This is a genomic window from Bradyrhizobium sp. WD16 (assembly GCF_024181725.1).
Lineage (GTDB): Bacteria > Pseudomonadota > Alphaproteobacteria > Rhizobiales > Xanthobacteraceae > Bradyrhizobium_A.
In genome coordinates, this window is sequence record NZ_CP028908.1 from 4186342 (window position 1) to 4301123 (window position 114782).

General features: G+C 65.5%; 100 protein-coding genes, 3 tRNA genes and 1 pseudogene (2 of these 104 only partly in view). 61 read left to right on the plus strand and 43 right to left on the minus strand.

Features of this window, described 5'->3' with window-relative positions; genetic code table 11:
• The 5 genes from pncA to DB459_RS19470 all read right to left on the minus strand — a co-directional run.
• A protein-coding gene (pncA, locus tag DB459_RS19450) for a bifunctional nicotinamidase/pyrazinamidase (protein ID WP_253713635.1) crosses the window boundary here: on the minus strand, nt 1-19 show its 5' end (the start). The gene continues 638 nt to the left of window position 1, outside the view; 19 of the gene's 657 nt are visible here — the first part of the coding sequence; the start codon lies at nt 17-19; its stop codon lies beyond the left edge, outside the window.
• On the minus strand, nt 13-1371 hold the full coding sequence (locus DB459_RS19455; RefSeq protein WP_253706885.1) for a nicotinate phosphoribosyltransferase: 1359 nt from the start codon (nt 1369-1371) through the stop codon (nt 13-15). The genes pncA and DB459_RS19455 overlap by 7 nt, the downstream gene beginning before the upstream one ends.
• 115 nt (nt 1372-1486) lie before the next feature.
• Nucleotides 1487-1858 (minus strand): hypothetical protein, encoded by a 372-nt coding sequence (locus DB459_RS19460; RefSeq protein WP_253706886.1) that lies wholly within the window; start codon nt 1856-1858, stop codon nt 1487-1489.
• Nucleotides 1859-1860: 2 nt separating this feature from the next.
• Complete coding sequence (locus DB459_RS19465; protein ID WP_253706887.1) at nt 1861-3003, minus strand: CapA family protein; 1143 nt, start codon at nt 3001-3003, stop codon at nt 1861-1863.
• Nucleotides 3004-3009: 6 nt separating this feature from the next.
• Nucleotides 3010-5877: an AMP-binding protein gene (locus DB459_RS19470; RefSeq protein WP_253706888.1), complete on the minus strand. Its 2868-nt coding sequence runs from the start codon at nt 5875-5877 to the stop codon at nt 3010-3012.
• Nucleotides 5878-6049: 172 nt separating this feature from the next.
• On the opposite strand from DB459_RS19470, the gene DB459_RS19475 reads away from it, so the two are divergent.
• The 11 genes from DB459_RS19475 (at nt 6050) to DB459_RS19525 (ending at nt 19909) form a co-directional block, all read left to right on the plus strand.
• Entirely contained in the window at nt 6050-7057 is a 1008-nt protein-coding gene (locus DB459_RS19475; protein WP_253706889.1) for an MBL fold metallo-hydrolase, read from the plus strand.
• 202 nt (nt 7058-7259) lie between these two features.
• Nucleotides 7260-7490, plus strand: coding sequence for a hypothetical protein (locus DB459_RS19480; protein ID WP_253706890.1), 231 nt, complete (start codon nt 7260-7262; stop codon nt 7488-7490).
• Between the two features lie 11 nt (nt 7491-7501).
• Nucleotides 7502-8071 carry an HPF/RaiA family ribosome-associated protein gene (locus tag DB459_RS19485; protein ID WP_253706891.1) on the plus strand — a complete coding sequence of 190 codons (570 nt, stop codon included), beginning with the start codon at nt 7502-7504 and terminating at the stop codon, nt 8069-8071.
• Between the two features lie 322 nt (nt 8072-8393).
• On the plus strand, nt 8394-9452 hold the full coding sequence (locus tag DB459_RS19490) for an HlyD family secretion protein (RefSeq protein WP_253706892.1): 1059 nt from the start codon (nt 8394-8396) through the stop codon (nt 9450-9452).
• Complete coding sequence (gene rbbA / locus DB459_RS19495) at nt 9449-12184, plus strand: ribosome-associated ATPase/putative transporter RbbA (RefSeq protein WP_253706893.1); 2736 nt, start codon at nt 9449-9451, stop codon at nt 12182-12184. The genes DB459_RS19490 and rbbA overlap by 4 nt, the downstream gene beginning before the upstream one ends.
• Before the next feature lies 1 nt (nt 12185).
• Nucleotides 12186-13370 (plus strand): ABC transporter permease, encoded by a 1185-nt coding sequence (locus DB459_RS19500; protein ID WP_253706894.1) that lies wholly within the window; start codon nt 12186-12188, stop codon nt 13368-13370.
• A gap of 38 nt (nt 13371-13408) precedes the next feature.
• Nucleotides 13409-14239 carry a polyphosphate kinase 2 gene (gene ppk2 / locus DB459_RS19505; protein WP_253706895.1) on the plus strand — a complete coding sequence of 277 codons (831 nt, stop codon included), beginning with the start codon at nt 13409-13411 and terminating at the stop codon, nt 14237-14239.
• An 850-nt stretch (nt 14240-15089) separates the two neighbouring features.
• On the plus strand, nt 15090-16025 hold the full coding sequence (locus tag DB459_RS19510) for a class I mannose-6-phosphate isomerase (protein WP_253706896.1): 936 nt from the start codon (nt 15090-15092) through the stop codon (nt 16023-16025).
• On the plus strand, nt 16022-18307 hold the full coding sequence (locus DB459_RS19515; RefSeq protein ID WP_253706897.1) for a glycosyltransferase family 4 protein: 2286 nt from the start codon (nt 16022-16024) through the stop codon (nt 18305-18307). Before DB459_RS19510 ends, DB459_RS19515 begins: the two co-directional genes overlap by 4 nt.
• Nucleotides 18308-18340: 33 nt before the next feature.
• A complete protein-coding gene (locus tag DB459_RS19520) occupies nt 18341-19633 on the plus strand; it encodes a glycoside hydrolase family 130 protein (RefSeq protein ID WP_253706898.1) in 1293 nt (430 codons plus the stop codon).
• Between the two features lie 33 nt (nt 19634-19666).
• Complete coding sequence (locus tag DB459_RS19525) at nt 19667-19909, plus strand: hypothetical protein (RefSeq protein WP_253706899.1); 243 nt, start codon at nt 19667-19669, stop codon at nt 19907-19909.
• Nucleotides 19910-20151: 242 nt separating this feature from the next.
• Here DB459_RS19525 and DB459_RS19530 read toward each other — a convergent pair.
• Nucleotides 20152-20228: transfer RNA gene (locus DB459_RS19530), tRNA-Arg, on the minus strand.
• Nucleotides 20229-20654: 426 nt separating this feature from the next.
• Between DB459_RS19530 and DB459_RS19535 the strand changes: the two genes are divergently transcribed.
• Both DB459_RS19535 and DB459_RS19540 read left to right on the plus strand, forming a co-directional pair.
• Complete coding sequence (locus tag DB459_RS19535; RefSeq protein WP_253706900.1) at nt 20655-22895, plus strand: PQQ-dependent dehydrogenase, methanol/ethanol family; 2241 nt, start codon at nt 20655-20657, stop codon at nt 22893-22895.
• A gap of 285 nt (nt 22896-23180) precedes the next feature.
• Nucleotides 23181-23627, plus strand: coding sequence for a hypothetical protein (locus tag DB459_RS19540; protein WP_253706901.1), 447 nt, complete (start codon nt 23181-23183; stop codon nt 23625-23627).
• 120 nt (nt 23628-23747) lie between these two features.
• On the opposite strand, the gene DB459_RS19545 is transcribed toward DB459_RS19540, so the two are convergent.
• Both DB459_RS19545 and DB459_RS19550 read right to left on the minus strand, forming a co-directional pair.
• The gene (locus DB459_RS19545) at nt 23748-25193 is read right to left on the minus strand and encodes a deoxyribodipyrimidine photo-lyase (protein ID WP_253706902.1); all 1446 of its coding nucleotides are present in this window, start codon (nt 25191-25193) and stop codon (nt 23748-23750) included.
• 173 nt (nt 25194-25366) lie between these two features.
• On the minus strand, nt 25367-26029 hold the full coding sequence (locus DB459_RS19550; protein WP_253706903.1) for a peroxiredoxin: 663 nt from the start codon (nt 26027-26029) through the stop codon (nt 25367-25369).
• Between the two features lie 376 nt (nt 26030-26405).
• Between DB459_RS19550 and DB459_RS19555 the strand changes: the two genes are divergently transcribed.
• On the plus strand, nt 26406-26993 hold the full coding sequence (locus DB459_RS19555; protein WP_253706904.1) for a hypothetical protein: 588 nt from the start codon (nt 26406-26408) through the stop codon (nt 26991-26993).
• Between the two features lie 75 nt (nt 26994-27068).
• Here DB459_RS19555 and DB459_RS19560 read toward each other — a convergent pair whose 3' ends face one another.
• Entirely contained in the window at nt 27069-28901 is a 1833-nt protein-coding gene (locus DB459_RS19560) for an alkaline phosphatase family protein (protein WP_253706905.1), read from the minus strand.
• Nucleotides 28902-29039: 138 nt separating this feature from the next.
• Here DB459_RS19560 and DB459_RS19565 point away from each other — a divergent pair, with 138 nt between their 5' ends.
• From DB459_RS19565 to DB459_RS19605, 9 genes and pseudogenes are all read left to right on the plus strand, one after another.
• Nucleotides 29040-31055 (plus strand): acetyl/propionyl/methylcrotonyl-CoA carboxylase subunit alpha, encoded by a 2016-nt coding sequence (locus DB459_RS19565; RefSeq protein WP_253706906.1) that lies wholly within the window; start codon nt 29040-29042, stop codon nt 31053-31055.
• A 7-nt stretch (nt 31056-31062) separates the two neighbouring features.
• Nucleotides 31063-31929, plus strand: a complete 867-nt coding sequence (locus DB459_RS19570) for an oxaloacetate decarboxylase (protein WP_253706907.1) — start codon at nt 31063-31065, stop codon at nt 31927-31929.
• Nucleotides 31926-32243, plus strand: coding sequence for an acylphosphatase (locus DB459_RS19575; protein WP_253706908.1), 318 nt, complete (start codon nt 31926-31928; stop codon nt 32241-32243). The genes DB459_RS19570 and DB459_RS19575 overlap by 4 nt, the downstream gene beginning before the upstream one ends.
• 86 nt (nt 32244-32329) lie before the next feature.
• A complete protein-coding gene (locus DB459_RS19580) occupies nt 32330-32800 on the plus strand; it encodes a hypothetical protein (RefSeq protein ID WP_253706909.1) in 471 nt (156 codons plus the stop codon).
• 84 nt (nt 32801-32884) lie between these two features.
• The gene (locus DB459_RS19585) at nt 32885-34549 is read left to right on the plus strand and encodes an efflux RND transporter periplasmic adaptor subunit (protein WP_253706910.1); all 1665 of its coding nucleotides are present in this window, start codon (nt 32885-32887) and stop codon (nt 34547-34549) included.
• Between the two features lie 7 nt (nt 34550-34556).
• The gene (locus tag DB459_RS19590) at nt 34557-37682 is read left to right on the plus strand and encodes an efflux RND transporter permease subunit (RefSeq protein ID WP_253706911.1); all 3126 of its coding nucleotides are present in this window, start codon (nt 34557-34559) and stop codon (nt 37680-37682) included.
• Between the two features lie 40 nt (nt 37683-37722).
• Complete coding sequence (locus DB459_RS19595) at nt 37723-38094, plus strand: hypothetical protein (protein ID WP_253706912.1); 372 nt, start codon at nt 37723-37725, stop codon at nt 38092-38094.
• A 121-nt stretch (nt 38095-38215) separates the two neighbouring features.
• Nucleotides 38216-38839, plus strand: coding sequence for a DUF305 domain-containing protein (locus tag DB459_RS19600; protein ID WP_253706913.1), 624 nt, complete (start codon nt 38216-38218; stop codon nt 38837-38839).
• Nucleotides 38840-38911: 72 nt separating this feature from the next.
• Nucleotides 38912-39202, plus strand: a pseudogene (locus DB459_RS19605) (4-oxalocrotonate tautomerase family protein); the annotation flags it as partial.
• Here the strand turns inward: DB459_RS19605 and lipB are convergent.
• Nucleotides 39203-39928, minus strand: a complete 726-nt coding sequence (gene lipB / locus DB459_RS19610; RefSeq protein WP_253706914.1) for a lipoyl(octanoyl) transferase LipB — start codon at nt 39926-39928, stop codon at nt 39203-39205.
• Between the two features lie 59 nt (nt 39929-39987).
• Here lipB and DB459_RS19615 point away from each other — a divergent pair, with 59 nt between their 5' ends.
• The 3 genes from DB459_RS19615 (at nt 39988) to DB459_RS19625 (ending at nt 41340) form a co-directional block, all read left to right on the plus strand.
• Nucleotides 39988-40230, plus strand: a complete 243-nt coding sequence (locus DB459_RS19615) for a FliM/FliN family flagellar motor switch protein (protein ID WP_253706915.1) — start codon at nt 39988-39990, stop codon at nt 40228-40230.
• A gap of 96 nt (nt 40231-40326) precedes the next feature.
• Nucleotides 40327-40411: transfer RNA gene (locus DB459_RS19620), tRNA-Leu, on the plus strand.
• A 563-nt stretch (nt 40412-40974) separates the two neighbouring features.
• Entirely contained in the window at nt 40975-41340 is a 366-nt protein-coding gene (locus tag DB459_RS19625) for a hypothetical protein (protein WP_253713636.1), read from the plus strand.
• 118 nt (nt 41341-41458) lie between these two features.
• On the opposite strand, the gene DB459_RS19630 is transcribed toward DB459_RS19625, so the two are convergent.
• Both DB459_RS19630 and DB459_RS19635 read right to left on the minus strand, forming a co-directional pair.
• Nucleotides 41459-42787, minus strand: coding sequence for a polysaccharide deacetylase family protein (locus DB459_RS19630; RefSeq protein ID WP_253706916.1), 1329 nt, complete (start codon nt 42785-42787; stop codon nt 41459-41461).
• A 130-nt stretch (nt 42788-42917) separates the two neighbouring features.
• Nucleotides 42918-43685: a polysaccharide deacetylase family protein gene (locus tag DB459_RS19635; protein WP_253706917.1), complete on the minus strand. Its 768-nt coding sequence runs from the start codon at nt 43683-43685 to the stop codon at nt 42918-42920.
• Nucleotides 43686-43903: 218 nt separating this feature from the next.
• Between DB459_RS19635 and DB459_RS19640 the strand changes: the two genes are divergently transcribed.
• From DB459_RS19640 to DB459_RS19650, 3 genes are all read left to right on the plus strand, one after another.
• Complete coding sequence (locus DB459_RS19640) at nt 43904-44218, plus strand: DNA-binding transcriptional regulator (RefSeq protein WP_253706918.1); 315 nt, start codon at nt 43904-43906, stop codon at nt 44216-44218.
• A 29-nt stretch (nt 44219-44247) separates the two neighbouring features.
• Entirely contained in the window at nt 44248-45066 is an 819-nt protein-coding gene (locus DB459_RS19645; protein WP_253706919.1) for an aldo/keto reductase, read from the plus strand.
• A gap of 72 nt (nt 45067-45138) precedes the next feature.
• Nucleotides 45139-45945: a YdcF family protein gene (locus tag DB459_RS19650; protein WP_253706920.1), complete on the plus strand. Its 807-nt coding sequence runs from the start codon at nt 45139-45141 to the stop codon at nt 45943-45945.
• A 22-nt stretch (nt 45946-45967) separates the two neighbouring features.
• On the opposite strand, the gene DB459_RS19655 is transcribed toward DB459_RS19650, so the two are convergent.
• The gene (locus DB459_RS19655) at nt 45968-46249 is read right to left on the minus strand and encodes a DUF3253 domain-containing protein (RefSeq protein ID WP_371926782.1); all 282 of its coding nucleotides are present in this window, start codon (nt 46247-46249) and stop codon (nt 45968-45970) included.
• A 283-nt stretch (nt 46250-46532) separates the two neighbouring features.
• Between DB459_RS19655 and DB459_RS19660 the strand changes: the two genes are divergently transcribed.
• The 4 genes from DB459_RS19660 to DB459_RS19675 all read left to right on the plus strand — a co-directional run bounded on the left by DB459_RS19660 (nt 46533) and on the right by DB459_RS19675 (nt 49281).
• Entirely contained in the window at nt 46533-47183 is a 651-nt protein-coding gene (locus DB459_RS19660) for a glutathione S-transferase family protein (RefSeq protein WP_253713637.1), read from the plus strand.
• A 239-nt stretch (nt 47184-47422) separates the two neighbouring features.
• Nucleotides 47423-47626, plus strand: coding sequence for a hypothetical protein (locus tag DB459_RS19665; RefSeq protein WP_253713638.1), 204 nt, complete (start codon nt 47423-47425; stop codon nt 47624-47626).
• Between the two features lie 195 nt (nt 47627-47821).
• Nucleotides 47822-48796: a hypothetical protein gene (locus DB459_RS19670; RefSeq protein WP_253706922.1), complete on the plus strand. Its 975-nt coding sequence runs from the start codon at nt 47822-47824 to the stop codon at nt 48794-48796.
• 47 nt (nt 48797-48843) lie between these two features.
• The gene (locus DB459_RS19675) at nt 48844-49281 is read left to right on the plus strand and encodes a DUF1489 family protein (RefSeq protein WP_253706923.1); all 438 of its coding nucleotides are present in this window, start codon (nt 48844-48846) and stop codon (nt 49279-49281) included.
• A 38-nt stretch (nt 49282-49319) separates the two neighbouring features.
• Here the strand turns inward: DB459_RS19675 and panC are convergent, their stop codons facing one another.
• Complete coding sequence (panC, locus tag DB459_RS19680) at nt 49320-50171, minus strand: pantoate--beta-alanine ligase (RefSeq protein ID WP_253706924.1); 852 nt, start codon at nt 50169-50171, stop codon at nt 49320-49322.
• 827 nt (nt 50172-50998) lie between these two features.
• Here panC and DB459_RS19685 point away from each other — a divergent pair.
• From DB459_RS19685 to DB459_RS19695, 3 genes are all read left to right on the plus strand, one after another.
• On the plus strand, nt 50999-51886 hold the full coding sequence (locus tag DB459_RS19685; RefSeq protein WP_253706925.1) for an alpha/beta hydrolase: 888 nt from the start codon (nt 50999-51001) through the stop codon (nt 51884-51886).
• Nucleotides 51887-52008: 122 nt separating this feature from the next.
• Nucleotides 52009-52767, plus strand: coding sequence for a VWA domain-containing protein (locus tag DB459_RS19690; protein ID WP_253706926.1), 759 nt, complete (start codon nt 52009-52011; stop codon nt 52765-52767).
• Nucleotides 52768-52868: 101 nt separating this feature from the next.
• Nucleotides 52869-53594: a DnaJ domain-containing protein gene (locus tag DB459_RS19695; RefSeq protein ID WP_253706927.1), complete on the plus strand. Its 726-nt coding sequence runs from the start codon at nt 52869-52871 to the stop codon at nt 53592-53594.
• Nucleotides 53595-53936: 342 nt separating this feature from the next.
• On the opposite strand, the gene DB459_RS19700 is transcribed toward DB459_RS19695, so the two are convergent.
• Nucleotides 53937-55766, minus strand: coding sequence for a serine hydrolase (locus tag DB459_RS19700; RefSeq protein ID WP_253706928.1), 1830 nt, complete (start codon nt 55764-55766; stop codon nt 53937-53939).
• A gap of 483 nt (nt 55767-56249) precedes the next feature.
• On the opposite strand from DB459_RS19700, the gene DB459_RS19705 reads away from it, so the two are divergent.
• Nucleotides 56250-56594, plus strand: a complete 345-nt coding sequence (locus tag DB459_RS19705) for a phasin family protein (RefSeq protein ID WP_253706929.1) — start codon at nt 56250-56252, stop codon at nt 56592-56594.
• Between the two features lie 78 nt (nt 56595-56672).
• On the opposite strand, the gene DB459_RS19710 is transcribed toward DB459_RS19705, so the two are convergent.
• Complete coding sequence (locus DB459_RS19710) at nt 56673-57968, minus strand: pilus assembly protein (RefSeq protein ID WP_253706930.1); 1296 nt, start codon at nt 57966-57968, stop codon at nt 56673-56675.
• 618 nt (nt 57969-58586) lie between these two features.
• Here DB459_RS19710 and clpS point away from each other — a divergent pair.
• On the plus strand, nt 58587-58919 hold the full coding sequence (clpS, locus tag DB459_RS19715) for an ATP-dependent Clp protease adapter ClpS (protein WP_253713639.1): 333 nt from the start codon (nt 58587-58589) through the stop codon (nt 58917-58919).
• Nucleotides 58920-59202: 283 nt separating this feature from the next.
• The gene (gene clpA, locus DB459_RS19720) at nt 59203-61602 is read left to right on the plus strand and encodes an ATP-dependent Clp protease ATP-binding subunit ClpA (protein ID WP_253706931.1); all 2400 of its coding nucleotides are present in this window, start codon (nt 59203-59205) and stop codon (nt 61600-61602) included.
• 95 nt (nt 61603-61697) lie between these two features.
• Here clpA and DB459_RS19725 read toward each other — a convergent pair whose 3' ends face one another.
• Nucleotides 61698-62672 (minus strand): helix-turn-helix domain-containing protein, encoded by a 975-nt coding sequence (locus tag DB459_RS19725; protein WP_253706932.1) that lies wholly within the window; start codon nt 62670-62672, stop codon nt 61698-61700.
• Nucleotides 62673-62907: 235 nt separating this feature from the next.
• Here DB459_RS19725 and DB459_RS19730 point away from each other — a divergent pair, with 235 nt between their 5' ends.
• The 3 genes from DB459_RS19730 (at nt 62908) to DB459_RS19740 (ending at nt 66047) form a co-directional block, all read left to right on the plus strand.
• Nucleotides 62908-63930 (plus strand): carbon-nitrogen hydrolase family protein, encoded by a 1023-nt coding sequence (locus tag DB459_RS19730; RefSeq protein WP_253706933.1) that lies wholly within the window; start codon nt 62908-62910, stop codon nt 63928-63930.
• Between the two features lie 12 nt (nt 63931-63942).
• Nucleotides 63943-64980: a phenylacetaldoxime dehydratase family protein gene (locus tag DB459_RS19735; RefSeq protein WP_253706934.1), complete on the plus strand. Its 1038-nt coding sequence runs from the start codon at nt 63943-63945 to the stop codon at nt 64978-64980.
• Between the two features lie 83 nt (nt 64981-65063).
• The gene (locus DB459_RS19740) at nt 65064-66047 is read left to right on the plus strand and encodes a lytic transglycosylase domain-containing protein (protein WP_253706935.1); all 984 of its coding nucleotides are present in this window, start codon (nt 65064-65066) and stop codon (nt 66045-66047) included.
• Nucleotides 66048-66095: 48 nt separating this feature from the next.
• On the opposite strand, the gene DB459_RS19745 is transcribed toward DB459_RS19740, so the two are convergent.
• Nucleotides 66096-66404: a PilZ domain-containing protein gene (locus DB459_RS19745; RefSeq protein ID WP_253706937.1), complete on the minus strand. Its 309-nt coding sequence runs from the start codon at nt 66402-66404 to the stop codon at nt 66096-66098.
• 239 nt (nt 66405-66643) lie between these two features.
• On the opposite strand from DB459_RS19745, the gene DB459_RS19750 reads away from it, so the two are divergent.
• A complete protein-coding gene (locus DB459_RS19750) occupies nt 66644-67378 on the plus strand; it encodes an AzlC family ABC transporter permease (RefSeq protein ID WP_371926996.1) in 735 nt (244 codons plus the stop codon).
• Nucleotides 67375-67722: an AzlD domain-containing protein gene (locus tag DB459_RS19755; protein ID WP_253706939.1), complete on the plus strand. Its 348-nt coding sequence runs from the start codon at nt 67375-67377 to the stop codon at nt 67720-67722. The genes DB459_RS19750 and DB459_RS19755 overlap by 4 nt, the downstream gene beginning before the upstream one ends.
• Nucleotides 67723-67874: 152 nt before the next feature.
• On the opposite strand, the gene DB459_RS19760 is transcribed toward DB459_RS19755, so the two are convergent.
• The 5 genes from DB459_RS19760 to DB459_RS19780 form a co-directional block, all read right to left on the minus strand.
• Nucleotides 67875-68603: an outer membrane protein gene (locus DB459_RS19760; protein WP_253706940.1), complete on the minus strand. Its 729-nt coding sequence runs from the start codon at nt 68601-68603 to the stop codon at nt 67875-67877.
• A gap of 312 nt (nt 68604-68915) precedes the next feature.
• Nucleotides 68916-69341 carry an HIT family protein gene (locus DB459_RS19765; protein WP_253706941.1) on the minus strand — a complete coding sequence of 142 codons (426 nt, stop codon included), beginning with the start codon at nt 69339-69341 and terminating at the stop codon, nt 68916-68918.
• Nucleotides 69342-69415: 74 nt separating this feature from the next.
• Nucleotides 69416-70597, minus strand: a complete 1182-nt coding sequence (locus DB459_RS19770) for a GNAT family N-acetyltransferase (RefSeq protein ID WP_253706942.1) — start codon at nt 70595-70597, stop codon at nt 69416-69418.
• A 134-nt stretch (nt 70598-70731) separates the two neighbouring features.
• Nucleotides 70732-71478 (minus strand): glycerophosphodiester phosphodiesterase family protein, encoded by a 747-nt coding sequence (locus DB459_RS19775; protein WP_253706943.1) that lies wholly within the window; start codon nt 71476-71478, stop codon nt 70732-70734.
• Between the two features lie 8 nt (nt 71479-71486).
• Entirely contained in the window at nt 71487-71954 is a 468-nt protein-coding gene (locus DB459_RS19780; protein ID WP_253706944.1) for a RidA family protein, read from the minus strand.
• 394 nt (nt 71955-72348) lie between these two features.
• Here DB459_RS19780 and DB459_RS19785 point away from each other — a divergent pair, with 394 nt between their 5' ends.
• Nucleotides 72349-73242, plus strand: coding sequence for a cell envelope integrity EipB family protein (locus tag DB459_RS19785; RefSeq protein WP_371926783.1), 894 nt, complete (start codon nt 72349-72351; stop codon nt 73240-73242).
• Nucleotides 73243-73605: 363 nt separating this feature from the next.
• On the opposite strand, the gene DB459_RS19790 is transcribed toward DB459_RS19785, so the two are convergent.
• On the minus strand, nt 73606-74910 hold the full coding sequence (locus DB459_RS19790) for a DNA polymerase IV (protein WP_371926997.1): 1305 nt from the start codon (nt 74908-74910) through the stop codon (nt 73606-73608).
• Complete coding sequence (locus tag DB459_RS19795; protein WP_253706946.1) at nt 74889-75185, minus strand: DUF3572 domain-containing protein; 297 nt, start codon at nt 75183-75185, stop codon at nt 74889-74891. Before DB459_RS19795 ends, DB459_RS19790 begins: the two co-directional genes overlap by 22 nt.
• A gap of 211 nt (nt 75186-75396) precedes the next feature.
• Here DB459_RS19795 and DB459_RS19800 point away from each other — a divergent pair, with 211 nt between their 5' ends.
• Both DB459_RS19800 and DB459_RS19805 read left to right on the plus strand, forming a co-directional pair.
• Nucleotides 75397-75762 (plus strand): response regulator, encoded by a 366-nt coding sequence (locus DB459_RS19800; RefSeq protein WP_253706947.1) that lies wholly within the window; start codon nt 75397-75399, stop codon nt 75760-75762.
• A 12-nt stretch (nt 75763-75774) separates the two neighbouring features.
• The gene (locus DB459_RS19805) at nt 75775-77148 is read left to right on the plus strand and encodes a PleD family two-component system response regulator (protein ID WP_253706948.1); all 1374 of its coding nucleotides are present in this window, start codon (nt 75775-75777) and stop codon (nt 77146-77148) included.
• 108 nt (nt 77149-77256) lie between these two features.
• Here the strand turns inward: DB459_RS19805 and rpmG are convergent, their stop codons facing one another.
• The 10 genes from rpmG to DB459_RS19855 all read right to left on the minus strand — a co-directional run bounded on the left by rpmG (nt 77257) and on the right by DB459_RS19855 (nt 90162).
• A complete protein-coding gene (gene rpmG / locus DB459_RS19810; protein WP_002712167.1) occupies nt 77257-77424 on the minus strand; it encodes a 50S ribosomal protein L33 in 168 nt (55 codons plus the stop codon).
• A 202-nt stretch (nt 77425-77626) separates the two neighbouring features.
• Complete coding sequence (locus DB459_RS19815) at nt 77627-78952, minus strand: LLM class flavin-dependent oxidoreductase (protein ID WP_253706949.1); 1326 nt, start codon at nt 78950-78952, stop codon at nt 77627-77629.
• Nucleotides 78953-78994: 42 nt separating this feature from the next.
• Nucleotides 78995-79759, minus strand: coding sequence for an NUDIX domain-containing protein (locus DB459_RS19820; RefSeq protein WP_253706950.1), 765 nt, complete (start codon nt 79757-79759; stop codon nt 78995-78997).
• A gap of 141 nt (nt 79760-79900) precedes the next feature.
• A complete protein-coding gene (locus DB459_RS19825; RefSeq protein ID WP_371926998.1) occupies nt 79901-80323 on the minus strand; it encodes a DUF983 domain-containing protein in 423 nt (140 codons plus the stop codon).
• A gap of 11 nt (nt 80324-80334) precedes the next feature.
• On the minus strand, nt 80335-82695 hold the full coding sequence (gene rnr / locus DB459_RS19830) for a ribonuclease R (protein WP_253706951.1): 2361 nt from the start codon (nt 82693-82695) through the stop codon (nt 80335-80337).
• Nucleotides 82696-82779: 84 nt separating this feature from the next.
• A complete protein-coding gene (gene topA / locus DB459_RS19835) occupies nt 82780-85566 on the minus strand; it encodes a type I DNA topoisomerase (protein ID WP_253706952.1) in 2787 nt (928 codons plus the stop codon).
• Between the two features lie 209 nt (nt 85567-85775).
• Nucleotides 85776-86897: a DNA-processing protein DprA gene (gene dprA, locus DB459_RS19840; RefSeq protein WP_253706953.1), complete on the minus strand. Its 1122-nt coding sequence runs from the start codon at nt 86895-86897 to the stop codon at nt 85776-85778.
• A 91-nt stretch (nt 86898-86988) separates the two neighbouring features.
• Nucleotides 86989-87585, minus strand: a complete 597-nt coding sequence (gene plsY / locus DB459_RS19845) for a glycerol-3-phosphate 1-O-acyltransferase PlsY (protein WP_253706954.1) — start codon at nt 87583-87585, stop codon at nt 86989-86991.
• 317 nt (nt 87586-87902) lie between these two features.
• The gene (locus DB459_RS19850; RefSeq protein WP_253713642.1) at nt 87903-89204 is read right to left on the minus strand and encodes a dihydroorotase; all 1302 of its coding nucleotides are present in this window, start codon (nt 89202-89204) and stop codon (nt 87903-87905) included.
• A gap of 4 nt (nt 89205-89208) precedes the next feature.
• Nucleotides 89209-90162, minus strand: a complete 954-nt coding sequence (locus DB459_RS19855) for an aspartate carbamoyltransferase catalytic subunit (RefSeq protein WP_253706955.1) — start codon at nt 90160-90162, stop codon at nt 89209-89211.
• 116 nt (nt 90163-90278) lie between these two features.
• On the opposite strand from DB459_RS19855, the gene DB459_RS19860 reads away from it, so the two are divergent.
• Nucleotides 90279-90452 (plus strand): hypothetical protein, encoded by a 174-nt coding sequence (locus DB459_RS19860; RefSeq protein WP_371926784.1) that lies wholly within the window; start codon nt 90279-90281, stop codon nt 90450-90452.
• 104 nt (nt 90453-90556) lie between these two features.
• Nucleotides 90557-92203 (plus strand): acyl-CoA dehydrogenase family protein, encoded by a 1647-nt coding sequence (locus DB459_RS19865; protein WP_253706956.1) that lies wholly within the window; start codon nt 90557-90559, stop codon nt 92201-92203.
• A 9-nt stretch (nt 92204-92212) separates the two neighbouring features.
• Here DB459_RS19865 and ruvX read toward each other — a convergent pair whose 3' ends face one another.
• On the minus strand, nt 92213-92725 hold the full coding sequence (ruvX, locus tag DB459_RS19870; protein WP_253706957.1) for a Holliday junction resolvase RuvX: 513 nt from the start codon (nt 92723-92725) through the stop codon (nt 92213-92215).
• Between the two features lie 899 nt (nt 92726-93624).
• Between ruvX and DB459_RS19875 the strand changes: the two genes are divergently transcribed.
• The 7 genes from DB459_RS19875 (at nt 93625) to DB459_RS19905 (ending at nt 101524) form a co-directional block, all read left to right on the plus strand.
• Complete coding sequence (locus DB459_RS19875; protein WP_253706958.1) at nt 93625-94701, plus strand: nitronate monooxygenase family protein; 1077 nt, start codon at nt 93625-93627, stop codon at nt 94699-94701.
• 161 nt (nt 94702-94862) lie between these two features.
• On the plus strand, nt 94863-95150 hold the full coding sequence (gatC, locus tag DB459_RS19880; RefSeq protein WP_253706959.1) for an Asp-tRNA(Asn)/Glu-tRNA(Gln) amidotransferase subunit GatC: 288 nt from the start codon (nt 94863-94865) through the stop codon (nt 95148-95150).
• A 26-nt stretch (nt 95151-95176) separates the two neighbouring features.
• The gene (locus DB459_RS19885; protein ID WP_253706960.1) at nt 95177-95404 is read left to right on the plus strand and encodes a hypothetical protein; all 228 of its coding nucleotides are present in this window, start codon (nt 95177-95179) and stop codon (nt 95402-95404) included.
• On the plus strand, nt 95401-96876 hold the full coding sequence (gene gatA / locus DB459_RS19890; RefSeq protein ID WP_253706961.1) for an Asp-tRNA(Asn)/Glu-tRNA(Gln) amidotransferase subunit GatA: 1476 nt from the start codon (nt 95401-95403) through the stop codon (nt 96874-96876). The genes DB459_RS19885 and gatA overlap by 4 nt, the downstream gene beginning before the upstream one ends.
• Nucleotides 96877-96953: 77 nt before the next feature.
• On the plus strand, nt 96954-98339 hold the full coding sequence (locus tag DB459_RS19895; RefSeq protein WP_253706962.1) for a patatin-like phospholipase family protein: 1386 nt from the start codon (nt 96954-96956) through the stop codon (nt 98337-98339).
• A 58-nt stretch (nt 98340-98397) separates the two neighbouring features.
• Nucleotides 98398-99882, plus strand: coding sequence for an Asp-tRNA(Asn)/Glu-tRNA(Gln) amidotransferase subunit GatB (gatB, locus tag DB459_RS19900; RefSeq protein ID WP_253706963.1), 1485 nt, complete (start codon nt 98398-98400; stop codon nt 99880-99882).
• 1375 nt (nt 99883-101257) lie between these two features.
• Nucleotides 101258-101524: a hypothetical protein gene (locus tag DB459_RS19905; protein WP_253706964.1), complete on the plus strand. Its 267-nt coding sequence runs from the start codon at nt 101258-101260 to the stop codon at nt 101522-101524.
• A 16-nt stretch (nt 101525-101540) separates the two neighbouring features.
• On the opposite strand, the gene DB459_RS19910 is transcribed toward DB459_RS19905, so the two are convergent.
• Nucleotides 101541-102416, minus strand: a complete 876-nt coding sequence (locus tag DB459_RS19910) for an FkbM family methyltransferase (RefSeq protein WP_253706965.1) — start codon at nt 102414-102416, stop codon at nt 101541-101543.
• A 165-nt stretch (nt 102417-102581) separates the two neighbouring features.
• Between DB459_RS19910 and DB459_RS19915 the strand changes: the two genes are divergently transcribed.
• Nucleotides 102582-103481 (plus strand): HNH endonuclease, encoded by a 900-nt coding sequence (locus DB459_RS19915; RefSeq protein ID WP_253706966.1) that lies wholly within the window; start codon nt 102582-102584, stop codon nt 103479-103481.
• 323 nt (nt 103482-103804) lie between these two features.
• Here DB459_RS19915 and DB459_RS19920 read toward each other — a convergent pair.
• A tRNA-Ser gene (locus tag DB459_RS19920) sits at nt 103805-103898 on the minus strand.
• A 701-nt stretch (nt 103899-104599) separates the two neighbouring features.
• Here DB459_RS19920 and DB459_RS19925 point away from each other — a divergent pair.
• Entirely contained in the window at nt 104600-106144 is a 1545-nt protein-coding gene (locus DB459_RS19925; protein WP_253706967.1) for a porin, read from the plus strand.
• A 149-nt stretch (nt 106145-106293) separates the two neighbouring features.
• Here DB459_RS19925 and DB459_RS19930 read toward each other — a convergent pair whose 3' ends face one another.
• From DB459_RS19930 to DB459_RS19940, 3 genes are all read right to left on the minus strand, one after another.
• Nucleotides 106294-108270 carry a tetratricopeptide repeat protein gene (locus DB459_RS19930; protein ID WP_253706968.1) on the minus strand — a complete coding sequence of 659 codons (1977 nt, stop codon included), beginning with the start codon at nt 108268-108270 and terminating at the stop codon, nt 106294-106296.
• 4 nt (nt 108271-108274) lie between these two features.
• Nucleotides 108275-109168 carry an alpha/beta fold hydrolase gene (locus tag DB459_RS19935; RefSeq protein ID WP_253706969.1) on the minus strand — a complete coding sequence of 298 codons (894 nt, stop codon included), beginning with the start codon at nt 109166-109168 and terminating at the stop codon, nt 108275-108277.
• A 61-nt stretch (nt 109169-109229) separates the two neighbouring features.
• On the minus strand, nt 109230-111515 hold the full coding sequence (locus DB459_RS19940) for a transglycosylase SLT domain-containing protein (protein ID WP_253706970.1): 2286 nt from the start codon (nt 111513-111515) through the stop codon (nt 109230-109232).
• A 276-nt stretch (nt 111516-111791) separates the two neighbouring features.
• Between DB459_RS19940 and dapA the strand changes: the two genes are divergently transcribed.
• The 3 genes from dapA (at nt 111792) to smpB (ending at nt 113848) form a co-directional block, all read left to right on the plus strand.
• Entirely contained in the window at nt 111792-112682 is an 891-nt protein-coding gene (gene dapA, locus DB459_RS19945; protein ID WP_253706971.1) for a 4-hydroxy-tetrahydrodipicolinate synthase, read from the plus strand.
• A gap of 60 nt (nt 112683-112742) precedes the next feature.
• Entirely contained in the window at nt 112743-113162 is a 420-nt protein-coding gene (gene mscL / locus DB459_RS19950; RefSeq protein ID WP_253706972.1) for a large conductance mechanosensitive channel protein MscL, read from the plus strand.
• A 212-nt stretch (nt 113163-113374) separates the two neighbouring features.
• Nucleotides 113375-113848 carry an SsrA-binding protein SmpB gene (gene smpB / locus DB459_RS19955; RefSeq protein ID WP_253706973.1) on the plus strand — a complete coding sequence of 158 codons (474 nt, stop codon included), beginning with the start codon at nt 113375-113377 and terminating at the stop codon, nt 113846-113848.
• A 46-nt stretch (nt 113849-113894) separates the two neighbouring features.
• On the opposite strand, the gene DB459_RS19960 is transcribed toward smpB, so the two are convergent.
• Nucleotides 113895-114617, minus strand: coding sequence for a uracil-DNA glycosylase (locus tag DB459_RS19960; protein ID WP_253706974.1), 723 nt, complete (start codon nt 114615-114617; stop codon nt 113895-113897).
• Between the two features lie 4 nt (nt 114618-114621).
• On the minus strand, nt 114622-114782 hold the 3' portion of the coding sequence (locus DB459_RS19965; RefSeq protein WP_253706975.1) for an NYN domain-containing protein. The gene runs 487 nt beyond the window's last position; only the last 161 of its 648 coding nucleotides appear in the window; its start codon lies beyond the right edge, outside the window — the gene reads right to left on this strand; the stop codon is at nt 114622-114624.

Here is a 114782-nt window from a genome sequence, read left to right on the forward strand (position 1 = left end):
TGGAGAAGGCGGTCACCAGACTGTGCTCGCGTGTTGCGCCAGCCGCTCGTCGACCTCGGCCGCCAGCCGTACCAGTGTATCGGAAATCTCGACCGGATAGCAGGCGTCCGGCCGGAGCGCGCGCAGCGGTGCTGGCAGGCGCTCGATATCCCGCACGGCCCGCGCCCTGATTTCGGCGAGCGGAGGCCTGTCGCCGACGCGCCGTCCATCCCTCATCACCAGTTCGACCAGGGGCTCGCCGTCCTCGCGGTCGCCTTCGAGCGCGACGATGTCGCCGGCCATGCGGCCGTCGGCCATGTAGCGACGAAAGACCTGTTTGCGTCCGGGCCAGGTCGCCTTGCCGCTCGAGCGCTTGCGGCGCGGCAGCCCGGCATATTCCTGAAGCTTGTAGGCGCAATCGAGCGCCGCGACATCCGAGGAGGTCGTCAGGCTGGTGCCGATGCCGAAACCGTCGATCGGCGCGCCGGCCTGGAGCATTGCGCCGATATTGTCCTCGTCGAGGCCGCCGCTGGCGAAGATCGTCACCCCGGCGAGACCGCCGGCATTGAGAATGGCGCGCACGCTTTTCGACAGCGCGAGGAGGTCGCCGCTGTCCAGCCGTACCGCGCGGACATGGATGCCCTCGGCGGCAAGGCGCGGTGCCAGCGCAACGACGGCCCGCGCCGCCGTCTCGGTATCGTAGGTGTCGAGCAGCAGTGTCAGATTCTGCGGTCGCGAATGTGCGAAGCGCTCGAACGCGATGCTCTCGTTGTCGTGAGCCTGGATGAAGGAATGCGCCATGGTGCCGAAGCTCGGGATGCCGAACTGTTGTTCGGCCAGCACCGTCGCGGTTCCGGCAAAACCGGCGATGTAGCTGGCGCGGGCCGCCATCAAGCCGGCATCGGCGCCATGGGCGCGGCGCAGACCGAAGTCGACGAGCAGCTTGCCCGGTGCAGCGAGCACCATGCGCGCGGCTTTGGCGGCGATCAGCGACTGGAAGTGCAGAATGTTCAGCAGCCGGGTCTCGACCAGTTGCGCCTCCGGCAAAGGCGCGGTGACCCGCAGGATCGGCTCGTTGGCGAAGACGACGCGGCCTTCCGGCACAGCGTGGACGTCACCGGCGAATTGAAAGGCGGCGAGGTGATCCAGCAGAGCGCGGCTGAAGCGGCCCGTGCTGGCGAGCCATTCGATCTCGGCGGGCGAAAAGCGCAGCTGTGCCAGGTAATCGAGCGCCTGTTCTAACCCGGCGGCGATCAGGAAGCCGCGGCGTTCAGGCAGCTTGCGGACGAAGAATTCGAAGACGGCGGTGTCGGTCTCGCCATGATCCAGGTAGGCCTGGCACATGTTGAGCTGGTAGAGGTCGGTGAGGAGAGGGCTTGTCAGAGGATCCATCGGGCAGCTGCGCCTCGTCTGATCGCCACCGCCCGGATCCGGATCGCCCGTGCGCAGACTTCCGTTTTCAACGCGTTTTCTTCACGCGGCCGGTGTCCACTCGCAGGAAGACGCTTCAACCGGCGCGCGGGGCGTCTTCGTCTTCGTCCTCCACGAGGATGTCGACGATTTCGGATGCGACGCCGGAGAGGGCTTCGCCCGCGCCGAGCATGTCGGGATCGCCCTCGAGCCAGATCGACGCCCGTTCGACGTCGGCGATGGTTGGGCGCAGCGCCATGATCTCGAGCATCTGCTCGTTATCGACCTCGCCCAACGTGCTCTTGATGTCGTCATGGGTCGCGAGTGCGGTTCCACCGGAATCGGGTTTCACCATGGTTTCCTCCGAACGTGACGCGATCGCGCCTGATGTTGCCACCCGGGCGGCCATGCGGGCAAGAGCGCGCAGGCGTGTCAGGTTCCCTGAGTTGCGTGACAACTCGTTGACCAAGATCAAGTCCGGGATTGTGGCAGCGCTCCTTTCGGGCGCGGCCAGGACAGATCAAGGCGCCTGTCCGGCCGCAGCCCGACATGGGCGCCGAACCTTGCGCATTCCCCGTCCAGCTTTCGGCACACCCAGTCCACATCGGCAGGCGCGGCGTGGATCAGCTGAAACCGCCGGATCTGCAGCGGGACAATAGTCAATCCGGCGAGGTCGGCGCTGTCAGGGTCGATTGTGGCCAGATACATCAGAGCAAGATCGCCACGAAACGCTTCAAAGCCGCTGATGCCCTCGTAATCGTTGAGGAAGTCGCCGCATCCGTACAGGATCAGCCGGTTTCGGTAGACCTCGATGGCCTTGGCGTGATGGGAGGAATGGCCGTGCAGGACGGAGATGTTCCCGCGGTCGATCAGCGCATGGGCGAACTGCCGGTGCTCCGCTTCGATATTGTAGCCCCAGTTCGGTCCCCAATGCAGCGAGACGACGACAATGTCGTCGGGCCGTCGCTCGGCAGTGACATGGTCAGCGATCGCGTCGGCGGTCGCGACGGAGAGATCCGGCAGCAGATTGACGCCGGGCCGATCGTTGGTCGCGCGCCATCGGCGCGGAACGCCGCTCGACGCCGCCGCATAGGCGAACAGGAGCAGCCGGCATTTGCCGCCGAGTTGCAGCATGGCCGGGGCGCGGGCCTGGGCCATGTCCCGGCCGGCTCCTGCCGTCTTGATCTGCAGCCGGTCCAGCGTCGCCAGCGTGTCGCGCAGTCCGGCCGTCCCCCAGTCGAGGACGTGATTGTTGGCCAGCACGCAGCAGTCGATGCCGGCGGCGGCGAGGCAGGCGGCGTTTTCCGGGCTCATGCGGTAGTTGATGCCCTTGGGCTCGTAATCGTCGCTGCGGGTAATGCTGGTCTCGAGGTTGATGATGCGTGCATCCGGTGCGGCGATGGTCAGTTCATCGCGCATGACGCCCCAGACAGAGGCGAAGTCCAGCGGCAGCGATAGCGGACCGTGGGCCTGTTCGGCGAGGCCCAGATAGTCGAGCGCGGAATCCATCGCCGGTTCATGGAGGTCGGGCGCGCAGGGATGAGGCAGCGCCTGATCGACGCCTCTCCCGAGCATCACGTCGCCGCACAGAAAGAGTTTGACGGGTTCCGCCATGACCGTTCACGTTAGCCCGGAAACGGGTGTCGGCTTGACGAGTTCGCCGAGATCCGGCTCGCCGCAATGGGCCAGCATCACCTTGCGCGCCTCATCGCGCGATCGCACCAGGGCATTAAAATCCGTGCCGTGGGGTTCGATGGCGTCTTCGATCCGGACGCTGACGGCTGCCCGACGGGGAAACCACTGGTCTGCGCGCAGCATCGAGCGCGTGCCGCGAATGATGCCGGGGACAACTGGTAGTCCAGCGTCGGCGGCGACCTTGAAGGCGCCAAGATAGAACGCCGACAATCCCGGACGGCGGGTGAAGGTACCTTCCGGAAAGAACACGATGTTGCGGCCGCAGCTCGCAGCGGCGACAACGGCCTCGGTATCGGAGAGGCTGGCACTGGAGTCGTAGCGCTCGACGAACAGTGCCCCCAGTCGGCGCAGGAACGGGCCGGCAATGAGCTGGCCGGCCAGCTCTCGCTTGGCGACATAGGCGGGCTCGCCGGGGAGCACGGCGCCGAGGACGAGCGCGTCGGCATAGCTCGAATGGTTGAAGACCAGCATGGCGCGACCGCGCGGAACGCGATCGAGGCCGGTGACGGTCACCGGCACCGCTGCGGCAGCGAGGGCGGCGCCGGCGATGAGGCGGACGGCGCGCCAGCGCCAGTCGAGACGCGGCAGGATCATGATGATGAGCCAGGCGAGCACGCCGCTCGCCGCCACCACGGTCCACCACCAGGCGGCATAAAGCGCTCCGCCGACGACGGTCATCAGGCGCCGCAATTGCGGGCCGACGCCGGCGAGCGACAGGCGCAGGATCTGCCGCCAGACCGTCGGCGGGGGCGCACCGATGCCTCCGCCGAGATAGAGTTCTCGCGCAGCGCTGCGCCGGATCTTGCCGCTCGAGGTCTTCGGCACCGTGCGCGGCGGCGCCAGCACGATTTCGTCCGGCGGCGTGCCGGCGATGTCGTTGGCGACCTCCTGGGCGCGCGCCTGCAGGGCGGCGCGGGTTTCGGCGTCTGTCGCGCGGGTTTCGGCGAGAACGACCACGCGTTCGGTGCCGGAGGCGGGATCGGGAACGCCGAATACTGCGACGCAGCCCTTGCGGATGCCCGGGATCGCAGCGACCGCTTCTTCGATTTCCGGCGGATAGAGATGGCGGCCGGCGCGGATGATGATGTCCTTGATCCTGCCGGTGACGAAGATGTCTCCGCCGGCCAGATAGGCGCGATCCGCGCTGTCGAGCCAGCCGTCGCGGATGAGCTGGCGGGTCTTGAGCTCATTGCGGAAATATCCGGAGGTCGCCGAAGGCCCGCGAAATTCGAGCCGTCCTTCGCGGCGCTCGCCGACTTCCTGGCCGATCTCGTCGACGATACGCACCTCATGACCGGGAAGCGGCTGGCCGCAGGCGACGATCTCGAGCGCGTGCGGATCATCGGGGCGCGCAGGCGTGGCGACGCCGTGCCGGCTCAGCGCGTCGCGGTCGACGCGATCGATGATCGGCCCCCGGCCGGGAGGAGGAAACGCCAGTCCGACCGCGTTCTCGGCGAGGCCATAGACGGGGGCCATCGCCGAGGGACGGAAGCCGTAGCCGACGAATTTGGCGGTGAAGCGGCGCAGGGTCTGGACGCTGACCGGCTCGGCGCCGTTGGCAACCATGCGCAGTGACGACAGATCGAGCCCTTGCAGGGCGGCGTCATCAATCTTCTCCAGGCAGAGCTCGAAGCCGAAATTGGGCGCCGCGGACAGCGTCGCGCGGAAGCGGTGGATCGACCACAGCCAGCTCTCGGGCCGGACCAGGAAGGTCAGCGGCGACATCACATGGAGCGGCGCCGCGAAATACAGGCAACCCAGCCAGGCGCCGATCAGCCCCATGTCGTGGTAGAGCGGCAGCCAACTGACGAACACATCGGTCGAGTCCGCCTCCATCGCCTCGCCCATGGCGCGGATATTGGCGAGGAGATTGGCGTGGCTGAGCACCACGCCCTTTGGATCGCCCGTGCTGCCCGAGGTGTACTGGATCAGCGCGGTCGACGTCTCGACGATTGCCGGCAGCGGCACCTGGCTCTCGACCCGCGACGAGAGCTCGGCGACGCTCTCGATCGCGGTGAGGCTTTCGACCATCGCCTTGGTGAGGATGGCGAGGCGTCGTCCTTCCGGAACGGTGATCAGCAGGCGGGCGCCGGCATTGCGCAGGATGCCGGCCTGGCGGCGCAGGTGTTCCTCGAGCTGCGACAGGCGCATCGGCGGATAGATCGGCACCGGCACGGCACCGGCAAGGAGGATGCCGATAAATGCCACGAAGAAATCGCGTCCGGTGGGCAGCATCAGGGCGATGCGATCGTCGGGCTGGACGTCCCGCTCGATCAGGGCGCGGCCGATCCTGCGGGCGGCGTCGGCAAGGTCGCGATAGGTCAGGGTGGCGGGAGGAGCAACGTCATCCTCCAGGATGGTCAGATGCGGGCGGTCCGGATGGCGGGCGACGTGCCAGTCGAGCACCTCGATCAGCGTTTGCGCGTCGGTAGCTGCCGGCACGACTGGCAGCGGCGGTGGACGGGGCATCTCCACTGTCGGCTGCCGGCCGGTGCTCGCGTGTTCGAGGGCGTTGAGCAGGTCGCCAACGGTGTCCGCCTCGCCGATGGTGGTCGCGGGCAGCCGCACGTGGAAGGCGCGCTCGATGCGTAGGACGAGCTCGGTACGCCCCAGGCTGTCAATGCCGAGATCGCGTTCGAGACGCCGCGACGGCGCCACTTCGATGAGCCTGGTGCGCTCGGGATGCAGTTCGCGAACCAATTCGGCGACGACCGCGATCAATCGCCGCTCGCGCGCCCCGTCTTCGGGATGCTCAACGGTGGAAACACGCCTGTCGTCAGTCGAGAGCGCCATGGCAAGATCATGGAGCGTCGGGCGAAACTCCGCTTGACGCGTGTCAAGGCTGGCCGGGCGTCCCTGGAGCCGGAACGCCTTACGCGCCGCGAAACCTTTCGTTCCTTTGCGGTATATCAATATTGATTGGGCGTCCCGCACGAGAATGTGGATCCAGCCGGGCGAGGTGTGAATGCGGCCGCTTCTTCATCCCAGCCTCGTCAATGGGCGGTTCGGCGATCCGGCCGTTTACCTCGAAACCCTGTTCGACAGGCGCGCGCTGCTGTTTGACCTCGGCGACATCTCGGTGCTGCCGTCGCGCAAGATCCTGCGCATCGAACAGATCTTCGTCTCGCACGCCCATATCGACCATTTCTACGGCTTCGACCTGCTGCTGCGGCTGTCGGCCGGCCGGTCCAGCACGCTGCAACTTTACGGTCCGTCGGGCTTTATCGACCGCGTGCATCACAAGCTGCAGGCCTATCACTGGAATCTCGTGGACGAGTTCGAAGCGGACCTGGTCTTTGTCGTTACCGAGATCGGCGGTAACGACGGAACGCGCAAGGCGCAGTTTCGCCTCAAGAATGCGTTCGCCCGGGAGGAGGCGCAACGCCACCCGCCCAGCGAGCGCGGGATCATCCATGCCGATCCGCTGTTCGAGGTTTCCTATGCCGTCCTCGATCACCACATGCCCTGTCTTGGCTACGCCATTCAGGAAGTGGCTCACGTCAACATCTGGAAGAACCACCTCGATGCACGCGGTCTGCCGGTCGGGCCGTGGTTGCGTGAGCTGAAAGAGGCCGTGCTCGCCGGCTGGCCGGATCATGCCGTCATCGAGGTGAGGGAGCCGTCGTCGAGCGATCCTGGCTCGAACATGCGGCTCGGCGAGCTGCGCGACGTCCTCACCATCACCCCGGGGCAAAAGATTGCCTATGTCACCGATGTCGCCGACACGCCGTCCAACCGAAAGGCGATCGTCGAACTGGCGCGCGGCGCTGACGTGCTGTTCATCGAGGCGGCGTTCGCGGCCGCGGACACGGCGCTGTCAGCGGAGCGGGCGCATCTGACGACACGCGCCGCCGGCGCCATGGCCCGCGAAGCCGGTGTCAAGCGGGTCGAGCCATTTCACTTCTCGTCACGTTACGAAGGGCAGGGCGAGACCATGATTGCCGAGGTGATGGCGGCCTTCGCCGGAGATTGATGTCGCTGTCCGCACTCATGATACTCCGGTCGTATTCCACACGGTGCGTTCCGAGAGTGCTCTATTTTTCGATCGCAACAATCGCAAACGGTGGCCCGACACCGCCGTGCGCGCGACCCAGCAAGACAAGGCTTTGACGTGCATCAAGCCGAAGTTCCGTTCGTGGGCTTAACAAGGCGACTGTCTTGGTGCGGGGGCGATCATGAAGAGCCGCATGGAGTACGGAGCCAGAGCTGCACTGTGTCGACGACTGGCGATCCGCGAGCCGGTGCATGGCGCGATCTGGCTGGCCGAAGCTGAGCGGTGGTTGCAGCTTGCGCAGGTGCAATCTCCGGATGACATGCAGACGGTTGCATCGTTGTACGGCAACCTTTCGCTGCCGAGGCAATTGTCTTCGATCGCCGCTTCCGAGCAGGACGGACCGAAGCCCTGAAGAGGTGAGCCATGCAGACCCCCGTCGAGATCGAATGCCAGAACGCCGTCGTGCCCGAGGGATATCGGCAGGCCATCGAAAAACATGTGGAGAAGCTCGAAGAGCGCTACGGGCGGGCGACTGCCTGCCGGGTCATCGTCAAGGGACCCGGCGAGCATCATCACACCGGCGGGCTCTATGAGATCAACATCCGCCTCGCGCTGCCCGAGGGACGCGAGGTCAATATCGGGCGGACGCCGAAGCTCGACGAGCGCCACAGCGATCTCGAGTTCGCCACCAACGACGCCTTCAGGCGGGCGCGGCGACGGCTTCAGGATCACGCGCGCCGCCTGCAGGGGGCGGTGAAGGTCCACGAAGGCGAGCCGATCGGCACTGTGGTGCGGATCGATCGGGAGGGCGACTTCGGCTTCCTCAAATCGGTCGACGGCGGCGAAATCTATTTCCATCGCAACAGCGTCGTCGAAGGCAAGTTTCCCGAGCTCTCCGTCGGCTCGCGCGTCGTCTATGTCGAGGAGGCCGGCGCGAAGGGACCGCAGGCAAGTACGGTCAAGCCGCTTGGCAAGCATGCCTTGCGGGTGTGACGTCGGCAGACTCCCGCTTCACCATTGCAAGCGACCGGCGCGTGGGACTTGCGCCCCCGACCTGTTTTCGGCCGGGACCAGCTGTCCGATCTCATGGTGAATGACCTGACGCGCTTGCGTCGTTTGGATCGGCCTCGGTCACAGGCGCGAGGGACTGGTCCGAATGGCTGCCCTGTTTGATTCAGCGCAAGACACCGGACCGCGCCAGCATTCATGGTTTTGAACTGTTGAACGCCGTCCCGCTGACCGTCGCCGGCATGATGTGATCGGGTTTTCGATCTCGCTTCTGCCGGCAGCGTCTTATCGTCCGAGGAGGCCTGCAATGTCTACTCGTCAGTGCGGCACGCTGCTTCTGGCGGCTCTTCTGACAGCCGGCATCCGGCCGGTGCCGCCATCCGGGATCAGTTGCTCGCTCGAAGGCTGGTTTGCTCCCGCGGTTGCCTATGCCCAGCCGGTGCGCAACATGATCGCGCGGCTCCGGGGTAAGAAGATGCCGTCCGGCATCGTCAAGACCAATGGCCGCGTCGAGGCGACCCAGGTCGACGTCTCGGCCAAATACGCCGGCCGCCTCGCCGAGGTCTCGGTCGAGGAAGGGGCCATCGTCAAGCTCGGCCAGATCGTCGGGCGCGTCGTTTCGCCGGAATACGAAGCCGAGCTGAAGTCGGCGCAGTCGGAAGTTGAGCGCGCCAAGCAGTCACTGGCCCAGGCCGAGGCCGATATCGCCTCGCGGCAGAGCTCCCTGGACTTTGCCAAGGCGGATCTCGAGCGCGGCGACGATTTGCTCAGGAAGGGCGTCATCACCCAGAAGGATTTCGATCAGCGCCGCCGCAATTTCGAGTCCTCCGACGCGGCGGTCAAGGCAATGACTGCCCAGCGCGACCAGGCACAGTTCACCATCAAGAAGGCCGAGGCCGACGTCGAGCGTATCGAGTCGGTGCTGCACGATCTCGTGCTGGTCTCGCCGCGCAACGGTCGCGTGCAGTATCTCCTGTTGCGCAGTGGTGAAATGGTCGCCGCCGGTGCGCCGGTCATGACAGTCCTCGACCTCACCGACGTCTATATGACGGTGTTCCTGCCGGCCACCGATGCCGCCAAGCTGGAGATCGGCGGCGAAGCCCGTATCGTCTTCGATGCCCGTCCGGAATACGTCGTGCCCGCCACGGTGAGCTTCGTCGCCGCCGACGCGCAATTCACGCCGAAGAGCGTGGAGACCAAGGACGAGCGCGAAAAGCTGATGTTCCGCGTCAAGCTCAAGCTCGATCCGAAGCTGCTGCAGGCACACTTCGCCATGGTTAAGACCGGCGTGCGCGGCATCGGTATCGTGCGCACCAATCCGGCGACGCCATGGCCGGAAGACCTTCAAGTCTCGCTGCCGAAATGACCGAGGCCATCGCCAGGCTTGGGAGCGTATCGCACCGATACGGCGCCGCGACTGCGCTCGAAGACGTCAGCATCGACATTCCCGCCCGCGTCATGATTGGCGTGATCGGCCCCGACGGCGTCGGCAAGTCGACGCTGCTGGCGCTGATATCGGGTGTGCGGAGGGTTCAGGAGGGCAAGATTGTCGTGTTCGACGGCGACGTCGCCGACCCCGTCCACTTGTCCGGCATGCGGCGCCGCATCGCCTATATGCCGCAGGGGCTCGGGCGCAATCTCTATCCGACCTTGAGCGTCTTCGAGAATATCGATTTTTTCGGGCGGCTGTTCGGACAGTCGGCCGACGAGCGCAGGGCGCGCATTGCGGAGCTCCTGACGGCGACCGCGCTCGATCCGTTCGCGGATCGGCCGGCCGGAAAGCTGTCCGGCGGCATGAAGCAGAAGCTCAGCCTGTGCTGCGCCCTGATCAACGATCCCGACCTGCTCATTCTCGACGAGCCGACCACCGGCGTCGATCCGCTGTCGCGGGGCCAATTCTGGGATCTGATCGACACGATCAGGGCGCGGCGTCCGCAGATGAGCGTGATGGTGGCGACGGCCTATATGGATGAAGCGGAACGCTTCGACTGGCTGATCGCCATGGACGACGGCAAGGTCATCGCCCATGGCGTCTTGCAGGAGGTCCTGCAGAAGGCCGGCGAGCCGACGCTCGAGGAAGCCTTCATCGCGCTTCTGCCGGAGGCCAAGCGTGCCGGCTACCAGAAGGTGGTGGTGCGACCGCGGGTCGTATCCGAGAATGAAACCCCGGCGATCGAGGCCGAAGGACTGACGCGCCAGTTCGGCGATTTCGTCGCCGTCGATCACGTCAATTTCAAGATCGCGCGCGGCGAGATTTTCGGCTTTCTCGGCTCCAATGGTTGCGGCAAGTCGACCACGATGAAGATGCTGACCGGCCTTTTGCCGGTGACGGCGGGCTGGGCCAAGCTGTTCGGCAGCCCGATGGGATCAAACGACATGGAGATGCGCCGGAATGTCGGCTACATGTCGCAGGCATTCTCTCTCTACACCGAACTCACCGTCCGGCAGAATCTCGAGCTGCACGCGCAGCTCTATCATCTCGCCGCGGACAAGATCGACGGTCGCATCCGGGAGTTGCTGGAGCGCTACGATCTGAAGAGCGTCGAGCAGGCCCGGCCGGAGAGCCTGCCGCTCGGCATCAAGCAGCGTCTGCAGCTGGCCGTCGCGGTGCTGCACCAGCCGGCGATCCTCATTCTCGACGAGCCGACTTCGGGCGTCGACCCCATCGCGCGTGACGCGTTCTGGCGCACCTTGATCGACCTGTCACGGGACGACGGCGTCACCATCTTTCTCTCGACCCATTTCATGAACGAGGCGGAACGTTGCGACCGGATCTCGCTGATGCACGCGGGGAAGGTTCTGGCGGTCGGCGCGCCGCAGGATCTGGTGCGGGAGCGCGGCAGTCATTCCATTGAGGAAGCCTTCGTCGGCTATCTGGCCGACGCCGCCGGCATCGACTTGACGCACAAGCCTGAGCGGCCGGAACCGGTTGCGCCAGCGGCCCAAGCCGAGCCGGTACCGGCGCCGAGAAGGTTCGACCTCACCCGCTTGTGGGCCTATGCGAGGCGAGAGACCATAGAGCTGCTGCGCGACCCGATTCGGATGGCGTTTGCGTTCGTCGGTCCGATCATCCTGATGGCTGCCTTCGGCTACGGCATCACCTTCGATATCGACAATCTGCAGCTGGCGGCTCTTGATCAGGATAATACCCCCGAGAGCCGGCAGTTTCTCGAGGCGTTTGAGGGCTCCCGGTACTTTTCGGTGCAGCCGCCGATCCGCTCTGCCACCGAAGCGGATGCGAGGCTGCGGGGCGGCAATACCCAGGTCGTCATTGAGATTCCGAGCGGCTTCGGGCGCGACTTGAGGGACGGACGGCAGCCGGAGGTCGACGCGACGGTGGATGGTGCCATGACGTTTCGGGGCGAAACCGCGCGAAACTACGTCATCGGTGTTGTTCGGCAGGAGGGCCAGCGCATTGCCGAGAAACGGCCGGGCGCTGCAATGGTCTGGAGCGATGACAACATCGAAACCCGGTTCCGCTACAATCAGGCATTCCTCAGCATCAACGCGATCGTGCCCGGCGTCTTCATGCTGATGCTGTGCCTCATTCCGGCGATCATGTCGGCCATTGCGGTGGTCCGCGAGAAGGAGACCGGCTCGATCGCCAATTTCCGGTCGACGCCGATCACGAAGTTGGAGTTCCTCCTCGGCAAGCAGCTGCCTTACATCGGCATCGCCATGGTCAATTTCGCCTTCCTGTTCCTGATGGCGATCTTCCTGTTCGGCGTGCCGCTCAAGGGCCCGTTCGCAACGTTGCTGCTCGGCACTATCGTCTATGTGGTGTCGACCACAGGCTTCGGTCAGTTGATCTCCTCCTTCACCAAAACCCAGGTCGCGGCGGTGTTCGCCACCGCCATCCTCTCCATCGTCCCCGCGGTGAATTTCTCGGGGCTGTTCGCGCCGGTGTCGTCGCTGTCGGGGACGGCGAAGGTGCTCGGCCTCTCGTTCCCCTCAGCCTGGTATCAGCCGATCACAGTCGGCGTCTTCACCAAAGCGCTCGGCTTCGCCCAGATGTGGCCCAATGTGGTGGCGATCGTCGTCATTGCGCTGGCGTACCTGCTTCTCTCGCTCGTGCTGCTTCGGAAACAGGAGGCCTGACATGACGGTGCCCGGTTCAAATGTCGCAGCGCCGCCGACGGAGAGGCGGACGCTCTCCTTGATTGATCACATCCTCAACGTCTTTCGCCTGGTGATCAAGGAACTGCGCAGCATCAAGGCCGATCCGACGATGCTCATCCTGGTCGTCTATGCTTTCAGCATTTCCGTCAACACGGTGGCGACCGGGGCGCTCACCGAGGCGACCAATCTCTCGGTCGGTATCGTCGACGAGGACCGTTCGGATTTGTCGCGGCAGATCGCCGAAGCCCTCGTTCCTCCGACCTTTCAGCCCGCGGTGCAGATCAGGGCGTCGGACATCGATCGGGAGATGGACAAGGGAAGCCTGATCCTGGTGGCGGAAATTCCGCCCAGGTTCGAGGCCGATCTTCGTGCAGGACGCAAGACCTCGGTGCAGATCAATGTCGATGCCACCGCCATCGCCCAGGCCGGCAATGCCTCGAGCTACCTCAAGAACGTGATCTCCAGCGAAGTGCAGAACTTCCTGTCCGGGCGCGAGGGAGCCAAGGCATCGCCGATCAACCTCGTCGTCCGGGCGCGATTCAATCCGAACTTGAAGACGGCCTGGTTCTCCGCAGTGACGCAGGTGATCAACGACGTGACGATGCTGACGGTAATCCTGACCGGCGCAGCGCTGATCCGTGAGCGCGAGCAGGGGACGGTGGAGCATCTCCTGGTGATGCCGGTCGTGCCGGCGGAGATCATGATCGCGAAGATGCTGGCCAACGGCCTGGTGATCCTGGTGGCAGCGTTGCTGTCGCTCAGGTTCGTGGTGCAATGGTGGCTGGGCGTACCCATCGCTGGATCGCCCGTCCTTTTCATCGGCGGCGCCTGCCTTTACGCCCTGGTGGTAGCGGCGCTCGGGATCATGCTCGGCACCCTGGCGACGACTATGGGGCAGTTCGGGTTGCTGGCGATGCCGGTGCTGATGGTGACGCAGCTGTTGTCGGGCAGCAGCACCCCGATGGAGAGCATGCCGGTCTGGCTTCAATACGTCATGCTGACGATCAGCCCGACGCCGCATTTCGTTGCCTTTGCGCAGGCGGTGCTGTTTCGTGGCGCCAATCTTTCGCTCGTCTGGCGGCCGCTGCTGGCAATGTTCGTGATCGGCAGCATCTATTTCGCGTTCGCCTTGAGCCGCTTCCGGCGGGTGATTTTTGGCGTTTGACAGGCCAAACGGCGCGGAGATCGCGCGAGGAGGGGGTAATGGCAAAGACGCGGACCGGCGATGAAGAGCCGGTGAAGATGAAGCGGAAGGCTTACGAGAAGGCGCTGCGCAAGCTTCAGGTCGAGCTCTGCTACCTCCAGGATTGGGTCAAGCTCAAGGGTCTGCGCGTCATGATCGTGTTCGAAGGGCGCGATGCCGCCGGCAAGGGCGGCACCATCAAGGCGATCGCCGAGCGCGTCAGTCCGCGGGTGTTCCGGGTCGTTGCCCTTCCGGCGCCGTCGGACCGGGAAAAGACCCAGCTGTTCATGCAGCGCTACATTCAGCATTTTCCCGCGGCAGGCGAAATCGTGATCTTCGACCGAAGCTGGTACAATCGCGCCGGGGTGGAATATGTGATGGGCTTCTGCACGCCTGCGGAGCACGAGCGCTTTCTATCGCTATGTCCGACGGCGGAGAAATACATTATCGACGGCGGTATCATCCTCATCAAGCTGTGGCTCGAGGTCGGCATGAAGGAGCAGGAGCGCAGGTTTGCGGCCCGCATCGACGACCCGCTGCGGCAATGGAAGCTGAGTCCGATGGACATCGAATCCTATCGCCGCTGGTACGATTACTCGCGGGCGCGCGACATGATGCTCAAGGCGACGCATTCGAAGCACGCACCCTGGCACGTCGTCCTGTCTGACGACAAGAAAAGCGCGCGGCTCGCTTGCATCTCGCATATCCTGGACTCGATTCCGTACAGGCGCGTAAAGCGCGACAAGGTCAAGCTGCCCCAGCGCTCGGCGAAGGGGCGTTACGACGACCAGTCATCACTGAGCAAATTGGGGTTCGCGTCCGAGTCGCATCAGGACCGGCGCCCCGGCTGACACGTTCAATACGTCGCCGCGCGTTTCGATGGCTGTAGTGAAAGTGGCTCGAGCGCCAGTCTCTGTGCGGCCGACTGCAACGTGCATGGCCTCGAGGAGTGCGCGGAAGTGACTCGCCAAGACGGGCTGCATCGGCGACAGCCTGCTCACTCTTCACGTCACCGGCGGCGCGTTGGCGCGGCAGCGTATCGGCGATCCCGCGGTCAACGTCATCCTGCTCGGGCGGAATTTCGTTGCCGCGACGCCAAGAACAATGTCGTCGGCCTGTTTGCCGGTGCCGGGTTCGACTGGCAGTTCGGCCGCGTCGCGCTATTCGCTTCCGGTGAAGCGACCAGCATGAGTGACGACACCACGTCGTTCGCTGGGAAGGGAAGGGCGGTCTCCGCGCAGTCTGGTAGGCGGGCGGCCCCCAGCTCCACGCTGACAACGGTCGTGATGCCTGGACCCGGCTTTGACGTCGCCACGGTAAGGCGGGCGCCAACTCGGGCGCTCAGGCTGCGCGAGCGCTAGATCCAGTCGGACCGGGCTATTCTGGATCGGATTTTGGCGAGAGTCCAAAGCTCTCGGTTGCCGATAACAGCCAAGGGCGAACGGCACTTTTTCAGCAGACGCTCATTCTTGCGGGATGTCGAGAGAAATCGCCAAGGCGATGGCTATAGATGCGGTTCCGCTCTATGCAACGCGCAAAGTTTGCTATCGGGCGGCTGAGTACCCATGTGATTGATAAGGTCAGAAGTCGCCAGCAATACGGCGTGTCCGCTGACGCGACGCCTTAGCCACACCGATCCCAAGCACGATATCAACCAACGGCACGTCACTTCGACGTGCGCGTCACGGGTCAGGACAACCTATGCCCATTGAACATGCTGCCGTGCGGGCCATGCCAAAGCCCTGGGGAGTAAGCGATCTCCAGCCATGGAGCAGCATCGACGGTACGCTCGACGCGGTGGGTGAGCTCTGGTTCGAGCGGTCCGACAAGAACGCCGCTGTCCCCGCGCTGCTGCTCAAGCTGTTGTTCACAAGCGGGCCGTTGTCCATCCAGGTTCATCCGGACGACACTTTTGCGCGCGCAATGGGGATGGCGAACGGCAAGAGCGAGGCGTGGTACATCATCTCGGCAGAACCGGGTGCGCAGATTGGCATTGGATTGACGCGCCGGGTGACGCCGCAGGAGCTGCGGGCGTCGATCGGGAACGGTTCGATCGTTGAACTGGTTCAATGGCGTCCGGTTGCGAAGGGCGATGCCTTCTTCATTCCGGCAGGCACGATCCACGCCGTGGGCGCCGGCATCGTGCTGGCCGAAATTCAGCAGCGTAGCGACATCACGTTTCGTCTGTTCGACTATGGCAGAGGACGTGAACTGCACATCGACGACGGCGTCGCCGTTGCCGCCCCCTGGCCGCTTCGACCTCCAGCCAAGCCGATCCACCTGACGGACGAACGGACGGCTCTTGTTGCCAGTCGACATTTCGTCGTCGAGCGGGTTGAACTGCAGGCGGGTTCGAGCTGGGCGTTGATCGCGGAGCCGGAAACCTGGATTCTTGTTCTCGATGGCCATGCGGAGATCGGATTGGCGATGATTTCGACCGGAGAGGCGATCTTCGCCGGTGGCGGCCGCTCCAGCATCGAGGTTGGCGTCAACGGATTGACCGCCTTGATCGCGTATCCAGCGAATCGGCCGGCCGAGGCGCTTTTGCAGAGGCTCTGCGAGCCATCGACCCAGCTCTTTCAACCGGCCGCGGCCGATGATCCGCAACGGACAGCGATGGCCGAGGCGCAGACGTGACGCCGCCCCGCAGGATCGCGCTGATCGGCAATTCGTTACCTCGCCGCTGCGGAATCGCAACGTTCACGACCGATCTGCAACGCGCGATATCGGACGCCAGGCCGCTGCTTCAAACCTGTGTGGTGGCGATGACCGACCATAATCAGGCCTATGACTATCCTGCTTCGGTTGCCCTGCAGATCAGGGACGACAACCTCCAGGACTATGTGCGCGCGGCAGCTTCGCTGAATGCTCGATTCGACATCGCGTGCCTGCAGCACGAATTCGGGATTTTCGGCGGTGCCGCTGGCGGCCACATTCTCGAGTTGCTGTCGCGTCTTACGATACCCCTCGTCACCACTCTGCATACTGTGCTGGACGAGCCTACCGCGATCCAGCGCACGGTAACGGAGCGAATCGTCGATGCGTCCGGGAAGGTCGTGGTGATGGCCGACAAGGCGAGGGAGCTGCTGCACAGCCTCTATCGGGTGCCGCACGAGAAGATCGAGGTCATCGCCCACGGCATCCCCGACTTTCCATTCGTCGCTCCGGACATGGCAAAGGCGAGATTGGGCTTCAGCGGCCGCTCCGTCATTCTGACTTTCGGGCTGTTGTCGCCGAGCAAGGGCATCGAGGTGATGATCGACGCCATGCCGTCGATTTTGCAACAGCGGCCGGATGCGGTTTATGTCGTGCTCGGCGCGACGCATCCCAATCTGGTCCGCGATCAGGGCGAAGCCTATCGCGAGAGCCTGTCGGCGAGGGTGCGAGACCTCGGCGTCGAGGATCACGTCGTCTTTCTCGACCAGTTCGTTGACCAGGCCACGCTGCTCGAGTTCATTTCAATGTGCGACGTCTACGTCACGCCTTACCTCAATGAGGCGCAGATGACGTCGGGCACGCTGGCCTACAGCTTCGGGCTCGGCAAACCGGTCGTCTCGACGCCCTATTGGCATGCGCGCGAGTTGCTGGCCGATGGGCGCGGCGTTCTGGTTGGCTTTGGCGACGCGGCGGGGATCGGCAGCGAAATTGCGCAATTGCTCACTGACGAACCCCGCCGGCAGGGCATGCGGGAACGAGCCTATGCCGCCAGCCGGTCGATGACGTGGGAGCGTACCGCCGCGCGTTACTTGAGCGTTTTCGAGCATGCGCGGCAAGGTCACCGGCTGAAACTGATCGCGCGCGTCGAGCCTGATGCGATCCCGTCGCTCAGCCCCGCGACAGCGCCCGACATGCGACTAGGTCATTTTCTGTCGATGTGCGACGATACCGGCCTGCTCCAGCACGCTGTGCATGCGGTCCCCGATCGCGCGCACGGCTATTGCGTGGACGACAATGCCCGCGCCTTGCTGTTGGCTTGCGCGCTCAATGAACCTGGCGAGCGGCCCATTTCGGACGCGCTGACTGCGCGCTTCGCCGCCTTTGTGCAGCACGCGTGGAATCCTGATACCGGGCGATTTCGCAACTTCATGGGTTTCAACCGGACCTGGCTTGAAAACAGCGGTTCGGAGGACAGTCACGGCCGGACGTTGTGGGCGTTGGGCGAGTGCGCGCGGAAAGACGCCAGCCTGCCGCGGCGTCGATGGGCGCGGATGTTGTTCATCCAGGCTCTGCCGGTTGTGGAGGAGTTCCGTTCCCCTCGTGCATTGGCGTTCACCCTGCTGGGTCTTGACGGGTACTGCGCCGCGGTTCCCGATGACGGTCGCGCCCAGGACATCCGTTGCGTCCTTGCCGAAAGGCTGATGTCGGGCCTGGCCACGGTCGAGAAGCCGGATTGGCAGTGGTTCGAGGAAGGCCTCGCCTACGATAACGCGCGCTTGCCGCAGGCCTTGATCGTCACAGGTTTGGCGACGCAGACATCCGTTTATGTCGACGCCGGGCTGAGATCCCTGCGTTGGTTGATGGCACAACAAACGACTTCGTTGGGCCATTTCCGTCCGGTCGGCACGGCCGGTTTTGGTGAATTGCGAAAACGTCCGCGCGCGTTCGATCAGCAGCCGGTGGAGGCCACCGCAACGATCGCGGCCTGCCTGACGGCGTGGCGCGCGGACGACGATGCCGAGTGGAAGACGATCGCAACCGGCGTTTTCTCCTGGTTTCTCGGCAGCAACGACCTGTCGATTGCGCTTGCCGACCCCGAGACCGGTAGTTGCCGCGATGGATTACATCCCGATCGCGCCAATGAGAATTGCGGGGGCGAGTCGGTGGTGTCCTATCTTCTGGCGCTTGCTGAGATTCGTCAGCTTGCGCGCGTCAATATCAACCCGGCAAGTCCGGTGGCGCTATGCGCCATCGGTGCTTGATCCAGCGTTCGCTCAGGCGAACAGAGAGCGCCCTTGCAAACCACGTTTCTCAATCGGCAGGCTCTCTATCTGCGTCCCGACCCCGCCCGCGTGATCGTGCGCCGGTTCAAGCCGGCGACCGAACCGCGAGATCTCAATCCGACCGACAAGACGCGCGCCAATCATATCGTCGAGCGTGTTCTCAATCTCGATCCGCTGGCCGCGGCCGCCCAACTGGCGGACGTGCTGGAGAACTTCCAGGGCCGGCATCGCAACCTGCTGGAGACCTTCGAGCTCCGCGCCGACGAGATGGAGGAGGCGCTCACGGCCCACTGTCGTTTTTCCAAAGTCCAGCGCCAGCTCATCGGTGCCTACTTCATGAACGAGTATTCGTTCGAAGCGTCGGCGCTGTTCAATCCCAGCATCGTACCGCACCCTGATCAGTCGGGCGCTGCGGCGGGCAGCCTGCGCTTCATCCTCAGCCTCCGTGCCGTCGGCGAAGGACACGTTTCGTCGCTGACGTTTCGCGCCGGCACGGTCGCAACTGATGGCAGTCTTGCGGTCGATCCGACGGCTCGGCTCGCTTCAAGTCCCCAGGTGAGATGTCGGAAACCAGGACCCATCGGCGACGAGGTTGAGGTTGTGTTCAAGCCGGATCAAGACATAAGTGAACGCGTCATTTTCCCGATAACAGAATCCCAGGCGCACGGCATCGAAGACGCCCGCTTTGTCGAGTTTACCGACGGCGACCGGAAAATCTATTACGCGACCTATACCGCCTATAACGGGAGTGCGATTCGATCGGAATTGATCGAGACCAGCGACTTCCTCTCGTTTCGAATGTCACCGCTGCATGGCGCTGCTGCGCGCAACAAGGGTATGGCGCTGTTCCCGCACAGGATCGACGGCAAATACGTCATGATTGCGCGACAGGATAACGAGAATCTCTATCTGGTCTATTCGGACGACCTGTACAGATGGGAGGGCGGCCAGGCGATCTTGAAGCCGCAATATCCCTGGGAGTTCGTACAGATCGGCAACTGTGGATCGCCCATTGAACTGGACGAAGGCTGGCTGCTGCTGACGCATGGAGTAGGCCCGGTCAGGAAATATTCGATCGGCGCGGTACTGCTGGACAAACGCGACCCGTCCAGGGTGTTGGCGCGTTCAAGCGAACCGTTGTTGCGAGCCGAGCCATCGGAGCGCGAAGGATACGTTCCGAACGTGGTCTATACTTGCGGAGCAATGCGGCACGACGACCTGATCATTTTGCCGTACGCCGTGTCTGACACCTTCTCCAATTTTGCGACGATGAAGATTTCTGCGCTGATGCAGGCAATGTCCTGATCCGGGAATTGCTCGACGAGTGAAGGACAGGCCATGGCCCGCGAGACAAGCTATTTCGTTCAGGCGTTCGACGCCGGCCGGGGAGGAAGCCTGAAAGCCGATGCTCCGATCGTCTGCAAGACGGAAACGGGCGCGCGTCGCACGGCCGAGAGACTGGCGTTGAGCAAAGTGGGCGTCATTGCCTTCTCATCCGCCGGCGATCCGGAGACGGGTGACTATGACGACGAGCCGACGATTATCTTCCGGCAGGGCGCGCTGCCGCCGGCTTTCGACTGAGGTCGATCGTCGGCGCCGAAATGGCTGATGGTATCGCGCATCAACGAGGCCGACAGGGGACACTTGTCTGACAAGCAAGATCCCAACTCGCGACAGGGGATATGCCAAGGGGTGGCCGAGCAGGAAGGCGGGGCAAGAGTGTGACAACGTCGTGGAAACGCTCGAAGTTCCTTTAAACAAAGGGGTTTCAGCGCTTTAATGATCGTTGTGGAGAAGTCTCAAGAGCCGGACAAAGCTGGCCTTGGCGCGCTCGGAGAGATTCGAACTCCCGACCCTCGGAATCGAAATCCGATGCTCTATCCAGCTGAGCTACGAGCGCGTGCGCCGCCACAATAGCCATGAAGCGCACGATTGCCAGTCCTTTTCGGCAAGCAGGGGCAGCGATCCTCCATTTTTTGTTCCGCCGGGACGGTCTTTCGGGCGGCGGGGCGGTCCATCGCCGGTCGATCGTTACATCTAGAGGTGCCGCTTTAGATGTACTGCGGCGCGCTCCTCCGGCTAAGGTTTCGTCGCGATGCGAGAGGAGCTTTCGGATCGTTTGTAGTTTGTCGAGAGCTCAAGATCTTTTGTCGAAATCGGTACGCCGCCTCGCTCCTGTCGGCGGGTATCTGTTCCGTCACGATGGTTCAACGCCGAGACCACGCAGCTTCGGTTGCAACCAGCGTCACCCCCATTGACTGACGGCGAGACCTTGATCACCATCATACCGCAAGGCCCGTTAGCGGTCTGGTTTGGGAGGATGAAGATGATCTGCACGCACCGCGCCGCACGCAACGACGCCGCGTATTCTCGTCACAACTGGCAATTGCACGCGCGGCGCTCGGCTCTTCTGGGTGGCGCAATTTCGGCCGCACTGCTGTTCGCTGTCGCTCCCGCCTCGGCGCAGAAGGCGCCGAAAGGCTCGCCGGAGCATGTCAAAGCGGTCACATCAGCGGTCGACGGCAAATTCATTCGGGCCAATGCGGCGACCTCGGCTGACTGGCCGACGGTCGGCCTCGATTATGGCGAGACCCGCTACAGCAAACTTGACCAGATCAATGCCGACAACGTCAAGCGCCTCGGGCTGGTGTGGTCCTACAATCTGGAATCGTCCCGCGGTGTCGAGGCGACGCCGATCGTGGTCGATGGCATCATGTACGTCAGCGCGTCGTGGAGCGTCGTCCATGCGATCGACGTGCGCAGCGGCAAGAAGCTGTGGACCTACGATCCCGTCGTGCCGCGCGACATCGGCTACAAAGGGTGCTGCGACGTGGTTAATCGCGGCGTCGCGCTGTGGAAGGGCAAGATCTATGTCGGCGCCTATGACGGCCGGCTGACCGCGCTCGACGCGGTCACCGGCAAGAAGATCTGGGAGAAGGATACGATTATCGATCACTCCCATTCCTACACCATCACCGGGGCGCCGCGGATCGTAAACGGCAAGGTGATCATCGGCAATGGCGGCTCCGAATACGGCGTCCGCGGCTATGTCACCGCCTATGACGCCGAAACCGGCGCCCAGGCCTGGCGCTGGTTCGTGGTGCCCGGCGATCCAGGCAAGCCGTTCGAAGACGCATCGATGAAGGCGGCGGCCAAGACCTGGGACCCGGCCGGCAAATACTGGGTCAACGGCGGCGGTGGCGCCTCGTGGGATACGATCACCTTCGATCCCGAACTGAATCTCGTCTATATCGGCACCGGCAATGGAGCGCCGTGGAATCGCCGCGTCCGCAGCCCCGCCGGCGGCGACAATCTCTATCTCGCCTCGATCGTCGCGCTCGACGCCACGACCGGAAAATACAAATGGCACTATCAGGAGACGCCGGGCGACAATTGGGACTACACCTCGACGCAGCCGATGATCCTCGCCGACATCAAGATCGACGGCAAGCCGCGCAAGGTGATCCTGCATGCGCCGAAGAACGGCTTCTTCTTCGTCATCGACCGCACCAACGGCAAGTTCATCTCAGCGAAGAACTTCGTCGATGTGAACTGGGCGACCGGTTATGACGCCAGCGGCCGCCCGCTCGAGGTGGCGGAGGCGCGCTCGTCCGACAAGTCGTTCGACAGCATTCCGGGACCGTACGGCGCCCATAACTGGCATCCGATGTCGTTCAATCCCAAGACCGGCCTCGTCTACCTGCCGGCGCAGAACGTGCCGGTCAATCTCACCGGTGAGCCGAAGTGGAAGCACAATGGCAATCAGCCCGGCGAATTCGGCGGCGTGACCGGATGGAATCTCGGCTTCGGCCTCAATGTCGCTCCGCCGAAGAGCATGCCCTTCGGCCGGCTGATCGCCTGGGATCCGGTCAAGCAGAAGGAAGTCTGGCGCAAGGACTATGTCTCGCCGTGGAACGGCGGCACGCTCACCACCGCCGGCAATCTCGTTTTCCAGGGCACCGCCGACGGCCGCTTCATCGCCTACAGTGCAGATAACGGCGAGAAGCTGTGGGAGTCGCCGACCGGCACCGGCGTTGTCGCTGCGGCCTCGACCTATCTCGTCGACGGCAAGCAGTATGTCTCGGTGGCGGTCGGCTGGGGTGGGGTCTTCGGCCTCAGCCAGCGCGCCACGGAGCTGGCGAGTCCCGGCACGGTCTATACCTTCGCCGTCGACGGCAAGGCGCCGCTGCCGGCCTTCACCAGGTACCAGATGTCCGGCCTGATCTCGGGGGTGAAATACGACCCTGCTGACGTCGGTCCCGGCACGCTGCTCTACGTCTCGGCCTGCGCCACCTGTCATGGCGTGCCCGGCGTCGACAAGGGGGGCAATGTTCGCAACCTCGGCTACGTCGATCCCAATGAGATCGCCAATCTGAAGGACATCGTCTTCAACGGTCCCTTCAAGTCCCAGGGCATGCCGGACTTCACCGGCAAGCTGAGCGAGAGCGATGTCACCAAGATCATCGCCTTCATCCAGGGCACCGCTGACGCGATCCGGCCCAAGGCTGCCGATGCCACCCCGGCGGGAGCTGGCGCGACGGCCGGCTCAGCGGCGGCGACGAAGTAGCGCGCAATTCTGTGGCGCGGCGTCTTCCCGCCGCGCCGCAGATGTCTCTGCGGGCCGTAGGGTCTGCCGAAAAGAGGCGTTATTTCAAGTATTTACAGGTGGTGTGCGGCTTCGCGCCGAGGGCGCGTCATGCTTAACGATTTTCCAACACACTAACGCCAGAGTCTTGGTTATGGTCCCGCTGGTGGAGAGGATCTGACATTCGCTGCTGCCCGAAAGGGATGCGAATGTTGGAATCGGACCACCTGCCTCCCGACGCGGGCCGCATCACAGTCTTTGTGCCGAATGCCCATACGCCTTGCCGCCATCGTGATCCCGTTGATGCTTCTCGCCACCTCGGCGCGGGCCGATCTCCACATCACCCGTGATCACGGCGGCTATGTCGAGGAGTACAAGGCGAAATACGAGCATATCCGCAAGACCGGCCAGCGCGTCATCATCGACGGCATCTGCAATTCGGCCTGCACGCTGGTGTTCGGCATCGTGCCGATGAACAAGATCTGCGTCACGCCCCGCGCCAGCCTCGGCTTCCATCAGGCTTATTACGACAAGGCCTTCACCTTCGGAATCAAGGTGACGAGCTACGAGGGCACCTCCGACCTGATGTCCTATTACCCGAGCTCGGTGAAGGACTGGATCCGCCGCAACGGTGGCCTCACGACGGAAATGAAGAAGATCAAGAACGGCGTCGATCTGTGGAAGATCGTCGACCCGTGTCCTGAGGACTTCTGAGACGCCTCACACTCAGCTCAGTCGCCAGCCGTGCAAGCGGGTGGTCGAGTACGCCGTGTCACGACAACAGCGCAGGTTGCGCGATCATTGTCCGTCGGCCTGGGCCGGGCACTCGCGCGCTCAGCGCCGGATATGTGCGTAAGCGGCGAGCGCGCGCGCACGGCTCGCGGCGTGGTCGACGATCGGCAGCGGATAGGTCTCGCCGAGCTTGATGCCGGCTGCGGCGAGGTCAAGCGGCGTCGCCGTCCATGGCTTGTGGATTGCGCTGGACGGCAGCTTCGACAGCTCCGGCAGCCAGCGCGCGACATAGCGCCCTTCGGGATCGAACTTCTCGCCCTGCAGCACCGGATTGAAGATGCGGAAATAGGGCGCGGCATCGGCGCCGCAGCCGGCGACCCATTGCCAGCTTGCCGGATTGGAGGCGGGATCGGCATCGACCAAGGTGTCCCAGAACCAGGCCTCGCCCTCGCGCCAGTCGATCATCAGGTGCTTGACCAGGAACGAGGCGACCACCATGCGAGCGCGGTTGGGCATGGCGCCGGTGCGCCGGAGCTGGCGCATGGCGGCATCGACGATGGGATAGCCAGTGCGGCCGCGCTGCCAGGCGCGCAATGCGGCGACGTCGTCGCGCCAGGGAAATGCAGCGAAGCCCGTGTTCAGGTTGTTGGTCGCCAGCGCCGGATGGTCGTAAAGCAGATGACGGCTGAATTCCCGCCAGCCGAGCTCACTTTGAAACTTGTCGATGTCGCGCGCCAGCGCCGGATGCTCGGCGCCGGCAAAGCGCGCGGCATGCCAGACCTGACGCGGGCTGATTTCGCCAAAGCGCAAATGCGGCGACAGGCGCGAGGTGGCCTCGCGGTCGAGGCGGTCGCGATCCTGCGCATAGCCGGCGATCGTCGAGGTGAGGAATTCGTCGAGCCGCGCCTTCGCCGCCGCTTCGCCGGCACGCCAGACGGCGCGCAGGCCGCTGGCCCAGTCCGGATGATGTGGTTCGAGACCCAAGTCTTCGAGGCGCTCGCTTGCAAGCGCGGGCGAGGGCGGAAGGCGCGCCGGGGCGGCGAGCGGCCGTGGGGGGGCGCCGAGCGCAAGCACGCGCTTCCAGAAGGGGGTGAAGACCCTCAAACCCCGTCCATCCTTGCTGCGCAGATCGGCCGGGCGCACCAGGAGATCGCCGGGATAGCTCTTCCAAGCGCCGCCCTGGCGCGCGATCGCCGCCGCGACGTCGTCAGCAAGGCGCGCTTCGCTGGCGCTGTCGATCTCGTTCCAAAAGACCTCGCTGACGCCGGCTTCGTGCATCAGCGCGGCGATCACCTCGGGGGCGGCACCACGCCTCAGGGTCAGGCTCGCTCCGCGCGCGACAAGATCGCGTTGAAGCGCGCGCAGCGACTGCGCCAGCCACCAGCGTGATGCGCCGCCGAACGGCCGTCGCAGCGGAGCAGCGGAAGTCTCGTCGAGAATATAAAGGCAGATCAGCGGCGCGCCGCGCGCAGCCGCCGCCGTCAGCGCCGCGTGATCGGACAGGCGCAGATCGTCGCGGAACCAGACCATGACTGGGGAGGCGGGCATGCAGGAGCCGTTGCAGAGGAAGCAACAGACTGAAGGCGTCGTTCGCGATTGGCAATGGCTTGAACGCAGCTCAGTCGGACGAGGTACATCGCCACCCTCGATCGAATGCTCGAATGAAAAACGCCGGCTTTCCAGCCGGCGGTTTTCTTTTCATTTGCTCGGCGAGGAGCGTATTACTTCGGCTGCGGCACGATGCGCAGGTACGGCTTCGGCGCCTTCCAGCCGTTCGGATAGATGCTCTTGGCCTCCTCGTCGCTCACCGAGCCGGCGATGATCACGTCCTGACCCTGCTGCCAATCGGCCGGGGTGGCGACGCGGTGCTTGGCGGTGAGCTGCAGCGAGTCGATGGCGCGCAGCAGTTCCTGGAAATTGCGGCCGGTGGTCATCGGATAGGCCAGCGCCAGTTTGACCTTCTTGTCAGGGCCAACGATGAAGACGGTGCGCACCGTGGCGTTGTCGGCGGCGGTGCGGCCTTGGGCGCCGCCGGCGGTTTCCGCGGGAAGCATGCCGTAGAGCTTGGAGACGTGCAGGTCGGTGTCGCCGATGATCGGATAGTTCGGCGCAGCGCCCTGCGTCTCCCTGATGTCTTCCGCCCACAGCTTGTGGTTTTCGACCGGGTCGACGCTGAGCCCGATCAGCTTGACGCCCCGCTTGTCAAATTCCGGCTTGAGGCGCGCCAGCGCGCCGAGTTCGGTGGTGCAGACCGGGGTGAAGTCCTTGGGATGGGAGAACAGCAGGGCCCAGCCATTGCCGATCCAGTCGTGAAACTTGATGCGGCCCTCGGTGGTCTCGGCTTCGAAATCCGGCGCGGTGGCGCCGATGGTGAATGCACTCATGTCCGCCTCTCTTATTTATTCAGGTATTCAGGTTGATGAACCCTCGATGAATGTATAGCGCCGCTCTGCGGCGACCGGAACGGGGGCGGCAAAAGGACAATAAACTTGCCTTGGATTGGCCGTTTTAAGCATGGCTTTGCTGCCATAGCGTTCCTGGTAACAACATCTTCCCAGGGTCGTGACTTGCTGCCGCGAATTCTCCCCGGTCACGCCTCATCGCCGCCGGCCGCGGTTGGGATCACCTGAACCCCCGCGATGGCGCAGGCGACTTAACCGTAATCTGTCGCATTGCCGCGGTGGAAAACACGTTTTGTTAACCTTTGATTCATGGGCAGCATGGAAATGCTGGTCCGTGAAGCAGTGAATGAGAAGTCTTATGTCTGCCCTTGCAGGAAGCCTTGCCGACCTGATCGATACCATCGAGACCTCGCCTGTCGCCGATCGCGACATCACGGCCCGCGCGCTAGCCTATGTCCGCGACGGCGTGCTGACCGGCGAGGGGCCCACCACGGCCGGCCGGGTCCATTTCTCGCGCTCGCTCGACCGGGACGACGCCGCCTGGTGCGAGCGCATTCTCACCGCAACCGCCGTCGCCCGGCAGCCGGTGAGCCGTGCCGAGGCCGAGGCGCTGTTCCAGATCGATGCGGCCGCGACCGAGCGGGTCGATAATGGCCGGTTTGACGATCTTCTCGCCAAAGCCGTGGTGCATCATGCCGCTGCGGCGTCGGGTCTGCCGGTGCCGCCGCGCGCGGTTGCCCTGGCCCCCGACACCGCCATCGAAAGCTGGGCGCCGGCGCGGGCCGCCGACATCAGCGTCGATGTGCTCGAATGGATCGCGGCGCAGATGCGCGGCAAACGTCACGGCAACCGCAAGCTCGGCGCGATGGTTGCCGGCCTGGCGGGAGCGGCCGCGGCGCTGCCGCTGGCGCAATCGCTGCCCGCCTTTACCGACCTCGCGCTCTGAACCTCACCGTTTCGGACGGACTCGGCGAATTGCCAACATGAGAAAAGGCGGTCCAGAGGGCAGCCTTTTTTCAGTTCAGCGCTGGGTCGACTTGCCGCCGGCATCGAGCCCGACGGTGCGGTCGGGGAAGCCGGCGACATCGTAGTAGCGCTGCGAGCGTATGCGCTGGAAGTGCAGCACGGTGCGCAGGCCGTTTTCGGCGCGAACGCCTGCCAGGGTGCCGGTGAAAGCGCGCGGCGTTGCGCCATTCGGCATTGCCTCCGTGATCACCCGACCGACCAGTTCGCCCTTGGCCGGCGGCTTGAGGTCGAGCAGGCGCGCCAGCGTCATGCCGACGTCTGCATTGCTCACCGGCAGGTTGTCGACATAGCCGGCCTTGAAGTCCGGTCCGATCGCCGCCATGAAATTCTGGGTGTCGGAGCGGGCGAAATTGCCGTGCATGCCCTGACCCTGCTGCAGGCGCGTGTCGGAGACTTCGACCGTGCACAGCACTGGTTGTTCGCAGCCGGTATCATAGCTGCGGAAATTCACCACGATCGCGGGGTGCGGCGTGCGCGCCTTGCCTTTCAGGCTGATCGACGACAACCGCAGCGTGCCCGGGATTGGCGCGAGATCGTCATCGACGAAGATGCCGCTGACATAGTCCTGCTCCAGCAGTGCCGCAACGATCCGGCGCGCCAATCGGCGGTCCTTTCGGCCGAGATAGATCAGGTCCGAACCGCCATTGGCGGCGACCACGACCTCCGGCTTGGCCGGGTCGGTGCCGATCAGGCCATTGCCCAAACGCGGGTAGGCATTGGCCTCGATCTTGGTATTCTTGCTGTCGGGGTCGAACAGCGGCAGGGCAAGCGCCTTGGCGAGGTCGAGCGCGACGAAGCCCGGCGGCAGCGAGTCCGGACGGACGTCGCTATAGCTTGCCTTGGCGGCAGCGCTGGTCGCGCTTTCCTTGGAGATGGTCGAGAAGCCGTGGTCTGCCGAGACGACGATGTTGGTCGAGGCCTCGAGACTGAGATCCTTGAGCGCCTGGCGCAGCTGGGCGAGGTTGTCGTCCGCATTCTTGATCGCAGCAAGGGAGGTGGGACCGTTGATGCCCGGCGTCACCGCGCCGAGACTGTCGCCCTGGTTGTGCTGCGAGCCATCGGGGTCGCGCGACCACAGCACCAGCACGAAGGGTTTGCCGCGCGCCTTGAACATCGGCAGGATTGCCTTGGTCACGGCGTCGGTAAAGAACTTCTGCTGGGTGGCGTTGGCGGTGGTGGTGCCCGCGGTCTTGAAATCGCCCGCCTTGCCGTTGTCGCCGCGCGACGGTGCCGCAGTCGGCAGGCCGGCGGTGGTGAGCGCGGACTTGATCTCGTTTGAGAGGGGAATGCCCGCCGGCGTGCCGGTCTGGTCGTCGATGGTGATGGTGGCGCCGCCCGTGCGCTCGGTGTGATCGAACATCAGCGCCGGGCCGAGCTTGCCGACCGCGGCGGTGGAATAGCCGGCGCTGCGGGCGAGTTTGAGGACGGTTTCCTCGTTGAGGTAGTTGCCGCCGAAATGCTCGTCGATGTCGCCGAGCACCGGATCATTCTCGATGAACGGCGTCACGCTGCCGCCCGACGGGCCGACCGGATAGCCAGTATAAATCGTGTTGCTGAAGACGCCGCTGTCGCCGAAATAGTGGCCGGCGGCCATGGCCGAGGCGTTCGGCATGGTGAAGGTCGGAAACAGCGAATGGGAATTGGCGAAATTGACGCCCTTGTCACGCAGCTCCGCCATCGCCGGTGCGGTCTGCGGCGTGACCTTGAGCGCCCGCAACCCGTCGGGCACGAAAAGGATCACGTTGCGTCCCTGGCCGGCATCGGCCGGGGCCGCGGATACGACCAACGTCAAAAGCCCTGCAGCAAGGCTGAGGAGCCGCATATGCATCAATTTCTCTTTCCCGGTTGGCGGATTTTCACGCTATAGGGGGGCGGTGTGATGGAATTGTTACAGGAGCCCGTGCGGCGCCAGTCGGCAAATTCCGTGCGGGGGATAACGCCAACTCGATTTGCCAAAGAAGAGCGCATGTTCAAACGGATCCTGATCGCCAACCGGGGCGAGATCGCCTGTCGTATCATGAAGACCGCTCGCCGCATGGGCATCGAGACGGTCGCCGTCTATTCGGAGGCGGACAAGGATGCGGTCCATGTCGAAATGGCCGATGAGGCCGTGCTGATCGGCCCGCCCCAAGCCGCTGAAAGTTATCTGCAGATCGCACGCATTGTCGAGGCCTGCCGTCGGACCGGCGCCGAGGCGGTGCATCCGGGCTACGGTTTCCTGTCCGAACGCGAGGCCTTCCCGCGGGCGCTGGCCGATGCCGGCATCGTCTTCATCGGCCCCAATCCCGGCGCCATCGCCGCCATGGGCGACAAGATCGAATCCAAGAAGGCCGCGGCCAAGGCCAAGGTGTCCACTGTGCCGGGCTATCTCGGCATCATCGAGGATGACGCTCATGCGGTGCGGATCGCCGATGAGATCGGCTATCCGGTGATGATCAAGGCCTCCGCCGGCGGCGGCGGCAAGGGCATGCGCATCGCCCGCAGCAAGGCCGAAGTCGCCGAAGGCTTCAAGCTGGCTCGCGCCGAGGCCAAGGCCTCGTTCGGCGACGACCGCGTCTTCATCGAGAAGTTCATCGTCGAGCCGCGCCATATCGAGATCCAGGTGCTCGGCGACAAGCACGGCAATGTCATCTATCTCGGCGAGCGCGAATGCTCGGTGCAGCGACGCAACCAGAAGGTCATCGAAGAGGCGCCGTCGCCCCTGATCGACGACGCGACGCGCCGCCAGATGGGTGAACAGGCGGTGGCGCTCGCCAAGGCGGTGCATTACGACAGCGCCGGCACCGTCGAATTCGTGGCCGGGCAGGACAAGAGCTTCTATTTCCTGGAAATGAACACCCGTCTGCAGGTCGAGCATCCGGTGACCGAACTCGTCACCGGCATCGATCTCGTCGAACAGATGATCCGTGTTGCGGCGGGCGAGCGGCTCACCATCTCGCAGAGCGAGGTGGTGATGACCGGCTGGGCGGTGGAGTCGCGGGTCTATGCGGAAGATCCGCTGCGCAACTTCCTGCCCTCGATCGGTCGCCTGGTGAAATACCGGCCGCCGGCGGAAGTCAGCCGCGACGGCATCACCGTGCGCAACGACACCGGCGTCGAGGAGGGCGGCGAGATCTCGATCTATTACGATCCGATGATCGCCAAGCTCGTCACCCATGCGCCATCCCGCGCTGCGGCCATCGAGGCGCAGACGGCGGCACTTGATGCATTCTACATCGACGGCATCCGTCACAACATTCCGTTCCTGTCGGCGCTGATGCATCACCCGCGCTGGCGCAAGGGCGAATTGTCCACCGGCTTCATCGCCGAGGAATATCCTCAAGGGTTTCACCTGCCTGAGCCAGACGGGTTGTCGGCGCAGCGCATCGCCGCGGTCGGCGCCGCCGTCGACCACATCCTCGGCGAGCGCAAGCGGAAGATCTCGGGCCAGATGCCCGGCCGCGCCGTATTCCGCGAGCGACGCCGGGCGGTGTGGCTCAATCGCCAGGAGTTGGCGCTCGACGTCGCCCGCGACGGCGAGGCCATCGTGGTCCGCTTCATCGAAGCCTGCGGCGCGGTCGGCGCGGCGCATCATCTCGTGTCCGACTGGACGCCCGGCGACGGCGTCTGGCACGGCAGCTTCGACGGCCGTCCGATCTCGGTCCAGGTCCGCAACATACCGAACGGCTTCCGTCTCGCGCATCACGGCTTCGAGGTCGAAGTTCGGGTGTTCACCGCAGGCGAGGCCGAGGCGGCGCGGCTGATGCCGATCAACAGCGGCAGCGACACCGGCAAGAAACTGCTCTGTCCGATGCCGGGCCTCGTCATTTCCATCGACGTCGCCGAAGGGCAGGAGGTCAAGGCCGGCGAGACGCTGGCGGTGGTGGAAGCCATGAAGATGCAGAACGTGCTGCGGGCCGAGCGCGACGGTGTCGTCAAGACGGTGCATGCCAAGCCGGGGGCGACGCTGGCGGTCGATGCCCTGATCCTCGAATTCGCGTGAGGCTGTCATGATCGTGCAGGAGCGTCGCGAGGCCTTCCGCGCCGTTCTCGCCGGCCGTGCCGTTGTACGGCCCGGCTCTGTCTACGATGCGCTGTCGGCGCGCATTGCCGAGGACCTCGGCTTCGAGATCGGGATCCTCGGCGGCTCTGCGGCCTCGCTTGCCATCCTCGGCGATCCCGACCTCGTGCTGATCACCTTGAGCGAACTCGCCGAGCAGGTCCGCCGCATCACCCGCGCCGGCCGTCTGCCGGTGATGGTCGACGCCGATCACGGCTACGGCAATGCGCTCAATGTCCGCCGCACCGTGCAGGAACTCGAGGCCGCCGGCGCCGCGGCGCTCACCATCGAGGATACGCTGCTGCCGCAGCACTACGGCGAGGCGAAGCCGCAACTGATTTCCCTCGATGAGGGCGTCGGCAAGATCGAAGCGGCGATCGACGGCCGCAACGATCGCTCGCTCGTCATCTTCGGCCGGACCGGCGCCGCTTCGATCACCTCGCTGGACGACGCCATCGTCCGCGCCAGGGCTTACGAGGGGGCCGGCGTTGATGCGCTGTTCTTCACCGGGCTCAGGCGCCGCGATGAACTCGCTGCCATCGCCGCGGCAACCCGTCTGCCGATCATGCTCGGCACCGTCGACGGCGATCTCGACGACGACGCCTTCCTCGCCGCCCACCGCGTCCGCATCGCCAATCAGGGCCATGCGCCGATCGCCGCTGCGATCGCGGCGGTCCATGCCACGCTCAAGGCGCTGCGCGAGGGCAGGAAGCCGAAGGACCTCGCCGGGCTGCCCGCGGCGGAGCTGACCAGGCAGGTGACGCGCGAGGCCGAGATGAAAGCGCGCGTCGCCCGGTGGCTCGGTGGCCGGCCATGACGGCGGGCGGCCAGGGCGGCGACATCATCCGCCACCTCGAGGTTCGCGGCCGCGTGCAGGGCGTCGGTTATCGCGCCTTCGTCGCCGGCATCGCCCAGGACCATGATCTCGCCGGCTGGGTCCGCAACCGCCGCGACGGTTCGGTCGAGGCCGCGCTGGCCGGATCCGAAGAGGTCGTCGGGGAGGTGATCGAATCGCTTCGCCGCGGTCCGCCGCTGGCCAAGGTCGCTTCCCTCGAAGTCCGCACAGGTACGCAGGCACTTCTTGACCTGCGGCCGCGCGGCGAATTTTTTGCCGTACTTCCAACACTTTGATCGGCTCTGAGAGGTCGGCGGGACCGGCCATGATTGACGTTGCCGGACCAAGACTTATTTTTAGGGCGATGAAACCGGTCGGCACCATGCTCGGAATGATGGGCGCAGCGGTCATGCTGATCGCGCTGCTCGTTGCGCCGTCATTGGCCGAGGCCCATGCCGACCATCATCATGCAGCGCCGGTTGCTGCTGGTCCTGCGCCCGTCGCGCCGTCCGGCCATCATATGCTCGCCGACAAGAACGTGGTCGCCGCGATCGTCGCCGATCAGATGCCCGACCGCCAGGAGGGGCCCGCTCGGGTTGCTCACCATCACATCCAGCCCCCCCAACAAGTGACGGCCCGTGCCGAGACCGCGGCCGATCAAGGCGCCGGGCTTGATCACTGCATGGTGGGCTGCTGCGTCGGCGCCAACTGTGCCGGCTCGTCCGCGGTCGCGACAGCGGCGTCGCCGTTGCTGCCGCCGCAGGCGGCTCTGAAGCTCGGTGTAGCGGATAGCCGGCCGATGGCCAGCCTGCCTGCCGACGGTCCGCGCCGGCCTCCTCGATCCTTCGTCTGAACGAACTCACGGCCGTTGCCCATTGCGATGCTCGCAATGCGCCACGCCGCGCGAACACTCGTTTCAAGGTGAAGGATTCCATCCATGTCATCCCGGTTTGCTGCTGCGCTGGTCGCGGTGGTGGTGACGATCGCATCTGCGATCGGAACGACACAGGCCCATGAGGGCCATGACCATCAGGACGAGGCCCCGGCGGCGGTCGCCACCGCAGTCCCGGCGGGCGCGGAAAGCGCCTCCGATCAATTCGAGCTGGTGGCGCTGCCGCGTGGTGGCGGCCTCGATATCTATCTCGATGCCTACGCCACCAACGCCCCGGTGGAAGGCGCTTCGATCGAGATCGAGACCCCCGAAGGCGCACGCAAGGCGCAGGCCGCCGCCGGCCAGCCCTATCGGCTTGAAGGTGAGTTTCTCAAGAAGCCCGGGCATTACGATCTGATCGCCACGGTCCAGGCCGCCGGCACCACCGACGTTCTGCCATTGAGCATCGGTGTTCCGGAGCCTGCCGCGGGTGCGCCGGCGCAGCTCGCACTGGCGAGCACGACGATCCTCCAGCCGCTCGCCGCAGTGATGCTGGGCATCGGCATCGTGCTGGGGCTGGCGCTCGGCCGCATCCTCTGGCGACGCGGCGCCGCCATCCTCGCGCTGGCGTTGCTCGCAGGTGTGATCTTGGCGCCGCGGCAGGGCTTCGCCCACGGCGGTGAGGATCACGGTGACGATGAGCACGGCGGCGTGGCCGCGGCCTCGGTGGCGGGGCCGCTGGCACGGCGGCTGCCGGACGGCAGCATCTATGTGCCAAAACCGCTGCAGCGGATCTTCGAGGTCCGTACCGTGATTGCTGCGAGCGGCAGCCATCGCCGCGCCATCGAGCTGCCGGGCCGCATCATCCCCGATCCGAATGCCAGCGGCTTCGTCCAGGCTGCGATCGCCGGTCGGCTGTCGCCGCCGCCCGGCGGCTTCCCGCGTCTCGGCACGCAGGTGAAGGCTGGCGACGTGCTCGCCTATGTCACCCCGCCGCTCCAGGCCATCGACCGCTCCGACATGCGCCAGCGCCAGGGCGAGCTCGACCAGCAGATCGCCATCGTCGAGCGCCGCGTGGCCCGCTACGAATATCTCGTGCCGAGCGGCGCGGCGACGCAGACCCAGCTCGAAGAGGCGCGGCTGGAGCTGCAGGGCCTGCGGGATCGTCGCACCTCGCTCGATCGTGCCCGCCGCGAGTCCGAGGCGCTGACCGCGCCGGTCTCCGGCATCATCGCCGACGGCAATCCGGTGGCGGGGCAGGTGGCCCAGGCCAACGCCGTAATCTTCCAGGTCATCGACCCCAACAAGCTCTGGGTCGAGGCGCTCAGCTATGACGCCGTCGCGGATACCATGGCCGCCAGCGCGCAGACCTCGTCCGGCGCGACGCTGCCGCTGTCCTTCCGCGGCGCCGGCTTCGCCGATCGCAGCCAGAGCGTGCCTGTCCATTTCGCCATCGACGGCGAGGCGGGCGGCCTGCGCGCGGGCCAGTTCGTCACCGTGCTGGTGAGCAAGCCCGACGAGCGCAAGGGCATCGCCCTGCCGCGCACCGCGGTGGTGCGCAACGCCAATGGCCAGGACTTCGTCTTCGACCACGTCGGCGCCGAGCGCTTCGAGGCTCGCCCGGTGCGGGTCGAGCCGCTTGACGGCGATCGGGTGCTGATCCTCGCCGGTCTCGAGGGCGGCCGTCGGGTGGTGGTGCAGGGCGCCGAACTCCTCAATCAGGTGCGGTGAGGGCGCGATGTTCACGTTTCTCGTCACCCAGTCGTTGCGCAACCGCTTGCTGGTCCTGGCGCTCAGCGTCGCGCTGATCATCCTCGGACTCGTCACCATTCAGCGGCTGCCGGTCGATGTCTTCCCCGACCTCAACCGGCCGACGGTCACCATCATGACCGAGTCGGAGGGGCTGGCGCCGCCCGAGGTGGAGCAGCTCGTCACCTTTCCCATCGAGACGCAGATGAACGGCGTGCCCGGCGTCAGCCGGGTCCGTTCGGTGTCAGGCGTCGGCCTGTCGATCGTCTACGTCGAATTCAACTGGGACACCGATATCTACCGCAATCGCCAACTCGTCGCCGAGAAGCTGGCGGCGGCCCGCGATCAGCTGCCCGCCAACACGGTGCCGCAGCTCGGACCGATGAGCTCGATCATGGGCCAGATCGAGCTGGTGGCGCTGAGCAGCGACCGCCTGTCGCCGATGGAATTGCGCGAGATCGCCGATTTTACCGTCCGACCGCGGCTCCTCGGCATTCCCGGCGTCGCCCAGGTGATCCCGATCGGCGGCGAGGTCCGGCAGTACCGGGTGGCACCGCAGACCGCGGCGATGCGGGCGCTCGGCGTGTCCTATGATCAGGTCGAGCGGGCGCTGGCGCAGTTCGGCACCAACAGCGGCGGCGGTTTCACCGACCTCAATTCACGCGAATATCTGATCCGCAACATCGGTCGCAGCACCAGCCTCGACGATCTGCGCAATATCGTCGTCACCAAGATCGGCGGCCGGCCGGTCTATCTCAGCCAGGTCGCCAGTGTGGCCTTCGCACCCAAGACCAAGCGCGGCGATGCCGGCTATCAGGGCAAGCCGGCGGTGATCGTCTCGGTGGAGAAGCAGCCCAATGTCGATACCATCACGCTGACGAGGTCGCTGGAAAGCGCGCTGACCGAACTCTCGCGCAGTCTGCCCGCGGGCGTGCAGGCCGACCAGATCCTGTTCCGTCAGGCCGATTTCATCGAGACCTCGATCCACAATCTCCAGCGCGTGCTGGTCGAAGCCGCCATCGTCGTCGCGGCGGTGCTGTTCGCCTTCCTGCTCAACTGGCGGACCACGGCGATCTCGCTGATCGCCATTCCGCTGTCGATCCTGACAACCGCCGTGATCTTCAAGCTGGCGGGGCTGTCCATCAACACCATGACGCTGGGCGGCCTCGCCATCGCCATCGGCGAACTGGTCGACGACGCGGTGGTCGATGTCGAGAACATCCTGCGGCGGCTGCGCGAGAACCGCACTGCCGTACGCCCGCGACCGGTCTTCGACGTGGTGGTTTCGGCATCACAGGAGGTCCGTTCGGGCATCGTCTACGCCACCATGATCATCGTGCTGGTGTTCCTTCCGCTGTTTGCCCTTGGCGGCATCGAAGGCCGCCTGTTCACGCCGCTCGGCGAGGCCTACATCGTCTCGATCCTGTCGAGCCTTCTGGTCTCGATCACCCTGACGCCGGTGCTCGCCTATTATCTGCTGCCCAAGCTCAAGGGCAGGGCGGAGCATGACGGCGCGCTGGTTCGCGTGCTCAAGCGCGGCTACGCCCGTCTGCTGTCGGCGGCGCTCGGCCACGGTCGCATCTTGGTGGCCGGTGCCGGACTTGCGGTAGCGCTGGCGGTCGCCGGCGCCTTCACGCTGCCGCGGGCCTTCCTGCCGCCGTTCAACGAGGGCAGCTTCACCATCAACCTGTTGTTCAACCCGGGCGTCAGCCTCACCGAATCGAACCGTGTCGGCCTGATCGCCGAACGGCTCATCCTCGAGGTGCCTGACGTCGCGGCTGTCGGGCGGCGGACCGGCCGCGCCGAGCTCGACGAACATGCTGAAGGCGTGCACTCCTCGGAGATCGAGGTCGAAATGCGGCCGACGACGCGCGGCAAGCCGGAGATCGTCGCCGACATCCGCAGCCGCCTCGCGCTCCTGCCGCTCGCCGTCAATGTCGGTCAGCCGATCTCGCACCGGCTCGACCACATGCTGTCCGGCGTCCGGGCGGAAATCGCGCTGAAGGTCTTCGGCGACGATCTCGACGCTCTGCGCAGCACCGCCGAGGAACTGCGTGGCCGTCTGGCCCGCATTCCAGGCATCGCGGACCTGCAGGTCGAGAAGCAGGTGCGGATTCCGCAGCTCGAGATCCGGGTCGACTACCAGCGCGCCGCGCTTTACGGCGTGCAGCCCGGCGCCATCGTCGACTATCTCAGCCGGCTCTCCAGCGGCCGCGTCGTCAGCCGGGTTGTCGACGGCTATCGCCGCTTCGACGTGGTGATGCGGCTGCCCGACAGCGCCCGCACCACGGACAAGCTTGGCGACCTGTTGATCGAGACGCCGTCGGGCTGGATTCCGGCGCGCCAGCTCGCCGACATCAAGGAAACCGACGGGCCCAACCAGATCCTGCGGGAGAACGGTCGCAGGCGGCTTGTCGTCCTTGCCAATACAGATGGCCATGCCGACATGGCGCAGATCGTCAAGGCGATCCGGGGCGAGGTCGAGAAGACGAAGTTGCCCGAGGGCTATTTCACCAGCCTCGAAGGCACTTTCCAGGCCCAGGAAGAGGCGACGCGAACCATTGGCGTCCTTTCGGTGGTCTCGCTCGCGCTGATCTTCGCCATTCTCTACAGCCGCTACCGGTCGGTGGCGCTGTCGCTGATCATCATGGGCAATCTGCCGCTCGCCCTGATCGGGGCGGTGATCGCGCTCTATCTCGCGGGGCAGCCGCTGTCGGTCGCCAGCATGATCGGTTTCATCACCCTGACCGGCATCGCCGCGCGCAACGGGATCCTCAAGATCAGCCACTACATCAACCTGTCGCTGCAGGAAGGCGTGCCGTTCGGCCGCGAGCTGATCGTCCGCGGCAGTCTCGAGCGGCTGACGCCGGTGCTGATGACGGCGCTGTCCGCCGGCGTTGCCCTGGTGCCGCTGCTGTGGGACGCGGCGACCCCGGGCAAGGAGATCCTGCATCCGGTCGCGGTGACGATCTTCGGCGGGCTGATCAGTGCGACGCTGCTTGATTCCTTCCTGACCCCGGTCCTGTTCGCCCGCTTCGGTGGGCGGGCGATCAAGCACCTTGCGCCGCTGGCCGAACCGGCGAGCGGTGCCGCGCGTCCGGCGCAGGCATTCTGACCATCACCCTCGCTTGTCGAACAAAAAGGAGAACCGACCAATGAAATCGCCCCCTGTCCTCGCTGCCGCCATCCTGCTCGCCATGTCGGCCGCGGCGCTCGCCCACGCGCCCAAGATCGGCGTCAATGGCGGGCCGCAGAGCAATGCCGGTCCTTATCACATGGAGCTGATCGCCAAGGAGAAGTCGCTCGATGTCTATCTGCGCGATCACGGCGACAAGTCGGTAGCGACGGCGGGCTTTGCCGGCACCGCGATCTTCGTCATCGACGGCAAGTCCGAACGGATCGAGCTCAAGCCGACCGGCGACAACCGCCTGACCGGCACCGCGTCGGTGGCGCTGCCCAAGGAGCCGGCCGGCGTGGTGCGCGTGACCATGCCGGGTGGCGGCTCCGCCCAGGGCCAGTTCAAGTGATGACGGCTGTTCGACTGAACGCCCGCTTCAACTGAACAGGCGCCGGTGATCGGCGTTGCGGCTCCGAGGTGGGCTGCGGCCCCGGTCGGCGGCGGACGTTCAAGAACAGGAGGAGCACATGATGAAGAGCAGGATTACCATCACGGCCATTGCACTGATGCTGGGCGCCGGCGGTGCCTTTGCCCTGTCCTCTGAGCACCAGCACGAACATCAGGCGCCGGCGCAAACCCAACCTCAATCCCAGGACGAGACCAAGGACCATCCTAAGGACCAGTCGCAGGTCAGGGACAACGCCGTGCCGGATCAGTGCCGCGCCGCGATTCAGTCGATGCCGCGTGGCTGCATGGAGATGATGCAGCGCATGGGCGGCATGATGGGCGGTGGAATGATGGGCGGCGGTGCTGGTGGCGGAGGCATGATGGGGGGCGGCAATCGCGGCGGCATGACGGGAGGAGGGGCTTCCCCCAGCGCCGCCGATGCCGGCGCTTCGACATCGACCAGGGCGTATCTCGCAGCGGTGGAGAAGATGCATGGTCCGATGACGGAAGGCGTCAAGGCGTCCGATCCCGACGTTGCTTTCGTGCGGGGCATGATTGCCCATCACGAGGGGGCGATCGACATGGCGCGCGTGGTGCTGGCCTATGGCAACGATCCCCTGGCGAGGACCTGGGCGGAACAGACGATCCGGGAGCAGCAGCATCAGATCGACGAGATGCAGGCCTGGCTTACCAAGCAGCAGAAGTAGGACGACTTGGCCTGGCGTGAGTTGGCCGGGAGCTGATTCATTTTCTGCCGTCGTCCCTCGCAAAGGCGGCGCGCCGACCCGGCCGACTGGTTCGCCGGCGGCTCGTCGCTTGCCGCCCAGGGGCTCGCCAGCTTCTGGCTCGACATCCGCATCGTCGACGGTACCAACACCAAGGACGAGAAGGCCGATTATGTCGCCGCGGTGTTCCGCGCCATGGCGGAGCTGCTCGGGCCGCTGCGCCACGAGAGCTATGTCCATGTCCACGATGTGCGGGCCGATGCTTATGGGTTCGGCGGTCTGACCCAGGAGCGGCGCTATATCGCCCGCAGGCTCGGCAGCAACCCAGGCCGGCCGGCGGCCTGATCAGGCAGCCGACGGGGCGTCCGCGCGCCGGGTGGCGCCGAAGATCTCCTCGAAGGTCTGGCGCAGCGCCACGTCGACGTCGGGCAGGGTCACCGGCAGGCCGAGGTCGACCAGGCTGGTGACGCCATAGCGCGGGTCGACCACGCCGCAGGGCACGATGCCGGCGAAGTGGCCGAGGTCCGGCTCAACATTGATGGCGATCCCATGGAACGCCACCCAGCGCCGCAGCCGTACCCCGATGGCGGCGATCTTGTCCTCGAAGCCCGGCCCCTTGTCCGGGCGGGCGACCCAGACGCCGACCCGGTCCTCGCGCCGCTCGCCACGGACGTTGAAGGCGGCGAGAGTGCGGACGATCAGCTCCTCGAGCGCGGCCACATAGCCGCGCACGTCGGGCCGGCGGCGCTTCAGGTCGAGCATCGGGTAGACCACCCGCTGGCCGGGGCCATGGTAGGTGAATTGGCCGCCGCGGCCGCTGGCATAGACGGGGAATCGCTGCTCCAGCAGATCGCCCGGCCGGGCGCTGGTCCCGGAGGTATAGAGGGGTGGATGCTCCAGCAGCCAGACGAGTTCTGGGGCCTTGCCCTCGGCAATCGCCGCAGCGCGCTCCTCCATCACGGCCAGCGCCTCGGGGTAGGCGACCGGGCGGTCGGAGATCCGCCATTCGACCGGCTCCCCCAAAAGGCGACGGAATACAGTCAGGTCAAGCTCTTGGCGGCCGTTAACCATCCGCTAACCATTCCCATGTTGATTCAATCCGGTTCCCTCAGGCGAGTCCCGGATGCGCCGTGCCAACCCTCGATAAAGTTTCCGTCGATCTCATGGTCGTGCTGGGCACGACCACGATGCCCATCCACCAGGTGATGCGGCTGAGCCGCGGCGCCATCATCGAGCTGGATGCCAGCGAGCAGGATGAGGTCAAGGTCCTGGCCAACAACCTGCCCATCGCCAGCGGGGCGGTCGTGGTCAATCGCAACCGCATCGCCGTCGAAGTCAAGCAAATGTTGCCCAGGACGCCGGATACAAGGTGAGGGGAAAGGCTATCGGGGGCCTTGTCGCCCCCGATCCGATTTGTTACACGAGCGCCGGCTGATCCGGCGCTTGGATTTTTCCGGCGCTCATCCCACGCGGTCGTGGCGGAATTGGTAGACGCGCTGCCTTGAGGTGGCAGTGAGTAAAATCGTGGAGGTTCGAGTCCTCTCGACCGCACCAATTCAGTTTGGCGCGACTTTTCAACAGTTTGGAACTGGTGTCGTGTCTCGGTATCGAGCACAGCTGTGGCGCGTCGGCTGACCGCGGGCAGCGCTGTCGTTGCTTAGGCTTGAGCACGACTGGCGGCCAGCTTTCATCCAATCCCCCTTATCAGCCGCAACCGCCGGTCGATCCCAGCTTCGTTCCGCCGCCCGCCGTCGGCGGCCCACGGTCGCAGCTCCATTCGAGACCCAAGCCCTGCCAGCGAACACGACCGGCAACATCGCACGTGAGGTTGTAGCCGCAGCCTGTCGTTGCGACGGTGTTGTCCTGCGCGTGTCTCGTCTCCGAGTGACCGCTTCCTTTTGCCGCAAGCGTCGACGGTCATTGGGAGACGTAAGGGCCGCGCTCTGCCGCAGAGAGAGTAGGCAATTGCGAGACGCTGCACTTGCGGCGATAACGCCTCAAGCGTTATTCGCTGCGGCCTCGGGCGAGCCAGCCGCTCTCCCCTGACCTCGGAACGGATGAATAGGGCTGGGGACGGCCACGGCCAGTATCGGCAGAGGGGGATCGGACCGAAGATGATGACCGTTCTCAGCTACATCTACCGCTTCGTCGCCAACTTCATTTTCCTGGCGATGGTCTATTTCAGCCTGAACTTCCTCGAAAAATACGAGCAGCGGGCGACCGTCGCCATTCTGGTGCTGGTCTATGTGATCATGCGCACGCTCTCGACGCTGCGCTCGTTCTATTTCTACCAGCGCATCGAGCGTCTGGAGATCGAGGCCCGCCGTCTCGCTGGTCTCGTCAAGGGCATCGACAATCCGCGTCGGCCACTCATCGTCGAGGTTTCGGAATTGCGCCGTTATGGCGAGATCATCGCCTATATGGACCTTTTGTTCCTGTGCCTGATCGTGTTGCTCTGCCTCGCCAAGATCATCCGCGCCTGAGGGGCCGCGCGAGACGCCTCGCGCGCGAGGCGCGTTGCATCAGTCAGTCTTGTCGAAGAGGGGCTTGCTTCCCGTCGCCTTGATCGATGCCGTCACGGTGTCCGACGGGCGCGCGGCGTTACCGCGGCGTCACCGGGCCGCGCTGCAGTCCGACGGTCATGACGGGCCAGCTGCCCGGCAGCTGCCGTCGCGCGGCGACGGTCTGGATCGCTACGGCAGACTCCATAGTGACGGCCGGCTCGAGCCTCGCCGGCATCGCCTCGGCGTGCTGACCGCGGCCGGCGAGGCGGATGCTGCCGCCGGGGATCTTGATTCGGCGGAACAGGCTCTGGTCCGGAGCGGGCAGGGTGTTTGCGGCCTCGGCGGCAGCGGCGACAACGGGCCGCGGCCAGGCAGGATCGGACGGCAGCGGCACTACGTCGGCGCCGAACCGGCCGGGACGGTAGAACCCGGTCTGACGCCGCGCGAGGTCGCCGAGCCAGGCGCTGGCGGTGCTGGCATCCGGAGCCGGGGTGGTCGCCTTGGCGGCATAGATCAGGCGCGGCACCGCCGGCCAACGCGCCACCGCGATGCCGGCATCGGGATGCATCAGCCAGTCCCTCGCCTCGGTCGGGGTCTTGGGCCGGTCCGGCGTCGCGGCCACGACATGCACGATATGGTAGCCCTTGGTTTTCAATTCTCGCAAAAGTTGCGGAAGCATGGTGGCGGTGCGGCCCTGGATATCGTGCAGCAGCAGCACGCCCTTGCCCTTCGCCTCGAGGCGGGTGAGGGCGTAGTTCATCACCTGGGCCGGCGTGATGTGCCGCCAGTCGTCCGCCGGGAAGTCGGCGCTCCAGGTCATGATGCCGCGCGAGGCGAGATAGTCCTCGACGCCTTCGGCGCGCAGCAATCCCGGGATCCGGAAGAAGGGCGACACCGCCGAGGTGTCGCCGCCGAGCGCGGCGGTGGTATGGGTGATGCCTTCTTCGATCTCCTGCTCGACGCGCTGCAGCGGCATGTGATTGAAGCTGAGCGGGTGGTTTTCGCTGTGGGTGCCGATGGTATGGCCGGCATCGCGCAGCCGCCGCACGCCGTCGGGGTACTGCTTGGCCATCCGTCCGATGATGAAGAACGTCGCCTTGACGCATTCGGACGCCAGCGTCTCCAGTACTTGGTTGCTGTGCGACGGCAGAGGGCCGTCGTCGAAGGTCAGCACCACCTCATGGTCCTTCAACGGCAACGTTTCGCCGTATTGCATGGTGCCGATCTTGGTGTGCTCGGTCGGATCGACCACCAGGGTGCGCGAGGTGCCGAGCGCATTGGGGTGGCCGGGGCAATCTTCGGCACGGGCGGCAAGCGGCGCTGCGGCAAGCAGGGCGATCAGACCGGCCAGCAGGGGACGGCGGCGCGAGCCATCCGCAACGCACTTTTTCCCCGCAACCGGGAACTCACCAGACCGTACCGTCATCGCCGCACCATACACGTCCCAAAAAAACTTTTCGAAAATTAGCTTCCGGCTCATGAACGAGGCGTTAAGCCTAACCGAACCTTCAAAGCGCCGGCTCTTCAATTGTTCAGTCGTGAAATCGCCGCGCGGTTCAGGCGTGACCCGGCCGCGCCGGTGCGATGTGAACGATCCGATAGTCGTTCTCGCGCAGCCAGCGCAGGAACGACGGCATCATTGCCGCCGTCCGGCCTTTGGTATCATGAAACAAGATGATCCCTTTGCGGGCATTTTGCAGCCGTTCCATGACCAGATTGAGCTCCTGCTCCGGCGTCATGTCGTTCCAGTCGCTGGCCCACAGATCGGCGCCGAACACTGCGATACCGCGGTCCTGGAGCGCGTCGAGCAGTCTCGGCGTCGAAGAAAAATAGGGGAACCGGAAGAACGGGGTCGCCGGCGCAGCGGCGGCGGACAGGCCGAGCACGGCGTCATTGGCGGCCATACCGCGGTCGATATCGCGTTCCGCCACGTCAGCGGGGATCTTGCTCATGTCCGGATGGGACCATGAGTGATGGCCGATGGTGTGGCCGGCCGCGGCGATGGCCTTCACCACGCCCGGATGTGCCGCCGCATTGCGGCCGATCAGGAAGAAGGTCGCACGCACGCATTCACGGGCGAGGGCCGCGAGCACCTTGCGGGTCGTCGGCGGTGACGGACCGTCGTCGAAAGTCAGCACCACCTCCTTGTCGGCGAGCGGCAGGCTGGCCGGAAAGCTCTTGGTGCCGACCCGCGGATAGGTCCTCGGATCGACGCTGAGCACGCGTGAGGTGCCGAGCGCTCCCGGGCGCTGACAATTCGCCGCCGCACCGTGGGGCACGAGAAGAGCGAGGAGAGCGGCGAGGACGGGAAGGGTCGCTTTCACGATCGGCAACTGTTTCAACGGCTCGGCCAGGTTCACTGAACGGTGAGGCGACGCTCCCAAGGTGGCGGCGTTGGGGTCTTGTAATGCCGATTGCGCCGACCGTCGATGATTGGCCGCTTCCGGGTGTGTATGTCCGCTCGCTCGCGAGGGCAATACCTCTTCATTGGCCATTAACGGCGTTGGCGCATCATGGCGGCAGCGAGGATCGAGCGACCGACATGCTGCGTTTGCGACTGAAGGCCGACGGCCGGATCGTGGAGTTGCGCGATGGCCGCGAGGCGCCGCTGGCGCCGGAACTGCTGGAAACTCCGCCGGCGCCGCCCGATATTCCCGGCGTACGCGAATTGCGCCGCCGCGCCCGGCTGACCCAGGCCGAATTCGCCGCGCGCCTCGGCGTGCCGCTCGACACCATCCGCAACTGGGAGCAGGGCAAGCGCTCGCCGCGCGGACCAGCGCGCGCGCTGCTCGCCGTGATCGCCCACGCGCCAGATACGGTTTTCGCCGCATTGTCGGGATCCACTCCGGCGGCGTGAACCGCGTCCGGCGGTTTCGGGAGGCCGCCATGCAGACCATTCAAGCTCACGGCGCGGTGATTCCGGCCATCGGTCTCGGCACCTGGGAGCTGAGCGGGCGCAGCTGCAGCCGCATCGTCGAGCAGGCGATCAGGCTCGGCTATCGCCACATCGACACCGCCCAGGTCTACGAGAATGAACGCGAGGTGGGCGAAGGGGTGCGCGGCTCCGGCATCAAGCGCGATGAGGTCTTCATCACCACCAAGATCTGGACCACCCACTTCGCCCCGCTCGATCTGATCCGCTCGGTTCGGGAGAGCCTGGCGCGCCTGCGGATGGACCACGTCGATCTCGTGCTGCTCCACTGGCCAAATCCGCACGTCGCCCTGCACGAGACGCTTCGCGGGCTCGGGCGGGTGCGCGAGGCCGGCCTCGCGCGTCATGTCGGCCTGTCGAATTTCACGGTGGCGCTGATCGAACAGGCCATGGCGATGACGCCGGTGCCGCTCGTCTGCAATCAGATCGAGTACCATCCCTTCCTGTCGCAGGACAAAGTGCTGGCGGCCTGCCGGCACTTCGGCCTCGCCGTCATGGCCTATAGCCCGATCGCCAGGGGCAGGATCAAGAACGATGCAACGCTCGGCCGCATCGCGGCCCGCTACGGCAAGACCCCGGCGCAGGTCTGCCTGCGCTGGCTGGTCCAGCAGGGCGCGGCCGCGATCCCCCGCACTTCCAGGATCGAGCGCCTGTCGGAAAACATCGCCATCGAGGACTTTGCCCTCTCCGACGCCGACATGGCCGAGATCTTCGCCCTCGGCTCGCCCGCTGGGCGGCTGACCAATTACGCCTTTTCGCCTGTCTGGGATTGAACATCGCCCGCCGTTGATCTCGCCGGCCCGATCGGCGATGGAAGCGGCTGGAATTCTCGCGCGGGGCGATCGATGTTCTTCACGCTGTCCAAGGTCTTCGGCTTCTTCGCCGTTCCTTCCAACGCCATCGGGGCGCTGTTCGGCCTCGCCGTGATCTTCTTCCTGCTGCATCGACGCCGCGCGGCGAAGTGGTGCTCCAGCGTCGCGATCGCCGCGCTTCTGATCATCGGCTACTCGCCGCTTGCGACCATCGGGCTGTTGACGCTGACCGAGCGCTTTCCGCCGTGGCGCGACAACGGCGCGCCGCCCGATGGCATCATCGTGCTCGGCGGGGCAATCGATTCCGAGGCGAGCGTTGCGCGTGGCGACATCGAGATGGATTCCTCGGCGGAGCGCATCTTCGCCATGCTCGATCTCGCCAGGCGCTATCCCGCCGCCCGCATCGTGTTTTCCGGCGGCAGCGGCAACCTGATCATGAATTCGGTATCCGAAGCCCCCATCGCCGGACGCCTGCTGCACGAGTTCGGCATCGAACCCTCGCGCATCACGCTGGAGCCGGGCTCGCGCACCACGGACGAGAATGCGAGCTTCACGCGTGCTCTGGTGGCGCCCAAGCCCGGCGAACGCTGGCTGCTGGTGACCTCGGCTTTTCACATGCCGCGGTCGGTGGCGGTGTTCCGGGCGGCGGGTTTCGATGTCGAGCCGTATCCGGTCGATTACCGCACCCGCGGCTGGCGCGATGCAGCACTGCCATTCGACCTGCTCAGCGGAGGGCTTGCCCGCGCCGATGTCGTCGCCCATGAATGGACCGGGCTGATCGTCTACTGGCTGAGCGGCAAGAGCCGGGAATTGTTCCCGGCACCGAGGCCCATCGACTGAGCGGTCGTTTGCGGGTGAGGGCTCAATCGTGCCGCGGCAGCCCGAGGCGGTAGACGCCGCGGAAGTCGTCGGGATCGACCGGCTTGCCCTTGCGATAGATGATCAGCCGCCCGGCCCGGGCCAACGCCACAGCAGCTCGCCGGATCGGAACGAGGAGGTGGTGCCAGTCGGCGCCGTCGCCGATCGCGAGGGCGATCTCGGGCGGGCTCAGGGTCTTGCCGGCGACTTTCGCCAGCGTCTGCATGATCGCGTCTTCGAGCGCGGGGGGCTGGCGCGAGGCCATTATCGAATCGGAACCGTTCATCCCATTGCCATGGCGCATTCGCGCCCGGGCCGGCAAGCGGCACCGGTCAATTAATGGCGCGGCGAGCGGCCGAAACCGGATGCGAAGTTGGATTCGGATGGTGATGAGGTTAGTGATCCTTCGACCACGCGTGCGGCGTCTCACAATAGCCTGTCCCCTCTACGGCGGGTGTCTGTAGGCAATTGCGAGACATAAGCCGCACTAGGACCCTGTCTTTCGAAGTTTGCGAATCGCTACGGATTTTGTCCTTTCAACCGGAGATCGTGAGATGGCAGATCGAGCTGTGGGCCTCAGGCTCGTCATCGGCAATAAAAATTATTCGACCTGGTCGATGCGGCCGTGGGTGGCGCTGCGCGCCGCTGGCATCGCTTTCGACGAGACCTTGATCCCGCTCTATACCGGCGAGGCCGACAAGCAGCGCATTCTCGCAGTGACGCCTTCAGGCAAGGTGCCGGCGCTGGTCGACGGCGACATCACGGTGTGGGATTCGCTCGCGATCATCGAATATGCGGCCGAACGCTTTCCCGGCGCGGGGCTGTGGCCGACGGACCAGGCGGCGCGGGCCCATGCCCGGTCGATTTCGGCTGAGATGCATTCGTCGTTCGCTGCCCTGCGCCGTGAGTGCGGCATGAATATTCATCGGCCGATCGGCGCCAAGGCCCTGTCGGCTGAGGCCGAAGCCGACATCGCCCGGATCAAGGCGATTTGGACTGACTGCCTGACGCGCTATGGCGGTCCCTACTTGTTCGGCAAGGTGGGGGGGGCCGATGCCATGTACGCGCCGGTGGTGCACCGCTTCCGCGGCTATGCCATTCCCGTCGCGGGGGCGGTAGCCAATTACTTGGCAACCATGCAGGTCCTGCCGGCCTTTCGAGAATGGACCGAGGCGGCCCTCGCCGAGACGATCGTCATCCCGCGGTTCGAGGACGACTGAGCACAGTGCGGCTGCCGGGCGGTCACCGTCGCGTTTTTGGGCTCCCGGCGGCCCTCCCCCCCGCGGGAGGGCCGTCCGAAGGGGCGCCGAAAGCTACATAACCATTTGAAGTTCTGACGTTAATTGCGCCTCTTCCGGAGGGCAAACTGCTGGCCAAAAGTGGGCGTGCGTGGTATATCAGCGCAGACAAAGCGCCGGCCATGTTGGACCTTCCTTTGGCCGGCTTTCAGTATTGCGTGATGGAGAGGGTGTTGAAGCACAAATTCGGTGTCGGAGAATCCGTCTATTTCACCGCCAGCAACGTGGCGCGTCCTGCGGCCAGCGGCCTTTACGAAGTGATCCGTCAACTTCCGACCGACGGCGACGACTGCCAGTACCGCATCAAGAGCGCCACCGAAGCCTTTGAGCGTGTGGCGAAAGAGAGCCAGCTCGCTGCTACATGAGGTGGAACCTGCTTAGCGACGTTCTCGCTGGGTGTCTCTGAGCTGTTGCCTTGGAGCTGTTTCCCGGGGTTAAGTCCGACACCCGCCGCATTGGTGACGCAACGCTCCGGCAAGGGAAACGGGGTCAGTGGCGTGAATCGAGGCGGGGTGTTTGCCCGTGATCCGTCCTGAGGTCGCAACCGAAGGGTGTCTCACATGAATTGGGCCTGGGCCTCGTCTCTCGACCAGCTCTGGCGCGCGCCGACCTTGCCCATGTGGGTAACGCTGGCGGCGGCGTCGCTGTTCGCCGTTATTTTGCTCGTCACGCTGTTTCGCGCCGAGAAGTCGGTGGCCAATGGTGCGCTGACGGTGATCACGCTGTTGGCGATCGGCATTGCGCTCGCGGCCACCTTGCGCAGTTTCGGCGTGGCCGACGGATCTCTCGGGGCGGATCGGCGGCCGCCGCTGGCTCCCGTTGCAGCGCTGCCGGCACTTGCCTGCCTTGACGGTCTTGCCGGTGAAGCGGTGGAGACGGCCTGCGAGCGCTCGCTGTTCGCCTCGGCCGACAGCGCTGCGGCGGCGGTGTCCTATACTGCGGTCCAGATCAGCCGGCTGGCGAGCCAGGGCAGCAGCTCGACCGCGGCTGCCCCCCCCGAAACCGCGGCGCTGCGCCGGGTGCTGGAACGAGACCGCTACGGCCTCGTCGCCCATGTGCTGGCGGTCCGTGACGGTTGCACGCTTGCCAACTGCGCCTTCTACAGTTCGCTCACCGACCATAACCAGATCGCTGGCAACATGACCGAGCGCAGCTACGAGGCGCTGGTCGCCCGCTATGCACCGACCTGGGGCAGCACCGGCGGCGGGCCGAGCGCAGCCATGGCTGGCCCCGCGCTGGCGTCGACGCCGCCGTCCAACGTGCCGACCGGACGCCCGATGTCCGGGGACTTTCCGAGCTCAGCTTCAATTCCTCCGGTCAATATCATGACCCCGGAACCAGCGGCCGGGACTGCATCCGCGGCTGCCAGTAAGCCAGCGGCCGCTGCAGCTCCGAAGCAGGCCGCCGCGGCGCCGGCAGCCAACCCGGTCGCCAAGGCGGCGCCCGCCGCCAGAAAGCCGCCGGCCAAGAAACCGCCGTCCACTGCGACGGCACCGGTGCCGCTTGCGCCGCCGCAGCCCGCGGAAGATAACTGACCGATCAGCGTCGGCGCCCGCCGGCGCACTCGGTTGCGCGTTCGCTCATGCCGCTTCACCTCGTCAAGCTCAGTGTCGGCACAGAGTCCTTCATGGACCTCGATGGCTGGATCAAACAGCGCGCCAAGCAGGCCGCCGCAGCGGGCAAACCGCGGCGCCACATCCATGTCACGCGGATGACGCCGAAGCGCGACGCGGAGCTGCTCGACGGCGGGTCGATCTACTGGGTCATCCGCGGCGAGATCACGGCGCGTGAGCGCATCCTCGCCATCGAGCCGTTTCGCGACAAGGACGGCATCGGCCGTTGCCGGCTGGTGATGGATGCGAAACTGGTCCCGGTCGCGCCGCGGCCGATGCGGCCATTCCAGGGCTGGCGCTACCTCGCCGACAAGGACGCGCCGCCCGATCTGAGCAGCCGTGACGACGGCGTCGCCGCCATGCCCGAGCCGCTGCGCCGCGAACTGCGCGAACTGGGTCTGCTCTGAACGGCGTTGCCGGCGATCACGCTCTGTGCCGCTTGCCCTCAGACACGGACATTGTCGATCAGCCGGGTGCCGCCGATCCTGGCGGCGACGAGGAGCCGTAGAGGCCCCTCGGTGATCGAGCGGACCGGGGCGAGCGTGTCGGCGTGGCGCACCTCGAGATAATCCAGCGCAAAACCGGCCTGCGCGATCCGGGCGCAGCCGACGCCAAGCACGCTTGCGAGATCGTCGCCGGCCTTGATATTGCGCGCCGCATCCTTGAGCACCCGGTAGAGCACCGGCGCGGTCGCCCGCTCGTCCGGTGACAGGTAGACGTTGCGCGAGGACATCGCGAGCCCATCGCGCTCGCGCACCACAGGCGCGCCGACGATGCGCACGCCGAGGTCGAGATCGCTCGCCATACGGGTGACGACCTTGAGCTGCTGGTAGTCCTTCTCGCCGAACACCGCGAATTCGGGTCGCACCTGGGTGAACAGCTTGGCGACCACGGTGGCGACGCCACTGAAGAAGTGCGGGCGGAAACGATCCTCGAGCCCTGCGGTGGCCGGGCCTTCGACCTGGACGCGGGTGACGAAGCCCTCTGGATACATGGCCGGCGCGGTCGGTGCCCAGACGAGATCGACACCTTCCTCGGTGAGCTTGGCGAGATCCGATTTCCAGGTTCGCGGATAGGCGTCGAGGTCCTCGTGGGGCGCGAACTGGGTCGGATTGACGAAGATCGATACCGCGACCTTGTCGGCGCGCCGTCGCGCCAGCCGTACCAGCGACAAATGCCCCTCATGAAGCGCCCCCATGGTGGGCACCAGGGCGAGGTTGGCCTTGCGGGTGCGCAGTCGGTCGACGGAGCGCTTGAGGACAGGGAGGGAACGGGCGATCAGCGGCGAGCGGGGCATCTGGTCTCCGACGGTGAGATCAAGGCGGCGAGATGAGAACGGCGGGATCGAGTGGCGCGGGAGGGTGGAGCATTCGCGGCAGCTGAGTGCAATGGTCCCCGCTCGTGCCGCATCTCTCTACCAAGGCTTCCGCAGCCCGCCAACTCGTCGGCCGCTCGCGCGGCCGGCCCTCGTGCAATCGGCCATGCACGCCTCGATGCGACGACAGCGGAGGCGATGGCGATACATGATCGCAGCTGTCGACGCGGACCGATGATCTCGATGTGGACTTCATTCGCGGCCGACGCCGGTGATCAAGTCTTGTGCGGGCGGCAAACCGGCGCCTGCGGTTTTGGATCTGACGCCGGTACGACGAATCCGCTGCAATGCTGATACGAGCGTCAGATCCATCGCACTAGGCAAACAATCCCGGACAGGCCGCTGGGCACAAGCGGGGTGTCGCTCAGCCCCCCGCGTGACCTGCGCGTTTCTTCGGCCTGCGCACTATCCGGCGATGCCTGCGGAATGCTCGCACTTCCCCCTTTGGCGACGATGATACCGTTACCGCCAGATCGTCGCGATGAGGCAGGATCTGCTCCACTCGCAGCCGTTCGCGCAGCGGTTCTTGTTATTTTGCTCAAGGCATTGCGCCGCCGCTGGAATCCGGCAGGTTTGTGCAACTGCACAAATTTCAGTGGCGTTGCACAATTAAAAGACCCTGAATTCACAACTTTTCAGCTTCTGTCACACCGCCGTTATGCATATCTTCCAAACGAGAGAGACGGACCGCCTGACTTCCGGATAACGGGCTGCGCGAGCGCAGCAGTCCAATACCGTAGAGGAATGGAATGAAACGTGGCCTGATCATCGCGATTGCTCTCGGCGCTTGCGTCGTGGTGGCTTATTTCTCGTTCAGTCGTTGGGGTATCCGGCACGAGAACATTTCTTTCTTCGACGCCGAACGGGGACGTCCGATTGACGTCGATATCGCGGTGCGGCGCGATTCCGAGATGCGCGCCATGGCCGGCCTGAAGACGCTACCGGTGGCGATCGTCAATCACGGTAACACGGTCCGCAACACCGAATATTCATTCCTCGCCAACGTCCTCGCGTTGCGCGGCTATCTGGTGCTGTCGATCCAGCATGATCTGCCGGGCGATGCGCCGCTGGTGACGAAGGTCGGCGAACTCTATGTCGGCCGTCTTCCGGTCTATCAGCGCGGCGTCGAGAACATCCTGTTCACGGTCGATCACCTGAAATCGCGCTACGCCTACGCCGATTTCAACAAGCTTTTGATGCTTGGCCATTCCAACGGCGGCGACATCTCGATGTATTTCGCCAAGGAATATCCCGAGCGGACCAAGCGGGTGGTGACGCTGGACAATCTGCGGGTGCCGTTCCTGACCGAGGCGAAGTTCAAGATCTTGTCGTTCCGCTCCAAGGACCCGAATTTCGTGCCTGATCCCGGTGTGGTGCCCGATGATGCGGAATGCGCCCGCACCGGCATTGAGGTGGTCAAGACCGGTGCCCAGCACACCGACATGAGCGATCGTGGTCCGGACAACGTCAAGGAGCGCATCCAGGCGACCCTCGATCAGTTCCTCAGCGATGACAGCGATCTGCGTCCAGCGGCGATCGACGACCTGAAGATCCCAGCGCCCTCGGCCGGCCAGCAGTCGCGTGCGGACCAGACGCTGCGCGCCGCGCTGGCGACCACCACCTTCACCGCTCCCTGACCGGCCGCGGCTAGACCGCGTCCTTCTTATCGTTGCGCCCCTGCAGAAGGTCATTGACCGCAGGGCGAGAGCTCTCCACATCTCATCTGGCAGCAGCCATGATGAGACGGTAGCGAGAGCCGATGTCCCGCGAACCCACATCCCGCGACAAGACCCCGACCAGATCGACGGCGTCCGTTCGAGGGGAGGGCAAAGGGGAGGTGCGGCCGACGGCCAGCTCCGCTGAGATCGCCGCCTTCGTCGCCAAGGCACAGGCGCTGTCGCCGCAAGCGGGCCTCGGCCGCGGGCGGCTGGTCTTCGCCCTCGACGCCACCATGAGCCGGCAGCCGACCTGGGATCTCGCCTGCCAATTGCAGGCCGATATGTTCCGCGAGGCTGCGGCGATCGGCGGCCTCGATATCCGCCTGGTGTATTTCCGCGGCCTCGGCGAATGCCGCGCCAGCCCATGGCTGTCCGACGCCACCCAGCTCGCACGTCTGATGAGCCGGATCACCGTCGAGGGCGGCCACACCCAGATCCACAAGGTGTTGTCCGAGACGCGGCGCGAGGCCGTCGCCCATGGCGTGCGCGCGCTGGTGTTCGTCGGCGATGCCATGGAAGAAAATGCCGACGACCTCTGCGCCAAGGCGGGAGAGCTCGGACTGTTGAAGGTGCCGGTGTTCATGTTCCAGGAAGGCGGCGACGCAGCCACCGAGCGCACCTATCGGGAGATCGCGCGCCTGTCCGGAGGCGCCTATGGCCGTTTTGACGCCGGCGCCGCGGTTCAGCTTCGCGACCTGTTGCGGGCGGTCGCCGCCTATGCCGCCGGTGGCCGCGACGCCCTGCACCGGCTGGCGACGTCCGCGCCCGGCGCCGCCGCGCTGCTCGGCCAATTGCGCTGAGTTGAGCGAGCGCAGTTGCCGCGCACAGTCGCCCGTCCATCGCCGGCGTGGCGCGGCACGCCGGCTTCCGCTCCCCGGCGCGAGCGACTATCTATCGGAGCATGCCGACTCTGATCGCTGGCGCCGTCGCCGTCGTTGTCCTCTACACCCTGCTGCAGATGTTCCGCGCGGCCAATCCGGCCGTGCTCGCCCGCGCCGTCAAGATCGCGGGTGGCATCGTCTGTCTGGCGGTCGCGGCCTTCACCGGGATCCGCGGCGAACTGGCGGTGGCCGTGCCGCTCGGGCTGTTCGGCGCCGGGCTGCTCGGCTGGTCGCCGGCAGCTTCGGCGATCGGGCAATTCGGCAGCTTTGGCGGATTCGGCCGCCGCGCACGTTCGTCGGGCCAGACCTCGACGGTGCGCTCGGGCTTTCTCGACATGGTGCTTGACCATGACAGCGGCGCGTTGTCGGGCAGCATTATCGCCGGCACCCACGCCGGCCGTTCCTTGAACGAATTCGATCTGCCGCAGCTCCTGGCCCTGATGCCGACCTTCGATGCCGAGAGCTGCGCCTTACTTGAAAGCTATCTTGACCGCCGGTTTGCCGGATGGCGTCAGCACGCGCAGGGCACAGGGGCAGGGGGGCAGCGCAGCCAGGCGACGAGCGGCAAAATGACGGCGGAGGAGGCCTATCAGATCCTTGGCCTGCAACCGGGGGCGAGCCGCGTCGACATCGGGCGGGCACATCGGTCGCTGATGAAGAAACTGCATCCCGACCAAGGGGGGTCGACGTATCTCGCGGCCCGGGTGAACGAGGCCAAGGAGACCCTGCTTCGCACGCATCTCTAGCTGACTCCAGCACGCAACACTTACGCGAATAGCTGCGAGCGGTCGTCCCGCCGATCTGATTGACGCCCTGTGGGTGCTTTGGCTGCACCCGTTATCGAGACCATGCCGAACTGGTCATGGCGCGATCCGCTGGCGGACCGTCGTTGTGGTTTATTTTCTAGCGCTCAATCCTTGCGAAGATGTTTCCGCCAGGACCGGCCATGGGTCCAATTCCAGCATTCGCACCGGTCTCGGCCGTGCCCCTGCGACATCGGCCTGGCGAGCCAGCGAGTAGTCGGGAGCCAATAGAAAAGCCCGGCTGTGCGCCGGGCTCTTCGTCACAAGGAGGACCTGTGTCGACGGTCAGTTCTTGATGGTGATGCAGGAGATGTCGCTGCGCTTGAGCTTGCGGCAGACAGCTTCGGCGCTGTCTTTGTCGAGGCCGGCGAAGCGGGCGCGGTAGAGGTTCTTACCGTTCTTGGCCACCACGGTCTCGGTGAAGGGGTCGGCCTTGCCGAGAAGGCCCGCTGCGCTGCCGCGGGCGGCGTCGAGGCGCTGCTTGGCTTCGCTCTCGGACTCGAGTGCGCCGACCTGGATGACCCAGCCGCTGCGGGCGACGGCCTTGATCGCGCCGTGGACCGCGACCGGGCTCGACGGTGCCGACGCGCGCGGCGCCGGCTCGGCCGAGGCCATGCTGGCGGCGTGCTGCTGCAGGGCCGAGGCGGGAAGGGTGCCGAGGATGCCCTGGCCGGTGCCGTAGCGGGGGTTCTGTGGCGGCAGCGGATCGGCCTTGGCGATGACACTGCTGGAGGTCTCGGCCACATCGGCCGAGGCCAGGGGCGCCGGGGCGGGCGCGGAAATCGAGGCTGTGGCGGTCGGCGCGGTGGCGAGCGGCGCGGCTGAGGCGATCCGGGTCTGGCCGGCTTTGACCTGGACGGTCTTGACCCGCACCGGAGTCATCGGCTCCGCCGAGCCAGGGATGATCGGCAGCGGCTGGGCGATCACGCCTGAGGTCAGCGGCGCCGGAGCCGATTTGGCGGCCAGAGCTGCCACGGGGGGCGCCGAGGCCGGTGCCGGGGAGGGCACCGCGGCAGAGGGATTGGCGGCGGCGTAGAGCGAGGCGACGGTGGCGGGCCGGGCGGGCGGCAGCGGCGCCCGGGCCGCTTCGTCGATCTGGGCGGCCGCGGCGGCGATCTCGCCGGTCTTGCCCTGAGGTCCGGTCTCGGCGGCATCTTCGTCGCTGCTGGTGCTGGCCAGTTTGTAATCGGCGGGATTGCGCTCGGTAATGGCGGCCACGGTGCGGCGGGTTGCGGCGCGATCAAGGTTCTGAGCCAGCAGGCTGCGCATGGTGGCGTCACGCGAGCCGCCGGAGCGGCCGCCGAGCACCACGCCGACGAGGTGGTGGTTGCCGCGGCGCAGCGAGGTGACGAGGTTGAAACCGGAGGCGCGGGTGTAGCCGGTCTTGATGCCGTCGACCCCTTCAACACTGCCGAGAAGATGATTGTGGTTGCGGATCACGCTGCCACGGTAGCGGAAGTCGTTGGTGGCGAAGTAGCGGTAGTAGCGCGGGAAGCGATCCTGGATTGCGCGGCCGAGCGTCGCCTGATCGCGCGCGGTGGTGATCTGGTCGTCGTCGGGCAGGCCGGAGGCATTCTTGTAGGTGGTCCGGCTCATGCCGAGGGCGCGCGCCTTGCGCGTCATCATCTGGGCGAAATCGTCTTCGTCGCCGCCGATGGCTTCGGAGATCACCACGGCCGCGTCATTCGCCGAGCGGGTGACGAGGCCCTTGATCGCATCCTCGACCCGGATGGACTGGCCGGGCCGCAGGCCGAGCTTGGTCGGGGCCTGTTCGGCGGCGTGCGCGGACACCTGCATTTCGGTGTCCAGAGTCATCTTGCCGCTCTCAAGACGCTCGAACAGCAGGTAGAGCGTCATGATCTTCGTCAGCGAGGCCGGATGGCGCGAGGCGTCGGGATTGTTGGCCTGCAGCACCGCGCCGGAATTGGCATCGACGATGATTGAGGAGAAGGGCGGCGAGTAGCCGCTCACCCGGACACTGTGATGTCGGCCGTGGCGATGATGCCGGCGCGCGTCGGCGGATTGCGTGGTGAGGACGCTGGCTGCGGTGATGGTCGCAAGGCCAACAATGCAGAAGCGAAGCGCCCGCGAGGACGCTGAGGTTGCGCGAAACATCGATACCCCGTCCGATCCCAATGACAGCATCTCCGGGGACCCCAGACTGTCCCGGATTAGCTCCCCTCATTCCGACCCGCTTGGCGAACATTCGCTCGCAGGCCTGTTGATCACCGGTTCGTGAGGCGAAATTGTGCCCATCGGCCCGGCATGTCCCGTTGGTTGCATGTGCTGGGGAGGCGGGCCTTGAAAGGGAACTGGCCGCGCAGATCAGCCATTCTGGCTAAGAGATTGGGCCCGAACGCGTTTCAGACTTCTTCCGCAGCGTCAGCAACGTCTGCTCAAGTTAGGCCCGGACCAGTTGCCAGAAGGTTAACCAAGGGTTGACCGGATTACGTCATTTCGCGGGAAGTTTTGCGAAAGTTGTGCGGCGCACAAAAATGATTGACTCAAATTGTGCGTCGCACTAATCTAAAAAAGCGGGAAATCGCGTGCCGGAAGCAACCTTCCGGCCAGGACTTAAAGTCGGGAGAGGAACTGAAAATGATCAAAGTCGAAGACTTCCAGAATTTCGGGAAAGAGCAGTACGAAACCGCCCTCGCGTCCTTCAACAACATCACCAAGAATTATCAGGCGATCGCCAGCGCCTACGCCGACTACTCGAAGAAGTCGTTCGAGGACACCAGCGTCTTCGTCGAGAAGCTGTCGAGTGTGAAGTCGTTCGAGAAGGCGGTCGAACTGCAGACTGAATTCTCCAAGACCGCCTACGAGAATTTCGTCGCCGAATCGAAGAAGATCAGCGAACTGTTCGCCGGTCTTGCGAAGGATGCCTACAAGCCGCTCGAAGGCTATGTGGCGAAGTTCACGCCGCCGGCCGCGACCCACTAACCTGCGAAAACTGTTTCGCTCGTCAAAAGCCCGGCGCAAGCCGGGCTTTTTTGTTCGGGCGATGATCGAGGCTCGGCGCTATTGAGCGATGCGCAGCTTGGCGAGCTGGGTGGCGATCTCGTCGAACTTGCCGATGATGCCATTCGCCGTGGTCAGCATCGCATACTTGCCGGTGCTGGCGCAGTCCTGCAGAACGCTCGAGGTCGGATCGCCGGGCGAGCCGGTATTCACCTGGATCGTGTAGATCGTGATGCCCGCCGCCTTGACGTTGTCGCAAAGCAATTTCTGACGTGCGTCGATTCGGCCATAGAACTGGGTATTGCCGTTGCCATAGCTCGGCCAGCGGTTCTGGGTGTTCGCTCCGTCCGACAGCAGAATGATCACTGAATCGTATTTGTAGTTGGCATCCAGCGCCGGCGCGTTGAGAGGCGCACCTTGGGTCAGCGACATCCAGGCCCAGGCGAGACCGATCGGCTGGTTGGTGCCGCCATTGGGCGACATCGCACTGATCTTCGATTTCAGGGCGGACCAGTTGTAGCTCAGCGGCATCAGCGCAGTGGGGCAGGAATCGTATTGCTCCGCAGGGAAGTTGGTCGACGATGCTCCAGGCGCCATATTCTTGGTGTCGTAATCCTGGTCGCGGTCGGTGACGCAGCCGTTCCAGCTGCTGTGGCTGCAATTCCACCAGCAGGTCTGGTCCCAGATATCCCAGCGCACCCAGCTCTGGCCGGAATTGCTCGCCCCGACATTGACGTCCTTGGCGAAGGGTACGATGGAAATATAGACATCCCCATCGTTTTTCGCGTTGGCGCTGAGTTTGTCGATGAGGTTCTTCGCCGCCGTCTTCAGCGCGGTCATTTTGCCGTCGTAGTCCATCGAGCCGGTGTTATCGAGCGCCAACGCGACCCGCAGCCGGGATTGGCCCCACTTTGCGGTCGAGGCGACGTTGAATCCCAGGTTGTCGAATCCCATGATCTTCATGAATTCGGTGGGCATCGAGCCGGAACTGGTGAGCTGGATGATGGCGCCTTTGCCGGTGTTCGGGGTGTAGGTCGCCGTGAAGGTCAGCGGTGGCGCTTCGCCATGGGTGTAGAGGGCCTTGAAATAGGCCTGCGCTGTGGTGGTGATCTGGGACGAGGTGAGGTTGGGGGCGTCCTTGGAGACCATCAGCGCGGCGGAATCGAGCGCGGCCTGCATGGCGGTGCGGGCATTGTTGACGCGGGCATAGTCAATGGCGGCCCCCACCATGCCGAGGATCGGCAGCAGCGCCAGCGCAAATGTCACCGCGACGTTGGCTTTGGTGTGGCGGCGAAAGCGCCTAAAAAGGAATCCGATCCTGGCCGGCAGGGTCGGTGCAATGAGAAGGGACACCATCGACTTCGTCTCGGAGGTGCAACTGACAGTGGTATATCCACAACCGGTAGACGTTTTGGTAATTGTGCAAAACCTAATGGCGAGGTCGGCGATCGGCTACCGCGCAGCCTGTCGCACCGCCCACTTCCTGCGGATATGCTCAACAGCCCGTTGCCGCGATCACGGATCTTCGGGCTGGCCCCGGGGCGCTCTATTGACCGCCAGGGGAGGCTACGCCAGGGCGGTGGCGGCCCGGGAAGTAGTCCCGGGCGTGCGCCGGACGGTCCGGGGCGGCCGACACTGGCCCGGTTCTCGCATGCTTGTTCACAGACTTGCAGCGAGAGGGGCCGGGACCCATATCGCCCCAGACGGGACTACCTGTTGACGTGATGGGTCAATCCCGCGACCCTAGGCATGTGACCTTTCCGAGTCCGCCCCGCAGGGTGGCGGACCCGAAAGCGGCCAAGGCCTTCGGACAGGCATCCATGGCGGTACCCGGTGCCGGTCCGCGGAGCCTGTCAGCACTCGGTCGGCCGCGCCCGGTCCAAATGATGGCCAAAGGAAATCCACAGACGTCTCGCCATGTTGTACAGCTCTCTCTCCCCTGGAACCGAAGCGTTGCAATGTGCTGCACCGCGCATGAACTCCGATCAGGAGCGGACCGGAGGCCCGACGGGCCCTGGTGTGTCAGTCATCACCAAGGTGAAGCCGCGGACCAAGCGGCCGAGTCTTTATCGTGTGCTGATCCTGAACGACGACTACACGCCGATGGAATTCGTAGTTCACGTTCTCGAACGTTTTTTCAACAAGGATGCCGAATCCGCCACCAAGATCATGCTGCATGTCCACCATCACGGCATCGGTGAATGCGGTGTCTTCACCTACGAAATCGCGGAAACCAAAGTCACGCAGGTGATGGATTTCGCCAAGAAGCACGAACATCCTTTGCAATGCGTGATGGAAAAGAAGTAGCATCTTTATTTCGGAGGTCGCCGACCGCGGAAGATGGAACATTGCGGAGGACGGCCGGACCGCTAACATGAGGCTCTCGGGCACGCCGGGTGAGGGCTCTCCCCGGATCCGGCGAACGACAACACGAGTTGTGCGACACTACCTACAACACACTACTTACAACACACTACTTACAACACGCTGCCTACAAGACGCTGACTACAAAGACGCGACATTGCGACAAGACGACTGAAGAATAAGACGACCGACGACTGTACGACTGTGGGGGCCACAGAGGACTTCAATGCCGACTTTTTCTCAGAGTCTCGAACAATCCCTGCATCGCGCGCTGGCGATCGCCAATGAGCGTCATCATCAGTACGCGACGCTCGAACACCTGCTGCTGTCGCTAATCGACGATTCCGACGCCGCTGCGGTAATGCGCGCCTGCAATGTCGATCTCGACAAGCTGCGCGCCAGCCTCGTCAATTATCTCGAGACCGAGTTCGAGAATCTGGTGGCGGACGGCGGCGACGATGCCAAGCCGACCGCGGGTTTCCAGCGCGTGATCCAGCGCGCCGTCATCCATGTGCAGTCATCGGGCCGTGAGGAAGTCACTGGCGCCAACGTGCTGATCGCGATTTTCGCCGAGCGCGAGAGCCATGCGGCCTATTTCCTGCAGGAGCAGGACATGACCCGCTATGATGCCGTCAACTACATCAGTCACGGCATCGCCAAGCGTCCGGGCGTGTCGGAGTCGCGGCCGGTGCGAGGGGTTGATGAGGAGACCGAACACAAGAGCGAGGGCGACGCCAAGAAGAAGGGCGACGCGCTCGAGAATTATTGCGTCAACCTCAACAAGAAGGCGCGCGACGGCAAGATCGATCCGGTGATTGGTCGCAATGCCGAGATCAACCGCGCCATCCAGGTACTGTGCCGTCGCCAGAAGAACAATCCGTTGTTCGTCGGCGAGGCTGGCGTCGGCAAGACGGCGATCGCAGAGGGCCTCGCCAAGCGCATCGTCGACGGCGAAGTTCCCGAGGTGCTGAGCGCGGCGACAGTGTTCTCGCTCGACATGGGTACGCTGCTGGCGGGTACCCGCTACCGCGGCGATTTCGAGGAGCGGCTCAAGCAGGTCATCAAGGAACTGGAGGCGCATCCCAACGCCATCCTGTTCATCGACGAAATCCATACGGTGATCGGCGCCGGCGCCACCTCGGGCGGCGCCATGGACGCCTCGAACCTGCTCAAGCCCGCGCTGGCTTCGGGCACAATCCGCTGCATGGGGTCGACGACCTACAAGGAATATCGTCAGCATTTCGAGAAGGACCGCGCCCTGGTGCGGCGCTTCCAGAAGATCGACGTCAATGAGCCGTCGGTCGAGGATGCAATCGGCATCCTCAAGGGCCTCAAGCCCTATTTCGAGGACTATCACAAGCTGAAATACACCACCGAGGCGATCGAGGCGGCGGTCAACCTGTCGGCGCGCTACATCCACGACCGCAAGCTGCCCGACAAGGCGATCGACGTGATCGACGAATCCGGCGCGGCGCAGATGCTGGTGCCCGAGAACAAGCGCAAGAAGACGATCGGCCTGAAGGAGATCGAGACCACGATCGCCACGATGGCGCGGATCCCGCCCAAAAGTGTGTCGAAGGACGATGCCGAGGTGCTCAGGCATCTCGAGCAGACGCTCAAGCGTGTGGTGTTCGGCCAGGACAAGGCGATCGAGGCGCTTACGGCGTCGATCAAGCTGGCGCGCGCCGGGCTGCGCGAGCCGGAGAAGCCGATCGGCTGCTACCTGTTCTCCGGACCGACCGGGGTCGGCAAGACCGAGGTCGCCAAACAGCTCGCCGAGTCTCTCGGGGTGGAATTGCTGCGCTTCGACATGTCCGAATACATGGAGCGGCATACGGTGTCGCGCCTGATCGGCGCGCCTCCCGGCTATGTCGGCTTCGATCAGGGTGGTCTGCTGACCGACGGCGTCGACCAGCATCCGCATTGCGTGGTGCTGCTGGACGAGATCGAGAAGGCGCATCCCGATCTCTACAACGTGCTGCTCCAGATCATGGATCACGGCCGGCTCACCGATCACAACGGCAAGCAGGTCAATTTTCGCAACGTGATCCTGATCATGACCACCAATGCCGGTGCGGCGGATCTCGCCCGGCAGGCCTTCGGCTTCACCCGCACCAAGCGGGAGGGCGACGACCAGGAGGCGATCAACCGGCAGTTCGCGCCGGAGTTCCGCAACCGGCTCGACGCCATCGTATCGTTCAGCCATCTCAACGCCGACGTCATCGGCATGGTGGTGGAGAAGTTCGTGCTTCAGCTGGAGGCCCAGCTTGCCGATCGCGACGTCACCATCGAGCTGACCGAGGCGGCCAAGGCTTGGCTGGTCCAGCACGGCTACGATGAGCAGATGGGCGCGCGGCCGATGGCCCGTGTCATCCAGGAGCACATCAAGAAGCCGCTGGCCGACGAGGTGCTGTTCGGCAAGCTGCGGGCGGGCGGTCATGTCCGCGTGGCGCTGGTGAAGAACGAGGCGGGCGAAGACAAGATCGGCTTCGAATTCCTCGACGGGCCGGTAATGCCGAAGCCCGAGAAGCTGCCGGGATCGCGCAAGCGCAATCCGCCGCGCAAGCCCAAGGGCGACACGCCCGGCGAGGGCGGGGCGGCCAAGGGCCCGCTGGTCAAGGTCTGACGCGGCTCTCTTCCGGAGTGTCCTTGCAGAGTTGAGAACAACGGCCGGATCTTCGATCCGGCCGTTATGCTTGGGGGCAGGCGCGCCACGGCGCCTCAGTCCGCCTCGTTCCTTTCCGGTCGGCCGCGCTGCTCGCGGAGATCCCGCGGTGACACGCCGTAGCGGCGGCGGAAGGCACGGCCGAAATGGGAGAGATCGTTGAAGCCCCAGGCGAAGGCGATCTCGCCGATCTGGCGATGGGCTTGCTGTGGCAAGGAGAGGTCGCGCCGGGCGAGCGCAAGCCGCTGCTCGAGGACGTGCCGCTGGAAAGACTGGCCTTCACCGGCAAGCAGCTTGTTCAGATAGCGCGGCGAGATGCCGAGAGCCGCCGCGGATTCGCCGAGCGACAGGTCCGGGTCCGACAGGTGCGCCCGGATGTGCTGCTTGATGCGATAGAGCAAAGCGGCGCGATGGCTGGTGGTCTCGGTCCGATTCTGGCCGAGACGGTCGGCGATCGCCAGCGCGATCAGATCGGCGGCCTGTTCGCCAAGTTGCGCCGCGGTGTCGGTATCGAGTTCGTCGCGACAGGCTGCCAGGGAATGAAGGAAATCGAGGGCGATGCGCGCCAGCGGCCGGTGCCCGTCGAAGGCCGTCGCGGTCAGACGCTCGAGCCCGCGCACCCGCTGCTGCAGGCAGGCGCGGGGAAGTTGAAAGATGATCTGGCTGAAGTCGGCCTCGAAGCCGAGTTCATAGGGACGCGTCGTGTCGTAATAGGCGAACTCACCGGGGCGCAGCAGCAGGTCGCGATCGTCCTGCCGGATCGTCCCTTCGCCACGGCGGCCGACCGCCACCAGAACGCATTCATCCCTGGAGCGCGCAATGCGCGAGCGGGTACGCGCGACCCTTTGCGCATTCGAAACCACCTCGGTGCAGGCGAGCATGCCGAGATCGGTGCGATGGACGGCGCCGTGGAAATCATCGCCGAGATCCGACCGGCAGTCGAGTTCAACGAAGACGTCGCAGACGATGTCCTGCCAGAGCGCCAACCGCCGATAGCTCGGTGCCGCATCGGTGCTGAACCGGACGCCCATGATCCACCCTCCCTATGGAACTCGCCGCCTTCCCGGTGCAGCAAGGCCTCGTCGTCAGCGGCAGGCAAGAACCGGGCCGGGTACGGCGAGACGCGCTGCGTCCGCGGTCGAGTGTTTGTTCTCTCCCGGTCGAGCCGGGCCTTGGCGGACAGCGCAAGCTTACCCCGAAGTGGGGCCGGATCAACGGCGCTGGGGCGTGGCGGACCGGCAGGCAAGGGAACAAGGGAGCTTCGCAATGGGCATCGAACATCCGAAATACAAAGTGGCGGTGGTGCAGGCGGCGCCGGCCTGGCTCGATCTCGATGGCAGTGTCGATAAGTGCATCGCTCTGATCGAGGAGGCGGCCGCGGCCGGCGCCCGGCTGATCGCCTTTCCGGAGGTCTTCATCCCGGGCTATCCGTGGCACATCTGGATGGATTCGCCGGCCTGGTGCATCGGCCGCGGCTTCACCCAGCGCTATTTCGACAATTCGCTGTCCTATGGCAGCGCACAGGCCGAGCGGATCGCGGCGGCCGTTGCTGAGGCCGGCCTGACCGCCGTTCTGGGTCTCTCCGAACGCGACGGGGGCAGCCTCTACATCGCGCAGTGGCTGATCGGTCCCGGCGGCGAGACCATCGCCCGCCGGCGCAAGCTGCGTCCGACGCACGCGGAGCGCACGGTCTATGGCGAGGGGGACGGCAGCGACCTCGCAGTGCATGACGTCGCGGGTCTCGGACGGGTCGGCGCGCTGTGCTGCTGGGAGCATCTGCAGCCGTTGTCGAAATACGCCATGTACGCCCAGAACGAGCAGGTCCATGTCGCGTCATGGCCGAGCTTCTCGCTCTACGATCCGTTCGCGCCGGCGTTGGGCGCCGAGGTCAACAATGCCGCGTCGCGTGTCTATGCCGTGGAGGGCTCCTGTTTCGTTCTTGCCCCCTGTGCAACCGTCTCGACTGCGATGATCGACGAGTTGTGCGATCGCCCGGACAAGCACGCGCTGCTTCATGCCGGCGGCGGCTTCGCCGCCATCTATGGCCCCGACGGCAGCCTGGTTGCGCCGCAACTGGCGCCGGACCAGGAAGGTCTACTGATCGCGGAGATCGATCTCGCCGCCATCGGCGTCGCCAAGAATGCCGCCGATCCCGCCGGGCATTATTCACGGCCCGACGTCACGCGGCTGTTGTTCAACAAGACGCCGGCGCGCCGGGTCGAACACTTCGCTCTCCCGGTGGATGGCTCCGCCGCCGACGAGCCGGCCGTTACCATTGCGACCGCGTGACGGGAGGTGGGCATGGAATCGGCCATCCCGGACCACCTGCGGACCGAACGTACACGCCACCGGCGCATCTCGGACGACTACCGGCCGCCAGTTCCGGCCTATTCGGCGCGCTTCAAGCCCGCTGCTCATCGCGCCGTAATGGCGTATTTCGGCCTGCAGTATCTCGGCGCCGAGCCGCCTGCCGTCGCCGCGGTCCTGTCGTGGTTGTCGGATCGCTGCATCGAGGCGAGCGGACCGTCCCATTGGGATCGCGCCCGCTTCGTCGATGGTGCGGGCTACGACAACATCATCATGGCCGTCTATTGGAGCGATGTGGCGGCGTTCGATCGTTGGCTCGCATCGGTCAGGGATCGCTGGCTCGATCCGCCGTCGGGGATCGGGGTGTTCCTCGAGGCCGTCCGACCGACGCAGGAGCGCTATGAGACGCTGTTTTCATCGCTGGGACGTCCTGAGGGTGTCGCCGTGCTGGCGGACGGCCTGAGTGGCGAAGTCCAGGAGCACGGCTACTGGGGCGGCATGCGCGATCGCATCGCGCTGTCGCAGACCTGCGACCTGGCACCTTCGGGCGAATTGCGCGAGTCGCGTTCCGGCGGACGCGTCCGGATTCATGGACACGACAATCTCTGCCTGATCAGGTCGGGTCAGGACTGGGGCGACGCGGAGGATGACGAGCGGCAGATGTATCTGACCGATGTCGAACCGGTCCTGCGCCAAGGCATGGACTTCCTACGCGACAACGGAAGGGAGATCGGCTGCTATGCCAACCGCTATGTTGGCGCCAGCAGCCGGGAGGGCGAGCCGCTGTGCAAGTCGTACGGCATGAGCTGGTGGCGCAGTCTCGAAGCGCTCGAACGTTGGGCGGAGTCGCATCCGACCCATGTGGCGATCTTCGGCGCCGCGATGAAATACCTGTCGACGCGGGGACCTGGCGCGAAGCTCCGCCTCTATCACGAGGTCACGGTCGTGCGCGCCGACGAGCAGCTCTTCGAATATGCGGGCTGCCACGGCGGAACCGGGCTTTTGAACGGCATCCCCACCTCGGCCGATTAGCCGGGCTGCGAGGGCGGCGCGCCTCACGACGACGTGAGGGGGCTGACGCGACGAGGCGCAATTGCGTTAAGTTGTACGGCGACATGGGCGATCGATCGGTTCACGGGGTGCGCCGTCGCAGGGTGCTGGGACTTGCCGTCCTGGCCTTGCCTGCGGTCGCCCTCGTGGTCGCCGCCTGGGCGGCGCCGTCGCGGGCCGACGATGCTCGGGCGGCCGGGCAGGCGACGGCTGCCGCCCCGGCCGGCGATGATGACGCGCAGGCGCGCGACACCCAGATCCGCGACTCGATGTGCCTGATGATCGAATCCGCGGCGAAGGATCACAGTCTGCCGCTTGAGTTCTTCGCCCGTGTGATCTGGCAGGAGAGCCGGTTTCAGCCCGACGCGATCGGGCCGGTCACGCGCAGCGGCCAGCGTGCCCAGGGCATCGCCCAATTCATGCCGGGTACCGCGTATGAGCGGCGGCTGCTCGATCCGTTTGATCCGGTTCAGGCGCTGCCGAAATCGGCGGAGTTTCTCGCCGACCTGCGCGGTCAGTTCGGCAATCTCGGGCTCGCCGCGGCGGCGTATAATGCCGGGGCGCGGCGGGTTCAGGAATGGCTCGATGGCGCGGGATCGATGCCGGCCCAGACGCGCAGCTATGTGCAGGCGATCACGGGCTCATCGGTGGAAGACTGGCGCGAGATCGGCCGCAAGGACGCGCCGCCGCCACAGAACGCGTCCGGTTGCCGGGAATTGATGGCGCTTCTGACCAGGGCACCCAACCCATTCGTGGCGCAGCTCCAGCAGCAGGTGAAGCTTGGTGCGGCCCGCCCGTGGGGCGTTCAGCTTGCGGCCGGTTTCTCGCGTGAGCGCGCGCTTGCGATGTATGCCCGCGCGGTCAGACGCCTTGCCGGGGTGATCGGCGACCGCGATCCGAACCTGCTCGGCAGGGTGCTGCGCAGCCGGGGCTCGCATATGTTCTATCAGGTGCGGGTCGGCGCCGAGTCCCGCGCCGAAGCCGATGATCTGTGCGGACGCATTCGTCGCGTCGGACAGGCCTGCATGGTGTTGCGCAACCCGGTGTGATGCGGGCAAGGGCAAAGACAGGGGCAGGGGGCGCCTGTCAGATGGCGATCAATCGCGGCTGGGGCGGCGATGGCGCCATTTTGCCAGCGACACGATGCGGGAGTTGGTGTCGTCGATGAATTCGAGGCCGATTTCCCGCTCGCTGCGCCAGACGATACGGGCGGCATATTCCTGGTTCTTGCGTCGGATCGCCAGCGCCAGCCGATCGGGCAGGATCGCATTGGCGGGCAGCGCGATCTTGGCGCCCGACGCGGTGAAATTACGCACCACGCAATCCATCGTCGAAAAGCGGTCGTTATAAGCCAGCACGCCGCCATAGATCACGCGGTGCCGCACGTCCCTGCGCCGATCCTGCATGCTTCGCCCCAGTTTACGCGTCGCTAACGATGTTGCAATTCTTAAACAGGTTGTGGGGGGAAAAAAAGCAATCCTCGCGTTGATCTCGCCCCATGCTTAATCGCGGCCACGCTAGCCCTCCTTACAACTATTGCGTGTGAGTGCGGGCGGGGCACGACCGAGGGGCCGGGGTTGACGCGCGCTTGCCTTGCGCCTGATGAAGCATCCCGCCTTCGACCCATCCTGAGTCGCCCATCTTGATCGAACAGCCTGTCCCGAGCGACCGCTATGCCAGCGCAGGCGCCGCCTTCCTGCGCGGCCTGCGCGCTGCCGCCGGCTCCATTCTGACCTACAGCCTGTTTGTCACCTATATCGGCGTCGGGGCGCTGGCCCATGACCTGCATTTCAGCCTGCCCTGGGCCATGCTCTCGACGATCCTGGTGTGGGCCGCCCCGGCTCAGATCATCTTTCTGACTACCGTGGGGGCCGGAGGCACCGTGCTCCAGGCCGCACTGGCGGTGACGCTGAGCGCCATCCGCCTGATGCCCATGGTGGTGGCGCTGTTGCCGATGATGCGCGACCGCACCACCAGAGCGCGGCACCTGCTGCTTCCGACCCATTTCATCGCGGTGACATTGTGGGTGGAGAGCTATCGGCTGCTGCCGGCGGTGCCGCGCCATCGTCGCGTCGCCTTCGTCAACGGGATGGGCTGCGGGCTGGTCTCAGTGTCGGCGACCGCCACCGCGGTCGGATTCGGATTGGCCGCCAACCTGCCGCCGCTGCTCGGCGCAGCGGTGCTGTTCCTCACGCCGCTCTCCTTCCTGATCTCGACGACCCGCAACAGCCGCCTGACGGTTGACCGCCTGGCGCTGGCGATGGGGCTCGTTTCGACGCCTCTGGTGTCGCTGGCCCACACCGGCGTCGACGTCTTGATCGGCGGTGGCGCCGCCGGGACACTGGCCTATGCCTGGCACCGCTGGAGCAAGCGCGGATGAGCGGATTCTGGGGCGAATGGCAGAGCTATGCCACGCTGGTGCTGGCGGGTTTCCTGCCCAACGAGATCTGGCGCTTCGTGGGATTCCTGCTCGGGCGCAGGATCGATGAAAGTTCCGAGGCCCTGGTCTGGGTGAGGGCGGTTGCGACGGCTATTCTCGCCGGCGTCATTGCCCAGATCCTGATCGTGCCACCGGGCGCCCTCGCCACCGTGCCCGCCGCCTTGCGGCTCGGGGCGGCGGCCTCGGGTTTTGTCGGCTTCCTTGTGGTGCGGCGCTCGCTCCTCGCCGGCGTGGTGACCGGAGAGGTCGTGCTGGTGCTCGGCATGTTGCTGTCGGGACGCTGATCCGGACCGGCGATGCGATGTCGCGCCGATGGCGCTCCGAGCGGCAAAGCATCCAAACGAAAAAGCCCGGCTCGCGGGAGCCGGGCTTTCGTGGTGGTCCTGAACCGGGGTCCTCGGTGGAGAACCTCGGTCAGTATGCGTCAGGACTTCGCTCAGTACTTGGCGACGACCGGGCCGCCCCAGTTGAAGCGGTAGTTCAGGCCGGCCTTCACGCTGTGGACGTCGTCGCGGTAGCTGACAACGCCGCCGGCGGCCGGCACCGAGATGTCGGTGGTGCCGAAGTTGTAGTACTGGTACTCGACCTTGGCCGACCAGTTCGGGGTGAACAGGTACTCGAGGCCGGCACCGACGGTGTAGCCGGTGTCCTTGCGGCTGACGGCGAAGGCGAGCGGCGCACCGGTGGCGGTGTTGAACACGTTCACGTTGTCGTTGTTGCCGCGGAAGGCGAGACCGCCCTTGGCGTACAGCAGCGCCGGACCCCAGGTGTAGCCGAGGCGGCCGGTGACCGAACCGAAGTCGGAGCTGCGGCCCTGAACGGTGAACGGCACCGCGGCAGGCGGCGCGGTGAACAGCACGTTGGTGGTGTCGCGCGCGGCCCAGGTGTATTCGGCTTCGATACCGAGCACCCAGTTCGGGGCGAACTGATAGTCAGCGCCGCCCTGCACACCGCCGGCGAACCGGCCGTCGCTGCCGTAGATGTTGTCGCTGCCGTTGAAGGCGCCACCGATGTGACCACCGATGTAGAACCCGGTCCAGTTGTAGATCGGGGCCGGCACATAGGCCGGAGCCTTGGTGTAGGTACGGGCCGGAAGGTCGGCGGCAAAGGCCGAAGCCGTGCCCAGCGCGACCAGCGCCACGCTACCCAGCAAAATCTTCTTCATCATTCTCTCCACTTACATCCCCAGCGCAGTGAGGTGCGCTTGAATGAGGCGGTTGATACAGGGATTCCTTTAAGAAAGCTGTGACGCTCGGGCCACACCGAATGCCGGATTTGAGGTCGCGCCGAACCTGTAAATCCTTGAAAAGGTCACGATTTTTCCAAATTTCATGGAACCGTCACGCGGCCATTTCGGCGAAGAGCCCACCAACGTTCTGATTTTATTGAGCTAAGTTTGCTTCAAGCGCGGGCAGTCGAAGCCCGACTTTAAGGCATTCACGGACTCGCCAGGATTGCGCCCGGACGAACCGCCGAGTCACGTCCCTGTGAGCGCCGCTTTCAGGCGAGCCGCATGCTCTTCCAGCACTGTCGGCGATTCCTTGTTGCTCATCGGCGGCACCAGGGCGACGCCCAGCATGCGCGGCATGACGTGAATGTGCAGGTGGAACACGGCCTGGCCACCGGCCTGTTCGCTGAACTGCTGGATGGTGATGCCATCGGCGTTGAAGGCACGCTTCGCCGCGCCGGCGATCTTGTGCGCGGTGCGGGCGACGTGGGCGAAATCCTCCGGCGCGATATCCAGCACATTGCGGGCCGGAGCCTTGGGGATCACCAGGGTATGGCCGATCGAACGCGGCATGATGTCGAGGAAGGCGAGGGTATGGTCGTCCTCGTAAACCTTGTAGCAGGGGATTTCGCCGCGCAGGATCTTCGCGAAAATATTGTTAGCATCGTAGGTCATCGCACCCTCGTCACACTGTCGCCCATCGGCTCGGCGTCACTGTTGCCACGGCCGCCGCGGCGGTCAAGGGAGCCTCAGGCGCCGCCTTCCGCGCCTGCATCCTTGCGGAACGGACCGGCGTCGGTGAGTTCGCGCACCGCTTCGGCGACATGGGCGCGTTCCCGGGCGAGATAGTCGCGCACGGCGCGGCGGAAGGCCGGGTCCGGAATGTAGTGTGCCGAATAGGTGGTCTGGGGCAGGTAGCCACGGGCGATCTTGTGTTCGCCCTGGGCGCCGGCCTCGACCTTCTTCAGGCCGTGGGCAATCGCAAAATCGATGGCCTGATAGTAGCAGACCTCGAAATGCAGGAAGGGATGATGTTCGATCGCACCCCAGTTGCGGCCGAACAACGTATCCGAACCGATGAAGTTGATGGCGCCGGCGATGAAGCGGCCGGCGCGTCGCGCCATCACCAGCAGCACCTTGTCCGCCATGGTCTCGCCGATCAGGCGATAGAATTCGCGGTTGAGATAAGGGCGCCCCCATTTGCGGGATCCGGTTTCGATGTAGAAATCGAAATAGGCGTCCCAGGCCTCCTCGGTGATATCGCTGCCGGTGAGCTGCTCGACCGTGATCCCCGGCGCCAGCGCGTCGCGGCGCTCGCGCCGGATCGACTTGCGATGGCGCGAGGCGAGGGTGGCGAGGAAGTCCTCGAAGCTGCGGTAGCCGTCGTTGCGCCAGTGAAATTGCTGGTCGGTCCGCTGGAGAAAGCCGGCGCCTGCGAGCGCGGTCCATTCGTCCTCGGGTGCGAAGGTGACATGGACCGACGATGCGTTCAGCGCATCGCACATCCCGATCAGCCCCTTGGCGAGAAGCGTGCGGACGGCATCACGGTCCTCGCCGCTGCGCACCAGGAGGCGCGGCCCGGTTGCCGGCGTGAATGGGACGCTGGCCTGGAGCTTGGGATAGTAGCGGCCGCCGGCTCGCTCATAGGCGTCGGCCCAGCCGTGGTCGAAGACATATTCCCCCTGGGAATGGGCCTTGAGGTAGCTCGGAACGACGCCGATGACGCGGCCGTCCTGACGGGCCACGAGGTGCCGAGGTCCCCAGCCGGTGCGTGCCGCTGCCGAGCCGGACGCCTCCAGGGCGGCGATGAAGGCATGGCTGACGAAGGGATTGTGGGGGGCGCCCGCCGGGTTCGCACAGGCATCCCAATCGGCCGCGGCGATCTTCGCCACGGCCGGCACGGCTTCCAGCAAAATCTCGGAAGCGGCCATTCAGTGCGGACGCCGGTTCCGGCCAGGGCGGTCGACAAACATGCATTTTACATTGTGGCCGGGCGCCGCGATTGCAAGCCGCACTGGAGCGTTTTCCCGCGAAGCGGATACCGGTTCGCGGACGAAAACGCGTCTCAGGGAAGAAATCCCTCGAAGATGATCTGGTCGGCATGGCGGGCGGCGCGGGCGCGCTGCGCCGGCGTGCGAACCGTCCAGGTCAGCAGCGGGCAGCCGAAGATGTTGCGGGCGATCCAGGGCGCCGGCGCCGGCAACTGCTCGATCCAGTAGGCGACGAAGTGCGGCTGCGTGCGCAGGCCGTGGCGAAGATGCAGCATGCCGCGCCGCTTGTCGGCCGGCAGCTCCGTCCAATATGCGTCATCATAGCTGCGCTGGGCGACGATGCCCCGCGGCAGCGACGGCGCCAGTTCGCGCAGCGCCAGGACCTGATCGGGATCGAAGGACATCGCGGCCGCCGGGCCGGAATAGGCCTTGAGCACCTCGATCATGCGCCGGACCAGACGACGGTCGCCTTCGAACCGGCTCTTGATTTCCAGCACCAGCGGCACGCGGCCCCCGACCAGGGTGCAGAGATCGCCCAGCGTCATCATGTGATCGCCGGTGTCGCGAAAGGCGACCTGTCTGAGATCCGCCGCCGTGAAGCCCGCGAGTTCGCCGCTGCCTTCGGTGAGGCGACCGAGGGCGAAGTCATGATGCACCATCGCCTCGCCGTCGGACGACAGCTGCAGGTCGACCTCGATGGCGAAGCCAGCTTGCGCCGCCGCGGCGACAGACGAGGGTGTATTCTCGATGACGCCGCGGCTGCGGTCGTGCAATCCGCGGTGGGCGACCGGTTGGGCCGTGAGCCAGGCGGGAGTGCGCACCTGCGGTCTCAGCCGACCTCGAACATGGCTTCGACTTCGACGGCGGCATCCGCCGGAAGCGCGGCGACGCCGACGGTCGAGCGGGCATGACGGCCCTTGTCGCCGAAGGCGGCGACCATGAGGTCCGAGGCGCCGTTCAACACCTTCGGGCCGTCGAGAAAATCAGGCGCCGAATTGACGAAGCCGCCGAGCCGGACCACCCGCGTCACCTTGTCGAGATCGCCGAGCGCGGCCTTGGCCTGGGCGAGCAGGTTGATGGCGCAGGCGCGTGCGGCTGCCACCCCCTGATCGACGCTGACGCCGGCTCCGAGCTTGCCTTTCGCCACCAGCTTGCCGTCGGCATCGAAACAGACCTGGCCGGACACCACGAGCAGATTGCCCGTCCGGACGAAGGCGGCGTAATTGGCCACCGGGGCGGCGGGCGTATGCAGGGTGATGCCCAATGCCGCGAGTTTCTGCTCAACCGAACCGGTCATGTTTCGAAGATCCTTGAATTGAAGGGAAGGGGATTATGCGTTGCGGCCCGAACCTATCCGGCCTTAATTCGCCCATCAAGCGGGACCAAGCAGGCCTGCGGCGGGCGACCTCAACCACTGATACGAGCGTCAGATCCACCGCACTAGTGTGGCGTCTCGCAATTGCCTATGCCCTTTGCGGCAAGCCCCTGTAGGCAATTGCGAGACATAAGCCACACTAGCTTTTTGATTTTGCTAGTGTCCCGATGTCTCCGAATGACCGTGCGAGGGTGAGGCAAACGAAGCGGTAATTCGGAGACGGGACACTAGGGCTGATTGCGACCCCGCCGGATCGCATCTAATCTTTCGATCTTCGCTCCCGCGCGATCCGGGCGGGACAGTTTCAGGAGGCGGCATGATCGGCCGTTGGCAAGTTTTCGGGATGCGTGCGGTTCCGCTGGCGGTCGTCGGCCTGGTGCTGGGTGCGAAGCTGGCTTTCGCCGCGCCGGCGGCGCCGGCCGCACCGGCACCTCCTGCCGCCATGCCGTTCCTCGCCCATCAGGCCGTCTACGAGCTCAGCCTGCGCAAGGCGCGCGGCAATGCCAGCATCAACGATGCTCGCGGACGGATCGCCTACAGCTTCGCCGGCAATGCCTGCGAAGGCTTCACCACCGACTTCCGCCAGATCTCGGAGCTGCAGGGCGGCGAGAACAAGACCACGACCAGCGACCTGCGCTCGACGAGCTGGGAGGATGCCGACGGCAAGAGCTATCGCTTCAAGATCGAGACCCGGATGAATGACGGCACGCCGACCCAGGTCGACGGCATCGCCGAGCATTCGGGCAGCGGGGTGACGGTCAAGCTCACGCTGCCGAAGCAGAAGAGCTTCACCCTCGGACCGGACACGGTTTTCCCGACCGAGCAGGTCAGGCGCATCATCGCTGCGGCGAAAGAAGGCAAGTCGGTGCTCGAGCTTGTCGTCTATGACGGTTCGGACGATGGTGAGAAGGTCTACAACACCCTCGCCGTGATCGGACAGCCCATTCCCGGCGACCGCGCGCCGGCCAAGGCCGATGCCGCGACGCAGAGCGACGCCCTGAAGTCGGTCACGCGCTGGCCGGTGACGGTGAGCTATTACGATCGCGCGGCGAAGCCGGACAGCGGCGAGCAGACCCCGGTCTACGCCATGTCGTTTGAGCTCTATGAAAACGGCGTGTCGCGGTCCCTGGTGCTCGACTACAACGATTTCGTCATCGCCGGCGCCATGAACAAGTTCGAGGTCAAGGACAGCAAGGACTGCAAGCCGTAAGGCTCGCTTTCCAGGGACGGCTTGCTTGGATGCCGATACGCGCGTCAGGTGGATCTGACGCTCGTTTCAGCATTGCAGCGAGCTCTTCAAACGCGCGTCAGATCCAAAACCGCACTAGAATCATATTGATGCTAGTGTCCTGATGTCTCCGAATGACCGTGCGAGGGTGAGGCAAATGAAGCGGTCATTCGGAGACAGGACACTAGTGTGGCGTCTCGCAATTGCCTATGCCCTTTGCGGCAAGCCCCTGTAGGCAATTGCGAGACATAAGCCACACTACACTTTGATTTTGCTAGTGTCCCTATGTCTCCGAATGACCGTGCGAGCGCGAGGCAAACGTAGCGGTCATTCGGAGACGGGACACTAGGACGATGCCGGCCGTTTGGCACTGCCGCCGAAGGCGATGCCGCGCATCACGGCCGCATCCCCGAACTTCCGCCGCAGGTCGTCCATCGCCCGCTCGGCGTGAGCGCTGCGCCGGTCGAGGAGGTCGCTGTCGTCAGCGGCAGCAGCGGCCGGCTTGAGCGCGCTCACCCCGGCGCCGATCAGGCGAAACGTGGTGCCGTCGGTCTCTTTGGCCAGCATGTCCCGGGTGATCGCGAAGAGCTTCCCGGCGAGCTGGGTCGGACCGCTGATCGATTGCGACCGGGTCCGCTGGCGGAAATCCGCGGTCTTCAATTTCAGGGTGATGGTGGAGCCGGCGAGTTCGCCGCTCTTGAGCCGCGCCGAAACTTTCTCGCAGAGCCGCCAGAGCACCTTCTCGAGCGTCGGCAAGTCGCGGATGTCGGTGTCGAAGGTGGTCTCGCTCGAGATCGTCTTGGCGTCGCGGTCGGCAACCACGCGGCGATCGTCGATGCCGCGCGCCAGCCGCCATAGCCTTCGTCCCTCGGGGCCGAACTGCTTCATCAAGTCGGTCTCGTCGGCGCGCTGGAGGTCGCCGACGAGGCGAAAGCCGCGCTGTGCAAGCCGCTGCTCGGTCGCGGGGCCGACACCGAAGATGAAGCCGACCGGCTTCGGCGCCAGCATGGTCGCCGCTTCGTCCTGCGCCAGGGTGGCGAAGCCGCGCGGCTTGTCGAGATCCGAGGCAATCTTGGCGAGGAACTTGTTGACCGAGAGGCCGACGGAGACCGTGATGCCGATATCGCGTTCGATGTCGCGGGCGAAACGTGCCAGCACCTTGGCCGGGATCATGCCGTGCAGCCGCTCGGTGCCGGACAAATCGAGAAACGCTTCGTCGATGGACAGCGGCTCGACCAGCGGCGTCAGCGCCCGCATCGCGTTGCGGACCTCACGGCCGACGCGGACATATTTCGCCATGTCGGGGCGCACCACCGCGGCGTCGGGACAGAGTTCGAGCGCCTTGAACATCGGCATCGCCGAGCGCACGCCGAAGGTGCGGGCGATGTAGCAGGCCGCGCTGACGACGCCGCGTCGGCCGCCGCCGATGATCACCGGCCGGTCGGCAATGGCCGGATCGTCGCGCTTTTCGACCGTGGCGTAGAACGCGTCGCAATCGATATGGGCGAGCGAGAGGGCGTGCAGATGCTGATGCCGCACCAGCCGCGGCGAGCCGCAGGCCGTGCAGCGGCGCGCGTCAGGGGGCAGGTCGGTCAGGCAGTCGCGGCAGAAGCACTGCGGCCCCACGGTCACGGCACATCGCGCTCCCAGGTCGGTTCCAGGGTTTGGCGGGCATTGGAGACGATCTTGGCGTCGAGATGGGACGATTCGGAAAAGGCCTGGAGCAGGGTGTCGTCGCGAAGGAGGAAGTCGAGCACCCCGGCAAGGAAGGACGGATCCTTCGCGGCGGCGCGCAGGGTTTCCGGCCCGATTCCGGTCTCGGCCAGGAACCGGCCCAGCCGCTCGCCGTCGGCGGCGATGAAGGAAAGCGCCTGAATCGCCACAATCTCAGCGGTTTCGCGGGCGTCGAGGGGGCGCTTGGCCATTGATCACATTTGCCTTTCCGTAACTTATCCTCTCTACTTTGGCCATCATGCCCGAGTCACCGGAGCGGTATCAAGCGACGCGGCCTCAGATCCGCGGCGATGGTCCGCGCCGGATGCATTTCTTCAACGGGCGCACGTTCAATGGGCGCGACGGCATGCAGAACGGCGGCAGGGGCAGGGCGGGGATTTCGACGGGAATGGGGAGGGCGGCGTGACCAAGACCGTCCTGATCGTGGAAGATAACGAGCTCAACATGAAGCTCTTCCGCGACCTGCTCGAGGCGCATGGCTATGCGACGGTCGCCACCAATCGCGGCACCGATGCGATCGAGCTCGTGCGCCGGCACAAGCCGGACCTGATCCTCATGGACATCCAGCTGCCCGAGGTCTCGGGCCTCGACGTGACGCGCTGGATCAAGTCCGATCCGGCGCTGCGCGCGATCCCGGTGGTCGCGGTGACGGCTTTCGCGATGAAGGGCGACGAGGAACGTATCCGCGAAGGCGGCTGCGAGGCGTATCTGTCGAAGCCGATCTCGGTGGGCAAATTCATCGAAACGGTGCGGCAGTTCATCGGGTAGGGATGTGCAGGAATGTCCGCGCGGGTTCTGGTCGTCGACGATATCGCCGCCAATGTGAAGCTGCTCGAGGCGCGGCTGTCGGCCGAATATCTGGACGTCCTGACGGCGAGATCCGGTCGCGAGGCGCTCGATATCTGCGAGCGCGCCGAATGCGACATCGTGCTGCTCGACGTGATGATGCCGGATATGGACGGCTTCGAAGTCTGCCGCCACCTCAAGTCGAATCCCAGGACCCATTACATCCCGGTGGTGATGGTCACCGCCCTCGACAGCCCTGCCGATCGGGTGCGCGGACTGGAGGCCGGTGCCGACGATTTCCTCACCAAGCCTGTGTCGGACGTTGTGCTGATCGCCCGCGTGCGGTCGCTGACGCGGCTGAAGATGATGACCGATGAATTGCGCATGCGCGCGCTCACCACACGCGAGATCGGCATTCAGGGTCCCGAGCGCGATGCGATGTCCGATCCCGGCAAGGGCGGGCGCGTGCTGCTCATCGACGACCGGCCCTCGTCCTACGAACGGCTGGCGCCCGTGCTCGGCACCGAGCACGATGTCGACGTCGAGGCCGATCCCGCCGAGGCGCTGTTCCACGCCGCGGAAGGCAATTACGACCTGCTCATCGTCTCGCTCGGGCTGGAAAATTTCGACGGTCTGCGGCTGTGCAGCCAGGCACGCTCGCTGGAGCGCACCAGGCATGTGCCGATCCTCGCCATCGCGGATGCCGACAGCAATGCCCGGCTGTTGCGCGGGCTCGAGATCGGCGTCAACGATTACCTGCTGCGGCCGGTGGACAAGAACGAATTGCTGGCCCGCGCCCGCACCCAGATTCGCCGTCGCCGCTACACCGAGCAGTTGCGTGACAACGTCGCCAATTCCATCGAGATGGCGATCACCGACGCGCTCACGGGGTTGCACAACCGCCGTTACATGGAGAGCCATCTCGCGGCGCTCGCCGAGCAGGCCGCGGGCCGCGGCAAGCCCCTGGCGCTGATGATTCTCGATATCGATCACTTCAAGTCGATCAACGACACCTACGGCCACGATGCCGGCGACGAGGTGCTGCGCGATTTCGCGGTGCGCGTCCGCAAGTCGATCCGCGGTATCGATCTCGCCTGCCGCTACGGCGGCGAGGAGTTCGTGGTGGTGATGCCCGAGACCGACCTGCGTGTCGCCGGACTTGTCGCCGAACGGCTGCGGCGGGCGATCGCCGGCGAATCCTTTGCGATCGAGAAGGGCGCAAAGCGCATCGACGTCACGATCTCGGTGGGCATCTCGGTGCTCGATCGCGGGGGCGAAGCGGTGTCGGTACTGATGAAGCGCGCCGATCAGGCTCTGTACCGCGCCAAACGCGATGGCCGCAATCGCGTGGTCGCCGACGCGGCCTGACGGCCGGTTTTCGCGCGAGGCGCGAGGCGCAAAAAATGTCGAGCAGGTCCAGAAACAAAAACGGAGCCTCACGGCTCCGTTCGCACAACTCGCGGGCGAGCGCCGATCTTACTTGATCTTGGCTTCGCGGAACTCGACGTGCTTCTTGGCGACCGGGTCGTACTTCTTCTTGACCAGCTTGTCGGTCATCGTGCGCGAGTTCTTCTTGGCCACATAGTAGAAGCCGGTGTCGGCGCTGGAGACCAGCTTGACCTTGATGGTGACCGCTTTGGCCATGGCAAATCCTTCGGTGCCGGAAAAATGCGAAAAGCGGGCCGGACGGGCGACCCGCGTTTGGCCGGCAAACTAGCCGGGATTGCCCCAAAGTCAAGCTGGGCAAGCGAAATTACCGCCCAGCGGACCGCCCAAAGGGCCGAATTCGGGGCGTTTTGGCCCGATTCGTCGCGTTCGTCCGGCCGATGGCGGGATAGCCGGTCCCTCAGCCGAAAAACCGGTTGGCCGGCCGCGGCAGGCCGAGATGGTCGCGCAGCGTCGTGCCCTCGTATTCAGTGCGGAACAGGCCTCGCCGCTGCAGTTCCGGAACGACCTTTTCAACCACGTCATCGAGCCCCATGGGGAGATAGGGGAACATGACGTTGAAGCCGTCGCAGGCGTCGGTTTCCAGCCATTCCTGCATTTCATCGGCGATGGTCTTGGCGGTCCCGACGAATTTCAGCCCGCCGAATCCGCCGAAATGGCGGGCGAGCTGGCGAACGGTCAGGTTCTCGCGGCGGGCGAGGTCGATCACCCGGGCGCGGCCGCTCTGGCTGGCATTGGTCTCGGGCAGATCAGGCAGTGGCGCGTCGAGGTCGAAACGCGATGCGTCATGGCCGAGCACCACCGAGAGCGAGGCGATGCCGCTGTCCTCGTGCACGCAGCTGTCGAGCAGCGCGAGCTTGTCCTGCGCCTCGGCGACGCTGTCGCCGACGACCAGGAAGGCACCCGGCAGAATCTTGAGATGCTCGCGCCGCCGGCCGAGGCGGTCGAGCCGGCCCTTGATGTTCGTGTAGAAAGACCGGCCCGCCGCGATGTGCGGCGCGGCGCCGAAGATCACCTCGGCGGTTTCGGCGGCGAGCTGGCGACCGGCGTCGGAAGCGCCGGCCTGGACGATCACCGGCCAGCCCTGGGGCGGGCGGGCGATGTTGAGAGGGCCGCGTACCGAGAGATGGCTGCCGTTGTGGTCGAGCACATGCATGCGCGTGGGATCGACATAGATTCCGCTGTCGACGTCACGGACAAAGGCATCATCGGCGAAGGAATCCCATAGGCCGGTGACGACATCGAAGAACTCGCGGGCGCGTCGATAGCGCTCATCATGCTCCATATGCTCGTCGCGGCCGAAATTCAGCGCGGCGTCGGGGTTGGAGGTGGTGACGATGTTCCAGCCGGCCCGTCCGCCGCTGATATGGTCAAGCGAGGCGAAGCGCCGTGCGATGTGGTAGGGCTCGTCGAAGGTGGTGGAAGCGGTGGCGACGAGGCCGATGCGTTCGGTGACGGTGGAGAGCGCCGAGAGCAGCGTGAAGGGCTCGAAGGACGTCACCGTGTGGCTGCGCCTGAGCGCGGCGACCGGCATGTTCAGAACCGCGAGGTGATCCGCCATGAAGAACGCGTCGAATTTTCCACGTTCCAGCGTCTGAATGAAATATTTGAGATGCGAAAAGTTGAAATTCGCGTCGGGCCATGCTCCGGGATAGCGCCAGGCGCCGGTGTGGAGACTGACCGGACGCATGAATGCGCCGAGCTTCAGTTGACGACGTGCGGTCATCGGCGGACTCCCCCGTGATATCGAGGGAGGGCATGTAAGGCCTCAGCCTGCTGGCGCAAGCGTGTCCCGTTGCATGGCGCCGCCATACCAGTGGAAGAACGGGATCGGCGCGTCGTGGCGCAGCGGACCGCCGGCGAGGCGCTCGTCGAGTTGACGCAGCACCGCCTTGGTCATGTTGTGCGCGTCCTTGAGCGGCTCCGAGCCGATCTCGACCCAGACGAGTTCGACGAGTTCGGCATCCGCATGAACGACCCCGGGCACGTGGTGGGCAATGGCCGCGGCGTCCGCCGAGAAGAAGCGCGTATCGAAACGCCGCACCCGTCCCGGCGGCGTGATCGCCCGGGCGATCAGGAACAGGCCGGAGGGGTCCGGCAGCAGATTGTTTTCGGCGAACGGCTTCCAGGCGCCATCGAGTTTCGCGACGGACCTGGTCGCTGGCGCCGCGACGCTGCGGCCGAGACAAAGGCCGGTCTCCTCGCAGGCCTCGCGGATCGCCGCCACCGTGAGCGCGCGGGCGCGTGCGGGCGTGATCTTCGGGCTGCCCATCAGGAGATTGGACTCGAGCTCCGCGGCGATTGGCGCGGCGACCGGAATGCGGTTGTCGGACTTGTCGACGCGGCCGCCGGGGAAGACGTATTTGCCGGGCATGAACACCACCTTGTCGTGGCGTCTGCCGACGAGCACTTTCGGCCGTGGGCCGGAGCGGTCGATCAGGATCAGGGTCGCAGCGTCGCGGGGGCGGAAATAAGGATGGCTATGGTCTTCCTTCTCGTCCGCCACATAAGCCGGAGATTGCCCGGTGGTCATCGCGGCTTCCGCCCCTGAATTTTTTCTGATCGATGCTCGATCGTTGTTTGGTCAATGCCGCGGGCCCGGTCGGGTCGCGGACGATTCACGATCTGGCCGATCGGCAAGAGTCGATTCAAGGCTCGATCGCGGTGCCGCGGCTTACGCGGGATCGTCGTGGGCGACGCCGAAGCCGTGCATCCGGAAGGCCCACTGCAATCCGACCACGGCGCCCTTGACCGGCTGCAGCAGGACCAGCGCGAAGGCCAGGGTCAGGGGCAGATAGACGGCGAGCTGCACCGGCACCGGCGGCGCGTAATCGGTCTCGATCCACAGCACCAGCGGCACCATGATGTGGCCGACCACGACGATGACGAGATAGGCGGGGAGGTCGTCGGCGCGATGATGGGACAGATCTTCGCCGCACGCCGAGCAATTCGCCGCGACCTTGAGGAAGCCGCTGAACAGCTTGCCCTTGCCGCAATGGGGGCAGCGGCCGCGCAGGCCGCGGGCGATCGCCCGCCAGACGTTGCGGCGCGGCAATTCTTCAGCGCCGGAAATCCAGCTGGTCTGAGCCGGCGGCATGTCGGTGGTCATCATCGTCCCTTTCTGCCCTTCTGGCGACCGGCTCTGGTCTTGCCGGGCGCTGCCGGCTTGGCCTTTCGCTTCGGCTTGCCCCGTGGGGCAAAATTCGTTTCGCTGTTCCCGCGCTTGCGCTTGCCCTGTCCACCCTCGCGGATGGCATGGCGGCCTTTCCCCGGCTTACTTTCAGATAAATCCGCCCCCGACAACAGTTCGAAACGCAGGGCGCCTGCAACCGGAGCGGCTTCCACCAGCCGAACCTCGACCGTATCGCCGAGCCGATACATCGTCCGGCTGCGGCTGCCGATCAGGGCGTGGCGGGTCTCGTCGTAGGTGAAGAATTCGCCGCCCAGCGAGCGGATCGGAACCAGGCCGTCCGCGCCGGTATCGGTCAGCTTGACGAACAGGCCGGCGCGGGTGACGCCGGATATCCGCCCTTCGAATGTCGCGCCGATGCGGTCGGCCAGGAAATGCGCAATCAGGCGATCGGCGGTCTCGCGCTCCGCTTTCATGGCGCGGCGCTCGGTGAGCGAGATCGCGGCGGCGACTTCGCCCAGGGTCTCGACCGTTTCGCTGTCGGGCAGGGCGCCGGCGCCGAAGCCGAGCGCCCGGATCAGCCCGCGATGGACCACAAGATCCGCATAGCGGCGGATCGGCGAGGTGAAATGGGCATAGCGCCGCAGGTTGAGGCCGAAATGGCCGTAGTTCTCCGCGGCATATTCAGCCTGCGATTGTGACCGCAGCACCACCTCGTTGACCAGCACCTCGGCGTCGTGGCCCTTCACCTCGGCGAGGACGCGGTTGAAAATCGCCGGCCGCAATGCTCCGGCCTTGGCGAAATTCATGTCCAGCGTCTTGAGGAATTCGCGCAGATTGTGAACCTTCTCCAGGCTCGGCTCGTCGTGGACGCGATAGATCAAGGGCTGCGAGCGCTTCTCGAGCGTTTCGGCGGCAGCGACGTTGGCGAGGATCATGAATTCCTCGATCAGCTTGTGCGCTTCCAGCCGCTCGGGGGTGACGACGCGGTCGACGGTGCCGTCGCTCTTGAGCAGGATCTTGCGCTCGGGCAGGTCGAGGTCGAGGGGATCGCGCTCGGCGCGGGCCCGCTTGATGCAGGCGTGGGCGGCGTAGAGCGGTTCGAGAACAGTCTCCATCAACGGCCCTGTCGTGTCGTCGGGGCGGCCGTCGATCGCGGCCTGGGCCTGGGCGTAGCTGAGCTTGGCGGCCGAGCGCATCAAGATGCGGTGGAAGCTGTGGGAGCGCTTGCGACCGTCGGGACCGATCACCATCCGGACGGCGAGCGCGCCGCGCGGCTCGCCGGGCCGCAGCGAGCACAGGTCGTTGGAAATGCGCTCGGGCAGCATCGGCACGACGCGATCGGGGAAATAGACCGAATTGCCGCGGCGCAAAGCCTCGCGATCGAGCGCTGATCCCGGCCGCACATAGAAGGCGACGTCGGCGATCGCCACATGCAGGATGAAGCCGCCGTGATTGTTGGGATCCTCGTCCGGCGCGGCATGGACCGCGTCGTCGTGGTCCTTGGCGTCGGGTGGATCGATGGTGACGAGGGCGATGTGACGCCAGTCCTCGCGGCCCTCCAATGTCGCCGGCATGGCCGCATCTGCGTCACCCAGCACGTCGGCGGGAAAATCGGACGGAATGCGGTGGCTGTGAATGGCGATCAGGCTCACCGCCTTCTCGCTCTTGAGCGAGCCGAGACGTTCCTTCACCCGCCCCGCCGGCAGGCCGAAGCCGCGGCCGCGGAGCAGGTCGACAGCAACGAGATCGCCATCCTCGGCGCCGCCGCGGTCGGCGTCGGCGATGGACAATTCACGTCCGGCCTGTTTGCGGTCCACGGGCACCAGCCGGCCGCCGCCCTGGGGCAGGGCGCGATAGATGCCGAGGACGCGGGCGCGGGCCTGGTCGAGGATCTTGATCACCCGTCCGCGGTAGGGCGCGACGGCGTCGTCGCGGCTGCGTTCGACGCGGAGCAGGGCGCGGTCGCCGATTCCTGCGGCGGTGCCCGGCGGCGGCCGGCGCGGCAGATAGATGCGGATTTTCGGCGCCTCGCCGTCCTCCTCGTCCCATTCGGCAGGCACCGCGAGGAGATCGCCGTCCTGGTCGCGGATCGTCACGTCGGCGACGAGGGTGGGTGGCAGCACGGCGCGTTCGCGCAGGCTGCGCCCCTTCTTGGCGACCACGCCTTGGTCGTTGAGGTCGCGGAGCATGCGCTTGAGTTCGGCGCGATCGGCATTCTTCAGGCCGAAGGCGCGGGCGATCTCGCGGGTGCCGACCTCGGTCGCCTGGCTGCGAATGAACGCGAGGATGTCGTCTCGGCTCGGGAGCTGGGGTACCGCTTTGCCGGGTTTCGTCACGTCGGATCCTTCTGGCCCTGGCCGGGCGGCTCGTCGGATCAGAACCATACACCAATGGTTTGAGAATGACGGACCGGCTCGGGGTCAGCCACGGGTTTTGCCCGCGGCTTTCTTCACTGCCGCCGGCTTGCTGACGGCGGCGGCCTTCGTCGTGGACTTGGCGGCTGTGCCGCCGCGGGCTTTGGTGGCGGCGGGCTTTGCCGGTTTGGCGGTGGTCGCGGCCTTGGGCTTGGCGGCGGCCTTCTTCGGCTTGGTCGGGGCGTCGGCCCCGGCATCGGCGGCCTCGGCGGGCTTTTTGGCGGCGGCCTTCCTGGCGCCGGCCTTTTTGGCGCCTGACTTGGCTTTTGCGCCGCCTTTGCCAGACTTCGCCGCGCGTTCGTCGATCAGGGCGATGGCCTCGGCGAGGGTGATCGTGTCCGGCGTCTTGTCAGAAGGAATCGTGGCATTGATGCCGTTGGCCGTGACATAGGCGCCGTAGCGGCCGCTCTTGACAGCGACGGCGCCGTGCGTCGGATGTTCGCCCAGCGGTTTGCCGGGATCGGCGCCGAACCGGCGTTTGCTCGGACCCTTGGCGATCTTCTCGGCGATCAGCGTCACGGCACGGTTGAGCCCGACCGTATAGACTTCATCGCCGGCTTCGAGGCTCGCATAAGTCTTGCCATGCTGGACGTACGGCCCGAAGCGGCCGATGCCGGCCATGATCGGCTCGCCGTCCTCGGGATGCCTGCCGACTTCACGCGGCAGCGACAGCAGCTTGAGTGCCAGCTCCAGGTCGACGTCGCCCGGCGACTTGCCCTTGGGAATGCCCGCGCGCCTCGGCTTCTCGCCCTCGGCGTAATTGGTCGGCTCGCCGAGCTGGATATAGGGTCCGAAGCGGCCGGATTTCACCGCGACGTCGAAGCCGGTCGCCGGGTCCTGGCCGAGCACGCGGTCGGCGGCGGCCTCCGCGCCGGTCGCGAGCGGGCGGGTATAGCGGCATTCCGGATAGTTGCTGCAGCCGACGAAGGCGCCGAACTTGCCGGCCTTGAGGTTGAGACGGCCGGCGCCGCAGCTCGGGCACTGGCGCGGGTCGCCGCCGTCCTCGCGCGGCTGGTAGATGTGCGGCCCGAGCATCTCGTCGAGCACATCGAGCACCTGCGAGACGCGGACATCCTTGATCTCGTCGACGGCACCGATGAAGTCGCGCCAGAAGTCCTTGAGCACCTGCTGCCAGGAGATCTCGTTGTTCGAGATGCGGTCGAGCTGCTCCTCGAGATTGGCGGTGAAGTCGAACTCGACGTAGCGCGCGAAGAAGTTCTCGAGAAACGCGATGACGACGCGGCCCTTGTCCTCGCCGTAGAGGCGCTTCTTGTCGAGCCGGACATAGCCGCGATCCTTGAGCACCTGCAGGATCGAGGCATAGGTCGAAGGCCGGCCGATGCCGAGCTCCTCCATGCGCTTGACCAGCGACGCCTCGGAAAAGCGGGGCGGCGGCTCGGTAAAATGCTGGCTGACCGCCAGCCTCTCGCGCTTGAGCGCTTCGTTTTCGCTCATGGCGGGCAGGCGACGGCTGTCGTCGTCGTCGCTCGCGTCGTCGGTGCCTTCCTGATAGAGCGCGAGGAAGCCGTCGAACTTGACCACCTGACCGGTGGCGCGCAGCTCCAGCGTGCGACCGCCGGCTTTCGCCGCGATGTCGACGGTGGTGCGTTCGAGCTCGGCGGATTCCATCTGGCTGGCGATGGTGCGCAGCCAGATCAGTTCGTAGAGCTTGGCCTGATCGGGATCGAGCTTGTGCGCGAGGTCGCGCGGCCGCCGCGTCAGGTCGGTCGGGCGGATGGCTTCGTGGGCCTCCTGCGCATTCTTGGCTTTGGTCTGGTACTGGCGCGGGGCGTCCGGCACGTAGTTCTTGCCATAGTCCTGGGCGATCACCTGACGCGCCTGGACGATGGCCTCGTTGGCGATCTGAACGCCGTCGGTTCGCATATAGGTGATGAGACCGGTGGTCTCGCCGCCGATATTGACGCCCTCATAGAGGCGCTGCGCGATCCGCATGGTGGTGGCCGGGGCGAAGCCGTGCTTGCGGCTCGCCTCCTGCTGCAGGGTCGAGGTGGTGAAAGGCGCGTAGGGATTGCGGCGCGCCGGCCTGGCCTCGACGGTGGAGACCGTGAAGGCGGCGGCCTCGAGCGCCTTTTTGAAGTCCTCGGCCTCGGCACCGCTGCCGACGTCGAGGCGCTGGATCTTGCGGCCGTCGGCGCCGACGAGGCGGGCCTCGAAACTTTCGCCGCGCGGCGTCGCGAGCGTTGCCACCAGCGACCAGTATTCACGCGGCACGAACTTCTCGATCTCGAGTTCGCGGTCACAGACGAGGCGCAGCGCCACCGACTGGACGCGGCCGGCGGAACGGGCGCCCGGCAGCTTGCGCCACAGCACCGGCGAAAGGGTGAAGCCGACCAGATAATCGAGAGCGCGGCGCGCCATATAGGCGTCGACCAGCGCGCCGTCGATCTGGCGCGGATGCTTCATGGCGTCGGTGACCGCCTGCTTGGTGATGGCGTTGAACACGACGCGCTCGACATGCTGGTCCTTGAGCGCGCGCTTTTCCTTGAGCACCTGGAGAACATGCCAGGAGATCGCCTCGCCCTCGCGATCAGGGTCGGTGGCGAGGATCAGTTTGTCGGCGCCCTTGACCGCCTTGGCGATGTCGTTGAGCCGGCCCGCGGCCTTGGGATCGATCTCCCAGATCATCTTGAAATTGGCGTCCGGATCGACCGATCCATTCTTCGCCGGAAGGTCGCGGACATGGCCGAAGGAGGCCAGGACCTCGTAGGAGGATCCCAGATATTTGTTGATGGTCTTGGCCTTGGCCGGCGACTCCACGATGACGATATTCATGATTTTCCAATAACTTAGATGGGAGGCGTCGGGCCGATTCGCAAGTGCTGGGGGCGGTCCGTTGCGCCGGATATGGGTAAATCGGACCCCGCTGTCAAATGGACATCCGGTGATCGCTTAACGGAGCGGCAAGATCGGGCCGCTGTTTCAGGTCAATTTGGTCGGCGTTTTCGGTGCTTAAATACCGTAGCAGGCTGCGCTCTCGCTCCTTACAGCAGGGCGATCAGGCCGCTGCGCCGCTCCAGCCGCCCAGCCAGTTCCAGCTCGAGAAGCACCGTTCTCACCAGCGCCGGCGTGGCTCCCGAGAGTCGGACCAACTCGTCGAGGCCGATCGGGGTGGGGCCGAGCAGGCCGAGGATATTGTCGCGGTCGGAGGGCGACGGCTCCCCTGACGGTGCCGGGCCGTCATCAGGTTCGGCGGCAAGAAAGCCGCCCCGATACCCCAGCATCGGGGCGAGCGTCTCGACGACATCGGCTGCCGAAGTCACCAGGGTCGCGCCCTGGCGGAGCAGGTCATTGGTGCCGGCGCAGCGCGGGTCCAATGGCGAGCCCGGCACGGCGAACACTTCGCGGCCCTGTTCGTTGGCGAAGCGCGCCGTGATCAGCGATCCGGAACGCCGCGCCGCCTCCACCACGACCACACCGAAAGCGAGGCCGGAGATCAGGCGGTTGCGGCGCGGGAAGTCGTGGGCGCGTGGTGTGTGGCCGAGCGGCATTTCCGAGATCACCGCGCCCGCGCGGGCGACGATCTCTGCGAACAGATCTTCATGCTCCGGCGGATAGATTCGATCGAGGCCGCCGGCGACGACGGCGACGGTGCCGGCCCCGAGGCTGGCGCGGTGGGCGGCCTGGTCGATGCCGCGCGCGAGGCCCGACGCCACGACGAAGCCGGCCTCGCCGAGCTCGCGCGCCAGGGCGGCGGAGAATTTCAGGCCCGCGCCCGAGGCATTGCGCGAGCCGACCACCGCCACGACCGGCCGCGCCAGCACGTCAGCGCTGCCGAGCACGGCGAGCAACGGCGGCGGATCGTCGATCTGGGCGAGGTGCGGCGGATAGCCGGTCTCCTCCGGTGCCAGCAGGGTGATGCCGCGCCGTGCGCAGGCCTCGAGTTCGCGCTCGGCCTCGGCGACGCTGCAGATCCGTCCCGGCGCGTTGGCGCCGCCCCGGCGGGCCAGATCGGGCAACGCGTCGAGCGCGGCGGCAGCGCGGCCGAAGCGGCGCAGCAGCATGCGAAATGTGCGCGGCCCGACATGCTCGCTGCGGATCAGCCGCAGCCGGTCGCGCCGTTCGGCATCGTTGAGCTTTGCTGGTCCGGCCGTTTTGCTGTCCACGTGCCCCTCCATGCCTGCGCAGTGTTGCGCAAGACCGGAGCGGGAACAACCAGACGATGCAGGATCGAGAGTGGGCCTACTCGCAGACTCTTCAGCCCTTGGCGCCGATCCGCCCCTCGGTGCCGTCCATCAGGCGGCGGATATTGGCCCGGTGCATGAACCACAACAGCGCCGTGAGGACCAGGAACAGCACGGCGAGCGGCGCGTGGCCGAACCAATAGAGGGTGAGCGGGGTGACCGCGCTTGCCACCAGGGCCGAGAGCGAGGAGTAGCGGGTGGTGACGGCGGTGGCGAGCCAGAGCACGCAGAACATCACGGCGCCCGGCCAGAACAGCGCCAGCAGCACGCCGATATAGGTGGCAACGCCCTTGCCGCCCTTGAAGCCGAGCCAGACCGGAAACAGGTGGCCGAGAAAGGCGCCGAGCGCTGCCGCCATGGCGGCCTGCGGCCCGGCCCACAGCCCGGCGATCAAAACGGCAATGGTGCCCTTGAGCATGTCGCCGGCGAGGGTGGCGGCGGCGAGGCCCTTGCGGCCGGTGCGCAGCACATTGGTCGCGCCGATATTGCCGGAGCCGATGTTGCGGATGTCGCCGGTGCCGGCGATCCTCGTGATCAGGAGGCCGAAGGGGATCGAGCCGCACAGATAGCCGACGGCGAGGGCCGCCAGCAGGATCAATTCATGGGACATCGGGGCCTCTGCAGTCCGAGCTCTCACCTTGATCCGTCACCCTGAGGTGGCCGAGCGAAGCACGGCCCTCGAAGGGCGACGGCCATTTTCTTGAAGATATTGGCCGTTCATCCTTGGAGGGCGCTTCGCGCCAGCTCAGGACGTGGGACCAACATCTAGTGTGGCGTCTCGCAATTGCCTATGCCCTTTGCGGCAAGCTCCTGTAGGCAATTGCGAGACATAAGCCACACTAGCACTTTGATTTTGCTAGTGTCCTGATGTCTCCGAATTACCGTGCGAGCGCGAGGCAAACGTAGCGGTAATTCGGAGACGGGACACTAGACATGCTCATAGACCGTGCGGCCGCCGACGATGGTGCGGACCACGCGGCCGGTGAAGCGCGCCTCGTCGAACGGCGTGTTCTTGCACTGCGACTTGAGATCCGCGGGATCGACCACCCAGGGCACCTCGGGGTCGATCACGATGACGTCGGCCGGGGCGCCGGGCCGCAGCGATCCACCGGGCAGCCCGAGCAGCTGGGCCGGCCGCGTCGACATCGCGCGGATCAGGTCGATGAGCTGCAATTCGCCATTGTGCACGAGGCGCAGCGCCGCCGGCAGCATGGTCTCGAGGCCGATGGCGCCCGGCGCCGCCTCGGCGAAAGGCAGCCGCTTGGTCTCGACGTCCTGCGGGTTGTGGTCCGACATCACCACGTCGATCAGACCCGAGCCGACGGCTGCGACCAGCGCCAGCCGGTCCTCCTCGGTGCGCAGCGGCGGCGACAGCTTGAGGAAGGTCCGATAGGGGCCGATATCGTTCTCGTTGAGGGTGAGATGGTTGATCGAGACCGAGGCGCTGACATTGATGCCGGCCTCGCGCGCCCGTCGCAGCACCTCGATCGAATCCCGGCAGGTGATCGAGGCGGCATGATAGCGGCCGCCGCACAGCGCGGTGAGGCGCACGTCGCGCTCCAGCACCACCGCCTCGGCAGCGGTGGGAATGCCGAGCAGGCCGAGCCGCGAGGCGAACTCGCCCTCGTTCATCACGCCGTCGCCGACGAGGTCGGGGTCCTCGGTGTGATGGACGATCAGGGCATCGAAGTCGCGGGCATAGGTCAGCGCCCGGCGCATCACCTGGGCGTTCATCACGCTGTGGGTGCCGTCGGTGAAAGCGACGGCGCCGGCTGCGCGCAACAGCCCGATCTCGGTCATCTCCTCGCCGCGCAGGCCCTTGGTGAGGGCCGCCATCGGATGGATGTTGACGATGGCGGTGTCGCGGGCGCGCCGCATCACGAAATCCACCGTTGCCGAGTTGTCGATCACCGGCGAGGTGTCGGGCTGGCAGATGATGGTGGTAATGCCGCCGGCGGCGGCGGCCTGGCTTGCGGAGGCGAAGGTTTCGCGGTGGTTGGCGCCGGGTTCGCCGACAAAGGCGCGCATGTCGACGAGCCCCGGTGCGACGATCTTGCCGGCGCAGTTGACGACGTCGGTGCCTTCGGGAATGCCGGCGGCGCCGATGCCGCGGCGCGCGTCCTTGATGATGCCATCGGCGATCAGGATGTCGCCGGGACCATCGAGACCGCGCGAGGGATCGATGACGTGGGCGTTGGCGAGCAGGAGGGGGAGGCGTCCGGTCAGCATGGCATCACGCATTCGGCAGGTTGCGGGCCAGCGCTTCCAGCACCGCCATCCGCACCGCGACGCCCATTTCGACCTGTTCGCGGATCAGCGACTGGGCTCCGTCGGCGACGGCGGAGTCGATCTCGACACCCCGGTTCATGGGCCCGGGATGCATCACCAGCGCGTCCGGCTTGGCATAGGCGAGCTTCTTCTGGTCGAGGCCGAAATACTGGAAATATTCGCCGCTGGAGGGGATCAGCGAGCCGCTCATGCGCTCGCGCTGCAGCCGCAGCATCATGACGATGTCCGCGCCTTCGAGACCTTCGCGCATGTCGCGCGCCACCTCGACGCCCATCCGCTCGATGCCCGGCGGCAGCAGTGTCGACGGCGCCACGACGCGTACCCGTGCGCCCATGGTGTTGAGGAGGATGATGTTGGAGCGGGCGACGCGCGAGTGCATCACGTCACCGCAGATCGCCACCAGCAATCCTTCCAGCCGCCCCTTGTTGCGGCGGATGGTCAGGGCATCGAGCAGGGCCTGGGTGGGATGTTCGTGGGCGCCGTCGCCGGCATTGATGACCGAGCCGTCGACCTTGCGGGCGAGGAGTTCGACCGCGCCGGAGGCGTGGTGGCGCATCACCAGGATGTCCGGGTGCATGGCGTTCAGCGTCACCGCGGTGTCCATCAGCGTCTCGCCCTTGCGCATGGAGGACGAGGAGACGGACATGTTCATGACGTCGGCGCCGAGCCGCTTGCCGGCGATTTCGAACGAGGACTGGGTCCGGGTCGAGGCTTCGAAGAACAGGTTGACCTGGGTGCGTCCGCGCAGATCCGAGCGCTTCTTGTCGACCTGCCGGTTGAGCTCGACATATTCCTCGGCGAGATCGAGAAGGCCGACAATATCGTGCCGGGAAAGCCCTTCGATGCCCAGCAAATGACGATGGGCGAAGACGAAGGTCGATTTCGGTGCTCTGGTCATTAAAGCAATGCCTATAGGGATGAATGAAAATCAGGGCAAGACGGATTCAGGGCCCAAGGACTTATCCCCCGTTCCCTGGACCGCGCCGGACGGCGCCGTCGACATGGGCACCGGCCATGATTGTTCCGACGACAAGGCGCATACGGGCGTCAAATCCACTGCACTGGCGATGGCTGCCGGTGGGGACCCTGGCGCGGCAGGGCTTCGTCACCGACGCCAGGGAATGGTGGCATTTCTCCCTGCCGGGAGCGGGCAGCGCGGCCTTCGACTTTCCGGTGACGTCACGATGACGCGTTGTTCGCCTGTATTCATCGGGCGGGCTCCGGCCTAAGCTCCTGCCGGTCGTCGGCACGGATGCTGATATATAATGTGTAGGGCTGCAGGACGAGTTGCCATGAACGAGGCGTTCACCACCCACGAGGTGTTCAACCAGTCGCCGCCTTTCGAGGAGGTCGATCTCTACACCCTTGACGCGCCGCTGAAGGACGCGGTGCGCGCCGGCGGCGGCGCGGGGGCGGCGACGGAACTTGCGGATTTCGGCCGGCATTGGGGCTCGGCGGCCATGGCCGAGCGCGGCCGCCTCGCCAATGAATGCACGCCCAGGCTGAAGACCTTCGATGCGCGCGGGTTTCGCCGCGACCAGGTGGAATTCCATCCGGCCTATCACGAATTGATGGCCCACAGCGCCCATGCCGGCCTGCACAATTCGACCTGGAGCGGGCAGGGCGCGCCCGCCGGTGGCGCCGCCGAGGTGCTGCGCGCGGCGAAATTCTACATGGCGGCGCAGGTCGAGACCGGGCATCTGTGTCCCATCACCATGACCCGCGCCGCGGTCGGCGCGCTTGCCGCCGAGCCGGCGCTGCTCGGCCGCCTGATGCCGGTGCTCGGCACGCGCAGCTATGACCCGAGCTTTGCGCCCTGGCCGACCAAGCGCGGCATGACCATCGGCATGGGCATGACCGAGAAGCAGGGCGGCACCGACGTGCGTGCCAACCTGTCCAGGGCCGAGCATGACGGCGGGGCCTACCGTATCACCGGGCACAAGTGGTTCATGTCGGCGCCGATGTGTGATGCCTTCCTGGTGCTCGCCCAGGCGGAAGGCGGGCTGACCTGCTTTCTGATGCCGCGATTTACGCCCGACGGTGCGGTCAATGCGCTGCGCTTCCAGCGTCTCAAGGACAAGCTCGGCAACCGCTCCAATGCCTCCTCGGAAGTCGAGTTCGTCGGCGCCTATGCCGAGCGCGTCGGGCCGGAGGGCCGCGGCGTCCCCACCATCATCCAGATGGTGTCTCTGACGCGACAGGACTGCGCCATCGCTTCCGCCGGCCTGATGCGCTCGAGCCTTGCGCATGCGCTGCATCACGCCCGCCATCGCAGCGTCTTCCAGAAACATCTGGTCGATCAGCCCCTGATGCGCAGCGTGCTGGCCGACATGGCGCTGCAGGTCGAGGCCGCGACTGCGCTGGTGTTCCGGCTCTGCCACTCCTTCGATGCGGCTCCGTCGGATGCTGCCGAGGCGGCGCGCATGCGCCTGCTCACTCCGGTCGTCAAATACTGGACCTGCAAGAGCGCGCCGGGCTTCGTCTATGAGGCGATGGAGTGCCTGGGAGGTAACGGCTACGTGGAGGACGGCATTCTCGCCCGCCATTACCGCGAGGCGCCGGTCAACGCCATCTGGGAAGGCTCGGGCAACGTGATGTGCCTCGACGTGCTGCGGGCGCTGTCGCGTGAAGGCGCCGCGGCCGAAGCGGTGCTGCGGGCGCTCGAGGCCGAGACCCGCGGCTTGCCCGGCACCGCGGCGGCCGTGAGCGCTGTCGCCAAGGTGCTGCGCGCCCCGGATTCGGAGCGCACCGCGCGCTACGCAGTGGAGATCCTCGCGCTGCTCGCCGCCACCGCCGCGCTCAACGCGCTCGCTCCGCGCCATGCCGAGCTGTTCGCGGCAAGCCGCCTCGCCTCCGCCCACGGAGGCTTCTACGGCGCGGCGGACATCGCGGACGCCGATGCGCGCGCCTTGCTGGAGCGGGCGCTGCCGCCGTCGTGACGCCCGAAGTCAGGTGCTGCCGCCGGGCCGCAGCGATGCGAGGCGGTCGAGGGCGCCTTGCAGGATGAAGATCGCGGCGTGCTCGTCGATGACCTTGGCGCGCCGGGCGCGGCTGACGTCGGCGGCGATCAGCTCGCGCTCCACTGCTGCGGTCGACAGTCGCTCGTCCCACAGACCGATCGCGAGAGGGGTGAGGCGGGCGAAATTGCGGGCGAAAGCTCGGGTTGCCTGCGCCCGCGGACCGTGGCTGCCGTCCATATTGACGGGCAGCCCGAGAACAAAACCGACCACGTTGCGCTGCTGCGCCAGAGCGAGAACGCGGGCGGCATCGGCGGTGAAGGCGGTGCGACGGACCGTCTCGACGCCGGTGGCCAGCCGGCGGTCGGGATCGGAGACGGCGACGCCGATCGTCTTGGTACCGAGATCGAGGCCGATCAGGGCGCCGCGCACAGGCCAGTGCGCCGCTGCCTCGATGAGCGGCAGCACCTTGGCCGGATCGTGGACGGGAGGTTGGGTTGGCATCGCGCTTCGCTTAACACGCGGTCCATGTCGGACGCAAAACGGTGGATACCCTGACCTAGTGTCCCGTCTCCGAATGACCGCTTCGTTTGCCTCACGCTCGCACGGTCATTCGGAGACATAGGGACACTAGCAAAATCAAAGTGCTAGTGTGGCTTATGTCTCGCAATTGCCTACGAGAGGGTTGCCGCGAAGGCGGTAGGCAATTGCGAGACGCCACACTAGTGTCCCGTCTCCGAATGACCGCTTCGTTTGCCTCACGCTCGCACGGTCATTCGGAGACATAGGGACACTAGCAAAATCAAAGTGCTAGTGTGGCTTATGTCTCGCAATTGCCTACGAGAGGGTTGCCGCGAAGGCGGTAGGCAATTGCGAGACGCCACACTAGTGTCCCGTCTCCGAATGACCGCTTCGTTTGCCTCACGCTCGCACGGTCATTCGGAGACATAGGGACACTAGCAAAATCAAAGTGCTAGTGTGGCTTATGTCTCGCAATTGCCTACGAGAGGGTTGCCGCGAAGGCGGTAGGCAATTGCGAGACGCCACACTAGTGTCCCGTCTCCGAATGACCGCTTCGTTTGCCTCACGCTCGCACGGTCATTCGGAGACATAGGGACACTAGCAAAATCAAAGTGCTAGTGTGGCTTATGTCTCGCAATTGCCTACGAGAGGGTTGCCGCGAAGGCGGTAGGCAATTGCGAGACGCCACACTGGTTCGGCCTGCGCGCTCGGCTCCGCCGGTGGCTTTCTGCAGGGGGGAGTGGCCATTCGGCATGCGGCATCTGCCGGACACCAGCTTCGGAAAGCGGGCACCAGTGTCCCGTTTCCAACGTTCGTGTCCCATCGAAGCAGGCGCCTATTGATGATAATGCTCGCGCGGAATAATTGCCGGGAGGATGCGGATGTGGCCGGATCGCCGACTGCTGGATCTGTTCCAGATCGAAGTTCCCATCGTTCAGGCGCCCATGGCCGGGGTGCAGGACGTCGATATCGCCATCGGTGCCGCACAGGGCGGTGCGCTCGGCTCGCTGCCTTGCGCCATGTGGGGCGTCGACAAGGTGCGCGAGCAGATCGGCATCATGCGCCAGCGCATCGCGGCGCCGCTCAATCTCAACTTCTTCTGTCACGCCCCGGTGGCGGCGGAGCCTGAGCAGGAGGCGGCCTGGCGGGCGCGGCTCGCCAACTATTATCGCGAATATGGCCTCGATCCCCAGGCGCCGGTAGCGGCCGCCAATCGCGCGCCCTTCGATGCGGCGATGTGCGAGCTCGTCGAGGAGCTCAGGCCGGAAGTGGTCAGTTTCCATTTCGGCCTGCCGGAGCGCGCGCTGCTCGACCGCGTCAAGGCGGCCGGAGCCAGGGTCATGGCATCGGCGACCATCGTGAAGGAGGCGGTCTGGCTCGAGGACCACGGCGCCGACGTCGTCATCGCCCAGGGCGCCGAGGCGGGCGGCCATCGCGGCATGTTCCTCACTGGCAACATCGCGGCGCAGCCGGGCACGATCGCGCTGGTGCCGCAGGTGGTGGACGCGGTGAAGGTGCCGGTGATCGCCGCCGGCGGCATTGCCGACGGACGCGGGCTCGCGGCCGCGCTGGCGCTTGGCGCGGCGGGGGCGCAGATCGGCAGCGCCTATCTGCGCACGCCGGAATCGAAGGTCAGCGCCGTGGCTCGCGCCGTGCTCGCCGCCGCCGACGACGATGCCACCGTGATCACCAATGTGATGACGGGGCGACCGGCGCGTGGTGTCGTCAACCGCGTCATGGCGGAGGTCGGGCCGATCGCGCCCGAGGCGCCGGCCTTTCCCCATGCGGCCACCGCACTGGCGCCGCTGAAGATGGCTGCAGAGAAACAGGGCCGCACCGACTTCACCAATCTGTGGGCGGGGCAGGCGCTGGCCTTGGGCCGGGAGATCGGCGCCGCCGGCCTGACCCGGCAGATTGCCGCCGACGCGCTGGCGCGGCTGCATCGGCTCGCATGCTGACGGAGGGAGCACCGCGCGCCTCCGCCCGGCTAAACTTTCCAGATCTTGCTCTAAGCGACGGGCAACTCAGGTATTTTTCGATCAAATGAGGTTGGCGGCGGGCGCCGAAATGCTCTATACGGCGCTTGTCGCCGCCAACCGTTCCGATGCTTGAGGTCGCCATGTCAGTCGATGCCGCCACCGTGCGCCGGATCGCGCATCTCGCGCGAATTGCGGTCAAGGATGAGGAGGTCGAGCACCTCCAGGGCGAGTTGAATGCCATGCTGGCCTTCGTCGAGCAGCTGTCGCAGGTCGACGTCACCGGTGTGGAGCCGATGACCTCGGTGATGCCGATGGCCATGAAGATGCGCAAGGACGCGGTCACCGACGGCGAGATCGCCGACGTCGTCGTCGCCAATGCGCCGGCCACGGAGGATCACTTCTTCGTGGTGCCGAAGGTGGTCGAATAGAAACAGGGTGCTTAGGAGCATTTGGCATGTGCCTGTTGTGCGACGACGAAAAGGCCTATCAGGCCTACATGGCCTATCTCGACGAGATGGAGCGCCAGGGCAGGGCGGCCGATTCCGGCAAGGCGATGGACGCGGCGCTCGCGGTCGTCACCGGCACCAAGGTCGCCGACACCACGCTCTCCGTCCATACGCCCGGCATTTCGGTTTCTCCCGCCCCAAGATCCCCGTTCTCCTGCGATCCGGTTGACGAATGACTGACCTGACCTCGCTGACGCTGGCCGACGCCCGCGACGCCCTGAAGCGCAAATCCTTTTCCGCGTCCGAACTCACCGAGGCTCATCTCGCCGCCATGGAGAAGGCGCGCGTGCTCAATGCCTATGTGCTGGAGACGCCCGACGAGGCGCGGATGATGGCGCAGGCCGCGGATATCCGGCTCGGCAAGGGCGAGGCCGGGCCTCTCGAAGGCATCCCGCTCGGCATCAAGGATCTGTTCGCCACCAAAGGCGTGCGCACCACGGCCTGCTCGAAGATCCTCGGCAATTTCGTGCCGCCTTACGAATCCACCGTGACCGCGCAGCTCTGGCGCGACGGCGCGGTGATGCTCGGCAAGCTCAACAACGATGAATTCGCCATGGGCTCGTCCAACGAGACCTCGGCATTCGGGCCCGTGGTCAATCCGTGGCGGCGCGAAGGCTCGGAAGCGAAACTGGTGCCGGGCGGCTCGTCCGGCGGGTCGGCGGCGGCAGTCGCCGCGGGACTGTGCGTCGGGGCGACCGGCACCGATACCGGCGGTTCGATCCGGCAGCCGGCGGCCTTTGCCGGCATCACCGGCATCAAGCCGACCTACGGCCGCTGCTCGCGCTGGGGCACCGTTGCCTTCGCTTCGTCGCTCGACCAGGCCGGGCCTTTCGCCCGCACCGTGCGCGATGCCGCGATCCTGTTGCGTTCGATGTCCGGTCACGATCCCAAGGACACCACTTCGGTCGACCGGCCGGTGCCGGATTTCGAGGCGGCGGTCGGTCGCTCGGTCAAGGGCATGAAGATCGGCATTCCGAAGGAATATCGTCTCGACGGCATGCCGGCCGAAATCGAGAAATTGTGGGGCCGCGGCGGCGAATGGCTGAAGGCCGCCGGCGCCGAACTCGTCGAGGTCTCGCTGCCGCACACCAAATATGCCCTGCCGGCCTATTACATCGTGGCGCCGGCCGAGGCGTCCTCGAACCTCGCCCGCTACGACGGCGTGCGCTACGGGCTGCGGGTGCCGGGCCGCAACGTCATCGAGATGTATGAGAACTCCCGCGCGGAGGGCTTCGGCGCGGAGGTGCGCCGCCGCATCATGATCGGCACCTACGTGCTATCGGCCGGCTATTACGATGCCTATTACCTGCGCGCGCAGAAGGTGCGCACGCTGATCAAGAAGGATTTCGAGGACTGCTTTGCCAAAGGCGTTCACGCCATGCTGACGCCGGCGACGCCGTCGGCGGCATTCGGCATCGGCGAAAAGGGCGGCGCTGATCCGGTCGAGATGTACCTCAACGACATCTTCACGGTGACGGTGAACATGGCCGGGCTTCCCGGCATTGCCGTACCGGCCGGCAAGGATGCCCAGGGGCTGCCGCTGGGGCTGCAGCTGATCGGCCGTCCCTTCGACGAGGAAACGCTGTTTTCGCTCGGCGAGGTGATCGAGCAGGCGGCCGGCCGGTTGACGCCGGCAAAATGGTGGTGATCGCACCGCCCGGACGGCCTTAACCTCGCCGTAAAGACGCCGCCACTACGCTTCCACATTGTGAGTGGTCGTCGGAGATGAGCGTGCGGGCGAGGCTCTTAAGTCTGGTTGTGGCGACATCTGTGCTTGTCCTCGCTGGTTGTGCGTCGATCCGCAACGACCCCGTCAACGTCCCGACCGCCGAAGGCGGCAACGGCCTCCCGATCGATTTCGAAACCGGTGGAGCCGAAGACAGCACGGTGATCGGTCTGTCGTTTTCCGGCGGCGGCATGCGCGCCGCCGCCTTTTCCTATGGCGTGTTGACCGAGATGGAGCAGGTGCCGTCCCGCCGCGCCGGTTCGATGCTCGACAATGTCGAATTCATCTCGGGGGTGTCGGGCGGTTCGGTGACCGCGGCCTATTTCGGCCTGCGCAAGCGCGCCGGTCTCGCCGAATTTCGCGAACGCTTCCTCCTGCGCAACGCGGAAGAGGGCCTGCAGACCTCGCTCTCGGTGCCCAATCTCGCCCGGGCGCTCGCCGGCGGCATCAATGATTCCACCGGCCTGCCGCGCTGGCTCGACGCCAACCTGTTCCACGGGGCGACCTTCGGTCAGCTCATCAGCAGCGGCCGGCCATGGGTCTGGATCAACGCCTCCGACATCTACAACCGCACGCCATTCACCTTCGAGCCGGCGGTCTTCAAGGCCATCTGCAGCGACGTCTCGGCCTATCCGTTGGCGGATGCGGTGGCCGCCTCGGCCGCGGTTCCGGTCGCCTTCGCGCCGGTGGTCATCAAGACCTTCCCCAAGCAATGCAACAATTCGTTGCCGGCCTGGGTCCTGCGCGCACGCGACAATCCTGCCGCGCCGCCGATGCTCAAATCCTTCGCGAGGGCGCTGACCCGCTACCACGACGGCTCGATGCCCTACATCAAGCTGCTCGATGGCGGCCTCGTCGACAATTTCGGCCTGTCGGGCTTTTCGATCGCGCGGCTCTCCGCCGATACGCCCTATGGTCCGTTGACGCCGAAGCAGGCGGTGCGGCTGCGGCGGGTGCTCTTCCTCGTCGTCGACGCCAAGACCGGCGCCGCCGGAGACTGGATCAATACTGTCGAAGGGCCGAGCGGCGTCGAACTGGTCAAGGCGGCCGCCGATACCGCCATCGATGCCAGCGTCAATACGAGCTTCACCGCCTTCGACCGGATCATGAGCGACTGGCAGGCGACACTGGCACAGTGGCGCTGCGGGCTGTCGGCCGCCGAGCGCGCGCGCTACGGCGCAGGACCCGGCTGGAATTGTCGCGACATCAAATTCTTCGTCGGACGCGTCGGCTTCGATCAGCTCGATCCGGGCCGGGCGGCGGAGCTCGAGGCGATCCCGACGCGCTTTCAGCTGCCGGTGGAGCAGATCGACGCAGTCGTCGCCGCCGGACGCGACGCCTTGCGCGTCAATTCGACGTTCCGCGCCTTCCGGGCCAGCCAGTGACGGGCGTCGTCGCGCGGCGGGGGTTTTCTCAGGCAGCGCTTCGCGGTAAAAACTCTGCATGAACGCACCCGTCAAACCGTCCAAGCTCATCAAAGGCGCCACCGGCGACTGGGAGATCGTGATCGGGCTGGAGATCCATGCCCAGGTCACATCCAAGTCCAAGCTGTTCTCGGCGGCTTCCACCGCCTTCGGCGGCGATCCCAACTCCCACGTTTCGCTGGTCGACGCGGCGATGCCGGGCATGCTGCCGGTCATCAACGAAGAATGCATCGCCCAGGCGGTGCGCACCGGACTGGGCCTGAAGGCGCAGATCAATCTGCGCTCGACCTTCGACCGCAAGAACTACTTCTACCCCGACCTGCCGCAGGGCTATCAGATCAGCCAGTACAAGTCGCCGATCGTCGGCGAGGGCACGGTCGTCGTGGACATGCCCGAGGGGGACAGCTTCAGCGTCGGCATCGAGCGCCTGCACCTCGAACAGGACGCCGGCAAGTTGCTGCACGACCAGCATCCGACCATGTCTTTCGTCGACCTCAACCGCTCCGGCGTGGCGCTGATGGAGATCGTCTCCAAGCCCGACTTGCGCTCCTCGGATCAGGCGCGGGCCTATGTCACCAAGCTGCGCACTATCCTGCGCTATCTTGGTACCTGCGACGGCGACATGGAGAAGGGCAGCCTGCGAGCCGACGTCAACGTCTCGGTTCGCCGCCCGGGCGAGCCGTACGGCACCCGTTGCGAGATCAAGAACGTCAATTCGATCCGCTTCATCGGCCAGGCGATCGACTACGAGGCGCGGCGCCAGATCGGGATCCTCGAAGACGGCGGCGTGATCGAGCAGGAGACGCGGCTGTTCGACGCGGTCAAGGGCGAAACGCGGTCGATGCGCTCCAAGGAAGAGGCTCATGACTATCGCTATTTCCCCGATCCCGACCTGCTGCCGCTGGAACTGACCCAGGCCTATGTCGACGACCTGAAGGTCCATCTGCCGGAGCTGCCGGACGAGAAGAAGGCGCGCTTCATCAGCGATTTAGCCCTGACGCCCTACGACGCCGGCGTGCTGGTCAGCGAGCGGGAGAGCGCCGACTTCTTCGAAGCGGTGCTGGGCGGTCTCGCCAACCAGCAGCGCGACGGCAAGCTGGCCGCCAACTGGGTGATCAACGAACTGTTCGGCCGCCTCAACAAGGAAGGCAAGGACGTCACGGCTTCGCCGGTTTCCGCAGCCCAGCTCTCGGCCATCGTCGATCTGATCGGCGAGGGCACGATCTCCGGCAAGATCGCCAAGGATCTGTTCGAGATCGTCTGGACGGAGGGCGGCGACCCGCGCGCACTGGTCGAGAGCCGCGGCATGAAGCAGGTCACCGACCTCGGCGCCATCGAGAAGGTGGTCGACGACATCATCGCCGCCAATCCCGACAAGGTGGAGCAGGCCAAGGCGAAGCCGGCGCTGGTCGGCTGGTTCGTCGGACAGGTGATGAAGTCGTCCGGTGGCAAGGCCAACCCGCAGGCCGTCAACGATCTGCTCAAGGCCAAGCTCGGCCTTTGACGTTTCGCGGCGGCGCGTTCGCCGTCGCGCCGATCCGACGTTCTTATTTCTTGTCGCGCGCGGCTTTTGCGCGTCCTCATCGTTGCCTGTTTCAGACCGCGAGACGGGCTGGGCGAGGTCGCCGTCGTCCGAATCGGAGCGGCTGCGATTCGGCAAAACATCCGGTTCGACCCCGCCGGCGCCGCCGCGAAGACGTCCCTCACCGATTTTTTTTTGTTGCGCAGATTTTCGACTCGGGCGCAGCGCCGGATGTTTTTGGCGGTTCCGACGACTCGCTAGAGACATCGCGAACGCGGATCGCGTCATGCGCGGCGATGCAAGTTATCAGCTAAAATCGGGCACTTCTTGACTGTTGACAGCGTGGCGTCCGGATTTCCTGCACGTCGTGCGATGCGTTCAGCGTCGTCGTCGCATCATCGTCGACGCGAGTTGACGGCAGCGCGCGCGCCGCAACCGTCAACACTTCCTTAAGCGAGACACTGTTTTTTTCTATGCGTTGGTGTAAGCCAATTGAAGTGCATTCGATTCCCGAGTGCACGACAGCGATCAAGCCATCTCATTTATGGAGGGCAACATGGCCAAGAAAGCGAAGAAGGCGAAGAAGGCGGTGAAGAAGACCGCGAAGACCGCGGCGAAGAAGACCGCGAAGAAGACCCGCAAGGTCGCCAAGAAGAAGAAGTAAGGCTTCGCCTTACGAGAGTTGCCGGCAGGATTTGCCGGCATCGTCATAAGGACCCCGTGACGATCCGCGGACGCGGTGAGCCACTGGGCACCGGAGACGAAAGAGGGTGTCGGCGAGACATCAGGGCAGGCGCCTGGACTGTCGCTTTCGCTTCGAAAGCCGGTCCGGTGGAAGAGTTAGCGTCCGATCTACATTGGAGCGCTCTTCGGTCGTTGCGGACCTGCCGCAATTTCACCAGCGGTTTCCTCTGCGTGAAGTCTCGATCCTGACGTGTTCACCGACGCCCTCGTTCTCGCGTTGCCGGCTTCGAGAGCCGCTCGCGCCGAGGATCGGATCTCCGATCCTCCTTTGATCATCTTCCGCCCCTCGACATTTCATCGGCCCGCCGCGCAGCGATGCTCTCGCCTGCGGGCATGGTTATCGTTTCGCCAAGATGGCGCCGTCGATCCGCTTCAGCTGCGGCGCGGAAGTGATTGCAAAATCGATCATTTTTATTGTCCCGCGGGTGCTGCCCGCCGATCGGGATTCACCTCCGATTCAGCCAACTGCTTAAACTGCTCTTCAAATTTGCCCGGTTTGATGGAGCCAACACGCCGGACAACGGCGGTGGTGAGCAGCGGATGTGGAACACAAAGCCTCGGCGCTGCAGGGACCGGCCGATGAGCGGCCGGCAAACAGAGACGGGATAGCCAGATGTTGCACTTCGAAGTCGATATGGCCGCCGCCATGCCGGTGGAAGCGGGCGCCGATCCGGACGTGCTGTTCGAACTCGGCATGCTCTATGCGAGCGGCAGGACCGGTGCCGTCGATCTCATCGCCGCGCACAAGTGGTTCAATCTGGCCGCCGTGAAGGGGCGGGCGGATGCCCTGCCGATGCGGCGCGAGGTCGCCTCGCTGATGTCCGAGGCGGAGATCGCCCAGGCCCAGCGCGAAGCCCGTGCGTGGATGATCGCCCACTGACGGGGCGTCGGAAGGCTCAAGCCGGCTTCGGCGCCTGTCCGCTCCGCCGCACCAGTTCGAGATAGCGGTTCATGGCGTTGCCCTGCACGGCACGCCGTCGGACCAGGTGGTGGATGCAGTTGGCGGCGAGATCGAACGAGCCGTAGCAACCATGCGCCACCAGCGCCAGGTGCTTGAGCTGCTCGATGCTCATGGCGTCGGGCCGCATGAAGTCGCGGACATAGACGATGTCGGCCTCGACCACCTGGTTCAGCGCGGTGGCGGGGTGGGGCGGCACCATCGGCGCGATCATCTTCTTGTTGATTGCCGCGAACATGTGCGGAACGAAGCCGAGGCCGCGCAATTCGCGATCGACGTCGCCGAATACCGGCTGATCCTTGTAGAGCGGAATGAAGGAAACCTCGGTCTGCACCGCGACCGCGGCCTTGAGGCGGCTTCGGCCGTTCTGGAAGACCATCAACTCCGAGCCCTGGATGTCGATCTTGAGGTAGTCGAGCGCGCCGATCTCGGCGACGTCGTCGAGCCGTCGGGTCTTGATCGGCTCTTCGCGCAGCACCTGGCCAAGCTCGGTGAACATCGGGAAATGACTTAGCGCCAGAGGATCCGGCTGCAGCAGGCTGGCGAAGCCTGTGCCCCGACACAGCCTCAGGCGATGTTCGGCGCCGTCGCCGATGGCGTAAGGCAGATAGGTCTCGAGATCGCTTTTGGCGGCATTGAGCCGCTCCAGCGCGACCGGATGCGGATCGAAGCCGGTGAGACGGCAGGTGCGCTGGCGCAGCATCTCCTTGTAGGGCGGATCGCCGTCCAGCGGATTGGCCCCGATATCGACCACCTCCGTCAGCCGCTCGGGGGCGAGCAGGTCGATCAGGCGGGGATCTGTGGTCGTCGTCATCTTGGCCGATCCAGTCGAGGAAATGTCGTTCGCTTCCATGCGGACGGCCCATTGTAACATTGTCCAGCGCCCGGCCGCGAGCGGTGCCTCCGCTCTCGGCACGGTTCGCCCTTTCGGGGGCCGGACGGCAATGCGCTGTCCGACGAGGCACGCTAAAATGATGGCATGGGATTCGGCGTCTTTATTCACCGCTCAGATTCGATCTACGACGACAGTCCGGCTGATCGGTATCAATTTCCGCGCCAATATCTCGGGCGGGTCGAGGCGTGTGTAGGTGACTGGATCGTCTATTACGAGCCGCGCAAGGTCGCCGAGACCCGCGGCTACTTTGCGGTCGCCAGGGTCGAGCGCGTCATTCCGGACCCCACGGCTTCAGGCATGTACCTCGCGCTCATCGAGCCGGGCAGCTACCTCGATTTCGCCAATCCGGTGCCGTTCAGCGATGCGGAGGGCGTGATCGAGCGTGGTGTCCTGAACGAGGACGGACGCATTTCGGGACGTGCCCAGGCGGCCGTGCGTGCGCTTTCGCCGAGCGACTTCAATCGCATCATTGGGCTCGGAGTGAACGACAGCGAACCCCTGTTTCCGCGCATCGGGGAGGTCGCGCCGCCTGCCGGCTTCCATGAAGAGCCAACACCGTTCGAATTCGAGCAAGCCCGCGAGCGTGTCAGCTATCTGTCTTCGCGGATCGTGCGGGACCGCGTTTTCCGACGCATCGTGCTGCGCGCCTATGACGAACGCTGCGCCATCAGCGGATTGAAGCTGATCAATGGCGGTGGTCGTGCCGAGGTCGCGGCGGCGCATATCCGGCCGGTGGAAGCGAACGGCCCCGATATTATCAGCAATGGGCTGGCGCTATCAGGAACCGCGCACTGGATGTTCGATCGCGGGCTCATCAGCCTTTCCGACGATCTGGAGATACTGATCTCGCGGCACGCCAATGACCTCGATGGCGTGCGCGCCTTCATCAACAGAAGTGGACGCGCGATTGCGCCTTCGAGGGCGTTCGAGCGTCCGCATCCACACTTCCTGCAGTGGCATCGCGAGCATAGCTTCAAGCAGTGAGAGCGACATTCCGAGCGTGCCGAGCCTGCGTCAGTCGCACTTCATTGCGGCAGATGCACGCCAGCTCCGACCAGGGAAATTGCCGCCCCTGGAATCATCGGAGCGCCGCTGTAATCGCGGAGCTGAACCGCCGTGCCGCCAAATCGGCACTGCGCCAAGCGCCTCTACGACGCCAACGAGTCAGGCGTTGCCGATCTGGACGAACAGAAGACCCTGCAGCCCCTCGACACCCGTTCGGCACGAGGTTGTTACCCATGTCTCAGGTACGGTCGCCTTAGGTACGGTCTGTTACCTATGTGTCCGGGCTGGACAAGGCGGGGGGATGGCGGAGACAGAGGGATTCGAACCCTCGATAGGGCTTTACAACCCTATAACGGTTTAGCAAACCGCCGCCTTCAGCCACTCGGCCATATCTCCGTCACGGCTGCATATGCCTGAGCCGGCCGCCGCCTGCAAGCCGGCAGTTGGGGATTGCAGCTCGTGGTCCAAATCTAACGTTCAGACACCAGCCGAAGCGGGATGCGAATGGCGGAATCGGACCCGCCTGGCTCACAATGCCGGCGCGCTGGCCCGCCCGGATGCCGGCGACACTCTATGTAACAAGATCCATCATGGAGCGATCGGTGGTCGCGACGACAACGCGGGCCGGGGCGGTTTCTCCGGTTGATCGGCGACCTTTGATTCGACCGGGTGCCGGGATTCGGCCGCAGATCGGCCTGCCGCCGCCGCCCGCTTTGTAAGCAGGTATTCCCGGGTTCTTTCCCGCCTTTTCAGGGCTTAAAAAATTAATTTGTAAAATCAGTCACTTGCGCGAATGCTCCGTTCACGAAGCCGTGTTATTTTGGCAACACATTGCCGAAAACGCCCTGAATGGCTCGTTTTTGAGGCGGTCCTTTGTTGCCTGTGCATGGCTGTTAGGTAATTCTCGACCTGCGACGGAGGGGGGCATCCCGAGGTCGCCCCGTCTGGCTGTTTCGCTCAAGTCCCTCGCGTTTTGCGGGTGTGTCCGAGAGCGCGAGGCGCCGCGACGGGCAGGCGGGGACAGGGAACCATCCCAGGTGCCTTTGGGCACGACGGAAATGGAACTCTCCCTAATACGACAACACTTGGAGGTTTACATGAAGATGGTTAAGAGCCTTGTGCTCGGGACCGCGGCTGGCATCGTCGCGCTCTCCGGCGCTCAGGCGGCCGATCTTCCCGTCAAGGCCAAAGCGGTCGAGTACGTGAAGGTCTGCTCCCTCTATGGCGCAGGTTTCTATTACATCCCCGGCACCGACACCTGCCTTCGCATCGGCGGTGCGTTCCGTTTGGACACCACGTTCAACGGCAACCTCTATGACGGTCCGTATTGGCAGGGCGGCGCCGGCGGCGCCAACGCCTACAACCGCAACTACTACGTCACCCGTGAACGTCTGAACCTGTTCGTGGATACCCGCACCGCCACCGAATGGGGCGTGCTGCGTACCTACGCCAACCTCCAGTTCGACTTCACCCAGGGCCGTGAGAACATCGCCGGCGGCTTCACCGAAGTCGACTTCGTGTTCATCCAGTTCGCCGGCTTCACCCTCGGTAAGGCGGTCTCCGAGTTCGACCCGCAGTGGGCGCTGGCCAAGCCGTCGATCTCGTCGAACTACCTGTCGGGTTCGAACAACGCCACCGGCATTCCGCAGATCGCCTACACTTGGCAGTTCGGCAACGGCGTGTCGGGCACTCTGTCGCTCGAAGACGGCGTTCCGTATCGCACCGCGGGCGTGCTCAACACCTCGTTCCCGTTCATTGCTCCGTTCGGCGCCTCGAATGTCGCCTTCGGCGGTGTCAACGGCACCAACAGCTTCCTCGGCAATGCCCAGCTCGGCGCTCACGTGCCGGATATCGTCGGCAACCTGCGTGTCGACCAGGCCTGGGGTACCCTGCACTTCGCCGCCGCCGCGCATGAAGTCCACGGCACCTACTACACCGCGACCAACAGCGATAGCGGTCATCCGGGCTCGGCCTGGGGCTGGGCCGCCACCGGCGCCTTGGAGCTGAAGAACCTGCCGACCGGCGTGGGCGACAGCTTCAAGATCGAGGGTACCTATGCCCACGGCGCGGCCAAGTACGTCTTCGGCGGCACCTGGGATAGCGCCGGCGCGGGCCGCTTCGCCAAGATCGGCAGCGGCACCGGCACCGGCGGCAGCATGGCGTTCGGCTATGTGCTCGACGGCGTCTATGCCGGCACGAGCGATGCGCTCGGCACCAACATCCAGCTGTCGGACGCCTGGGACGTGAGTGCTTCGTTCGAGCACTACTGGAACCCGGCGTGGCGGACCTCGCTGTTCGGCGGCTACAGCGCCATCAAGTATGGCTCGGCGGGTAACGCCCTGCTGGTCGCGGCCTCCAACGCTGGCCTGTTCGGCGCGGCGCCGGGTGCCGGCACCTTTGGCGGCACCAACACCGGCAGCTTCGACTTCAGCGTCGCCCAGATCGGTTCTCGCACCGCCTGGACCCCGGTCAAGAACCTGACGCTGTCGGCCGAAGTGATGTGGACCCGTCTGCACCAGAACCAGAACGGCGTCTACACTGCCGCCGCGGGCTCGATCCCGGGCGTCGGCGCTGCCACCACCTACCAGATGAAGGACCAGAGCATCTGGAACGGCGGCGTGCAGCTCCTGCGCAGCTTCTGATCCTGATCGCCTGATCAGATCTAGGTTGAACCCCCGGCGGTCTCCGCCGGGGGTTTTTCTTTAGTTCGTACGAAATCGATATGCCGACGCCTTCGTGCCGGGACAGCGATGCGCCGGACGTGCGGTCAGCTTGTGCGGACAGCTTGCTGTCAAGCCGGGACGGCGAACGCCGCCGGCGACAGCCCGGCGCGATGACGCTCGATCATGACGGTGTAGGCCGCTTCGAGAGCCCGGGTGGTGGTCGCGGTGTCGAACAGCGGCGTGGAGCGGCGGTTATCGGCGAGCCGCTCGCGCAGGCCAAGGAGCCGCGCCGGATCGCGCGCCAGGGCTACCGCCGTTGCCTCATAATCGGCGAGGCTCGTCGTCACCAGGTCGGGCAGGTCGATGGCTTTGAGGAGGCTCGCGGCGACGCGGCCGGCGAAGGTCGAGCCGCGGCAGGTCAGGAGCGGCAGGCCCGCCCATAATGCGTCGCTGGCGGTGGTGTGGGCGTTGTAGGGCAGGGTGTCGAGAAACAGGTCGGCGCAGCGGTGACGGGCGAGATGCTCGGCGGGTGGCACGCGGCCGGCAAAGACGATGCGGGCCGCGGCGATGCCCGCGGCCTCGGCGGCGCGGCGCAGGTTGGCGGTGGCCTCCGTGCAGTCCTCGATCAGCCACAGCACGCTATGCTCGATCTCGCCGAGAATGCGCAGCCACGCCGCGAAGATCTCGGGCGTGATCTTGTAGCTGTTGTTGAAGCAGCAGAACACGAAGCCGCGCTCCGGAAGACCGCAGCTGCGGCGCGTCACCTCGCCGGTCGCGATCGGACGTTGCCGGTCATTGGGCTGATAGCAGTGCGGCAGGGTGACGACCTTCTCGGCGAAGAAGCGGTGATCCTCGACGGGGAGCACTTCGCCGTCGGCGATGATGTAATCCATGTAGCTCGCGCCCAGCGTGCCCGGAAAGCCGAGATAGTCGACCTGCACCGGCGCGGCGCGGCGGGCGAAGACGCGGGTGCGGGCCTCGCCGAAATAGCCGTTGAGGTCGACCAGGACCTCGATGCCGGCCTCGCGGATCGCTGCCGTCGCTTCGACGTCGCTCAACTCGCGGATCGGCACGATGCGATCGACCGCGGCGGCGATGCGCCGGCGGGGCGCGCTGCCGTCGTCCCAGCCGTTGTCGAAGGCGACGATCTCGAATCTGTCGCGGTCATGCCGTTCGAGGACACCGACCATGAGCAGCGAGGTGGCCTGCTCGCGGAATTCGCCCGAGACATAGCCGATGCGCAGGCGCGGTCCCGGAGCAGGACGCGGCAACGCTGCGAAATTCGGCGGATAGAGCTGACGGCTGAACAGCTCGGCGCAGCGCTGCAGGCTCGACGGGGAGGTGGCGACGCCTTGCCAGCCGAAGGGTTCGGCGGAGGGCCGGCCGGCAGCGAGATCGGCCTCGATCTCGGCGATCAGCTCCGCAATGCCGTTCCAGTCGCAGATCAGCATCTTCTGGTGGGCCAGGCTGCCCTTGAGAAACGGCAGCGCGGGATTGAGCGCATAGGCGCGCGCGAAGGCGGCGACAGCGGCGGCGTGGCGCTTGAGACCGGATTCGAGCACCCCCAGTCCGTACCAGGCCTCGGCCATGTCGGGCCGCAGCGCGAGCGCGGCGTCATAGGCGGCGCGGGCCTCGTCGTGACGCTTGAGTTCTGCCAGCGCCTTGCCTTTGTTGAAGATCGCAACGGCGTCCTTCGGGTCGAGCGCCAGGGCCTGGTCGAAGTCGGCGATCGCCCGGCCATGGGCTTTGAGAAGGGTGAGCACGGCGCCGCGGTTGTTCCAGCCCTCGCCGTTGCGCGGATTGAGCGCGAGCGCCTGGGAAAAGCGCTCCAGCGCCTCGTCGAGACGCCCCAGCGATTTCAGCACGAGACCGTAATTGTAGAAGGTGGCGTCCGATCCGGCGTCGAGACGCAGGGCCGCGACGAAATACTTCTCGGCTTCCTCCAAGCGCTGGGCGGCGGTGAGGAGCACGGCAAGCAGATTGAGCGCGCCGAGGTTCTTCGGCTCCTTGCGCAGCACCTGTCGAAACCCGCGCTCGGCGGTGGCGAGGTCGCCGCGCTGGAATGCGGCATAGGCCTGACGGAAGGTCTCGGCGAGCGTGGCCATGGGATCAGGCGGCGCGGTCGCAGCGGGCGCAGAACGCCTTGATGCGGGTGATGGTCGCCTCATCGTCGAGCAGCGGCGCATGCCCCTGGTCGGCGACCTCGAAAACCTCGAGATCGGGCCGCCGGCTCTGCATTGCCTCGATGGTGTCGCGGCTGAGCAGGTCCGAGAGCGCGCCGTGCACCAGCATCAGCGGCGAAGCGGCAAGCGCATCGAAGGCGTCCCAGGCCGGCGGCAATGGCGTGTCCGCGTTCAGCGCGGCCAGTGTCTGCGCCAGGGCCGGGTCATAGGTCTGGCGCAACATGCCGTCCTGTTCGCGCCAGGCGCGGCGCGCCCAGTTGCGCCAGGCGGCGTCGGTCAGGGCGGGGAAGTCGCATCCGAAAAGGCGCTTGAGATCCTGGGCGGCATCCTCCCAGGACGACGGCACCGGCCGTTCGCCGACAGAGCCCTTGATCCGCATCAGCCCGGCGCGTTCGATCACCGGCCCGACATCGTTGAGGACGACGCCGGCGAGCAGGGGCGAGCCTGCGGCCGCCAGCGCCAGGGCGATCAGCCCGCCGCGCGAGGTGCCGACCACGATGGCGCGGCCGATCCCGAGTTCGCTGGCGAGCGCCAGCACGTCCGCCATCTCCACCGGTACGCTGTAATGGGCGATGTCGGGGTCGAAGTCGGACAGGCCGCGGCCGCGATAATCCACCGCCACGACCCGGCGTGGCGCCGTCTCGTCGTTGGCGAGAGCCAGCATCAAGGTGTCGAAATCGGCGGACGTGCGGGTCAGCCCGGGCAGGCACAGCACCGGCAGCGCGCCGCTGGCGCCTTCGCTCGCGGGCGCGATATCGCGGGCATGCAGCCGCAGCCCGTCGGCCGACCTGAAGAAGACATCGTGAATCTGGGCGGACATGGCGGCTCGCAACGGGGGATGGGTCGACGGGCGCGGCAACGGCGGCCGACGCCTCGCCAAATTACTCCACGACCGAGCCGCGGCGCAAATCGGCCTCGATCTGCAACCGTGCGCCGCCGCCGAAGCGGGCGCGGTAGACCTGGAGATTCTCCATGACGCGCTGGACGTAATTGCGGGTTTCGGAGAACGGAATGCGCTCGACCCAGTCGACCGCATCGACCTTGGGATCGCGCGGATCGCCGTAGCGGTCGAGCCACTTCCTCACGCTGCCGCGCCCGGCATTGTAGCCGGCGAAGGTCAGGATATACGAGCCGCGATAATCCTCGATCAGCCCGCCGAGTTCGCCGGCGCCGACGGAAGCGTTGTAGGCCGGATCACTGAGCAGCCGCTTCTGGTCGAATGCCTCGCCGTATTTCTTGGTGACATAACGGCCCGCGGCCGGCGTCACCTGCAACAGGCCCATGGCGTTGGCGCTCGACACCACGCGCGGATTGAAGGCGCTCTCCTGCCGGGCGATGGCGAAGACGACGCTGCGTTCGACCTCTGGGCCGATGGTCTTGTAGGCTGGGATGCCCGAGACCGGATAGGCGTAGTGGTCAAAGGGCATGCCGCGGTTGAGCGCCGCCTTGCCGACCAGCAGCATGCCGCGCGCGTCGTGATTGCGCTGGGCGAGTTCGCACAATGCGGCAAGCGCCTCCGGATCGTCGGCCTTCTCGCCCATTTCGGCGAGGACCGGAACGGCGATCTCGCCCTCGTCGAGCGCGTAGAGCAGTTCGACGGCGCGCACGACCTCGAGCCGGTCGCTGCCGCGGCCACGGCCGGGCGCTTCGCGCAGCCCCAGTTGCGGCAGCCCGAGTCGCGCCCGGGCGAGCTGGCCGTAATAGCTCGTCGAATGCGCCGCCGCCGACTGATAGGCGGCGCGCGCCTCCTGGCCGCGTCCCATGGCCTCGGCGGCGCGGCCCTGCCAGTAGCCGGCCCGGGCGAGCGCCGTCGGATTGCTGCTGCCCACCCCGATGCGGGCGAAATGCGCCGCGGCCGTCGCCGGGTCGTTGAGGAAGCGCAGCGCGATCCAGCCGGCGGTGAATTGATGCTCGGTCTTGTAGATGTCCCGCGTCGGGGTGGCGGCATCGCGGGCAATCGCGTAGGCGGTGCGGTAGTCGCCATCATCGAGCAGCTTGCGCGCCAGCAGGCGACGCTCCACCCACCATTCGTCGAGATTGATCAGCCGCGCGGGATCGCGCGGCGCCGCCAGCATGAGCTGTGCGGCTTCGCCGAACTTCTCCTCGCGCCGCAACTCCTGGATGCGGCTGAAGATGAAGCCGGGGTCGCTGTGCAACTCGTGCGGCACGGCGGCGAGCAGGGCGTTGGCGTTCGATGCCTTGCGGTTTGCGGCAAGGCGGGCCTTGGCGAAGGCGACATAGCCCGCGCCGAGCCGGTTCGCTGCGCGGAGCGATATCTCGGCGTCGTTGGCGTAGAGGAAATAATCCATCCGGGCCTTGTGGTCGCCGGCGCTGATCATCGCGCCGAACTGATTGAGCGCCGCCGCCTCGGTATCGGAGGTCATCGGATCGGAGCGCCAGGCTTCGCGAACCAGGTGCTCGGCATTGCGGCGATCGCCGCGATTGAGCAGCGCCCGCGCCAGCACCAGCCGGCCCTTGCCGGACGTCGGCTCATCGTCGCCGAAATAACCGAGGACGGTCGCGTCGTCGCGGCGGTCGTCCCACAGCGCCGCTTCGGCGCGACGCCGCAGCAGCGTCATGCTCGGCCAGCTCGGATTGGCGGCGATGAAGGCGCGGTAGCGTTCCATCGAGGCGCCGTTGTTGTCGCTGCGCAGGATGATCCATTCGGCGAGCTTGCGCGCCACCGGATCGCCGATGCCAGCGGCCACCTGGCTGGCGCCGGCCGGGTTCTTGTTCTCGCGAATCTGCTCGATGACCTGCTCGAGCGCCGCCGCGTCGGCCTGCGGCGTCGATGAACTCGAGGACATCGCCAGCGGCGCCTGGCGCTTGCGTGGCACCGCGTGCTGGGCGGATTGGGCCGGCGTCGTCACCGCTGCGGAGGGCGCCACGGCGGTGGCGAGCATGGCCTTGGCCGCGGGCTTGACCGCGGACGGCGAGGTCTGAGCCTGGGAGCTTCGAGGCTGGGTGGCCTGGCTGGGCGGACGCGGCTTGGGGAGCGGCACCGCGGTCGCTGCGGTCGGATGGGCGCCGATGGCGAGCAGGGTGGCGAGGGCAACGGACGGGAGAAGGGACGGGACAAGGCGCGCCAGCTTGGCCGCGGGCGCCCGGGACGGGGCGCCGGGGGGCAGGGTGCGGGGTGTGGCGGATGCGCGGGCCGGCTGCGTCACTTCGGGCCTCGTTGGAATCACGCGATCGCTCTCAGAGGTTATTGTATTCCATTGGGATTCTGCAAAAAGACAGCAAATATGTTAGGATCGGGTTATCGTTGCCCACCGCGGCGATTTCACGGCCGGGAGCGCCGATTCATTCGGAGCGGAAAAGGCCCTGGACGGCTTTTCTCGCTGGTCGGGACCCGGTATCACCCTTCTTCTTCCTTCGCGCGCTCCGGCGCGCATCCTCCGCTTCACGCCCAGTGAAGCCACCGCACTGTTCGGAGACTGACCATGGCAACCAAGACGAATTTCCGGGGGTCCTTCACCGCCTTGGTCACGCCCTTCAAAAACGGCGCGGTGGACGAGGAGGGCTTCCGCAGCTTCGTGAACTGGCAGATCGAGGAGGGCACTCACGGGCTGGTGCCGGTCGGCACCACCGGCGAGAGCCCGACGCTGTCCCATGACGAGCACAAGCGCGTCGTCGAATGCTGTATCGCCGAGGCCAAGGGCCGCGTGCCGGTGATCGCCGGCGCCGGGTCCAACTCGACCAAGGAGGCGGTGGAACTCGCGCGGCATGCCGATGCGGCCGGCGCCGACGCGGTATTGGTGGTGACGCCATACTACAACAAGCCGACCCAGGAAGGCCTGTATCAGCACTTCAAGGCGATCAACGACGCCATCGGTATCCCGATCCTGATCTATAACATTCCGCCGCGCTCGGTGATCGACATGAGCGTCGACACCATGAAGCGGTTGTTCGAGCTGAAGAACATCGCCGGGGTCAAGGACGCCACCGCCAGCATGGTGCGGGTATCGCAGCAGCGCGCTGCGCTCGGCGAGGACTTCAACCAGCTCTCCGGCGAGGACGCCACCGCGCTGGGCTTCAACGCCCATGGCGGCCATGGTTGCATCTCGGTGACCTCGAACGTCGCGCCGCGGTTGTGCTCGGAATTCCAGACAGCCTGCCTGCGCGGCGACTACGCCGCCGCGCTCGCGGTCCACGACAAGCTGATGCCGCTGCACGTCAACCTGTTCATCGAGAGCAATCCCTCGCCGATCAAATACGCGCTGTCGCTGATCAGCAAGATGAGCGATCATGTGCGGCTGCCGCTGGTCACGGTCTCCGAGCAGACCAAGGCGGCGGTGCGCAGCGCGATGATCCATGCCGGGCTGCTGAACTAAGACGGCGCGGCGGCGGGCCTGTCCCGCCCCGCCTGCGCCGTTTCCAGCTGGGGATCGGAGATGCTCAAGGAGTTTCGCGATTTCGCGATGCGCGGCAACGTCGTCGACCTCGCCGTCGGCGTCGTCATCGGCGCGGCCTTCGGTGCGATCGTCAATTCGCTGGTCGGCGATGTCATCATGCCGATCATCGGTGCGGTTACCGGCGGTCTCGACTTCTCGAACTACTTCACGCCGCTCTCGGCCAAGGTGACGGCCAGCAACCTGGTTGACGCCAAGAAACAGGGGGCGGTGCTGGCGTGGGGCAATTTCCTCACCCTCTTGCTCAATTTCGTGATCATCGCCTTCGTGCTGTTCCTGGCGATCCGCGCCATGAACCAGTTCAAGCGCAAGGACAGCGTGGAACCGGCCGCGCCGCCGAAACCGACGCGGGAAGAGGAATTACTCGTCGAGATCCGCGATCTGCTGAAACAGAGGGCGTGAGGCGAGGTGCGGGGGCTCGCCTGCGCGCCGCACTAGTGTGGCGTCTCGCAATTGCCTACCGCCTTTGCGGCGAGTCTCTCGTAGGCAATTGCGAGACATAAGCCACACTAGCATTTTGATTTTGCTAGTGTCCTCATGTCTCCGAATGACCGTGCGAGCATGAGGCAGATGGAGCGGTCATTCGGAGACAGGACACCAGGGAATACGGGATTATGGCAGAAAGCAAAAAGCGGCCCATCAAGGTGGTGGCCGAGAACCGCAAGGCGCGGTTCAATTATGCGATCGAGGATACGGTCGAGGCCGGGATCGCACTGACCGGCACCGAGGTGAAGTCGATCCGCAGCGGCAAGAGCACGATTGCCGAGTCTTACGCCGATCCCAAGGGTGGCGAGATCTGGCTGGTGAATGCCAACATCCCGGAATATCTCCAGGGCAACCGCTTCAACCACGAGCCGCGGCGGCCGCGCAAGCTGCTGCTGCACAAGCGCCAGATCAACAAGCTGATCGGCGCCGTGGAGCGGGAGGGCATGACGCTGATCCCGCTCAAGCTCTATTTCAACGAGCAGGGCAGGGCGAAGCTCGAACTCGCCCTGGCCAAGGGCAAGAAGCTCCATGACAAGCGAGAGACCGAGCGCAAGCGCGACTGGGGCCGCGAAAAGGGCCGGCTGATGCGGGCCAGGGGGTGAATGTGATTCGCCCCGAGCTTCTTCGGAAGGCGGGCGTCGCGCTTTTCTAACATTGGCTTTGCGCCGCGGCTTTCGGCGGCGGCCCGAGATACTGGCGCACCCGCGCGAAGACGGCGCGGAACATGTCGGGCGTCAGCACCCTCGTATTGGTATTGTAGCGCGAGCAGTGATAGCTGTCGTACAGCCGCAATTCGCCGTGGACGTGTTCGGCTCCATGGCTGAACGGCGCCTCGGCGGCGCGTCGTCCGAGCGCCTTCAGCGTCGAGTCGTGGGCGATGCGGCCGAGCATCACGACCGTGCGCAGTTTCGGCATTTCCTCGCGCGTCGCCGTCAGGAAGCGGCGACAGGTGTTGATCTCGACGGGCAGCGGCTTGTTCTGCGGCGGCACGCAGCGTACCGCATTGGTGATCCGGCAATCGATCAGTCGCAGGCCGTCGTCGGGCCGGGCCCGATAAACGCCCTTGGCGAAGCCGTAGTCGATCAGCGTCTGGTAGAGCAGGTCGCCGGCGTAGTCGCCGGTGAAGGGCCGCCCGGTGCGGTTGGCGCCCTGCAGCCCCGGCGCCAAGCCGACGATCAGCAAGGACGCCCCAGCATCGCCGAAGGACTGCACCGGCGAATTGAACCATGAGGGTTCACGCTGTCGCGCCGCATTTCGGAACTCGGCAAGGCGCGGGCAAAGCGGGCAATTCCGGTCCGGACTGCTGGGACTGGCCACGCCGGCGGCGGATGAAATTGCGGAGTCCGCGGCTTGGCGCGGGCTCCGGCGCATGACGTCAGTCTTCGAAATCTTCCTCATCGCCTCTGGGCGCAATCGTGCTCGTGCTTCGCTGCAGGAACTGCGGCGTATGCCGTGGCTCGCGATGCTCCCGGTCCCGCGGCGCCGGCCGCTCCGAGGGGTCGCGGCCGAGCTTCGGCTGCAGTTCCACCAGATCGG

What these genes read in the sequence shown, in the direction of transcription:
- DB459_RS19675 (WP_253706923.1), top strand. Translation starts at nt 48,844, where the DNA reads ATGCCGCTTCACCTCGTCAAGCTCAGTGTCGGCACAGAGTCCTTCATG.
- DB459_RS19570 (WP_253706907.1), top strand. Translation starts at nt 31,063, where the DNA reads ATGATCGTGCAGGAGCGTCGCGAGGCCTTCCGCGCCGTTCTCGCCGGC.
- DB459_RS19860 (WP_371926784.1), top strand. Translation starts at nt 90,279, where the DNA reads ATGATTGTTCCGACGACAAGGCGCATACGGGCGTCAAATCCACTGCAC.
- DB459_RS19910 (WP_253706965.1), bottom strand. Translation starts at nt 102,416, where the DNA reads ATGACGACGACCACAGATCCCCGCCTGATCGACCTGCTCGCCCCCGAG.
- DB459_RS19765 (WP_253706941.1), bottom strand. Translation starts at nt 69,341, where the DNA reads ATGACCTACGATGCTAACAATATTTTCGCGAAGATCCTGCGCGGCGAA.
- mscL (WP_253706972.1), top strand. Translation starts at nt 112,743, where the DNA reads ATGCTCAAGGAGTTTCGCGATTTCGCGATGCGCGGCAACGTCGTCGAC.
- DB459_RS19795 (WP_253706946.1), bottom strand. Translation starts at nt 75,185, where the DNA reads ATGGCCAAGCGCCCCCTCGACGCCCGCGAAACCGCTGAGATTGTGGCG.
- DB459_RS19555 (WP_253706904.1), top strand. Translation starts at nt 26,406, where the DNA reads ATGTCTGCCCTTGCAGGAAGCCTTGCCGACCTGATCGATACCATCGAG.
- DB459_RS19665 (WP_253713638.1), top strand. Translation starts at nt 47,423, where the DNA reads ATGGAGAGGGTGTTGAAGCACAAATTCGGTGTCGGAGAATCCGTCTAT.
- DB459_RS19760 (WP_253706940.1), bottom strand. Translation starts at nt 68,603, where the DNA reads ATGAAGAAGATTTTGCTGGGTAGCGTGGCGCTGGTCGCGCTGGGCACG.
- gatB (WP_253706963.1), top strand. Translation starts at nt 98,398, where the DNA reads ATGAACGCACCCGTCAAACCGTCCAAGCTCATCAAAGGCGCCACCGGC.
- DB459_RS19645 (WP_253706919.1), top strand. Translation starts at nt 44,248, where the DNA reads ATGCAGACCATTCAAGCTCACGGCGCGGTGATTCCGGCCATCGGTCTC.
- DB459_RS19805 (WP_253706948.1), top strand. Translation starts at nt 75,775, where the DNA reads ATGTCCGCGCGGGTTCTGGTCGTCGACGATATCGCCGCCAATGTGAAG.
- smpB (WP_253706973.1), top strand. Translation starts at nt 113,375, where the DNA reads ATGGCAGAAAGCAAAAAGCGGCCCATCAAGGTGGTGGCCGAGAACCGC.
- DB459_RS19820 (WP_253706950.1), bottom strand. Translation starts at nt 79,759, where the DNA reads ATGACCACCGGGCAATCTCCGGCTTATGTGGCGGACGAGAAGGAAGAC.
- DB459_RS19470 (WP_253706888.1), bottom strand. Translation starts at nt 5,877, where the DNA reads ATGGCGCTCTCGACTGACGACAGGCGTGTTTCCACCGTTGAGCATCCC.
- DB459_RS19510 (WP_253706896.1), top strand. Translation starts at nt 15,090, where the DNA reads ATGCCCATTGAACATGCTGCCGTGCGGGCCATGCCAAAGCCCTGGGGA.
- DB459_RS19785 (WP_371926783.1), top strand. Translation starts at nt 72,349, where the DNA reads ATGATCGGCCGTTGGCAAGTTTTCGGGATGCGTGCGGTTCCGCTGGCG.
- DB459_RS19685 (WP_253706925.1), top strand. Translation starts at nt 50,999, where the DNA reads ATGAAACGTGGCCTGATCATCGCGATTGCTCTCGGCGCTTGCGTCGTG.
- DB459_RS19865 (WP_253706956.1), top strand. Translation starts at nt 90,557, where the DNA reads ATGAACGAGGCGTTCACCACCCACGAGGTGTTCAACCAGTCGCCGCCT.
- DB459_RS19670 (WP_253706922.1), top strand. Translation starts at nt 47,822, where the DNA reads ATGAATTGGGCCTGGGCCTCGTCTCTCGACCAGCTCTGGCGCGCGCCG.
- ruvX (WP_253706957.1), bottom strand. Translation starts at nt 92,725, where the DNA reads ATGCCAACCCAACCTCCCGTCCACGATCCGGCCAAGGTGCTGCCGCTC.
- DB459_RS19640 (WP_253706918.1), top strand. Translation starts at nt 43,904, where the DNA reads ATGCTGCGTTTGCGACTGAAGGCCGACGGCCGGATCGTGGAGTTGCGC.
- DB459_RS19580 (WP_253706909.1), top strand. Translation starts at nt 32,330, where the DNA reads ATGCTCGGAATGATGGGCGCAGCGGTCATGCTGATCGCGCTGCTCGTT.
- DB459_RS19600 (WP_253706913.1), top strand. Translation starts at nt 38,216, where the DNA reads ATGAAGAGCAGGATTACCATCACGGCCATTGCACTGATGCTGGGCGCC.
- DB459_RS19875 (WP_253706958.1), top strand. Translation starts at nt 93,625, where the DNA reads ATGTGGCCGGATCGCCGACTGCTGGATCTGTTCCAGATCGAAGTTCCC.
- DB459_RS19630 (WP_253706916.1), bottom strand. Translation starts at nt 42,787, where the DNA reads ATGACGGTACGGTCTGGTGAGTTCCCGGTTGCGGGGAAAAAGTGCGTT.
- DB459_RS19480 (WP_253706890.1), top strand. Translation starts at nt 7,260, where the DNA reads ATGAAGAGCCGCATGGAGTACGGAGCCAGAGCTGCACTGTGTCGACGA.
- DB459_RS19780 (WP_253706944.1), bottom strand. Translation starts at nt 71,954, where the DNA reads ATGACCGGTTCGGTTGAGCAGAAACTCGCGGCATTGGGCATCACCCTG.
- plsY (WP_253706954.1), bottom strand. Translation starts at nt 87,585, where the DNA reads ATGTCCCATGAATTGATCCTGCTGGCGGCCCTCGCCGTCGGCTATCTG.
- DB459_RS19745 (WP_253706937.1), bottom strand. Translation starts at nt 66,404, where the DNA reads ATGCAGGATCGGCGCAGGGACGTGCGGCACCGCGTGATCTATGGCGGC.
- gatC (WP_253706959.1), top strand. Translation starts at nt 94,863, where the DNA reads ATGTCAGTCGATGCCGCCACCGTGCGCCGGATCGCGCATCTCGCGCGA.
- panC (WP_253706924.1), bottom strand. Translation starts at nt 50,171, where the DNA reads ATGCCCCGCTCGCCGCTGATCGCCCGTTCCCTCCCTGTCCTCAAGCGC.
- DB459_RS19740 (WP_253706935.1), top strand. Translation starts at nt 65,064, where the DNA reads ATGGGCGATCGATCGGTTCACGGGGTGCGCCGTCGCAGGGTGCTGGGA.
- DB459_RS19465 (WP_253706887.1), bottom strand. Translation starts at nt 3,003, where the DNA reads ATGGCGGAACCCGTCAAACTCTTTCTGTGCGGCGACGTGATGCTCGGG.
- DB459_RS19540 (WP_253706901.1), top strand. Translation starts at nt 23,181, where the DNA reads ATGCCCATACGCCTTGCCGCCATCGTGATCCCGTTGATGCTTCTCGCC.
- DB459_RS19650 (WP_253706920.1), top strand. Translation starts at nt 45,139, where the DNA reads ATGTTCTTCACGCTGTCCAAGGTCTTCGGCTTCTTCGCCGTTCCTTCC.
- DB459_RS19925 (WP_253706967.1), top strand. Translation starts at nt 104,600, where the DNA reads ATGAAGATGGTTAAGAGCCTTGTGCTCGGGACCGCGGCTGGCATCGTC.
- DB459_RS19700 (WP_253706928.1), bottom strand. Translation starts at nt 55,766, where the DNA reads ATGTTTCGCGCAACCTCAGCGTCCTCGCGGGCGCTTCGCTTCTGCATT.
- clpA (WP_253706931.1), top strand. Translation starts at nt 59,203, where the DNA reads ATGCCGACTTTTTCTCAGAGTCTCGAACAATCCCTGCATCGCGCGCTG.
- DB459_RS19525 (WP_253706899.1), top strand. Translation starts at nt 19,667, where the DNA reads ATGGCCCGCGAGACAAGCTATTTCGTTCAGGCGTTCGACGCCGGCCGG.
- DB459_RS19455 (WP_253706885.1), bottom strand. Translation starts at nt 1,371, where the DNA reads ATGGATCCTCTGACAAGCCCTCTCCTCACCGACCTCTACCAGCTCAAC.
- DB459_RS19695 (WP_253706927.1), top strand. Translation starts at nt 52,869, where the DNA reads ATGCCGACTCTGATCGCTGGCGCCGTCGCCGTCGTTGTCCTCTACACC.
- DB459_RS19905 (WP_253706964.1), top strand. Translation starts at nt 101,258, where the DNA reads ATGTTGCACTTCGAAGTCGATATGGCCGCCGCCATGCCGGTGGAAGCG.
- gatA (WP_253706961.1), top strand. Translation starts at nt 95,401, where the DNA reads ATGACTGACCTGACCTCGCTGACGCTGGCCGACGCCCGCGACGCCCTG.
- DB459_RS19815 (WP_253706949.1), bottom strand. Translation starts at nt 78,952, where the DNA reads ATGACCGCACGTCGTCAACTGAAGCTCGGCGCATTCATGCGTCCGGTC.
- DB459_RS19690 (WP_253706926.1), top strand. Translation starts at nt 52,009, where the DNA reads ATGTCCCGCGAACCCACATCCCGCGACAAGACCCCGACCAGATCGACG.
- DB459_RS19960 (WP_253706974.1), bottom strand. Translation starts at nt 114,617, where the DNA reads ATGCGCCGGAGCCCGCGCCAAGCCGCGGACTCCGCAATTTCATCCGCC.
- DB459_RS19725 (WP_253706932.1), bottom strand. Translation starts at nt 62,672, where the DNA reads ATGGGCGTCCGGTTCAGCACCGATGCGGCACCGAGCTATCGGCGGTTG.
- rpmG (WP_002712167.1), bottom strand. Translation starts at nt 77,424, where the DNA reads ATGGCCAAAGCGGTCACCATCAAGGTCAAGCTGGTCTCCAGCGCCGAC.
- DB459_RS19825 (WP_371926998.1), bottom strand. Translation starts at nt 80,323, where the DNA reads ATGCCGCCGGCTCAGACCAGCTGGATTTCCGGCGCTGAAGAATTGCCG.
- DB459_RS19710 (WP_253706930.1), bottom strand. Translation starts at nt 57,968, where the DNA reads ATGGTGTCCCTTCTCATTGCACCGACCCTGCCGGCCAGGATCGGATTC.
- rbbA (WP_253706893.1), top strand. Translation starts at nt 9,449, where the DNA reads ATGACCGAGGCCATCGCCAGGCTTGGGAGCGTATCGCACCGATACGGC.
- DB459_RS19885 (WP_253706960.1), top strand. Translation starts at nt 95,177, where the DNA reads ATGTGCCTGTTGTGCGACGACGAAAAGGCCTATCAGGCCTACATGGCC.
- DB459_RS19475 (WP_253706889.1), top strand. Translation starts at nt 6,050, where the DNA reads ATGCGGCCGCTTCTTCATCCCAGCCTCGTCAATGGGCGGTTCGGCGAT.
- DB459_RS19850 (WP_253713642.1), bottom strand. Translation starts at nt 89,204, where the DNA reads ATGCTGACCGGACGCCTCCCCCTCCTGCTCGCCAACGCCCACGTCATC.
- DB459_RS19485 (WP_253706891.1), top strand. Translation starts at nt 7,502, where the DNA reads ATGCAGACCCCCGTCGAGATCGAATGCCAGAACGCCGTCGTGCCCGAG.
- DB459_RS19735 (WP_253706934.1), top strand. Translation starts at nt 63,943, where the DNA reads ATGGAATCGGCCATCCCGGACCACCTGCGGACCGAACGTACACGCCAC.
- DB459_RS19565 (WP_253706906.1), top strand. Translation starts at nt 29,040, where the DNA reads ATGTTCAAACGGATCCTGATCGCCAACCGGGGCGAGATCGCCTGTCGT.
- DB459_RS19595 (WP_253706912.1), top strand. Translation starts at nt 37,723, where the DNA reads ATGAAATCGCCCCCTGTCCTCGCTGCCGCCATCCTGCTCGCCATGTCG.
- DB459_RS19915 (WP_253706966.1), top strand. Translation starts at nt 102,582, where the DNA reads ATGGGATTCGGCGTCTTTATTCACCGCTCAGATTCGATCTACGACGAC.
- DB459_RS19585 (WP_253706910.1), top strand. Translation starts at nt 32,885, where the DNA reads ATGTCATCCCGGTTTGCTGCTGCGCTGGTCGCGGTGGTGGTGACGATC.
- DB459_RS19560 (WP_253706905.1), bottom strand. Translation starts at nt 28,901, where the DNA reads ATGCATATGCGGCTCCTCAGCCTTGCTGCAGGGCTTTTGACGTTGGTC.
- lipB (WP_253706914.1), bottom strand. Translation starts at nt 39,928, where the DNA reads ATGGTTAACGGCCGCCAAGAGCTTGACCTGACTGTATTCCGTCGCCTT.
- DB459_RS19655 (WP_371926782.1), bottom strand. Translation starts at nt 46,249, where the DNA reads ATGAACGGTTCCGATTCGATAATGGCCTCGCGCCAGCCCCCCGCGCTC.
- DB459_RS19730 (WP_253706933.1), top strand. Translation starts at nt 62,908, where the DNA reads ATGGGCATCGAACATCCGAAATACAAAGTGGCGGTGGTGCAGGCGGCG.
- DB459_RS19935 (WP_253706969.1), bottom strand. Translation starts at nt 109,168, where the DNA reads ATGTCCGCCCAGATTCACGATGTCTTCTTCAGGTCGGCCGACGGGCTG.
- DB459_RS19770 (WP_253706942.1), bottom strand. Translation starts at nt 70,597, where the DNA reads ATGGCCGCTTCCGAGATTTTGCTGGAAGCCGTGCCGGCCGTGGCGAAG.
- DB459_RS19500 (WP_253706894.1), top strand. Translation starts at nt 12,186, where the DNA reads ATGACGGTGCCCGGTTCAAATGTCGCAGCGCCGCCGACGGAGAGGCGG.
- DB459_RS19535 (WP_253706900.1), top strand. Translation starts at nt 20,655, where the DNA reads ATGATCTGCACGCACCGCGCCGCACGCAACGACGCCGCGTATTCTCGT.
- DB459_RS19550 (WP_253706903.1), bottom strand. Translation starts at nt 26,029, where the DNA reads ATGAGTGCATTCACCATCGGCGCCACCGCGCCGGATTTCGAAGCCGAG.
- DB459_RS19895 (WP_253706962.1), top strand. Translation starts at nt 96,954, where the DNA reads ATGAGCGTGCGGGCGAGGCTCTTAAGTCTGGTTGTGGCGACATCTGTG.
- DB459_RS19575 (WP_253706908.1), top strand. Translation starts at nt 31,926, where the DNA reads ATGACGGCGGGCGGCCAGGGCGGCGACATCATCCGCCACCTCGAGGTT.
- DB459_RS19490 (WP_253706892.1), top strand. Translation starts at nt 8,394, where the DNA reads ATGTCTACTCGTCAGTGCGGCACGCTGCTTCTGGCGGCTCTTCTGACA.
- DB459_RS19705 (WP_253706929.1), top strand. Translation starts at nt 56,250, where the DNA reads ATGATCAAAGTCGAAGACTTCCAGAATTTCGGGAAAGAGCAGTACGAA.
- DB459_RS19545 (WP_253706902.1), bottom strand. Translation starts at nt 25,193, where the DNA reads ATGCCCGCCTCCCCAGTCATGGTCTGGTTCCGCGACGATCTGCGCCTG.
- DB459_RS19590 (WP_253706911.1), top strand. Translation starts at nt 34,557, where the DNA reads ATGTTCACGTTTCTCGTCACCCAGTCGTTGCGCAACCGCTTGCTGGTC.
- DB459_RS19855 (WP_253706955.1), bottom strand. Translation starts at nt 90,162, where the DNA reads ATGACCAGAGCACCGAAATCGACCTTCGTCTTCGCCCATCGTCATTTG.
- DB459_RS19755 (WP_253706939.1), top strand. Translation starts at nt 67,375, where the DNA reads ATGAGCGGATTCTGGGGCGAATGGCAGAGCTATGCCACGCTGGTGCTG.
- DB459_RS19625 (WP_253713636.1), top strand. Translation starts at nt 40,975, where the DNA reads ATGACCGTTCTCAGCTACATCTACCGCTTCGTCGCCAACTTCATTTTC.
- topA (WP_253706952.1), bottom strand. Translation starts at nt 85,566, where the DNA reads ATGAATATCGTCATCGTGGAGTCGCCGGCCAAGGCCAAGACCATCAAC.
- DB459_RS19930 (WP_253706968.1), bottom strand. Translation starts at nt 108,270, where the DNA reads ATGGCCACGCTCGCCGAGACCTTCCGTCAGGCCTATGCCGCATTCCAG.
- clpS (WP_253713639.1), top strand. Translation starts at nt 58,587, where the DNA reads ATGAACTCCGATCAGGAGCGGACCGGAGGCCCGACGGGCCCTGGTGTG.
- dapA (WP_253706971.1), top strand. Translation starts at nt 111,792, where the DNA reads ATGGCAACCAAGACGAATTTCCGGGGGTCCTTCACCGCCTTGGTCACG.
- ppk2 (WP_253706895.1), top strand. Translation starts at nt 13,409, where the DNA reads ATGGCAAAGACGCGGACCGGCGATGAAGAGCCGGTGAAGATGAAGCGG.